The sequence below is a fragment of the Paraburkholderia sp. BCC1884 genome (genome assembly GCF_900996225.1).
Classification (GTDB): Bacteria; Pseudomonadota; Gammaproteobacteria; order Burkholderiales; family Burkholderiaceae; genus Paraburkholderia.
Genome location: NZ_CAAJGL010000101.1, coordinates 457,594 through 572,335 on the forward strand (window position 1 = coordinate 457,594; position 114,742 = coordinate 572,335).

Here is a 114,742-nt window from a genome sequence, read left to right on the forward strand (position 1 = left end):
CGGCATGATGGTCGACGCGTTCTTCTCCGCCATCTCGAGCAAGGCCACGCGCAATTCCGTCAGCAGGCCGCCGATGCGGTCGATCTCGCCGCGCAGCCACAGACGGATGTCGGTCGCGACCTGATCGTTACGCGAGCGGCCGGTGTGCAGGCGCTTGCCGGCGTCGCCGATCAGCGCGGTCAGACGCGCTTCGATATTTAGATGGACGTCTTCCAGATCGAGTAGCCACTCGAATTCGCCGCGCTCGATTTCACCCTTGATCTGCGCCATGCCGCCTTGAATCGAGGCGAGGTCTTCGGCGGCGATGATCTTCTGCGCGGCCAGCATCGAGGCGTGCGCGAGCGACCCTTCGATATCGACGAGCGCCAGACGCTTGTCGAAGAAAACCGACGACGTGTAGCGTTTGACGAGCTCCGACATCGGCTCCGAGAAGCGAGCCGACCAGGCTTCGCCTTTTTTGTGCAGTTGGGACGTCATGGTGTTGGGCAGTTAAGCGGCAGTTGAGCGAGCGGTGAACCGGCCGACGGCGCGCCGCACGTCACCTACCGTGCAAAGCAGCCGCCGAAGCGAGCAAAGACAGGGATTTTAACACTGGCCGCGCGGGCCTATTCGCGCACCAGTACCACCAGCTTCAGATCCTCGCGATGGGCGGGTTTGAAGGTGATCTGGTCGTAGACGACGCGGCCGTCGCGCGGATGATTGAATTCGCGCCGGCCACCTTCGCGGCCGCCGACGTCCTGCGACGCCCAGAAACGCGCGAACGCGTCGCTGGCCTCGCTGAGCGAGTCGATCAAAGCGCGCGTGGGCGCATCGGTCAGATGACGGATCGAATCCGCGCGGAATTCGGCGGCCAGCCGCCGCGCCCGGATTTCCCAGTCGGCGATCAGCTCGCGCGCGGCCGGTTCGGTGAACGTGTAGCGCAGCAGGTTCCGGTCACGCGTGCCGTCCAGCCAGCCGACGAACAGATCGGCGGCGCGCTCGTTCCACGCCAGCGCATTCCACTGACGGTCGAGCACATAGGCCGGTGCGTTCACGAGCTGGACGGTTTCGAGCAGGGTAGCGGGCGCGTCGGCGGCGGCCGGATCGGGCTCGGCCGGGTCGCGCTGGGCGGCCAGTTCGAACAGATAGGCCCGCTCGGCACGCGATAGTTGCAGGGCGACCGCGATCCGCGCGAGCGCGTCGGCGGAGGCCGACACGGGCCGGCCCTGCTCGATCCACGTGTACCAGGTCGGGCTGACGCCGCACAGTTGCGCCACTTCCTCGCGCCGCAAACCCGGCGTGCGGCGGCGCGGACCGGGCGGCAGACCGACCGCTTGCGGCGACAGCCGCTCGCGATGCGCGCGGATGAAGTCGCCGAGCGCGCGGGCCGGGGTGGCGTCGAGTGGCGGCGGATGGTCGGCGGTAGACGGCGAGGTCATGCTTTCTAATGGATTACGCGTGGAGGGGGTGGTTTGGATACCAGAATAATTGCTTAACTTGTACTGGTACACGGCGGGCTCTATTGTAGCGGCTGGCGTGGTGCTTCGGCGCCTCGACCCATGTACTCACAAGTACCCAGATAACCGGAGTTCCCCATGAAGCATCACGATCAGGTCGCCGACGCCTTCGGCTCGACTGCCGCCGCCTATTTGACGAGCCCGACTCACGCCACCGGCGCCGATCTGCGCACGCTGGCCGACGCGATCGCCGCAACGCCGGGCGCGACGGTGCTCGACATGGGCTGCGGCGCCGGGCACGCGAGTTTCGCGGTGGCCCCGCACGCCAGGGAAGTGGTCGCCTATGACATCGCTGCGCAGATGCTGACGACCGTCGAAGGCGCGGCGAAGGAGCGCGGCCTCGCGAATATCCGCACGCAGCAGGGCGCGGCCGAAACGCTGCCGTTCGACGATCACACCTTCGACTGGGTGATCAGCCGCATGAGCGCGCACCACTGGCACGACGTGCCGGACGCGCTGGCCGAAGTGCGCCGCGTGCTGAAGCCGGGCGGCAAGGTGTTGTTCATCGATATCGCGGGCATCGATCATCCGTTGCTGGACACGCATATCCAGGCCATCGAAGTCTTGCGCGACGGCTCGCATATTCGCGACTACCGCGCCGACGAATGGATCGCGCTGTTCGCCGCGGCGGGTTTCACGGCGTCGATTCGCGAGCGCTGGCGCATCGATATCGAGTTCAGTTCGTGGGTGGCGCGCATGCGCACACCGGAGCCGCGCGTGGTGGCGATTCGTTCCCTGTGGGCGAGCGCGCCGGACGAAGTGCGTCACTATTTCGACGTGCAGGAAGATGGCTCGTTCAAGCTCGACGCGTTGATGATCGAGGCGCAGTAAACAGAAAAAGCCGGCAGTGACACCCTGTGTCACTGCCGGCTTTCCATGCTTCGCCGCCCGATGGCTTAGCCGGTATTACGCAGACCCGCCGCAATCCCGTTGATGCTCAGATGAATCCCGCGTCGCACGCGTGCATTGGTATCGCCCGCGCGGTGACGCTTGAGCAACTCCACCTGCAGGTGATTCAGCGGATCGAGATACGGGAAGCGGTTCTTGATCGAGCGCGCGAGCAGCGGGTTCTCCGCGAGTCGCTCGCTCTTGCCGGTAATCTCCGACAACACCTTCGAGGTGCGTTCCCATTCGGCGACGATGCGCTCGAACACATGCTTGCGCAGCTTCTTGTCCGACACGAGCGCCGCGTAACGCGAGGCGACCGCGAGGTCGGTCTTCGCCAGCACCATGTCCATGTTCGAGAGCAGGTTCGCGAAGAACGGCCACGTCTTGTACATCTTCTTCAGCAGTGCAAGACGGCGTGCGCGTTCGGCGTCGCTCGGCGCGCTGTCCAGATGCGCGGCCACCGCGCCGCCGAAACCGTACCAGCCGGTCAGCAGCAAACGGCATTGACCCCACGAGAAGCCCCACGGAATCGCGCGCAGATCTTCGATCTTGCGTTGCTTCGGGTCCTGCAGCTTGCGCGATGCCGGACGGCTGCCGATGTTCAACTCCGCGATCTCCGCGATCGGCGTGGACTCGAAGAAGTACTCCTTGAAGCCCGGGGTTTCGTACACCAGCGCGCGATACGAAGCCATGGCCGCGTCGGAGAGTTGCTGCATGGTTTCTTCGAACACGGGCAGTTGTTCGGGCGCATTGCCGTGCGGCAGCAGCGAGGCCTCGAGCGTGGCGGCCACCACCGTCTCCAGATTGCGTCGACCGATGTCCGGGTTGCCGAACTTGCTCGCGATCACTTCGCCTTGCTCGGTCAAACGGATCTGACCGTCGACGGTGCCCGGCGGCTGCGACAGAATCGCCTGATAGGTCGGGCCGCCGCCACGGCCCACGGTGCCTCCGCGTCCATGGAACAGGCGCAGGGTCACGCCGCGCTCGTTGAACAGCGACACCAGCGCGAGTTCGGCGCGATAGAGCTCCCAGTTCGACGTGAGGAAACCGCCGTCCTTGTTGCTGTCCGAATAGCCGAGCATCACTTCCTGCTCGTTGCCTTGATGCTCGATCAGCGCGTCGACGCCCGGCAACGCGATCAGATCGCGCATGATGTGCGGCGCGTTGCGCAAGTCGGGGATCGTCTCGAACAGCGGAATCACCATCAGGCCCGCGCGCGCCGGATCGTTGGCGTCGCCCAGGCGGCCGTGCAGCAGGCCGGTCTCCTTTTGCAGCAACATCACTTCGACCAGATCGCTAACCGTTTCCGTGTGCGAAATGATGTAGTTGCGCACCGCGCGCGAGCCGAATTTTTCCCGCGTGACACGCGCTTCCTCGAGCACGCCGAGTTCGCTCTTCACGAGATCGGAGTAGTCGGCATACGGCAGACGCAGCGGACGCGGCTGCGCCAGTTCCGCGAGCAGTACCTCGAGCTTGTCCGCTTCGGACAGCGCCGCGTAGTCTTCTTCGACGCCCGCGCGTTTGAGCAGCTCGGCGATCACCGCTTCGTGGATGTCGGAGCTTTGGCGCAGGTCGATGCTCGCCAGATGGAAGCCGAACACTTCGGCGGCGCGGGCGAGCGGCGACAGGCGCGGCGCCGCGAGCGGCGCGCCATGATGTTCGGCGAGCGAATCGATCAGCACGTGCAGATCACGCACGAACTCGGCGGAATCCGCATACGGCGTGGCGCGCACCGGCGCGGCGCCCCGACCCGCGCTGCGCACCGGCACACTGCCTTCGCCGAGACGCACGCGTGCGCTTGCGGCGAGGCGCGTGTACATGCCGATCAATGCGCGACGATACGGCTCGTCGGTGCGATGCGGCGACTGGTCGGGCGACGCGTCGGCGAGTGCCTTGAGCGCATCGCTCGCGCCGGCCAGCAGGTTCGACACCGACAACTCGGCGCCGAGCTTGTGCACTTGTTCCATGTAGTGCTCGAAGATCACCGCGGCCTGGCGGGTGATCGCGTGTTCGAGCGTTTCGGCCGTGACGTTCGGATTGCCGTCGCGGTCGCCTCCGATCCAGCTGCCCATCTGGAAGAACGGCGGCAGGCGTGCCTCGATACCGTGCTCGCGCAGCGCGTCTTCGATATCGGCGTACAGCGCCGGGATTTCTTCGAGGAAGGTGGCGCGGTAGTACGACAGCGCGTTCTCGATTTCATCGGCCACGGTGAGGCGCGAATCGCGCAGCATGCGTGTTTGCCACAGCGAGGTGACGCGCGCGCGCAGCATCGCTTCATTGTGGGTGCGTTCGCGGTCGGTCAACTGCTGGTCGCGTTCGGCGAGCAGGCGCGCCACGTCGTGCTGCGCGTCGAGAATGCTCTTGCGCTGCACTTCGGTCGGGTGCGCGGTGAGCACGGGGACGATCAGCGCGTTGTTGAAGAACTGCTGCAGGACCGGTGTTGCGGCGGCGCCCGCTTCGACGAGCCGTTCGAGCGCATGCGCGATGGTGCCCGCCTGCGAGGTCGAACCGGCCAGCGCGTGAATCCGGTGACGGCGATTGCGGTGACGGTCTTCGGCGATATTCGCGAGGTGCGAGAAGTAGCTAAATGCGCGCACCACGCTGACCGTCTGTTCCGGGCTCAACGAACGTAGTTTCTTGTCGAGCGTCTGGGCGGCGGTGCTATCGTCTTCGCGACGAAAACGCACGGCGGTCTGGCGGATCGTTTCGACCACGTCGAACACCGCGTCGCCTTCCTGTTCGCGCAGTACGTCGCCGAGCAGGCGTCCCAGATAACGGATGTCCTGAAACAGCGGATGGTCCTTGTCCTCGCGCGTGCGGCCGTTGCCTTTCGGTGCGGGCGTGGACGTCTCGCCCGAGACGGCTTGCAGCGTCGGCGCCTTGCCGGTTTGCGGCGCGGCGGCGAGCGACTTGATCTTCGTGGAGCCGGCCTTGGCCGACTTGCCTGCCGGCGCGGCGGCGCTCGTCTGCGTCGTCCGGTCGGTCCTGACCGCTTTGACGGCCTTCACTGCCTTCACGTTCTTTTCCGTTTTGACAGGCGTAGAGGCCTTGGCGGCTTTGCCGGCCTTGGCGGTGTTCGCGGCCTGGGCGGCTTTGCCCGCGCGTTTGGCCGATGTCGGCGCAACCGGGTCGGCGGAAATGGCAGAAGCGGCGGCGGGCGCCGTGGCGGCGTCGGCCGCACGAGCGTTGGGCGATGCAGTGTTGCGGCGGGCAGGGCGCGCCGATCCAGAAGACGTCACGATGGGTTTCCTCAGGGAAGCCAGGGTCTGTTGAGTGATGAACTGCTACTGCGGAACTGCACTATGAACTGCAACGTGAACTGCACGAAACGGTATGCGCCGATGGCCATACGCTGGAGAGAATGGTCGCGCCGTCTGGCGCCGCGACCCAACATACGAGGCGCACGCAATACGCCCGCGGCCCGTCGCGCCGCATTGCATCATCCCGCATGCCGCAGCACGGTGCGCGAACGACCGTGCGTGAACAGACCGGGACGGGGCAGGCGCGCGAGGCCCGTCTCCTCCATCGATACCGCGTCGGCACGGCGTCTGGCTGTGTCTTGAGACACAGGGGCGCGTGCTAACATTGATTGTTATTACATCCCGTCATTCGATCAGCAAGCTAATGAACACCGAGACGTTTTCTGCGCCACCCCACACGCTTGTGATTGCGTCGCGAGAAAGCCGCCTGGCTATGTGGCAGGCGGAGCATGTGCGATGTGCGCTGCACAAATTATATCCATCTTGTGACGTAAAAATCCTCGGAATGACGACACGTGGCGATCAAATTCTCGATCGCACCCTGTCGAAGGTCGGCGGCAAGGGCCTCTTCGTCAAGGAACTGGAAGCCGCGCTGGCCGACGGCCGCGCCGATCTGGCCGTGCACTCGCTCAAAGACGTGCCCATGAGCTTGCCCGACGGCTTTGCGCTGTCCACCATCATGGAACGCGAAGACCCGCGCGACGCTCTGGTCTCGAACGACTACGACTCGCTTGCCGCATTGCCGGCGGCCGCCGTGGTCGGCACCTCCAGCCTGCGCCGCGAGGCCATGTTGCGCATGCGCTACCCGCATCTCGAAGTGCGGCCGTTGCGCGGCAACCTGGACACGCGTCTGTCGAAACTCGATCGCGGCGATTACGCGGCGATCATTCTGGCCGCAGCAGGCCTGAAGCGTCTGGGTCTGGGCGATCGCATCCGTGCATTGCTCGATCCCGAAGACAGCTTGCCGGCAGCCGGTCAGGGCGCACTCGGTATCGAGATTCGCGCGGACCGTGCCGAACTCGCCGCATGGCTCGCGCCGCTGCATCACGAACATACCGCTGCGGCGGTCGAGGCGGAACGCATGGTGTCGCGCGTACTCGGCGGCAGTTGCGAGGTGCCGCTCGCCGCCTACGCCGCGTGGCATGACGGTGCGCTGCATCTGCGCGGCATCGTCGCGACGCCCGACGGGCAGCGTGTGTTGAGTGCGCAGGCATCGGCGCCGGCGCCTACCGTCGAGCGCGCGATCGCACTCGGCCAGGAAGTGGCGAGCGCGCTCGAACAGCAAGGCGCGATGGATATCGTTCGCGCGCTCAGCACCGCCAGCGGACCCGGTGCGGCGAACGACGCGGCGACCGGCGACTGATGGCGGCCGATATCTCCGGCAACACCTCTTCATCCGTCGGCAAGGCGGCGTTCACGGTCGTGATTACGCGACCGGCCGGTCAGTCGAACGAACTGATTGCGCGGCTCGCCGAGGCCGGCGTCGCCACGCTCGACTTCCCGTTGATCGACATCGCGCCCGTCACAGACGCCGCACCGTTGCGCGCCGCGCTGGCTTCGCTGGAACGTTATGCGCTGGTCGTGTTCGTGTCGCCGAATGCGGTCGACCAGGCCTTCGCCCACAGCGACGCGATCTGGCCGCACGCGTTGCCGATCGGCGTGGTCGGGCCGGGCAGCGTGCAGACGCTGGCGCGCCACGGTGTCGCCGCGCCGGCGTACAAGGTCATCAGCCCGTCGTCCGGCACCGATGAAGAATCGGCGCGCTTCGACTCCGAAGGTCTGTTCGCCGCGATCGACACGGCGCTCGGCGCCACCAGTCTCGAAGGCAAGCGCGTGCTGATCGTGCGCGGCGACGGCGGCCGCGAATGGCTCGCGGAGCGTCTGCGCGAAGCCGGCGCCGAAGTCGAGACAGTCGCCGCCTATCGGCGCCTCGTGCCCGAACCCACGATCGGCGGCTGGGCGCGCGTGCACGAACTGCTCGCCGGCGCGCCGCACGCGTGGCTGCTGACCAGCTCGGAAGGCGTGCGCAATCTCAACGAACTCGCCCACGACCATCTCACCGCCGACGAAATCGTGCAGCTCAAACGCGCGCCTCTCGTCACGCCGCATCCGCGTATCGCGCAGACCGCGCGGGCGTTGGGTTTTGATAGCATGACGGTGTCCGGCGCGGGCGACGAGTGCATTGCCCGGGCTCTGCTTGCCGCCGTCCCGACCGTAGTTCAACCGGTACCGTCCAATCCGGCTCATTCACCGGCTAAATCACGCATGACTGAAACGAACGCATCCACGAACGCTTCATCCCAGCCGGCCGCGACCACTGCGTTGCCGCCGAATCAACCCTTCACGCCCTATGAAGCGCAAAAGCGCCACAGCGCGAGCGGACCGCTGCTGTGGGCTGTCGTCGTGATCCTGGCTTGCGCGGCGGGTGGCGGCGGCTTCGTGCTCAACCGCAAACTGGAACGCGCCGAGCAGCAGCTCGCGCAGCGTCAGCAGGCCAACGACACGCAGACCAACGAACTGCGCATCAAGACCGAGCAGGCGCTGGCCACGGTGCATCAATCGGATGCGCAGGTCGCGCAACTCGAAGGCAAGCTTGCCGATTCGCAAACCGCACAGCAGGCCTTGCAGCAGCAATACACCGATCTCGCGCGTAATCGCGACGACTGGACGCTCGCCGAAGTCGGGCAGATGCTGTCGGCGGCGAGCCAGCAGTTGCAGCTCACCGGCAACACGCAGCTCGCACTGTTTGCGCTGCAAAGCGCGGACACGCGCCTCGCCGCATCGGACAGCCCGCAAGCCGTCACGGTGCGCAAGGCCATCGCGCAGGACATCGACAAACTGAAGGCCGCGCCGTCCACCGATCTGACGGGTCTGGCCATCAAGCTCGATAACGCCATCGATCAGGTCGACAGCCTGCCGCTGTCGGGCGAAGCGCCGATCGCGCACGCCACGCCGAAGGCCGCCACGTGGGCCGACACGGCGCAGGTGGCGGCGGCCACCGGCGAGCCGCGCTGGAAAGTTTGGTGGCGCGAAGTGACCAGCGGCATCGGCCAGCAGTTGACGAGCCTCGTGCAGGTGCGCCGCATCGACAATGCCGACGCGATGCTGGTCACGCCGGATGAAGGCTATTTCGTGCGCGAAAATCTGAAGCTGCGTTTGCTGTCGGCGCGTCTTGCGCTGCTCTCGCGCAATCAGACCACGCTGAAGTCCGATCTGCTGGCGGCGCAGAACGCGCTCACGCGGTACTTCGACAACTCGTCGAAGCAGACGCTGAACGTGATCGATCTGGTCAAGCAGGTGGATGGGGGTTCGGCGGCGGTTGAACTGCCGAATCTGAGCACCAGCCTGCAAGCCGTCAATCAATACCGGAGCCGAGGCTAACATGGCGATCCGGGGACTTCTATGGCTTGCGTTGCTGTTCGCCGTCGCGGTGGTGCTGGCGGTGGTGGGGCGCTTCGATATGGGGCAGGTGCTGCTGATCTATCCGCCGTACCGCGTCGACATTTCGCTGAATCTGTTCGTGGTCGGGCTGGTGGTGTTGTTCGTCCTGCTGTACGCCTTGCTGCGTATCGTCCGCAATATCTGGCGCATGCCGCAACGCGTGGCCGCTTACCGCGCACGCTCGCGGGTCGCGAAAGCGCATGCCGCGCTGCGCGATGCAATCGGCAATCTGTACGCCGGACGTTTTTCGCGCGCTGAAAAAGCCGCGAAAGATGCGCTCGCGAATGGCGACAACAAGGGCGCGGCCGGTTTGATCGCGGCCACTGCCGCGCATCGCATGCATGAGTACGGCCGGCGCGACGAATGGCTCGCGCAGATCAGCGAAGCCGACTGGCAGGACGCGCGTCTGATGGCCACCGCTGACATGCGCGCCGACGGCCGCGACGCGGACGGCGCGTTGACCGCGCTGACCGAGATGCAATCGCAGGGCGCGCGCCGCATTCACGCGCAGCAGATCATGTTGCGCGCGCAACAGCAATTGAAGAACTGGGGCGAAGTGCTCAAGCTCGTCAAGACGCTCGAAAAGCGCGAAGCGATTCACCCGGCCGTGGCGGTGCGTCTGCGTCAGCTTGCGGCGGAGAATCTGCTGCGCGATCGTCGCCATAACGCGGATGCGCTGCTGGAACTATGGACTTCGCTGTCGGCGACCGAGCGTCATTCGCCGCGTCTGGCCGATCTCGCCGCCGAGCTGCTGGTGTCGCTGAACCGGCCGGTGGAAGCGCGCAAGATCGTCGAGGAAGCGCTCGCGCAGAACTGGGACGCGCGTCTGCTGCGCCGCTATCCGGACACGACGGCGGGCGACGCTTTGCCGCTGATCCAGAAGGCCGAAGCCTGGCAGAAGGATCGTCCGGAAGACGCGGACCTGATGTTTGCGCTCGGCCGCCTGTGCCTGCATCAGCAGTTGTGGGGCAAGGCGCAATCGTTCCTCGAACGCGCGCTGAAACTGGCCGACAACGAGACGCTGAAGATTCGCTCGCATCGCGCGTTGGCGCGTTTGCACGAGCAGCTTGGCGATGCGGACAAAGCGAGCCAGCACTATCGCGAAAGCTCGCTGGCGATGAACGTGGTTTGAGTTCCCTGGCCACAAAAAAAGCCCTCGGCGTTCTGCAACGCCGAGGGCTTTTTTGTTAGCGCTCTAACCCTGAATGACGTCCCGCGTTTGACGGCACGACCCGCCTGACGTCATGCATGCGGTAATCCGCGTTATTTATTGACCATCTTCGCGGGCACGCTGATCGCGAGCAAGCCGCCCAACACCAGGAACGCCGCGAGCATGTACATGCCGGAATCGTTCGCGGCGGTCGCCTGCTTGAGCCAACCCACCGCGTACGGACTCAGAAAGCCCGCCAGATTGCCGATCGAATTGATCATGGCGATGCCGGCCGCCGCACCAGTGCCGGCGAGAATCGCTGTCGGCAGACTCCAGAACAGCGGCAGGGTGGTCAGAATTCCCATCGTCGCGAGCGTGAGCCCGGCCATCGCCAGCACGGTGTTGTGTGCCCACACGACCGAGAGCACGAGACCGACCGCGCCACCGAACGCCGGCAGCGCAATGTGCCAGCGCCGCTCGCGGGTGCGGTCGGCGCTGCGCGACACGAGCACCATCGCCACCACGGCAGCCGCAAATGGAATCGCGGACAGCAGGCCGATCATGAACGAGTCGGTCACGCCGGTTGCCTTGATGATGGTAGGCAGCCAGAAGCTCACGCCGTAGAGCCCCATCACGAACGAGAAATACGTGAGACTGAGCATCAGCACGCGCCCGCTCGTGAGAACCTGACGGATCGGCATGTCGTGCTTGGTGGCTTCTTCGGCGGACACGTGGCGTTCGAGGAGTTGCTGCTCTTCCTTCGTCAGCCATTTGGCCTTCGAGATGCGATCGTCGAGCATCACGAACACCATCACGCCGACGATCACCGACGGAATCCCTTCGAGCAGAAACAGCCACTGCCAGCCGTGCCAGCCGTTCATGCCGTTGAAGTTCTTGAGGATGTAGCCCGAGACCGGACCGCCGATCACACCCGAGAGCGCGATCGCCGTCATGAACCAGGTGGTCATGCGGCCGCGCCGGTGCGACGGATACCAGTACGTGAGGTACAGGATGATGCCGGGAAAGAAGCCCGCTTCGGCAAGACCGAGCAGGAAGCGCATCACGTAGAACATGCTCGGCGTGGTGACGAACATGGTCAGCATGGAAATTATGCCCCACGACACCATGATCCGCGCGATCCAGACGCGTGCGCCCACTTTGTGCAGGATCACGTTGCTCGGAATTTCGAAGATGAAATAGCCGACGAAGAAAATTCCCGCGCCGAAGCCGTAGACGGCGTCACTCAGACCGAGATCGCTCGTCATTTGCAGCTTGGCGAAACCGACGTTCACGCGATCGAGATACGCGACCACGTAACAGAGCATGAGCAGCGGCGCGAGCCGCCACGTGACCTTGCGATAGGTCGCTTCTTCGAACGTGGAAGGTGGCGCACCCGCGCCGGGGTGGTGGAGCGGATTTGCGGGACTAGCCATGGTGTCTCCTCTTTTCTTGTGGAATTGAAGTACCGCCGTCAATCGATTCTAGCCGCGTCAAGTGGTTTGCACGACGAATCGATACCGGGGGAAAACACTGACTTCGCACGGGCTTTGGCTGCCGGCCGCTCCACGCCGAGGCTACACGCAGCGCCCGCCGTCCACCTCCAGACACACGCCGGTGATGAAATCGGCCTCGTCCGAAGCCAGATAGAGCGCGGCATTGGCAATGTCCTGCGGGGTCGAGAAGCGGCCGAGCGGAATGCCGGCCAGAAAGCGCTGGCGATTGGCCGGCGTGTCTTCGACGCCCATGAACTCGGAGAGCAACGCCGTTTCGCCGATCACCGGATTGACGCAGTTCACCCGGATGCGGTCGGGACCCAGTTCGACGGCGAGCGACTTGCTGGCGATGATCACCGCGCCCTTGCTGCCGTTGTACCAGACCAGCCCCGGACGCGGCCGCACACCGGCGGTGGAGGCGATATTGATGAAACTGCCGCCGCCTTGCTCGCGGAAATACGGCACGAATTCCTGCACGCTCCAGTAGATGCTTTTGACGTTCACCGCGTAGACGCGGTCGAACTCGGCTTCGGTGACTTCCATCACCGGTTTGTTGCGGTGCGTGGTGCCGGCGTTGTTGACCACGATCTGCACGCTGCCGAAGTCTTCGAGCGCGGCTTCGCGCAGGGCTTGCCAGTCGTCGCGCAGGGCGACGTTGCCCGCCACCGCGATGGCCTTGCCGCCGGCCAGCGCGATTTCGCTCGCCACCCGTTCGGCGGCCGCGCCGTTCAGATCGTTGACCACCACGTTCGCGCCCTCGCGCGCGTACGTCTTCGCAATGCCTTCGCCGAAACCCGAGCCGCCACCCGTGACGATGGCCGTTTTACCTGTCAACCGCATGATGTCTCCGTTGCTTGTTGTGGAAGTTGTCGACCCGCTGCCCGCCTGACTAACCGTGCCGGATGGCGATGGTCTTGAGCACCGTGAAACCGTAAAGCGCCTCGAAGCCCTTTTCGCGACCATGCCCCGAATGCTTGACGCCGCCAAATGGCAATTCGACGCCGCCACCCGCGCCGTAGTTGTTGATGAACACCTGGCCCGAGCGCAGTCGCCTGGCAAGGCGCATCTGTCGCGCGCCGTCGCGTGTCCAGACGCCGGCAACCAGGCCGAATTGCGTGCCGTTGGCGAGCGCCAGCGCGTCGTCTTCGTCGCTGAAGGACATGGCGGCGAGCACCGGGCCGAACACCTCGTCGCGTGCGAGCCGGTGGCTCGCGGGCACGTCGCGCAATAGCGTGGGCGCCTGATAGAAACCGGCTTCGGGCGCTTCGGGAATGACTTCGCCGTGGGCGGCCATGGCGATACCGTCATGCTGCGCGTCGGAGAGGAAGTCCCACACGCGCCGCTGTTGCTTCGCGCTGATCAATGGTCCGCAGTCGAGGTCGGCTTGCGAAGGGCCGACTCGCAGCGCATTGAAGGCGCCGCTCAGCCGGTCGAGCAAGGGCTCGTAAATGCTGCGCTCGATCAGCACGCGGCTGCCCGCCGAACAGGTTTGCCCGGCGTTCTGCACGATGGCCGCGATCAGCACGGGCAGGGCCGCGTCGAGGTCGGCGTCGGCGAAGACGATTTGTGGCGACTTGCCGCCCAGTTCGAGCGTGACCGGCACGTGATTCTCGGCGGCCATTTGCGTGACGAGCTTGCCGGTCTCCGGCGAGCCGGTAAAGGAGATGTGATCGATGCCCGGATGACGCGCGAGCGCTGCGCCCGCTTCGTGTCCATAACCGGTGACGATGTTCAGCGCGCCGGCGGGCAGACCGGCCTCGACTGCCAGTTCGGCGACGCGCAGCACGGAGAGACATGCGTCTTCCGCTGGTTTGACGACGCACGCGTTGCCGGTAGCCAGCGCCGCGCCCACGCTGCGGCCGAAAATCTGCATCGGGTAATTCCACGGCACGATATGGCCGGTGACGCCGTGCGGCTCGCGGATCGTCAGCACCGTGTAGCCGGTTTGATAGGGCAGTGTTTCGCCGTGCAGCTTGTCGGCGGCGCCAGCGTAAAACTCGAAATAGCGGGCGAGGGCGGCGGAATCGGCGCGCGCCTGTTTGAGCGGTTTGCCGGTGTCGCGCGCTTCGAGCTGAGCCAGCTCCTCCTGACGGGCGGCGACCAGCATCGACAGGCGGTACAGCACGCGGCCGCGTTCGGCGGCGCTGGCCGCACCCCAGGCGCCTTCGAAAGCGCGGCGGGCGGCTTGGACGGCGGTGTCGATATCCGCTGCGGTGCCGCGCGCCAACTGGGTGAACGGCTGGCCGTCCGAGGGGTCGAGCACGGCGACCGTCTCGCCGCCTGAGGCGGCGCACCACTCGCCGCCGATGAAGTGCCGGGCTTCTTCCATGCAGACTCCTTGAGGTGCCGCGCGGCCAGCGCGCCGTGATGTGGCGGCCACGCGGGGTTCACAAACGAGAGACACAATCGAAAGATACAGTCGGGAGACGCCAGACGATTATCGCGCCGATCCGGCGCGGGATGCCATCGACCGATTGGCTATAATGGCGTATTCCGCACTGTCCGGCGGCCGCGCTGCGATTCGAGGCACCATCCAGGCAAGATCGGGGCGAGAGCCACGATTCACGCCGCCCGAGCGCACCTGCCGCCTGCCGTGACCCGACTTCCATCCTGATCAGAGAGCGCTCATGAGCTTTAATCACGTCCCCGCAGGCAAAGACCTTCCGCAAGATTTCAACGTCATCATCGAAATCCCGGCGCAAAGCGATCCGGTGAAGTACGAAGCCGACAAGGACCTGGGCCTGCTCGTCGTCGACCGTTTCATCGGCACCGGCATGCGCTATCCGGCCAACTACGGCTTCATTCCGCAAACCCTGTCGGGCGACGGCGACCCGGTCGACGTGCTGGTGATCACGCCGTTCCCGCTGCTGGCCGGCTCGGTGGTGCGCGCACGTGCGCTCGGCATGTTGCAAATGACCGACGAATCGGGCGTGGACGCCAAGCTCGTTGCCGTCGCACACGACAAGATCTGCCCGATGACCGCCGATCTGAAGTCGATCGACGACGTTCCGGCGTACCTGAAAGACCAGATCAAGCACTTCTTCGAGCAATACAAGGCGCTGGAGAAGGGCAAGTGGGTGAAGGTCGAAGGTTGGGCCGGCATCGAAGCCGCGCACAAGGAAATCACCGAAGGCGTCGCGAACTTCAAGAAGTAAAGCGAGGCCTGGTGCCGCAAAGCGAAAGGTCGATTCGCTACGCGGACCATCGGTAAGAAAAAAGAGGCAAGCCTAAACGGCTTGCCTCTTTTTTTGCGCCTGAATTTCGACGCAGTTTTCGACGCAGTGAGCTTTGCAACGCGCCGAAATCCGTCGACGCTCCCGCGCGGCCCGCAACCTGTCTGATTACGGATGGCTGTACATCGCGTTCCAATCGGCAGCGGACACGCCACGGCTGCCCGATTGCGACGAACCGGCCACCACGCCGCCGTATCCGCTCGATGCGCCGTTGCGCGCCGCGACCTTCGCTTCCGCGGCTTGAATCTTGTCGGGGTAGGACGTGTTGTCGCCGTCGCCGGGGCGGAATCCGGCTTGCTCCAGTTGGACCAGTTCGGCACGGACTTGCGCGCGGGTCAGCTTCGGCGCATCGGACTGCTGGGCGAACGAGAGAACCGGGGCAACTAGTGCAGCGGCAACGACAACGGCTTGGATAAGGGACTTCATGATCACAACCTCCAGACTTTTCTTTCTGCTACGAACAGCCCTGTTCGTAATTCAGTGATGTCAGTCTAGGTAAGTGAACGTTTAAGATTAAGCCCCGTGGGTGGATAGGATTGTTGCTGAATTAGGTAAAAACCCTAACAGGCGCTACCGGCCTGCGTTTCGCGCGACTAAGGTAGGTCAATGGTCGTGCGCATAGCCGCAGCGCATCGTGAGGATGAACCGAAGGCATTTTTATTGCTAGGTGTAAACCCTTATCATCCGCTCTCGACAGTGGGATCGAGAATGTTTTTAGGAGACACCGCCCGGATGCTTAATCGCAAGACCAATCGGTCGCCTCTGGCGCCGCGCTTGACCGGCTGGCTTTTCGCCATCGGGGCGGCGATCTATCGCAAGCGGCCGGTATGGATGGTGTCGTTCGCGACGAGCGAGGCCAGCCTATCCGAAGGCTTGCGCGCGGCTTGCGCGTCGACGGCGATGCTCGCGCTCGGCAATCTGCTGCATCAACCCGGCTTCGCCTGGGCTGCGATCGGCGCCTTCTGGACCTGCCTCGCCGACGCCGCCGGCTCCAATCGAGCCCGCTGCGCGTCGATGATGGGCTTCGCCTTGCTGTCCACGCTGTGCGGCGGCGTCACCGCCTTCGCGTCGGGCGCGGGCGCCGGATATGCCGCCCTCGCGGTGTTGATCTTCACGACGCTCGGCGCGTTCGGCCGGATCTGGGGCGCGGCCACGTCGCAGGTGACGATTCTCGCCGCGACCGCTTGCGTCGTGATGGTCGACCGGCCCATGCACGATCTTCGGCAAGGCGTCGCGTTTCTCGGCGTCTATCTGGTCGGTTGTCTGTTTGCCGTCGTGTTGAGCCTGACTGTCTGGCGCATTCATCCGTTCGGCGCGAGCCGGTCGTCGTTGCGCGCGGTGTATCTGCGGCTTGCCGATATTGCGCACGACAGCGCGCGTCTGCTCGAGCGCCATGCGCCGCCGCGCCAATGGGCCGCGCATGCCGTGCAGTTTCGTGCCGACGCGCGCGCCGCGCTGGAGCGTGCGCGCAAGATTCTGGCAAGCGTGCCGGCATTCAGAACGGGCGGCCGCGAGACTTACGACGTGCTGCTCGGCTTGCTGACCGATGGCGAGGCGCTGTTCGCCTATCTGATCGCGGTCTCCGGTTCCTGCGAGAAAGTCCCCGGCGAAGCGTGGCGCGTGCGGCGCGCAACGCGCCTGCTGGGCGCGATCGGCGACGTCTTACGCAGCATCGGCATGGCGGCGGGCGATATCCGCGACGAACCGCTGGCCGGTTTGCAGGCGCGCTTGCGCCGTCTGGCGAAGCGACTCGAAACGGCGCTGGTCGAGCCCGTGATGCTGCGCTCCGATCTCGAACTGGTCGACTTTTCGCCGTCGCGCGAACAGGCCGAAGGGTGGAGCCATGCCGCCGTGGCCTGGTTGGCGCGCGCGTCGTCGACGCTCAAGGCGAACCTGTCCACGCAGTCGGTCGGCTTGCGCCACGCGGCGCGCGTCGGCGTGACCACCACCGCGGGTTTTCTGATCATCCGCGCGCTCGGGCTGCCGTTCGGCTACTGGGCAACCATGGCGACGCTGCTGATTCTGCAGCCGTCGATCGCCGCGACCTGGCCGCGCAGTATCGAGCGCGTGGCGGGCAGCATCGTGGGCGGCGTGCTGGCGGCGGCCATCGGTTACGCGATCCATTCGCCGCTCGGCATTTCCCTCGCGGTGTTTCCGCTGGTCATGGCGACGATGGCGCTGCGTCCGGTCAGCTACAGTTTGTTCGTGCTGTTCCTGACGCCGACTTTCGTGCTGGTGGCCGACTTCGCCACGCCGGGCGCCAACGAATTCGCTTACGCAATCACGCGCCTCGGCAACAACGTGCTCGGCTGCATGCTGGCGCTGCTGGCGACTTTTTACCTCTGGCCGACGCGCGAAAAGCATGACTATCGCGCTTACCTCGGCGCAGCGGTGCGCGCTAACCTCGCGTATCTGCGGGCCGCGCTGGAATTGCCTCGCCGTAGTGAAGCCGAGATGGAGCGTCTGCGCCGTGCCGCCGGTCTTGGCAGCAACAATGCGGAGGAGGCGGTCAACCGGCTTCGGCTGGAAAAGCTCGAACACTCGATGGTCGACACCGTCACGCTGACCGTGCTGAGTCTGTTGCGCAAAATGGCGGGCACCGCGGCGCAATTGCGATTGAGCACGAACCGGCGCGAGACACACGACCAGCTCGACGCATGGATTGCCGTGGTGAGCGAGGACATCGACGCGGCGTTGGGCCGAACGTTACGGCCGGCGCGTCACGCGCTGCCTTCGCGCGATGGCTTGAGTTCGCTGGAGGCCGATGCGGTCGGCGAACTGGCGATGATGCATCGGCTGCTCACGCAGCGGATGCGGGAAGCGCGGGGGTAGTGGCTTCGCGTGGCGCCGGTGTCGGTGTTGCCGGCGCGGTGTCGGGTTTCGGATTCGTTTCCGGCTCCGGCTCCGGCGGCAGCACCGACCCGAGCGTGCGCAGGCCCGCTGCAAGCGCGCGTTTTTCCACCGGCGTCAGACGCTTGACCCAATACTCGGCGCGCGACGCGCTCGAACGATCCGCTAACTCGAACGATCCCAACACCTGCACCGGTTTGCGCGAACGGGTATACCGCGCGCCCTCGCCGCTCACGTGCTTGTCGAAACGTGCCTGCACGTCGGTAGCGATGCCGGTGTAGACGCTGCCGTCCGAACATTCGAGCAGATAGAGAAACCACGCCATGGATGCGCTTCAGCCTTTGAACGGATTGTGTTCGCGCAGCTCGTCCACGTAGGCGTGGATGCTGTTCTTTTCGTTGTCGAGGAAGTGGCCGACCGCATCCGCGAAAGCCGGATGTGCGAGCCAGTGCGCCGAGCGCGTGACGGTGGGCAAGAAACCGCGCGCCATCTTGTGCTCGCCTTGCGCGCCGCCTTCGAACACGCCGAGCTTTTCCTCGATGCAGAATTCGAGCGGCTGGTAGTACGCGGTTTCGAAGTGCAGGCACGGCACGTGTTCCAGTGCGCCCCAGTAGCGTCCGTACAGCGTACCGCCGGTTTTCGCGTCGCGCTGGTACACCACGAGCGAACTGGCGATCGGCTTGCCCTCGTATTCGGCAATCACGAGCAGGAGATTTTCCGGCATCGACGCGCCGATCATGCGAAAGAAATCGAGGTTCAGATACGGACTCGAAAAATGCTCGCGATAGGTCTGCCGATAGCACTTGCTGAAGAACCGCCAGTCGGCGTCCTGGATGTCTTCGCCGCGAATCCGGCGCATCGTGACGCCCGCTTCCTGCACCTTGCGACGCTCGGCGCGAATGTTCTTGCGCTTCTTCTGTTCGAGCGTGGAGAGGAAATCCTCGAAGTCGCGATAGCCGTCGTTGAGCCAGTGAAACTGCACGCCTTCGCGCTGCATCATGCCCATGTCGGTGAGCGCGTTCCCTTCCGCTTCGGTGGGAAACAGCACATGCAACGACGACACGTCGGCCTGCTCGGCAAACGCCATCAGCGTGGCCGCAAGATGGCGTAGCGCGTGCGTATCCGCCGAGAGCAGGCGATTGCCTTGCACCGGCGTGAACGGCACCGCGCATAACAGCTTGGGGTAGTAGGGCAGGCCGTTGCGCTTGTAGGCGTCGGCCCAGGCCCAATCGAACACGTATTCGCCGTACGAGTGTCCCTTGAGATACACCGGTGCGGCGGCCGCGAGCTTGTCCGTGCGTGGGTCGGTCAGCGTGACGAATTGCGGCGCCCAGCCGGTATCGGCGACCGCGCAACGGGTCGCATGCAGGGCGCTCAAAAACTCGTGCCGCAGAAACGGCGTGGGCTGCGACTGCTGCGCGAGGAGGGCGTTCCATTCAGCGGCGTCTACCTCGGAGGGCGACGCCAGAATGCCCGTGCGATAATCAAAGCGTTCCTGGTTCAATCTGTGTGACTGTTCCCAATGAGCGGCGCAGGGCTATCAGCACCGCGTCGTTCGTTAATCCGATTTGTCCGTTGCCGTCGTGCTCACCAGCCACGGTACTCGCAAGCTGTCTGGCTTGCCTGCCGATCCTGCCATGAAGACCCGAATCGCTCTTGCTCAAATCAATGTCACCGTCGGCGACTTCGCCGGCAATGCCGCGAAGATCGTCGAGGCCGCGCGCGCCGCGCACAACGATGGTGCGAAGCTGCTAATCGCGCCTGAACTCGCGCTATCCGGCTATCCGCCCGAAGATCTGCTGCTGCGTCCCGCGTTTTACACCGCGAGCGCTGCCGCGCTGACTGACCTCGCCACGCAACTGAAGCCTTTCGCAGGCTTGCACGTGATCGTCGGCCATCCGTTGCGCGAGTCGACTCACAGCGTAGCGCACGGCCATGGTAATGCAAACGCGCCAATCGAGCGCGGCGTGCCTCCGGTGGACACCTTCAACGCGGCCTCGTTGATCGTCGACGGCGTGGTGGTCGGCACGTATCGCAAGCAGGATCTGCCCAACACCGAAGTGTTCGACGAGAAGCGCTACTTCGCGTCGGACCCGCAGCCGTTCGTGTTCGAACTGGACGGCGTGAAATACGGCGTGGTGATTTGCGAGGACGCATGGCATGCGTCGGCGGCGCAAATGGCGAAGGCGGCGGGCGCGCAAGTGCTGCTGATTCCGAACGGCTCGCCGTATCACCTGAACAAGGAAGCGGTGCGCTTCGACATTTTGCGTGCACGCATTCGCGAGACCGGTCTGCCGATGGTCTACGTGAACATGGTCGGCGCACAGGACGAACTCGTGTTCGACGGCGGCTCGTTCGTGCTCGACGCGCAGGGCGAACTCGTCGCGAAGATGCCGCAGTTCGAGGAAGCCACCGCGATCGTCGAGTTCGACGGCGGCAAGCCGGTGCTTGCGTCGATCGCGCCGGAACTCTCGCTCGAAGCGCAGGTGTATGCCGCGCTCGTGATGGGCGTGCGCGACTACATCAACAAGAACGGTTTTCCAGGCGCCTTGATCGGCTTGTCGGGCGGCGTGGATTCGGCGCTGGTGCTGGCCGTCGCCTGCGACGCGCTCGGCGCCGAGCGCGTGCGCGCGGTGATGATGCCCTCGCGCTACACCGCCGACATCTCCACCACCGACGCCGCCGAGATGGCCCGCCGCGTCGGCGTGCGCTACGACGAAATTGCGATCGCGCCGATGTTCGACGCGTTCCGCGGCGCGCTCGCCGACGAGTTCGCCGGCCGCGCCGAAGACGCCACCGAAGAGAATATCCAGGCCCGCATTCGCGGCACCTTGCTGATGGCGCTGTCGAACAAGTTCGGCTCGATCGTGCTGACCACCGGCAACAAGAGCGAAATGGCGGTGGGCTATTGCACGCTTTACGGCGACATGGCCGGCGGCTTCGCGGTCATCAAGGACATCGCCAAGACGCTCGTGTACAAGCTGTGCCACTACCGCAATCAGGCCACTACGTTCGAGAAGCAGGACGTCATCCCCATGCGGATTCTGACGCGCGCGCCTTCCGCCGAGCTGCGCGAGAACCAGACCGACCAGGACAGCTTGCCCGAGTACGAAGTGCTCGACGCCATCATGCGCATGTACATGGAAGAGGACCGCTCGCTTGCCGAAATCATCGCGGCGGGCTACGCGGTGGACGACGTGAAACGCGTCACGCGCCTCATCAAGATCAACGAATACAAGCGACGTCAGGCACCGATCGGCATTCGCGTCACGCATCGCGCGTTCGGCCGCGACTGGCGTTATCCGATCACGTCGCGCTACACCGAACCGGTGGAGTGAGCCGCAGCAAAGCTCTGCGGACTCAATTGCAGCACGCGCCGGATTGCCGCAATGCATCCGGCGCGGCGTAGAATAAAAATCATCCAATTTCCTTTCACTCTTCCAGTCACGAGACGAGGTTCGCCATGAAACGCATCACTGCAGTCATCAAACCGTTCAAACTCGACGAAGTGCGCGAGGCGCTCGCTGAAGTCGGCCTCACGGGTCTGACCGTTACCGAAGTCAAAGGCTTTGGTCGTCAGAAAGGTCATACCGAGCTCTATCGTGGTGCAGAGTACGTGGTCGACTTTCTGCCGAAAGTGAAGATCGAAGTGGTGGTGGCCGATAACCAGTGCGATCAGGTGATCGACGCAATCATCGGCGCGGCGCGCACGGGCAAGATCGGCGACGGCAAGATCTTCGTCGCGGACGTGGAGCGTGTGATCCGCATCCGGACCGGCGAAGAAAACGAAGCAGCCGTTTGAAGCACCTTGATTCGTCGATATAGAAGCAGGGCCGCCGGTCTAATCAGTCCCACGAAAAAGCCTTGAATGCACCGCGCCGGTGCGCTTGAGGCAATCAGAAAACCGTGCGCCCAAAATAAAAAACGGTGCGATACCCTTTCGGACATCGCACCGATACGCGCCTCTCGCAGCAGCGTGAAAAAGATTCTCTTGAAGTCTTTTGACTACGCCCCGAAGAAAGCTTCCTCGGGGCGTCGTTCGATTAGAACGAGTGTTGAATACCTGCGTACACGCCCGACTGTTGGTGACCTTGCAGCGGGTTGTCCGTTGCGGTCGCCGTGCCGGCGTTGTCAGCATTCAGGCCGAAGTTAGCCGTCTTGCTGTTGCGTGCCGTCGCCAACTGGATGTCCAGCAGCGTGCGCTTGGACAGGTTGTACGAACCGCCGATCGTGTAGATCGTTGCGTTGCCCGCGCCGTTGTTGCCATTGACGTGGTACACCGCTGCGATCAGTGCTGCTGCCGGCGTTGCTTGCCACGTCACGCCACCCCATTCGTGGTCGAGGGTGGTCGGCGTGCCCGGCAAAGCGCCGGTTGCACCTGCCGAACGGATAGCCTGGTAAGCGCCTTGAATCTTGAACTGGCCAAGGAACACGTTCACGAGAGCCGAGTATTCGCGCGATGCTGCGAACACGCCCGTGGCGATGTTGTTCGTGTTAGCCGGATCGGTGATAGGCACGTTTGCACCGTACAGCATGCCGTTACCCGGGTTGCGGATTTCGTCGTAAATACCGCGAACCTGGAACAGCGAGTTCGTGTACGTGACTTGTGCGCCAGCTTCACGGCCTTGCGGGGTCGTGCCGTTGCCGTTCCAGTTCGTTGCGTTCGACAGGGCATATTGACCGTAGAAGTCAAAGCCTGCGATCTTCGGCGACTGGTACGCGAAGTTGTTGCTCGATTGCGGCCAGTTGCGGCCACGCACCAGCGATGCCGACGACCAGTTCGATTGACCGAACGGATCGAAGTCCCACACGCCGTTCGAGATGTACAGCATGCGGCCCATCGTGAACGTACCGTATGCGTCGTTCGACAGGCCAACAGTTGCCCAACGATTGAAGAGACCGCCACCGCCAGGGCCTGCACCCGTCATGGTGTTGAAGGAGCCTTCCAACTGGAACAGGACCTTGGTGCCGCCACCGATGTCCTCAACGCCCTTCATACCCCACAGGCTGGTACCCCAGTCGCCGCTTTCCGCGCGGAAACGGTTCGTGCTGCCCGTTGCCTGACCGTTTGCGTTTTTGCCCTCGGGAACGCCCGACATATACTCAAGGCCAGCGTCAAGGCGGCCGTACAGCGTCACGCTGCTTTGGGCGTGCGCAACAACACCGGCTGTCATCAGCGCAGCGGCGAGCAAAGCTTTCTTCATCTTCTCCTCCATACCCTGTCAAAAAGTGAAACCCAGTACTGCGAATGGTGCTCGGATGCCAGCAGCCCCGAACAGAAATCGGTACCAGGGAGATTAGCGGGTGGATTGGGTCTCCTGCCGTGACGGGTAGCCTTGGGGCTATCTGGTCGTCATGCCGATCCCTCGCCGACCGGTTCTCCTCTGTGCTTTGAAGTGAAACTACTTTTAATCAACTTTGTTTTGCTACTTTGGTTACTAATTTATCAAAAATACACTTCGCTGGGAGAAGAAATTAGTACCCGCCTCGGACGGTGTCTCCAAATTGCAATACGAATGTGCGCAACGACCCGTTGCAACATCCCAAAAAAGCGCGAAAAGCCTTATGCGACAAGGGAATCACGGATCAGATGCAGCCACGTTAAGGATTGCCACTATTGACGCTTCAAACGCGGCAGAGTAGGGCGGAAAGGCGGGGTAAGGGGCCGCGCGGATGGCGGTTTCGCGGCCGAAAAGGCCGAAATAGGCAGGTGAGCGAAACAAAAAAGGGCGCTCGTAAGCGCCCTGTAATACTACTTTAACTACAGCCCAAATGCTGGGCTATTACTAATAGTCTGTCGGTCTTGCCGAGGGCTATTACTAGTAGCCTCGACACATCGCGTTTATTTCAGGCTGCCGGACAGGAATTGCTTGAGACGTTCGCTGCGCGTGTTCCTGAATACTTCGTCAGGATGACCTTCTTCTTCCACGCGGCCCTGGTGCAGGAACATCACGTGATTCGACACGTTGCGCGCAAACGCCATTTCGTGGGTGACCACGATCATCGTGCGGCCTTCTTCGGCGAGCGTCTGCATGACCTTGAGGACTTCGCCGACCAGTTCGGGGTCGAGTGCCGAAGTCGGCTCGTCGAACAGCATCACGTCCGGGTGCATCGCCAATGCGCGCGCGATGGCCACGCGCTGCTGCTGGCCGCCCGACAGATGCGACGGATACTGCTTCTCCAGACGCGGCGCGAGCCCGACCTTCTCGAGGTATTCGCGCGCCCGCTCTTCGGCCTCCTTGCGCTTCAGACCCAGCACGTTGATCGGCGCCTCGATGATGTTCTCGAGCACGTTCATGTGCGACCACAGGTTGAAGTGCTGGAACACCATCGACAGCTTGGTGCGCACGCGTTGCAACTGTTTCGGGTCGGACACGCGCAGCGCACCGTGCTTGCCGATCTGCGTGCGCACTTCTTCGCCGTCGACGAAGATGCGCCCCGAGTTCGGCTGCTCGAGAAAGTTGATGCAACGAAGCATCGTGCTCTTACCCGAACCGGACGAACCGATCACGCTGATCACGTCGCCGGCATTGGCCTTCAGCGAGACGCCCTTGAGGACTTCGTTATCGCCATACTGTTTGTGAAGCTCGTCGACGAAGAGCTTTTGCTTCTTGGTGTTCATCGGAATCCTTAAGCGTGCTTGCTCGCTGAGGGCGCGGGGCGCCGGTTACTTGCCTTGCGGGCGCAGGTAAGCGAGCCAGCGGTGCTCGGCGCGGCGGAACAGCCACACGAGCGCAAACGAAATGCACAGATAGAGCAGGGCGGCGATGCCGAACGCGTTGAACGACTGATAGGTCGCGGAGTTCACGTCGCGCGCGATCTTGAGGATGTCCGGCACGGTCGCGGTGAATGCGACGGTCGTGGCGTGCAGCATCAGGATCACTTCGTTGCTGTAATAGGGCAGCGCGCGCCGCAGCGCCGACGGCAGAATCACGCGGCGGTACAGCGTGAACGACGACATGCCGTACGCGCGCGCCGCTTCGATTTCGCCATACGGCGTTGCCTTGATGGCGCCGGCGAAAATCTCGGTGGTGTACGCGCAGGTGTTCAGCGTGAAGGCAAGCAGCGTGCAGTGCATGCCGTCGCGGAAGAACGCGTTGGTCAGAACGTGATTGCGAATCACCTCGAGGCTGTACAGCCCCGTGTAGCAAAGCAGCAGTTGCACGTAAAGCGGCGTGCCGCGAAACACGTACGTATACAGCCAGACCAGACGCGAGAGCCACTTCTTCTTCGACACGCGCGCTACGGCCAATGGAATCGACAGGCAGAAGCCGAGCCCGATCGACACCACCAGCAGCCACAACGTGATGACGACGCCGGTGAGGCGGTAGCCGTCCGTATACAGATAGTTGCGCCAGTATTCCTGAATGATCTCGATCATAGATCCGCCTTTCGCACGCCAGTCGAGTAACGCTTTTCGAGGTACATCAGCACGAAGTTGGACACTGTGGTGATGACGAGATAGATCGCCCCGGCGAGCAGGGTGAAAAAGAAGAAGCGCAGCGTGCCCTTGCCGGCGTCCTGCGAAGCCTTGACGACGTCGGCCAGACCGATGATCGACACGAGCGCCGTGGCCTTGACCATCACCTGCCAGTTATTGCCGATGCCGGGCAGCGCGAAGCGCATCATCTGCGGGAACATGATGCGCGTGAACACCTGCCAGCCGGTCATGCCGTAGGCCGCGCCCGCTTCGAGCTGGCCGCGCGGCACCGCGAGAAACGCGCCACGGAAGGTTTCGGTGAAGTACGCGCCGTAGATGAAGCCGAGCACCGCGACGCCGGCCACGAACGGATCGATGTCGATCTGATCCCAACCGAGCAGGTCGGTGAGGTTGTTCAGCCAGATCTGGATGCTATAGAACAGCAGCAGCATCAGCACCAGATCGGGCACGCCGCGCACGAGCGTCGTGTAGACCGTGCCGACTCCGTGGGAGAAGCGGTTCTTTGACAGTTTCGCCGCTGCGCCGAGCAGGCCCAGCACGAAAGCGAACGCCAGTGACAACACCGCCAGTTTGACGGTTTGCCAGGTGCCGTTGAGAAGCAGCGGGCCGTAGCCTTGAAGGAACATAGGGGGTCCTCGACGATGTGCGCGTGACACACCGCGAAAGACGCGGCCAGCTCTGCACCGCGTTTTACCGCGAGCCCAAGGCTCGCTGTGACCGGCGGCGCACAGCGCACCGCTGTGCAAATCATGACTGCATGGCCGTTACCGGTCTTGCAGCGCGCTTTTCGAGTCTCGTGGTGAAGCGGGTTTGAATCTACTGCGGACTGTATTACGAAGCCCCGGGAAAGCCCATGCGGGCGTGCCCCGAGTTTCGTGGTGCTGCCTGGTGCCGGGCTCGTGGTTCGGCTCGGTGCCCGGCCGGGTGTTCCGCTCAATGTCCAGGATAAATGTCGAAGTCGAAGTACTGCTTCTCGATCTTCCTGAACGTGCCGTCCTGATGAACCTGTGCCAGCGCCTGATTGAACATCGCCTTCAGATCGGCGTCTTCCTTGCGCAGGCCGATTGCCGTGCCTTCGCCGATCGTCTTCGGGTCCTTCACTTCCGGACCGGCCCAGGCGAAGCCCTTGCCGCGCGGCGTCTTCAGGAAACCGGCGTCGGCTTGCACTTCATCCTGCAAGGCGGCGTCGAGGCGTCCCGCGGCGAGGTCGGCGTACACCTGATCCTGATTCTGATAAGTCACCACCGTCACGCCGTTGGGCTCCCACCAGGCTTTGGCATAGGCTTCCTGAGTCGAGCCCTGCTCGACGCCGACGTTCTTGCCTTTCAACGACGCTGCCGTCGGCAGGAGCGGCGAACCGGTCCTCGCGATCATGCGCGCCGGGGCGTCGAACAGCTTGTCGGAGAAATCGATCTGCTCGCGGCGCTTGTCCGTGATGGTCAGGGACGACACGATCGCGTCGAATTTCTTGCCCTTGAGCGCCGGAATGATGCCGTCGAGGTCCTGCTGGACCCAGACGCACTTGACGTTCATCCTGGCGCAGAGCGCGTGGGTCAGGTCGGCATCGAAGCCGACCACCTGCCCGTTGGGCGCGACCGATTCGAACGGCGGATAGCTCGCGTCGACGCCGATGCGCACGGTCTTCCACTCTTTCGCCATCGCGCCGGTGGCCACGACCGCAAGGGCCACGCACAGTGCGAGCTTCTTCATGTTTCTCCTGGATCAAACTGATCGTCGTGGTCTGCCGATCTCGACGACCACCGGCTCGTGGCCGGCCGTCGCTATTCTAGGCGGTCAAAATTGTTGCACCGCGTGGGCGCGCCCTGCCGTCAACCCGCCTCGGCAAGGCCGCCGGAGCGCCATCTGCGCCCACGTGTCTTGAAAAGCGCGGTATTTTACCCGAACAGGGACGAGGCGCCAGTCCAGGGCGCGGGCGATCGGCAACTCGCGGGTGTGGGCGTTGTTCCAGCGCGACGCCCGGCCAATGCCAGAGCGGCATGAGCGCGATACCGGTTCGATGCCGGGCGCCGTCATGGCTTTCGACGTAGCCCATCCTGCCCGGCGGCCAGATTAAGCGGATTTATGAAACGATCCGGTGCGCCGGTGCGGATTGTTTAGTGCGGCCTGTGGCCATACATTCACTGCATCGCAATTTGCTTACCGGAGTACCGCCATGATCGAGATTCGCCGCTCTGCAGAACGGGGCCACGCCAACCACGGCTGGCTCGACTCGTATCACAGCTTTTCCTTCGCCGACTACCGCGATCCGCAGCACGTGCATTTCGGCCCGTTGCGCGTGATCAACGAAGACCGCATCGCCGGTGGCCAGGGTTTCGGCACGCACGGCCACCGCGACATGGAGATTGTTACCTACGTGCTCGACGGCGCGCTCGCGCACCGCGACAACATGGGTAACGGCTCGACCATCCGTCCCGGCGACGTGCAGCGCATGAGCGCCGGCACGGGCGTGATGCACAGCGAATTCAACGCCTCGCAGGACGACAGCGCGCATCTGCTGCAGATCTGGGTGATTCCGCAACGCACGGGCGACCAGCCCGGCTACGAGGAAAAACGTTTCGACGACGCCGACAAGCGCGGCCGCCTGCGGGTGGTCGCGTCACCCGACGGCCGCGACGGATCGGTGACGATTCATGCGGACGCATCGATCTACGCGGGGCTGCTCGACGGCGCGGAGCAGGCCACCTTTGCGTTGCCGCAAGGACGGCTCGCCTATGTGCACGTGGCGCGCGGCGCGGTGACCGTCAACGGCGAAATGCTGCATGCTGGCGACGCCGCCAAGCTCAGCGAAACCGATACGGTCACGCTCGAAAAGGGCGACAACGCCGAAGTGCTGCTGTTCGATCTGGGACAGTTGAACAGCTAGCCAGGCGCGCGATCGCCGACCTTGGCCGCATTGGTTGAAGCCGCAACGACCCAGCCTCGCACCACGTCAATCGCGAAGGGCAAACAAAAACGCCACGGAAAATTCCGTGGCGTTTTTGCATTCGCAGCACCGCTTACTGATTAGCGGCAGGCGCCGAAGCCGCGCCTTTATGATGCTGCCAGCGATCCTGCATCTTCTCGTGACGCTGTTCCATCCTGGCAAAGCGCTGCTTCAGCGCCGTGCTGACGGTGGTCTTCTGCTGATCGTTCAAGCCGTTGTAGAACTTGAGCCAGGCATCGGTGGTTTGCTGGCGCAATTGCGTGTCTTTCTGCTCGACCTGCTGATGCGCCGCGGCCATCGCGTTCAGGTCCAGAATAGGCTGTTGCTGCGCCGCCTTGAACTGGTCCTTGATCTGCTGGTGATTGGCGTGCATGGCTTCATGGTTCTGCTTCATGGTGTCGAGCGCCGCCTGCCACTGCTTTTCCTGGTCCGGGTTGAGCTTCAGCTGATCGTGCAGTTGCGTGAGCTGCTGCATGAAGTGGCCGTGCCAGCCGCCGGGGCCGCCATGGCTGGCGGGCTGAGCGGCATAAGCGGCGCCTGCGCCGATGGCGAGGGCGGTGGCGGCAACGGCGAGAACGCGCGACATCTTTTTGGTGGACATGTAAGGCTCCTTGTAATGGAATAGCCGACGATGCAACCGGTAACGAGGACGGCCTGCATTCGGTAAGACACAGCGTAGAGAACTGCGCCTCGCGCTGTGTTACGTGGCCGGATGCGGCTATTACGGGTCATTACGTGCGCCTTTCACCGTAACACCCGGTAACCCTTGTGCCCGGTTCGGAAACTAAAACCCTTTCAGCTGCGCGTTAAACTTCATCCCATGGCTACTCAAATACTTGTTGTCGACGACGACGTCGAATTGCGCGATCTGCTGCGCGACTATCTGGCCCGTCAGGGCATCGAAGTCTCGGTGCTGCACGACGCGGGCTCGCTCGAGCGCCGGCTGGAGCGCGAGCGTCCGGATCTGATCGTGCTCGATCTGATGATGCCGGGCGTGGACGGGCTCACGGCGCTGCGCAAGCTGCGCGCGTCGGGCGACGACATTCCCGTGATCATGCTCACCGCGCGTGCCGACGACGTCGACCGTATCGTCGGTCTGGAACTCGGCGCGGACGATTACCTCGGCAAGCCGTTCAATCCGCGCGAGTTGCTGGCGCGCGTGCAGGCGGTGCTGCGCCGCCGCCGTACGCTGCCGTCCGCCGCGGCGCCGGAACAGCGCGAGCCGTTCAACTTCGGCCGCTTCACGCTGGATTTCCAGTCACGCACGCTGCATCTGGAAGACAAGCCGCTCACGCTGTCGGGCAGCGAATTCGCGCTGCTGAAGATTTTCGTCAACCACCCGATGCGCACGCTCACACGCGAGCGCCTGCTCGAACTGCTGCACGGTCCCGAATACGACGGCACCGACCGTGGCATCGACGTGCAGGTGTGGCGTCTGCGCCGTATCCTCGAAACCGATCCGTCCACGCCGCGCTTCATTCAAACGGTGCGCGGCCGCGGTTACGTGTTCGTGCCCGATGGCGAACAGCATGCGCCGGCCCATTGATTCCCTGTTTGGTCGGCTGGCGCTGCTAGTCGTCGCGGTTCTGCTGTTATCGCATTTCGCGTGGTACGCGCTCATGCGTCTCGAGCGCACCCAGCTGCAAACGCGCTACGCCGTCGAAGAAGCCACCTTCCTCGTCGACGCAGTGCGTCAGCACGTGGCTCACACGCCGGACCAGCCGTTGCCGTCGCGCGTCAAGCTGGTCGATCCGGCGAGCCCTGAAGTGCCGCCGGAAAACGCCGATTTGCCGCCGCCGCTCGAACGTTTCATCGAAGACGTGCGCGATCGCATGCCGTCCGGCACGCAGGTGCGCGCGGGCTTGCCCGGTCATCCGCCGGCGCTATGGGTGCGCGGCACGTCCGATCGCAGCTGGATCGTCGTGCCGGTGCAGCCGCTGCGAACGCCGCGTTCGCTCGATCGCACGGTGCTGTGGCTCGCCATTATTTTCTCGTTCGCGGTGATGGCGGCGCTGTTTGCCGCATGGGCTCTGCAGCAGCCCTTGCGCTCGCTCGCCCAGGCGGTGACGCGTTTCGGCCGAGGTCTACCGGTGCCGCCGGTGCCCGAGCGCGGTCCGCGCGAATTGCGCCAGCTCACGCACGGTTTCAATCAGATGGTGCAGGAAGTGGCACGCACGGAAAACGATCGCGCGGTGATGCTGGCGGGCGTCGCACACGATCTGAAAACGCCGCTTGCACGCTTGCGCCTGCGCGCCGAGATGATGGAAGAAGTCAAGATGCGCGACGGCGTGGTGCGCGACGTCGATTCCATGACGCACATCGTCGAACAGTTTCTGGTGTTCGCGCACGATGGCGCCGATCGCAGCGAAGCCGTCGAAGTGGACGCGCAATGCGAGCGGGTCGTGCGCAGCTATCGCGCGGTGAACGCGGGAGGGCCCACGGTGCTGACCGAGTTGCACGCAGGTTCGGCGTTCCTGTTGCCGGCCGCCACGCTAGACCGGGTTCTGTCGAATCTGCTCGACAACGCCCACGCCTACGGCGCGCCGCCGGTGGTCGTCGCCACGGCGCGCACTTCACAAGGTTTCACGCTTTCCGTCAGCGACAACGGCAGCGGTATCGCCGCGCAAGACCTCATCAACGCCAGTCGTCCGTTCGTGCGGCTCGACCCGGCACGCGGCGGCAACGGGCATAGCGGTCTTGGGCTCGCGATCGTCGAGCGGCTGGTGCGGCGTGCGGGCGGCGAGTGGGAAATCGGCAACCACGACGGTCGTGGCTTGCGCGTGTTGATGAGCTTCCCGTTCGAGTCGGTGCCGCGTGTCGCGGCAGTGTCGGAAAGCGTCTGGTAGGGTTCGAAAGAGGCGGGCAGCGCGCTCGGGGAGCGTCTGCGCCGCCTTTGCGTTCCGCTGCGAGGTGCGGAACGCAGTGCTTCAGTCAGTCCGAGAACAGCGTGTTCAGCGCATTCGCCGCATCGCCGTCCACCGTATTCCACGTCACCGTTTCGGCTTCGAAAATATAGTGCGTGGTGTACTTGCCGAGACGGGCCAGGATTTCCTCCTGAATCAACTCCGGCGCCACTTCCAGTTTCAGATACCACGCCGTAGACGACAGGCGCGTCTGGAACGCGCCATATTCGGCCAGCAGATGGTCGAACGCGTCAGCATCCTGATCGCGACAGACAATCACCAGATTTCCCTTCATGCGAATCTCCCGTTAAAGCAGTAGCGGCAACCTCGATATCTATCAGGGTCGATCATACCTGCTTCATTGCGGGAAGCCCGTGGGTGCTTTTGCGTTGAGTCAGCTAGCGTGCTGCGCGGCGCGCCTGTCTTGCGCGCGCGCCGGCAAGCGTGTCACCAGACGTTTGCGACCGTGCGCGCGGGCGGCGCGGTGTCGTCGGGCGGCAGGGCTTCGATGCGATCGCGGCCGCCCGTTTTTGCGGCGTACAGGGCGGTGTCGGCCCGGCTCATGATCCGCTCGGGCAGATCGTCGGGCGACAGTTCGGTGATGCCGATGCTCACGCTCAACCCTACCGAGGCCGGCAGTTTGGGCGACGGCATCGCCTTCAGGCGCAGCCGCAAGCGTTCGACCACTTCGCGTCCCGCCACCAGATCCGTAGCGGGCAGGAGCAGGCCGAACTCTTCGCCGCCGAGCCGGCCGATCGCATCCGCGCCGCGCAGTTCGGCGCGGCAGGTGTCGACGAAGTGTTCGAGCGCGCGGTCGCCGGCCGCGTGGCCGAAGCGGTCGTTGATCTGCTTGAAATGGTCGAGGTCGGCGATCGCCATGCACAGCGGCTGGTTGCCCGCGTGCGCGCGCTCGATTTCATGGCGCAGCAAATCGAGAAAGTAGCGCCGCGACAACGCGCCGGTCAGCGCGTCATGGCGCGCCTCGGCCGAGAGCAGCGTATTGGCCGACTGCAACTGTTCGGCGAGATCGCGCGTGGCGCGATGGTGACGCCGCTCGCGCACATACGACACCGTGATCACCCACGCCAGCGCGACCGTGCCGGCCAGTGTCAGGAACACCAGCAAATGATCGCGCTTGTGATTGCGCAGCAACTCGGGCCACGCTGCGAGCGGATCGACCAGATGGGCGGACAGCCCGGAGTTCAGGCCGCCGCGCGACTGATAGAGCGAAGGCATCGGCTGTTCGGTCATGCCGAACAGTTGATCGGCGACCGTTGCCGGCACCCACGGCGCCTGTTCGCGCAAGCGCGTGTCGACCTGAATGCGGATGTCGGGGAAAGCCTCGCGACGGTAGGTGACCTGGCGTTCGTCCGGGCTCATCTTCGTCACATGCGAGTTGGGCAGCGCGTGGCCTTCCAGTTCGCTGTTGTGCGCCATGATGATGACGCCGTTCTCATCGGCGACGAATGTGCCGGCATGGGCGACCCAGTGGCGCAAGCGCGCGATGCCGACTTTGGCGATCACCGCGCCGACCAGCATGCCGTCGGCGTAAGCCGGCGCGGCGATGAAGATGCCCGGCTCGCCACTCGAGCGGCCCACGCCGTAGGCTTCCGAAAAGGCGCCGAGCAGCGCGTTGGTCAGATAGCCGCGCGTGCGCATGTCAACGCCCACGAAGGAACGATCGGCCGCCTGCGGATTATTGATGGAGTTGCTCGACGCCACGCAGATGCCATTGGCGTTGACGAGCCAGATCTGGTCGAGACCGGAAAAGCCTTGGGCGTCGTGCAGGAAGTTGCTTACCGCGGTCATCTGCGGATCTTTCAGCAAGGCGGTGCGCAGGGCGGGTTCCGCCGCCTCGTTGTTCACGGCATAATTCTGGGATTGCACCAGAGCATGCTGGACCACATCCATTTCGGCCATGGTTGCGGGGATGGCGCGAGACATGGCGAGGTCGCTGGCGATCACTTCGGCCATGTTGTCGACGATCGACGTGGACATCTGCCGCTGCGCCCGCAGGGCCGCGTCCAGCTCTTGCTGTACCATCCGGTCCGCGACCATGCCGGCCACGAACCAGCAGACCAGCACGATCAGCGCGAAGCAGATCGGTCCGGTTGCCTGGCGCAAGGTTGTCCTGTTCATCGACCCTCTGATCCGTCTGGCTGTGACATGCAACTAGCTCATTCGTGGCAGCGCGCTGGCGCTGTGTCGCCCTTATCGAAGCGGCTGGCTTTGCGCCGCCGCCGCGGCCCGGGGTAAGCCGCTCACGGTGCGTCGAGTCCTGATTTTAACCGTCATGGGGCCAGACGCTATCGTTATTGCGGGAATGCGAAGCGCGGCAGCCGCGCTCATCAGATTCCTAACGGCAGTCGAAGCGGTTTCTTAATGGCTGTACGGGTTTTCCGGATGGCCTCGGCGGCCTACGCCGCGTGCCGCGCCGGGCGCCGGTGTGGTCTGCGCACCACGTTCGGGCGCGCCTCGAAGCGTCGCTGAAGCGAGCCGGCGCGACGGCCGGATGGCGTTGCCTGATGGGGCCGCCGGCCGTTCATCGCTATTTGCCGCTAAAGGTTGTGCCTGAAACATAGGATGGTGTAGTGTCGTGCCGTCCAAAACGAGGAAAGCTCGCCAGCCTACGGGCGGCGCCTGCGGCGACAGGAGTCCGGCTTGACGGTTGTGGTTCTGGACGCCCCTGTCCGTGAACGCTTCCTTCGCCGGTCCACGTGTCTCCAACGCTAACGATTTACCGCGCACACGCCTTTTGCCATGCCTGATTTCCGCTTTCCGGACCGATCCTCAGACCGCCGCGCCCAAGCCGCGGCCTCCTTCGTACGTTCGAATGCTTTCATCAACGGGGAGCGCATCTGATGGATTTCAGCTTCAACCTCAAGCGCACCGCCAATGCCTCGGCATGGCGGGTACTGCCTAATCGCTGGGACTTCGTCGCCTTTCCGCTGATCATCTGCGTGATCGCCATGGCGGCGATCGGCTTTCACGAAACCCTGGCGCCGATGTCGACGCTCAAGACGCAAGCCATTTCGCTCGATCCGGCGAACCTGCCTGAGTACGCGATGCGCACCACGCTGCGCATGCTGGCGGCGATGGTCGCCTCGCTGATCTTCACGCTGGGGTACGGCACGCTGGCCGCCAAGAGCCGGCGCGCCGGGCTCGTTCTCGTGCCGATTCTCGACATCCTGCAGTCGGTGCCGGTGCTCGGCTACATTTCGTTTACGGTCACTTTCTTCCTCGCGCTCTTTCCAGGCCGCGTGCTCGGCGCCGAACTGGCGGCGATCTTCGCGATCTTCACGAGCCAGGCGTGGAACATGACGTTCAGCTTCTACCAGTCGCTGCGCACGGTGCCGCGCGATCTGGACGAAGTCTCGCGCGGCTTTCATCTGACTTCGTGGCAACGCTTCTGGAAGCTCGAAGTGCCGTTCTCGATGCCCGGCCTCATCTGGAACATGATGATGTCGATGTCGGGCGGCTGGTTCTTCGTGGTGGCCTCGGAGGCGATCACGGTCGGCAACAACACGATCACGCTGCCGGGCATCGGCGCGTACCTGGCGCAGGCCATTTCGGTGAAGGACCTGCACGCGATCGGCTGGGTGATCCTCGCCATGACCGTCGTGATCCTCGCCTACGACCAGCTTCTGTTCCGCCCGCTGGTCGCGTGGGCGGACAAGTTCCGCATGGAAAATACCAGTTCGGGCGACGCGCCGGAGTCCTGGCTGCTCGACCTGATTCGCCGTACCCGTCTGATTCACCGTCTGCTGGTGCCGCTCGGCTGGATGTTCGCGCGGGCCGCGCGGGTGCGCTTCCAGTTGCCGGCGTTCAACGCGCCGCGTTTCCAGATTCCGCAGCGCGAAAAAACCTCGAAGTTGGGCGACCGGCTGTGGGCCGCGCTGGTGCTGGTGCTCACGGTCTTCGTGGTGTACCGCGTCGGCTCGTACGTGCGTACCGGCGTGACGCTCGGCGAAGTCGGCCACGTGTTCGTGCTCGGGCTCATTACCTTGCTGCGGGTGGTGGTGCTGATCGCGATCGCCTCGGTGATCTGGGTGCCGATCGGCGTGCTGATCGGCTTGCGCCCGGCGCTGTCGGAAAAGATCCAGCCGCTCGCGCAATTCCTCGCCGCGTTCCCGGCGAACCTGCTGTTCCCGGTGTTCGTGATCGTGATCGTGCGCTTTCATCTGAATCCGGACATCTGGCTCTCGCCGCTGATCGTGCTCGGCACGCAGTGGTATATCCTCTTCAACGTGATTGCCGGCGCGAGTTCCTATCCGAACGACTATCGCGAAGCGGCCAAGAATTTCCATATCCGCGGCTGGCAATGGTGGCGTCAGGCGATGCTGCCGGGCATTTTTCCGTACTACGTGACCGGCGCGATCACGGCGTCGGGCGGCGCGTGGAACGCGAGCATCGTCGCGGAATTCGTGCAGTGGGGCGACACCAGGGTCGCCGCGCACGGCGTGGGCGCATATATCGCGCAGACCACCGCCGCCGGCGACTATCCGAAGATCATTCTGGGCATTGCCGTGATGTCCCTGTTCGTGACCCTGTTCAACCGTCTGCTGTGGCGTCCGATGTACGCCTATGCCGAAGCCAAGCTCCGGCTCGATTGAGAAATAAAGGCTAAACGCGATGCAAAATCCTAAAGCTGCTATGACCGCCGCGCCGATCCAGACGCCGCCGATGCCGCCGCGCCTCGGCGAAGAGATCCTGCGCGTCAAGGACGTGTGCCGTGGGTTCAACAAATCGCAGGGCGAACTGCTCGTCCTCGACGATGCGAACCTGTCGCTGCGCGAAGGCGAGATCGTCGGTCTGCTGGGCCGGTCGGGCTCGGGCAAGTCGACGCTGCTGCGCATCATCGCCGGTCTGATCGAACCGACCGACGGCGAAGTCACGTATATGGGCAAGCCGCTCGACGGCCCGGCGCGCGGCGTCGCAATGGTGTTCCAGACCTTCGCGCTGTTCCCGTGGCTGACCGTGCTGCAAAACGTGGAAGCGGGTCTCGAAGCGCAAGGCGTCGGCGCCAGCGAGCGGCGCACGCGTGCGCTGGCCGCGATCGATCTGATCGGTCTCGACGGTTTTGAAAACGCCTATCCGCGCGAGTTGTCGGGCGGCATGCGCCAGCGCGTCGGTTTTGCGCGGGCGCTGGTGGTCGACCCCACGCTGCTGCTGATGGACGAGCCGTTTTCCGCGCTCGACGTGCTGACCGCCGAAACGCTGCGTACCGACTTGCTCGATCTGTGGACGCAAGGCCGCATGCCGATCAAGGCGGTGCTGATCGTCACGCACAACATCGAAGAAGCGGTGTTCATGTGCGACCGGATTCTGGTGTTGTCGTCCAATCCGGGCCGGGTGATCGCCGAGATCAAGGTGCCGTTCAAGCATCCGCGTAACCGTCTGGACCCGGCGTTCCGCCGGCTCGTGGACGAGATCTACGCGAAGATGACCGCGCGCCAGACCGACGAAAAGACCAAGAAAGGGCTGGAGCTGCACAGCTGGCTGCCGCATGTCTCGACCAACCTGATGGCGGGTCTGATCGAGACGCTGGCCGCCGCGCCGTACCACGGCCGCGCCGACATGCCGGAAATCGCCCGTTCGCTGCATCTGGAGGTGGACGATCTGTTCCCGGTGGCCGAAGTGCTGCAGCACCTCGGTTTCGCCGACGTGCGCGAAGGCGACATTTTCCTGACGCCGCCGGCCCGCGTGTTTTCGGAGTTCGGCACGCAGGAACGGAAGATGATGTTCGCCGAACATCTGCTGCGCCATGTGCCGCTTGCCGCGCGAATCAAGAAAGTGCTGAACGAACGGCCGGGACACCGCGCGCCGCGCGTGCGCTTCGAGCAGGAGTTGGAGGATTTTCTGTCGGACAGCGCCGCGGAAGAGACGCTCGACGCGGTCATCAACTGGGGCCGTTACGGTGAGATTTTCTCGTACAACGACCAGACCGAAATCTTCAGCCTGGAAGACGTGGAGTCTTAAGCGCGGCGGAGAAGATTGAGAGATTCACGCGAAAACGGCAGGGGAGACCCTGCCGTTTTTTTATTGCCGATCGCTTATTGCAGATTGCCCCAGCGTTGAACCGCCGGTTCCGCCGACGCCCATTTCCAGCCCTTGTCCTGTTGACAGGCGCTTGCCGTGTACCAATCCTCATGCGCCTTCGCGCCTTCGCCTTCCTGCACCGAGAACGCGAATTCCTTGCACAGTGCAAGCGCGGAGCCGAACGCACGCGTGACGCGCACCTGGCCGTGGCCATTTTCAATCGGCAGCGTGTGCTTGATCGCCCATGGCCGCGTTTCGCCGACCGGCATGGCGCCGGCCAGCGCGGCGATCAGGTTCTGCTGATCGGTATGCATGCTGCGCATATAGCGGCCGACTGCCTCGTCGGTCGCGGCCTGCACGGCGATGCCCACGCCGATGCCGATGGCCGGATTCGACGTGACCAGACCCGTGGCCACGCCGGCGGCCGCACCACTTGCCGCACCGACCGAGCCACAGCCGCTCGTCAACAGGCTTGCGCCGACGCATAACGCGCCGGCCAGCACGAGCCGCACGCGATTGCCCGACCGCGCGGCGAGGCGAATGCGCTGCACCGCGCCCGCAGCGGTATGCGAACGCGCCGTCATTGCAGCGCGCCCCAGCGTTCGGTGGCGGGTTCAGCCGACGCCCATTTCCAGTTGGTGCCGTCGCGGCAGATCGAGGCCACGTAAAACGCGCTGCTCGCCGGCACGTTCTTGGTCGCGGTTTGATCGACGGAGAAGACGATTTCCTTGCAGTCGAGATCGCCCGCGCTGATCGAGCGGCTGACGGTGACGCGGCCGTGTTCGTCGTCTTCGATCGGGAACGAGTGAGTCACGCTCCACGGCGCCACCGCGCCGACTTCGAGCGGCCCGGCGATTTTTGCGATGCCGTCCTGCGTATTCGTATGGACCACGCGCTCGGAGTACTGCACGCCGGCGCGGGCCGCGGCGACTGCGCCAAGACCGATGCCGGTGGCGACCGCCGCATTGCTGGTGACTTGCGCCGCGATCGCGGCGCCGCCTATACCGGCGCCGGCCGTCGCGCCTTCCGAGTAAAGCGAACTACAGCCGCTTAACGCCGACGTGATCGCCACCGCGAGCGCAACGATTGCCGTTGCATTGGGGCGGCCACGTCCGGCCGTCTGTTTTGCCCATTCGGCCCACACCATACTTTTTTGCATTTCCCTGTCCCTACTCCTGCAAGTGCCTTTCGATCACGCTCGCAACGAGTTTGTGAACGTGTGGCACGCCTTCGCATTGCAGCGCTATCTGCTGCCGCATTTTGCAGGATGCCATTTGTAATTGGCAGTGGGAAAGTGCAAGTAATTGCAAAAGATGGTGCGGGTCAAACCGCTTTCTGCTTGATGCGAGCCAGTTTTGATTGGTGGTGCGAAGGGATTTTGACCGAGTCGCGCACGCGTCGCGTGCAGGTCATCGACACGGCAGCGCCGTGGCGCTGCCCGCGTTTCACCACGTTATTCGGCTTCTTCTTCCGCGCCTTCGTCGCCGTAAGCGCTCAGGCGGTTGTACAGCGTTTTAAGACTGACGCCGAGGGCTTTCGCGGCACGTCGCTTGTCGCCGCCGCAATATTTGAGCGTGCCGAGAATGATCTGCTTTTGCGCATCGGCCAACGGTGTACCAATCCACACGCTCATCGCGTCGCCCTGAGTCATGGGCTTTTTGACGCGCGAGGCGAGGTGCGGATGCGGCAACTCCACCGTCTTCTCCGCGAGGATGAACGCGCGATAGACCGCGTTCTTCAACTCGCGCACGTTGCCTGGCCACGACCAGGTGCGCAGCGTTTCGAGCGAGCGTTTGCTGAAGCTCTTGCTCGCGCTTTCCTGTTGATTGAGCAGCGCGAGGAAATGCTGTGCGAGCAATTCGCGGTCGCCTTCGCGTTCGCGCAACGGCGGTGCGCGCAACGGAAAAACCGCGAGCCGGTACATCAGGTCCTCACGCAGACCGTTTTCCTTGACCGCCACGGCCGGGTCGCGATTGGTCGCGGCGATCACGCGGACGTTGCCGCTGATCAATTCATTGCCGCCGACCCGGAAGAACGTGCCGGTCTCCAGGGCACGCAGCAGCTTGACCTGACGCACGGGCGCCATTTCGGTGATTTCATCGAGAAACAGCGTGCCGCCGTTGGCGTGTTCGAAGTAGCCGACGCGGCCCTGGACCGCGCCCGTAAAGCTGCCTTTTTCATGCCCAAACAGTTCGGCTTCGATGAGTTCGTCGGGAATCGCCCCGCAGTTTACGGCGACGAACGGAGCGTCCTTGCGGCTGCTTTTATCGTGAATCGTGCGGGCAATCAGTTCCTTGCCGGTGCCCGATTCGCCGATGATGAGCGCGGTCGCGTCGGTGCCGGCGACGCGTTCGATCTGCTCGTACAGATCCAGCATCACCGGCGACGAGCCGTACAGCAGCCCGTACGATTTCAGTCCCGCGATGCCGTCCGCGACGCGCTGCTTCGCCTGTGCCGAGCCATTGCCGCGGGCGGAGACGGTGGGCGGGTCCAGATCGATTGACGCCATAAACGGGGAGTCCTGTGCTAATGAGTTCGTTGTTGCGGCGCGCAGGCCTGGAAAGAGATACGCATAGCGGCGCATATCTCACAAAGGTCGATTTAACCACTTCGGCGACGTTTCCGGCAATCGCTCTGACGGTTGGCCAAGACATTAACGCACGGTCGGTCAGAAAGTACCTGAAACAAGGATCTCCAGGTTAAGTGTAGGCAAATTTACCGGGCATGCCGTTTGCACAATTGACCCGACACGCGTGTGCTTTTGTTTGACCTGTTTCGACAAAAACGCACGCAACGCCGAACTCAGACCAGGAGCGAACGATGACTGACACCACGCAACAACTCGCACTCGGCGGCCAGAAGATTGTCGACGATCTGCGGGTGCTGATAAAGGACTCGGAGGAAATGCTGCGGCTTGCCGCCAACGTGCCGGGCGAGGGCGTCGACGCCTTGCGTGACAAGCTGGGCACGCATGTGGAAACGCTGCAGTCGGCCCTTGGCGACGCGCAGCAGAATGCGCAGCGGCGCTATCGCGCGGCCACGGTCAACACCGAGCGCTACGTGCGCCATAACCCGTGGCGCTCGATTGGTATTGCCGCGAGCGTCGGCTTTCTACTCGGCGTGCTGACTGCGCGCTAGGACGCTACGGCGTCATGGCGCAAAGCCTTGCAGTTCGACACCTATCCGTTTCAAGACGACAAGGAGTTCACGATGGCACGACCCAAAATCGGCATCTTCGGCGCGCTGATGGCGCTCGGCGGTTTTCTCGCGGTCCGCTATGTGCAGCGCAGCCGCGCCACCCGCATTCCGGTGGCGCGCGAGCTGAGCCGCTGGGAGAATGAAGGCGGTGCGGTGGCAACGCCGGCGACGCCGTCTGGCGGCGCTGTCACGGCGGCCAGCGCGAGCCCGGGCGCGCACGGCGCCAACGGTTCGGCTTATACGAATGGCAATGGCGGCGCGTGGCCATTTCCGCGCAGTTGAGCCGGTCTGCGGGGGCCGCGGCTCGTCGTGCGCGGGAGCGCACGCATTGACGGGCGATCCCCCGTCAGGCACGCTAATTCACATCGAGATAGCCGTATAATAAGTAAATAAACAACAATACTTCGCGGGATAGGCAGTTTTTTCCGCTCATTGTTGCAATTTTGACCTAAGTCTGCAGTGCTGTGCCGATCGGCAAATCAGCGTGCGCCCGCCGCCGGGCGTAGCGCGCTGCCTGCGAGCACGGCGCCGCGGGCGCGCATTTTAAGCATGCGTTCTTGCATGTTTCCCCACCCACGCTTGCAGGCTTTCGAGACGCGATGCCACATGTACTGATTGTCGACGACGACGCGAGTACCCGCGAGGCGCTTTCCGCCATCATCGGGGAAGACGGCCTGACTACCGCCACCGCAGGCGATCTGCGCGAAGCGCGCATTCAACTGGTCCGGCAGATGCCGGACGTCGTCTTTACGGACCTGAAGCTGCCTGATGGCAGTGGGGTCGATCTGTTCGAAGATCTCGATCCGCGCTCCGGCGTGGAAGTGATCGTGATTACCGGCCACGCCACGGTCGAGTCGGCCGTCAATGCGCTGAAGATGGGCGCCACCGACTATCTGGTCAAGCCGATCAACATGCAGCGCGTCAAGGCGATCCTGTCGCGCCTGCCGCGCGCCGGCGACCTGAAGGCGGAAATCGGCACTCTGCGCGGCGAGTTGCGCCGCATGGGCCGTTTCGGTTTGATGCTCGGCAATTCGCCGGCGATGCAGGAGGTCTATGACCAGATCGGCCGTGTCGCGCCGACGGCGGCCTCGGTCATGCTGGTGGGCGAGTCGGGCACCGGCAAGGAAGTCGCCGCGCAGACGCTGCACGAACTCAGCTTGCGTCGCAAGCACGCGTTTCTCGCGGTCAACTGCGGCGCGATCTCGCCGAATTTGATCGAATCGGAAATGTTCGGCCACGAGCGCGGTTCGTTCACGGGCGCGGATCGTCAGCACAAGGGTTATTTCGAACGCGCGAATGGCGGCACGCTGTTCCTCGACGAAATTACCGAGATGCCGATCGAATTGCAGGTGAAGCTGCTGCGCGTGCTGGAAACCGGCATGTTCATGCGGGTCGGCACGACCAAGGAAATCGAAACCGATGTGCGTCTGATCGCGGCCACGAACCGCGATCCCGAGCAGGCGGTGCTCGAAGGCAAGCTGCGGCTCGACTTGTACCATCGCCTGAACGTGTTTCCGATCAGCCTGCCGCCGCTGCGCGATCGCGGCAAAGACGTTGAACTGCTCGCTCAGGCTTTCCTCGACGAACTCAACGAACGCCACAGCACGAAGAAGCATTTTCCCGCCGCCGTGAAGGAAATGCTGATGTCGTATCCGTGGCCGGGCAATGTGCGCGAGTTGAAGAACTACGTGCAACGCGCGCACATCATGTCGGGAACGGACTCGGACAGCACGGCGACGGTGCCGTTGCAGATCACGCTGTCCAAGCCCGCCGCCGGTACGGCGATCACGATTCCGTTCGGCACGTCGCTCGCCGAAGCGGACCGTCAGCTGATTCTGGCCACGCTCGAGCAATGCGGCGGGGTGAAGACGCGGGCGGCCGAGATTCTCGGCATCAGCCTGAAGACGCTCTACAACCGCCTGGTCGAGTACGGCAACGACGCGCGTGAAGACGCCGACGCCGCCGACGAATCGCGCGCCTTGGGCGGGGCGGACGCCTAAGGCGCACCACTCACGCCCCGAAGGGGGCGGCACCTGAACGGCACACGCCTTGCTGCGATCGGATAGACCGCAAACGAGGATAAATAACATGCCGGACTACGCTGCCGCTCCTACGCTTTCCCCGACCCAGCACCTGCATCGCCCCGAGCCGATCGAGCCGCCTTCGCCGCCGCCGATCGCGCCGCCGAGTCCCGGCGAGCCCGATACCATTCCGATCCCCAGTCCCGATCCGGGTCCGCAACCGATCGAACCCATCGAGCCGGTTGCGCCGCCGATCGGCGACCCGCCGCCGCAGCCTACGCAGACGCCACAAGCTAGCCTGTAACTGCCATCGGCGCCTCAGCGGCTGGTGCGCGTGCAACTCTGACACGTCTTGTGCGCTGCGCCACAGTTTGGGGCAGCCAATTTATGTACTTGTTACAAAGACGACGCATCTTTTACCGGCAATTTGCTGTCGCGACCCCTAGACTGTATTGATGCCGCGTCCGCGGCGCGCTTCCCACGGAGGCTACGACCATGAGACACCCAGCATTGCGCCGTTCGGCGCGCCACTCGAAGCGCGACTCGCGGCCAGGCGGCGCGCAGGGCGCTCAACCGGCACCGGTTGACCCGTCCGCGCAGAACCGCGTCGCGCCTGACGCCCCGCCGGACGGCGAGTACAACCAGGGCGGCGTACGGCCCGAAGGGCTGGACTATCAGCGCGATCTGGGCTCCGAGCAGGACGCCTGACAGGCTTGGCGGCCAGTAGCGAGATTGCTGGTTTCGTCAGACAAAGCAGAAAAAATTTCTTCGCGACGCTTCGGCATCGCGCGTTTTTGCTCGTTCGTCACATTTGCATACATTTTTATTTCCGATATGTCGTAAAAAGGCACGCGACTTGCATGCACCTTTTTGGCGAATATCCGTATGCAACGAAACAACTGAACTAGGTGGAGCACCAATGAGCAGACTGATCGTGGTATCGAATCGTGTCGCACCGACGCAGGAAGGCCGCCCCGCAGCTGGCGGCTTGGCGATCGGCGTACTGGACGCGCTTAAGGAAACCGGCGGGGTCTGGTTCGGCTGGAGCGGTGAGACGGTGAGCGAGCCGTCCTCGCCGGTGATCGAGAAGCAAGGCAATGTGACGTACGCGACGGTGGGCCTCACCAAGCGCGACTACGACCAGTATTACCGCGGTTTTTCCAACGCGACGCTGTGGCCGACGTTCCATTACCGCAACGACCTGTCGCGCTATGACCGTCAGGAATATGCGGGCTATCAGCGCGTCAACGCGACGCTTGCGAAGCAGCTCAAGGAGTTGCTCAAGCCCGACGACATCATCTGGGTGCACGACTATCACCTGCTGCCGTTTGCGCGTTGCCTGCGCGAACTCGGCGTGAAGAATCCGATTGGCTTCTTCCTGCATATTCCGTTTCCCGTGCCGGAAGTACTGCGCACGATTCCGCCGCACGAAGAACTGGTCAAGGCGATGTGCAGCTACGACGTGATCGGCTTCCAGACGGAAGCGGATCGCCAGTCGTTCGTCGACTTCATCGAGCGCGGCCAGCACGGCACGTCGAGCGAAGACGGCATGGTGCACGCGTATAACCGCTTCCTGAAAGTGGGCGCCTATCCGATCGGTATCTATCCGGATGCGATTGCCAAGGCTGCCGAACAGTTCACCGATCGCAAGCCGGTGCGTAGCCTGCGCGACGGAATGCGCGGGCGCAAGCTGATCATGAGCGTCGATCGTCTCGATTATTCGAAGGGGCTGGTGGAGCGCTTCCAGGCGTTCGAGCGTCTGCTGCTGAATGCGCCGGGTTGGCATGGACGTGTTTCGCTGGTGCAGATCGCGCCGCCGACGCGCGCCGACGTCGCGACCTACCAGCGTATTCGTCAAACGCTCGAAGGCGAGGCGGGCCGTATCAACGGTCGTTTCGCGCAACTCGACTGGACGCCGATCCAGTATCTGAACCGCAAGTACGAGCGCAATCTGCTGATGGCGCTGTTCCGTCAATCGCAAGTGGGCTATGTGACGCCGTTGCGCGACGGGATGAATCTGGTCGCGAAGGAGTATGTCGCCTCGCAAGACCCGGCCGATCCGGGCGTGCTGGTGCTGTCGCAATTCGCGGGCGCCGCCGAGCAGTTGCCGGGCGCGCTGGTGGTCAATCCGTTCGATCTGTCGCAGATGGCCGAAGCGCTCGAACGTGCCTTGTCGATGCCGCTCGCCGAACGTCAGGCGCGTCACGCTGACATGATGGCGCCGATGCGTGAGAACAACCTTTCGGTGTGGCGCGACACCTTCCTCGGCGATCTGCGCAATGTCGCGACCGCCTCTTCGGTGACGGCCAAAGCGGTAAAGCTCGCTGACGTGAGGGCATCGTCGTCGCATTGATAGCGACGCGGTGCCGATCACGTCGGCACGAAGTGGTATGAGTGGGAGGAGACGAGCAGGGCGCGGATCGTATCAGGCGATCCGCGCCTTCTTTTTTGCGGCACGCTAAAGCGCATCGAGCGGCGCCGGACGCTGCGGGATGCCTTCGCGCGACACACCGCCGGGCCCACTACGCCGGTTGCGGATTGGCGCGTTGCATCACGCGCATCGTGCTGACCACGGCCGCGACGGCCGAAAAGCCCGCGGCCACATAGAGGGCGACGATCGGTCCGCTTTGCGGCGCAATGCCGAAGATCAGCGCGACCAGCGCCGCGCCGAGCGTCTGGCCGGTCAGGCGCGCCGTGCCCAGCATGCCGCTCGCGCCGCCACTGCGATTGCGTGGCGCGGCGGACAGCATGGTGCGGTTGTTCGGCGACTGGAAAATGCCGAAACCCGCGCCGCACAGCGCCATGCGCCAGGCAATCTGCATCGCGTCCGGGTGCGCGCCGAGCGTGGCGAGCAGCAGCAGGCCGGCCGTCATGGCCGCGAGCCCGACGCCGCCGAGCCATCCCGAAGACACCTTGTCCGACAGCACACCGGCAATCGGCGCAGCGAGGATGATTACGGCCGGCCACGGCGTCATCAGCAAGCCGGTTTCGACCTGCGACAAGCCCAGGTTTTCCTGCAGCATGAACGGCAACGAGACGAACGCCAGCATTTGCGCGCAGAACGAGCAGACCGACGTGCCGATCGACAGCGCGAACACTGGAATTCTCAGTAAATCGATCGGCAGCAAGGGCGCCGCCTGGGTCAGCTGGCGGCGCACGAAGAAATAACCGATCACGATCGCGCCGACGAATTCCATCAAGACGAAGCCGAGGCCTTCGCCGTGGCCGAGGCCGTCGACGGCAAAGATCAGCAGGCCGAACACGAACGCGTTCATCACCGCGCTCAGGTAGTCGTAGGGCGATTCGTGGCCGGGGTTCATCGGCAAGGCCTTGAAGCCGCCGACGATCGCCGCGATGCCGATCGGCACATTGATCGCGAAGAGCCACGGCCATGAAGCGACGGCCAGCACGCCGGAGGCGACCGTCGGTCCCACCGCCGACGACACCGCGACCACCATCGCGTTGATCGCGACGCCGCGCCCGAGTTGCGCGGGCGGATAGATCATCCGCACGATCGCGGTGTTCACGCTCATGATGCCCGCCGCGCCGAAGCCCTGCACCACGCGGGCGAGCGCGAGCGTCGGCAGCGAGTCGGACAGCGCGCAACCGAACGACGCCACCGTGAACAGAATCAGGCCGCCCAGATAGATGCGCCGGTAGCCGATGCGATCGCCGAGCGAAGCCAGCGGCAGCAGCGAAATGGTGATGGCGAGTTGATACGCGTTGACGACCCAGATCGAGCCGGCCGCGCTCGCGTGGAGATTGCGCGCGATGGTCGGCAGCGCGACGTTGGCGATCGCGCTGTCGAGCACGGCCAACGTCAGCGCGAGCGCGATCACGAGCATCGCCCAATAGCGCTGCGGAATTGGCAATCCTTGTTCGGTGTGGTCGGCAAGCGAGGGGTCGGCGACATCGGCGGACGCGGGGCCGTTCTTGCGCGGAGGTTGTGCGTGCATCGATTGTTCGAGTTGTCGTGGCAGGGCTCGCCGCTCACGCGACGAACCCTGCATGCTGCTGGTAGAGATGAACCGACTGCAGGCGCGTTTTGCGTCGCCGGGCTACTTCAGTTCGTAAAGCCCGGTATGCGTGGTCGAGTCGAGTTCGTTCAGATGCGTCATGAAGCGCGCCACCGCGTTGGTGGTCTCCGCATTGATCGGCAGATGCGCCACCTTCAGCGCATGCAGACGGAAAATGTAGCGGTGCGCCTTGTCGCCGCGCGGCGGCGCGGCGCCACCGAAGCCGACCGTGCCGTAGTCGTTGCGCACTTGCAGCGCGCCCTGCGGCAGGAGCGCGCCGTCGGCTTTGCCGGCGTTGCGCGGCAAGGAGCGCGCGTCCGCCGAAATGTTCACCACGACCCAGTGCCAGAAGCCGCTGCCGGTCGGCGCGTCGGGATCGTGAACGGTGAGGGCGAAGCTTTGAGTGTCGGGCGGCGGCGCTTCCCACTGCAGCGCGGGAGAAATATTTTCGCCGTCCACGCCGAAAGCCTTGTCGTGATATTCGTGAGCTTTCGGCATGAAGCCGTTGCTGGGAAAGTCGTCCGACCAGAGACGGAAATCAGCCATGATGTGCCTCCCTTCTTGAATGGTTCTGGGATGCCCGGATGATGCGATGCAGTGACAACGCAGTGGCAAATTCAACGCGCACACGCGTGCACAAGATGCTCCGGGTTAGCCAATCGAGTGTATCACCGGCGGCTTTCGGCCTTCGGCTTCGTGCCAGATGGACAGGTGCCGGGTCGATGTCAGCCGCGCTCCTCGAAGCTCGACGCATCGCTCTTCAGCCACCCGACGAGCCGCTGCAACACACCCGCGATATCGCGATTGGCGCCGCGCAAGGCGCATTCCCACACCACGGCGACGCGCCAGCCGTTCGCCAGCAGCGCCGCGCGCACCTTGTCGTCGTTACTGCGATTGCGGCCGATCTTGTCGCGCCAGAACTCCGGCCGAGTTTGCGGCCATTTGAAAAGAGGGCAGTCGTGACCGTGCCAGAAGCAGCCGTGCACCAGCACGACGGCGTGGTAGCGGGGCAGCACGATGTCCGGACGGCCTGGCAGATCGCGCGCGTCCAGACGGAAGCGAAAGCCCTCTCGATGGAGCAGGCTGCGGATCAGGATTTCCGGCTTGGTGTTGCGGCCGCGGATGCCGGACATCATCCGGCTGCGCGTCGCGCTGTCGACGATATCGACCATCTCTAGCGTCGTCCGTCGGTCGTCTTGCCGGACAGTTCAGGCGTAAAGCGAGAGCGCTTGCTTCGAGCCACGAGGCGCCTCCTTGGCGAGCAGGTCTTGCACATGCGGGAGCATGATGCGCGCCACCTCGCGCATGACCGGCATCACCACGCTGTTGCCGAACTGCCGGTAGGCCTGGGTGTCGCTGACCGGGATGCGGAAGGTGTCGGGGAAACCCATCAGCCGCGCGCACTCGCGCGGCGTGAGGCGTCGCGGACGCAGCGCTTCGCCTTGATAGACGAGGATTTCGCTTCCGTCCTTGTGATAGCGCGCCGACAGCGTACGGGTGACGCTATGCGGATACGCCATGCCGAAACCAAAGCCGTTACCCGCCGCGCGATGCTTTTCCGCGTAGTTCTGCAGGTAGGTCCAGAGGTTCGATGTGAGCGTGTACTTCGGCTGGACGTGACGGGCAGTGTGGTCGAAGAAGCGATCGTGGTCCCATGCCAGCACCGGCTCGCTGCCGTCGGTGCGATGCAGGATCGAGCCGAGGCGCGGGCCGCTTTCGGGTAACTGCAGATCGTCCCAGGAAAATCCGGTCTTGCCGCGAAAGCCGACGATGATGATCCGCTCCCGATGCTGCGGCGTGAAATGCTGGCCGTCGACGACCCGGTAATGCACTTCGTAGCCGAGTTCGTCGCGCAAGGTTTGCAGGATCACGTCGAAGGTGCGGCCTTTATCGTGCGACAGCAGGTTCTTCACGTTCTCCAACAGGAACGCGGCCGGTCGTTTCGCGGCGATGATCCGCGCGACGTCGAAAAAGAGCGTGCCCTGGGTCGTGCACTCGAAGCCGTGCGGGCGGCCCATTGCGTTCTTCTTGCTGACGCCGGCAATCGAAAACGGCTGGCAGGGAAAGCCGCCGAGCAACACGTCATGGCTCGGCACGTCTTCGGCGGGGAAGGAGACGATGTCGCCGATCAGCGCGTGTTCGCCGCCGCCGGGATAGTTTTCGCGGTAGGTCTTGGTGGAAAAGTCGTTCCACTCGCTGGTAAAGACGCACTCTCCGCCATGCGCCTCGAAACCCATGCGGATTCCGCCGATGCCGGCGAACAGGTCGACAAAACGGAACTGGGCGTCGTGTCCGGCGCCTTTCGTGCGCGCCGTGTGCTGCAGCAGGTCGCGCAGCGCGGGCTCGAGCATCGCCGGGCAAGGCGTCTCGCCCTTTTCCCAACGGCGCACCGTCTTGATGTCCTTGCCGACATGCGCGGCGATTTCGCGTTGGGTGAAGCGGGTGCGCGCCTGCTGGAGCAGTTCAAACGGTGCGGCGAGGGTCACAGGCGTCCTTGCTGGGAATTTTTGCGGACATTATGACCTAAGGTCGTCCCCATTTCCCTATTTTCGTGTCGTACAGGTAGGAAATTTCCGCAAGTCCAAGCTGGCGGCGGCGAAATGCGGCTGTCATATCGAGACGTGTCCGCTTGTCGATGTGACGCGAATTCCCCACGTTGCGACGTGTAGGGCGCGCGGCGTCTGCCCGCGACTTTTTTGCGCGCGCAAAAACGACCTCGCCGGCTTGTGTAGGCCGGCGAGTCAGGTAGTCGGTACGGTGCCGGGCGGCTGCCAGTTAAAGCGGGAGGGCTGCGCTGGTCGGATAGGGCGGGGGAAACAGTGCGGCGGTCGCCGGGGCCATGGCATCCCATGCTGGCGGCGGGTCGGCATCGAACTGATCGAGCTGAAGCAGGAGGCTGTCGACCGTGCAAAGCTGGGCGTGGGACAGGTTGGCGGTGTCGAGCAGATGGTACAGACGCTTGCGCCAGTAGGCCGCCGGCAGGATCGGGCCACCCAGATCGCCGTGTAAAGACGGCCGCATCACGCGCGCAATGTGCGCAATGTCGCGGTCGGCCAGGGCCGATTGGGATGATCCGGAAAGCGAAACGAGTGTGCGGTCCATAGCTCCTCCTTCGCAGCTTTACGGCAGGCTGGGGCGAGACTTTAGGCCTTTCGTGAAATATTTTTTCAGTGACGGCTGAGAAGAAAATCGCCTTTGGCAGTGCTCGGGCACACCCGTTGCTCGATAAGGATACTGGCGTAATGTCGCGCCGGCATTCCAAATAGTGGAGCCGAACATGAACAAGGACCAGGTAAAGGGTGTGGGCGAGCAAATCAAGGGCAAGGTTAACGAAGCCGTTGGTAAGGCCACCGACAACCCCGGCAAGGAACTGAAGGGCGATCTGCAGCAGGGCGCGGGCAAGGTGCAGAAGGCCTACGGCGACGCCAAGGAAGACGCCAAGGACAATGCAAAGCGCAATCACTAAGGTGATTTGCGTCGATGTTTGACGGAAAGGCGCTTCGGCGCCTTTTCTTTTTTTGGGCGCGTGTGTTTGAGAGTAGGCCTGGTTGGCCGATTTTGCCTGGGAGTAACCCGCGTTCGACGCTCCAGGCGTTCCGCGCGCGTGGTGTCGCCTTTAGACTTGGCGCACGCCCTGAAGGACGTCTCCTTGGGCGATCCAATCCGGAGATAGCGCCAATGACACCCGAAAAGCTGCTTTCGATGTTCGAGCGGCAGTACCTGGAAGGCAAAGCGCCCGTCGATGTCGAACAGACTTGCGCGAGCTACGCGACGTGGCTTGCGGCGGCATGGGAATTACTCGACGGTGAGCAGAAAACCCTACTTTTGACGGTGGGCGCCGCATTGTGGCGCGAGGGATATAACGTGCGGGCCGGCACGGCGACCAAGGATTTGTGGTGAGGTGAAGCGCCAGTGCAATGCTCGCGCACGCGTTGCGCCGAGTCGGTTTATATTTGGCGGCCCGTTTATCGCAAAATACTCGCACAACTCACCTCACGCACCAAGGCGACACGACCCTATGACCGATCTCTCCGCTTTCCCGATCACGAAGAAATGGCCTGCCGAGCATGCGGACCGGATCCAGCTTTATTCGCTGCCCACGCCGAACGGCGTGAAAGTGTCGATCATGCTCGAGGAGACCGGGCTGCCGTACGAACCGCACCTCGTGCGTTTCGACACGAACGATCAGATGTCGCCGGAGTTTCTGTCGCTCAATCCGAACAACAAGATTCCCGCGATCATCGATCCGAATGGTCCTGACGGTAAGCCGATGCCGCTGTTTGAATCCGGCGCGATTCTGATTTATCTGGCGGACAAGAGCGGCAAGTTCATTCCGCAGGACGCGACTGGTCGCTATGAGGCGATTCAGTGGGTCATGTTCCAGATGGGCGGTGTTGGGCCGATGTTCGGTCAGCTCGGGTTCTTCAACAAGTTTGCCGGCAAGGACTACGAGGACAAGCGTCCGCGCGATCGTTATGTGGCTGAAACCAAGCGCTTGCTTGGCGTGTTGAATCAGCGGCTCGACGGGCGCGAGTGGATTTTGGGCGATGTTTATTCGATCGCGGATATCGCCACGTTTCCGTGGGTGCGGAATCTGGTTGGGTTCTATGAGGCAGGGGATCTGGTCGGGATTCAGGACTTTCCGAATGTGACGCGCGCGTTGGCGGCGTTTGTGGAGCGGCCGGCGGTGGCGAAGGGCCTGGATATTCCGAAGCGGCCCGCGTGAAATGCAAAAAGCCTCGCAGTGGAAAGCATGCGAGGCTTTTATGAGCAAACCGGAATGACGCTGGGCAGCGTGGGTTGGTCCCCCTGACAGGAATCGAACCTGTATCTAGCGCTTAGGAGGCACTTGTTCTATCCATTGAACTACAGGGAGAGGACCGAACCGGAATGATCGCTGCAATCCTCGAGCGGAACAAGGTCCACGAGGATCGGGCGAGTCCAAATTCGCCGGCGAGCGCAGAGTATAGCAAACACGTCTGTACGCGATAAGCACCGGGAGGCAGTCCGCATAACGCGCGTCCTGCAAAGCAAACGGCCCAGCAGACAACGCCTGCTGGGCCGTAAGAGCTAGCGAAGATCCGCGCTAAAACGGCGCGCGTCCGCTCAGCTCAATCGAGCCGTCTCAAAACTCAACGACCGCAAACTCCGCCTTACCCACATCGCACAATGGGCAGCGCCAGTCTTCCGGAATCGCGGCGAAGCGCGTGCCCGGCGCCAGGCCTTCTTCTGGCAGACCGTCTTCCTCGTTGTAGATCCAGCCGCAAATCAGGCAGACCCAGCTCTTATATTCAGTCAGTTCAATTACTTCGCTCACGACGTACTCTTCTCTAGTTCAATGCAAAATCCGCTCAGTCTGCCCCTTTTTTGGGCAGGGCGGCGACCCGCAATATTACCGGAATTTGTCAAATTGACCGCGACTTACCGATGCGGCGGCGCCGCAACGCGGCTGAGACCTTTCCGAACCCACTCGACGGACCTTCTTACACAGCGTGTATGCTCTGATCCGCAGCTAATAATTTGGACAGGCTCGCTGGGCGTCTGGCATGGATTGCGACGATCTGCCTCAGGCGACTCGCGCGAACTGCCGTCAGCATGGCCCGCGCAAGACTCTCGTCTCGCAAAAAGGAGAAAACATGTTCAGGAACAAATGGTTGGCCGGTGCCGCGTTGGCCGGACTGCTGGCCGTATCGGGTGTGGCGCAGGCCGCGAGCGTATCGTTCGTGCAGCCGGCGGACGGCGCGACCGTCAGCAATCCCGTACACGTGGTGTTTGGCGTCGAAGGGATGAAAATCGCGCCAGCCGGCACGATGACGGAAGGCACGGGCCATCACCATCTGCTGATCGACGGGCAGCCGTTGACCAAGGGCGAGGTGATTCCTGCCAACGACAAATCGCTGCACTTCGGCAAGGGCCAGACCGAAACCGATCTGACGCTGCCGCCGGGCGACCATACGCTGACGTTGCAATTCGGCGACGGCGCACACCGGTCGTACGGACCGGAAATGAGCAAGACGATCACGGTGCATGTGAAGTAACCGCTTTTGCACGTCCGGCCGGTGTGCGCACGCGCCATCCGGCCGCCTTCGCTTTACAGCCGGCCTGATCGCGTTTCGCAAGCCGGTCAGTCAGCCTATCTCTTCCGGCTGACAGGCACCGGCCCGCGCGCCCGGTACAATGAGCAGTTCCGACTCATCGCTGTCTTCTCCAATTCTCCATGTCGCTTTACACCATTACCGGGGCCCAACTGGCCTTCGGTCACGTCGCGTTGCTCGATCACGCGGATTTCTCCCTCGAAGCGGGCGAGCGCGTCGGTCTGATCGGCCGTAACGGCGCAGGCAAGTCGTCGCTGCTGAAGATCGTTGCCGATCTGACCAAGCCTGACGACGGCCTCGTCACGCGTCAGCAGAACCTGACCACGGTCTACGTGCCGCAGGAGCCGGAGTTCGATACGGACGACACCGTGTTCGACGCGGTCGCGGCCGGCCTCACGCACGCCCGCGCGCTACTCGACGAATTCGACGTGGTCGCCAACCAGCTCGCCGACGAGCCGGAAGGCGCGGAGCACGACGCGCTGATGGCGCGCATGAACACGCTGCAATCGGCGCTGGACACCGCGGACGCCTGGAACTGGAGCACCCGCGTGGCCACCACGCTGCAGCAAATCGGTTTGAACGGCGAAGTACGCGTCGGCTCGCTGTCCGGCGGTATGCAAAAGCGCGTTGCGCTGGCGCGCGCGCTGGTCGTGCAGCCCGACGTGCTGCTGCTCGATGAGCCGACCAACCACCTCGACTTCGAAGGTATCCGCTGGCTCGAAGACCTGCTGGTCTCGCTGCGCGCGGGTCTGCTCTTCATCACCCACGACCGCGCGTTTCTGGATCGCGTCGCCACGCGTATCGTCGAACTGGATCGCGGGCGTCTGCTGTCGTATCCGGGCAATTTCAGCGCCTATCAGACCAGGAAGGCGCAGCAACTAGAAATCGAGCAAGTCGAATCAGCCAAGTTCGACAAGCTGCTCGCGCAAGAAGAGGTCTGGATCCGCAAAGGCGTCGAAGCACGCCGCACGCGCAGCGTCGGCCGCATCGCGCGGCTGGTGGAAATGCGCAATCAACGCGCGGAACGCCGCAACGTGCAGGGCAACGTCCGGCTCGACGTCGGGCAGGGTGAAAAGTCCGGCAAGATCGTCGCCGAATTGACGGATGTGACCAAGCGCTACGGTTCGCGCACGGTGGTCGACAACTTCACGGCTACGGTCATGCGTGGCGACAAGATCGGTTTCGTCGGTCCGAACGGCGCGGGCAAAACCACGCTGCTGAAGATGATCCTCGGCGAACTGGCGCCGGACGAAGGCACGGTGCGCGTCGGTACCAACATGCAGGTAGCGTATTTCGATCAGATGCGTGCGCAACTCGATCTGGACAAGAGCCTCGCGGACACGATCAGCCCAGGCAGCGAATGGGTCGAAGTGAACGGCCAGAAGAAGCACGTGATGAGTTACCTCGGCGACTTCCTGTTCGCGCCGGAGCGCGCGCGTTCGCCGGTCAAATCGCTGTCGGGTGGCGAGCGCAACCGTCTGCTGCTCGCGCGTCTGTTCGCGCGGCCGGCTAACGTGCTGGTGCTCGACGAGCCCACCAACGACCTCGACATTCCCACGCTCGAGCTGCTCGAAGAACTGCTCACGGAATACGACGGCACGGTGCTGCTGGTCAGCCACGATCGCGCGTTTCTCGATAACGTCGCGACGTCGGTAATCGCGTCGGAAGGGGCGGGTAAGTGGCGCGAATACGTCGGTGGCTTTACGGACTGGCAGATTCAGCGCGACCGTTCGCAGCAGATGGCGCTCGACGCGCAGAAAGCGGCCAACAAAGATACGGCCAAAGATGCAGCGCCGGCCAAAGACAATGCCGCCGCCCGCAATGCCAACTCGCCGCGTGCCGCGAAATTGTCGTTCAAGGAGCAACGCGAACTGGAGGCGTTGCCCGAGAAGATCGCCGCACTCGAAACCGAGCAGAAAGCAATCAGCGCGAAGCTCGAAGAGGGCTCGGTGTTCGCCAAAGATCCGCAGGAAGGCACCCGCCTGACGGAACGCTACGCCACCATCGACGAAGAGTTGCTGGTCGCGCTGGAACGTTGGGACGAACTGGAAAAGCGTCGCAAGTAACGAACGCGGCAGGACCGGGATGGCGCGCGAGACGCCCATCCCTCGCCACATTTCGAGACGAAGTGCGGTGCCAATGTCCACGTTGACCCTTATCCAGATGGCTAATCCCGCGTGCTGTGAATTGCCGCGAGTATCGAAATCAGTAAAATACCTCGCGAACAGGCTTCCGCGGCGTTCGCACCGGCTTCGACCACCGTCGAGCGTGCCACGGGAAGCCAGCCGACAAACAGCTTGCCCGCATTGCGGGCACCCCACCTAACCTAGTTGTTTCGTTGCGCTTTTTTTGAAAACTCAACGCATTGTCCACGGACCTGTCCACAGGACCTGTGGACAACGATGAACCGACGCACCCGAGTCAACCATGTCTACGAAAAAGCCAAGCGCCGCGTATAGCGAAGCGTCGATCAAGGTGTTGAAGGGCCTCGAGCCGGTCAAGCAACGGCCCGGGATGTACACCCGCACCGAAAATCCGCTGCACATCATTCAGGAAGTCATCGACAACGCATCGGACGAGGCCCTCGGTGGCCATGGCCGGCAAATCACGGTCACGCTGCACGCGGACCATTCGGTCTCGGTCGAAGACGACGGCCGCGGTATTCCGTTCGGTCTGCATCCCGAAGAAGGCGTGCCGGTCGTGGAAATCGTTTTCACACGCCTGCATGCGGGCGGTAAGTTCGATAAAGCCGCGGGCGGTGCCTACACGTTCTCGGGCGGCCTGCACGGCGTCGGGGTGTCGGTCACCAACGCGCTGTCCACGCGCCTCGACGTCACCGTGTGGCGCGAGGGCAAAGTCGCGGAACTGAGTTTCGCCAATGGCGACGTCGCGAAAGATCTCGAAGTGCGGGCCGCCGCGAAAGGCGACAAGAAGTCCGGCACCCGCGTCACCGCGTGGGCCAATCCGAAATATTTCGACTCGCCGAACCTGCCGCTCGGCGAACTGCAGCGTCTGCTGCGCTCGAAAGCGGTGTTGCTGCCGGGCGTCGAAGTCACGCTCGTCAACGAGAAAACCGGCGAGCAGCAAACCTGGAAATACGAAGACGGTCTGCGCGGTTATCTGCTCGAAGGCATGAACGGCAGCGATCTGCTGATTCCGCTCTTCGAGGGCGAGCGTTACGTCGAAAACTCGCGCGCGAGCGAAGAGACTTTCGCGGAAGGCGAGGGCGCGGCGTGGGTGGTCGCGTGGAGCGAGGAAGGCACGCTCATGCGCGAATCGTACGTCAACCTGATTCCGACGCCGGCCGGCGGCACGCACGAATCGGGCTTGCGCGACGGTTTGTTTCAGGCGGTGAAGAGCTTCGTCGAATTGCACAATCTGCAGCCGAAGGGCGTGAAGCTTCTCGCTGAAGACGTGTTCGCGCGCGTGTCGTTCGTGTTGTCGGCGAAGGTGCTCGATCCGCAATTCCAAGGGCAGATCAAGGAACGTCTGAATAGCCGCGACGCCGTGAAGCTGGTGTCGTCGTTTTCGCGTCCGGCGCTCGAGTTGTGGCTGAATCAGCACGTCGAACTCGGCAAGAAACTCGCGGACCTCGTCATCAAGCAGGCGCAGGCGCGCACGCGCGCCGGGCAGAAGGTCGAGAAGCGCAAGAGCTCGGGCGTCGCCGTATTGCCGGGCAAGCTGACCGATTGCGAGTCGACGGAAATCGGCCGCAACGAACTGTTTCTGGTCGAGGGCGATTCGGCAGGCGGTTCGGCGAAGATGGGCCGCGACAAAGAATATCAAGCGATCCTGCCGCTGCGCGGCAAGGTGCTCAACACGTGGGAAACCGAGCGCGACCGGCTGTTCGCCAACAACGAAGTGCACGACATCTCGGTGGCGATCGGCGTCGATCCGCATAGTCCCGATGACAAGGTCGATCTGTCGAATCTGCGCTACGGCAAGATCTGCATTCTCTCGGACGCCGACGTCGACGGCTCGCACATTCAGGTGTTGCTGCTCACGCTGTTCTTCAAGCATTTCCCGCAGCTGATCGAGCGCGGCCATGTGTGCGTGGCGCGTCCCCCGCTGTTCCGGGTCGACGCCCCGGCACGCGGCAAGAAGCCGGCGCAAAAGCTCTACGCGCTCGACGCGGGCGAGCTCGAAGCGATCCTCGACAAGCTGCGCAAAGACGGCGTGCGCGACACGCAATGGTCGATCAGCCGCTTTAAAGGCTTGGGCGAAATGAGCGCGGAACAACTGTGGGACACCACGATGAACCCCGACACGCGCCGCCTCACGCCGGTCGCGCTGGGCGAACTCGACTACGACGCCACGGTCGCGCGCATGACGATGCTGATGGGCAAGGGCGAAGCGGCGTCGCGCCGCAGCTGGCTGGAAGAAAAGGGCAATGAAGTGGAAGCGGATATCTGAGCGCGCCGCGCCTCGGAAACGCACCGCCACTTCAAGCCAACACGGATACGGAATCTAGATGGACGACGATAACACTCTCGACCTTTTCACCGCGCCGCCGCCTCCCGAAGGCGACTTTCTGACGCTCGGCAACTACGCGGAACGCGCGTACCTCGACTACGCGGTGAGCGTGGTCAAGGGCCGCGCGCTGCCGGATGTGTGCGACGGCCAGAAGCCGGTGCAGCGCCGCATTCTGTTCGCGATGAACGACATGGGCCTGTCCGACAACGCGAAGCCGGTCAAGTCGGCACGTGTAGTCGGCGACGTGCTGGGTAAATACCACCCGCACGGCGACCAGTCGGCGTACGACGCGCTAGTGCGTCTCGCGCAAGACTTTTCGATGCGCTATCCGCTGATCGACGGCCAGGGCAATTTCGGTTCGCGCGACGGCGACGGCGCAGCGGCAATGCGATACACCGAAGCACGCCTCACGCCGATCGCGAAACTGCTGCTCGATGAAATCAACCAGGGCACGGTCGATTTCATGAAGAACTACGACGGCGAATTCGACGAGCCGCGCCTGCTGCCCGCGCGTCTGCCGTTCGTGTTGCTCAACGGCGCCTCGGGCATCGCGGTCGGTCTGGCCACGGAAATTCCGTCGCACAATCTGCGCGAAGTCGCGGGCGCCGCCGTGGCGATGATCCGTAATCCGAAGATCACGCACGCAGAGTTGATCCAGCACATTCCGGGACCCGACTTCCCGGGCGGCGGCCAGATCATTTCGAGCGAAGCGGAAATCTCCGCGGCATATGAAACCGGTCGCGGCAGTCTGAAAGTGCGCGCGCGCTGGAAGATCGAAGAAATGGCACGCGGGCAGTGGCAACTGGTCATCACCGAACTGCCGCCGAATACGGCCGCGCAGAAGGTGCTCGAAGAAATCGAAGAGCAGACCAATCCCAAGATCAAGCTCGGCAAGAAGACGCTCACGCCGGAGCAGATGCAGACCAAGCAGACCATGCTGGGGCTGCTCGACGCCGTGCGCGACGAGTCGGGCAAAGATGCGCCGGTGCGCCTCGTGTTCGAGCCGAAGTCGAGCCGCATCGATCAGACCGATTTCGTCAACACGCTGCTCGCGCATACGAGCCTGGAATCGAACGCATCGCTGAATCTGGTGATGGTCGGTGGCGACGGTCGTCCGCGTCAGAAGGGCCTGGGCGAAATCCTGCACGAGTGGGTCGCGTTCCGTTTCGCGACGGTCACGCGCCGCACGCGTCATCGTCTGAGCAAGGTCGACGACCGGATTCACATCCTCGACGGCCGGATGATCGTCTTTCTGAATATCGACGAGGTCATCCGCATCATCCGCGAATCGGACGAACCGAAGGTCGCGTTGATGGCTGCGTTCGGCTTGTCCGATCGTCAGGCCGAAGACATTCTCGAAATCCGTTTGCGGCAGTTGGCGCGGCTCGAGAAGATCAAGATCGAGAAGGAACTCGCCGAACTGCGCGACGAGAAGGCCAAGCTCGAAGAACTGCTCGGCAGCGAATCGTCGATGAAGCGTTTGCTCATCAAGGAAATCGAAGGCGATGCAAAGCAGTACGGCGACGAGCGTCGTACGCTGATCCAGCAGGAAAAGCGCGCCACGTTCGAAGCGCGTGTGGTCGACGAACCGGTTACGGTAGTGGTGTCGCAGAAGGGTTGGGTGCGCGCATTGAAGGGCCATGGGCTCGACGTCGCGGGCTTCACGTTCAAGGCGGGCGACGGCCTCTACGCCGCGTTCCAATGCCGCACGCCGGACACGCTGGTGGCGTGGGGCAGCAACGGCCGCGTCTATTCGGTGGCCGTGGCGATGTTGCCGGGCGGTCGCGGTGACGGAGTGCCGGTCACGTCGCTGATCGAACTCGAGTCGGGCAGTCACCTGATGCACTACTACGCGGCGTCCGCGGATCAGGCTTTGCTGCTCGCGTCGAGCAACGGCTTCGGCTTTATCGCCAAGGTCGGCGATATGGTGAGCCGCGTGAAGGCGGGCAAGTCGTTCATGACGATCGACGCCGGCGCCGCACCGCTCGCGCCGATGCCGATGTTGCCGGATGCCACGCACATCGCGTGTCTGTCGTCGGATGGGCGCCTGCTGGTGTTCGGGCTCGACGAGATGAAGACGCTTTCGGGCGGCGGCCGCGGCGTCACGCTGATGGGCCTCGACGACAAGGAAACGTTGCTGCAGGCGCTTGCCATCAACAAAGCGGGGGTGATGTTGATCGGTACGCGCCGTGGTGGCCGCATCGACGAAGAAAAGGTGAGCGGCGCCGCGCTGACGCCTCATATCGGCAAGCGGGCGCGCAAGGGGCGCACGCCTGAATGCAAGATGAAGCTCGACGGCATGCGTCCAGTGGTGGCGGCTTAACAAAGCTTGACGGTGGACCACGGCGAGCGTCTGCTAGCATGCGGGGCGCTTGTCGTGCGCAGGATTAATTCGGGGGCGGCACTGCTTTTTGCGGGCGTGCTGCAATAACAACCAGAAACAACAAATAGAAAAAACGACGGGAAAGCCTCAGGCGCCCGGAACTGCGTGCACCGCGCGCGGTCGAATGCGCTCAATAGCCGCCGCAAATATCATTCGTCATAAGCGGTGTGGCGTCGTCGGGAGAGGAAAACAACATGAATAAGGCAATCGAACTCGCGCTCTTTCTGCATCTGCTCGCGGTTGCAGTGTGGGTAGGTGGGATGGTGTTCGCGCATTTCTGTCTGCGCCCGGCAATTGCCGATCTGTCGCCGCAATTACGTCTGCCATTGTGGGAATCGGTGTTTGGCCGCTTCTTCAACTGGGTGGCCGCAGCCGTGCTGGTGATCCTGCTTACCGGCGGTTTTCTGCTGATGCAATTCGGCGGCGGTCACGCCACGTGGCCCTTGCATGCGATGGCGGGTCTCGGGATCGTCATGATGCTGATCTTCGGCCATATCCGTTTTGCCGTGTTTCCCCGCATTCGCCGCGCCGTGCAGGCGCAAAAGTGGCCCGATGGCGCGCAGGCGGTCGGTACGATCCGGCGTCTGGTACTGATCAATATCGTGCTGGGCGTGGTGACGATCGGCGTCGCGGTGCTGTCGCGCGGGTTTTAAGCCTCGCGGGTTTCGGGGCCTTTTCTAAGCCCCATAAGCCAGCCACAACCCGCACACTACCGCTACCGTTCCATACACCGCGTAGACCGGCACCTTGAGCTTCGCGAAGCACATGCCGGAAAAAAGCGCGGTGATCAGATAGGCCGGTTTGAACGGCACGTGTCCGGCAATCCGTAGCACGGCCACCGCGAGAAACGCGGTGGTCACCGCACGCAAGATCCGCATGCCGTGCTCGAAGCGCGGGTTCGCCTTCAACTGATGTAGATGGCGCTGCGCCAGCACGACGAGACATCCCGATGGCACGAACAACGCGAGCGTGGCTATCAGCGCACCCGGCCAGCCATCCACCAGATAGCCGAAGAACGGCACCACATTCAGCAGCGGCCCAGGCGAAAGCGGCGAGAGCGAGAATGCCAACGTGAAGTCGTTGTCCGAAATGCCGATGGCCGGCGTGACGAACAGCGTCTTGAGCACCGGCAGCGCCGAGAAGCCGCCGCCGAACAGTGTCATGCCGGCTCCGGCAAGGCGCGGCCACAGCAGCGCCAGTTCATAGCGATGCGGCAAGGGCAGTGCGAACAGCACGAGCAACACACCTAGGCCGGCCACCAGTTGCCAGTCGCCGCGCGCGAACGACACCTCCACGCGGGTATTGCGCACCGGACTCACCAGCCAGCCCGCGGCGAATGCGCCGCCGAGCAGAACCACATAGGCGGCAGGGCTGCGCGCATAGAACAGCGCCACACAGCCGATCGCCGCCGCAGCCCATTCGAGCTTGCCGCGTATCAGCGCGCGCGTCTGCTTGTACCAGGTGATCGCAATCAAGGTCGCCAGCACGACGCTGAAGTGACTGAGCAGAGTCTCCGAGGCGGCGGCGCGCACGATCGGCGTGCGGTAGAAGATCGCGAACAACGTCATCAGCACGAAGAACGGCAGCACGCTCGCCGCACCCGCTACCCACGCACCGGCGCGGCCGCGCAGCGCGTGTCCCAGTTGCACGGCGACGTTGCAGCCCACCGGTCCGGGCACCATCCAGGCGAGGGCGATCAGATCGGAGAAGGCGACGCGCGACAGCCGTCCTTCGCGCTCGACGTAGTGATTTTCAAGCTGCGCCATCAGGGCGAGGCCGCCCCATGACAAGGCCGACAGGCCGAACACGACTCGGAACAGCGTCCACAGCGGTTCCCGGTTGCCTCGTCTTGCAGCATCCTGGCTCGTGATTGTCTGCATGGCGTATGGACGCCCGGTATGCGGGCGCCCGCTCTTAGGGATCGTCGTTGTATAGGTGTATGTCGAAGCGGCCGCGGCCGGCATCACGCTGTGACGTTGTAGTGCGTGAATGTAGCCGGTTTTGTGGCAGAGCGGTAATGGACGGAACGCGGTCAATGCGCGGCCAACCCGCCGCGGGCCGCCGCGTCTAGCTGTTGGTGCTGGCGCTCGATACGCCGCTGACACTGTCGGTCGCGTGGGCGGCGCGACGGTTGCCCATGCCGCACACGCCGAAGCGTTCGAGCAGCGCCGGAATCGCCTCGACCGGCACCGGACGCGAAAACAAAAAGCCTTGCGCTTCGATATGGCCAAGCGCCGCGAGCCACGCAATCTGCTCTTCCGTCTCGGTGCCTTCGACCACCACCGTCAGCCCAAGCGAGCGCGCGAGGTTGACGATCGCAGTGACCATCACGCACACGCTGCGGTCGCCCGGAATGGCCTGGATGAACGAGCGATCCACCTTCAGCGTGTCCACCGAGAAGCGGTTCAGATACGACAGCGACGAATAGCCCGTACCGAAATCGTCGAGCGCGATGCGTATGCCGAGGCGCTTCAGCGCAAAGATTTTTTCGGAGACGAGTTCGGGATATTCCATCATCGCCGTCTCGGTGATTTCGAGTTCGAGGCGGCGCGCAGAGATGCCGCTTTCCTCGATCGCATGCGAGATGGTTTCGTACAGATCGCCGCGCCAGAACTGCACCGCCGAGATGTTCACCGCGAGCGACAGCGTGTCGTAACCCTGCTGTTGCCACTGCGCGAGTTGACGGCAGGCGGTTTCGATCACGAAGTCGCCGATCGGCACGATCAGTCCGGTCGACTCCGCCACCGGGATGAATTCGTTGGCCGGAATCAAACCGTGCTGCGGATGGTTCCAGCGCACCAACGCCTCGAAGCCGGTGATGCAGCGGCGCGTCAGATCGATCTTCGGCTGATAGGCGAGGAACAGCTGGCCTTCGGCGAGCGCCACGCGCAACTGCTGTTCCCACTTCATCAAATGATCCGCGCGATGCGACAGTTGCGGGGAATAGAACTGGTAGCAGTTCTTGCCCGCGTCTTTCGCGCTGTACATGGCGAGGTCGGCCTTTTTCAGCAGGTCGATTTCGTTTTCGTTGGCGACCGAGTAGAGCGCGATGCCGATGCTCGCATGCAGCACGAACGAGCTGCCGCGCACTTCGAACGGTTTGGCGAACGCTTCCGCGGCGGCTTCGGCGAGCGCCACGGCGCGTTTCTCGACGTCGTCGCCCTTGATTACCACCACGAACTCGTCGCCGCCGATGCGGCTCAGCGCGCCGTTGTCGCCGACCGCATTGGCGAGGCGCGAGGCGGTCATTTGCAGCACGATGTCGCCGGCATTATGGCCGAGCGTGTCGTTGACGGTCTTGAAGTTGTCGAGATCGATGAAGAGAATCGCGAGCCGCCCCAGGTTGGCCTGCTGCGCGACATCGTGGCGCAGCGTTTGCAGCGTTGCATAGCGATTGCGCAGGCCGGTGAGCAGATCGTATTCGACCAGATGGGTCATCTCGCGCTCGCGGCCGAGCAGTTTGCCGATCAGGCCGGTCGCCACGGCGAAGAAGCTCAGCATCGCCAATGAGATGAAGCCCGCCATCAACAGATAGACGTTGCGGGTGTGGTTGTAGTCGGCGAATTCTTCGGCTTGGGAAAGACCCACCAGCACGCCGAGCGGATAACCGTCGATATGGCGATACGAGACGATGCGCGTGACGTTGTCGATCGAATCGACGTAAGTGCCCGACACGTGTTCGGAGGTCGGATACGAGCCGCTTGCCGAGAACGCGCGGTTGGCGCTGTCGGAACTGCCGGTGCGCCGGGCGAGCACGGTGCCGTTGTCCGAGATCACGGCGATCACGCCTTCGCGACCGATCGCCGCGTTGTTGTAGAAGTCGCTGGTGAAATAGCTCGGATCTTCGGAAACCACCACGACGCCCGCGAACGAGCCGTCCGGGTGATTCAGGCGACGCGTCATCTGCAGGGTCCAGTGGCCGGACACGCGACCGAGCACCGGCTTGCTGATGTACAACTGGTCGTCGTTCTCGTGCTCGTGGACCTTGAAGTGTTCACGGTCGGAGAGATCGATATGTTTCGGATTGAGTTCGGCCGTGTTGGCGATCAGCGTGCCGTGTTCGTCGATCAACGACACCTGCACCAGCGTTTCACTTTGCACGACGCCTTTTTCCACCGTGCTCGCCAGATCGAAACGGTTAGGGCTCTTCTCGAACTCGTATTTGACGAAGCGGGTGATCTGATCGACCTGGTGAATCGCCTTGACCGTGTGCTGTTCCAGTGCAGCCGAGAGAATCGCGGCGGAGGCCATCGCTTCGCGGTTGGTCGCTTCTTTCTCGACCGACAGGCGCGCGAAGATCACGGTCCACAGCAGGATCAATACCAGTACGCCGAGTGCAGGAATAATCAGCAGCGCGCGACGGCGCGACACTGCGGGATCGCGGCGAGGCCGGGTTTCGCGCTGCTCGGGAAAGCGTGACTTGCTCATCGGCCGGCCCGTGTCTGGCTGCCGGCCGGATGGACGCGCGCGAGTATCGACTGCGCTGATTTCATGGGTGGCTGCATGGTGACCAAGGTGCCGGAGCTACTGCGCAAAGGAAGGGGCGTTGCGTCGTGCCTGACCGTCCGTGGGTCATCGGGTACGTGTCGATATTACTGAATGCCACTGGATTAAGGAAGCGTCCGGGCATCGGGTATACGCGGGCGCTGCAAACCCCGGTCTTGCGCTGCATGCGTAATGGGTGGGGTCTGCCGTGGCGCGGCGGCCTGGGGGTTGTCATCGAGTGTTTCATCGGGATTGACGATTCGGCGGCCAGCATTCAGGTGTGCCAGGGTCCGTCAGGTGGGTGACGAGCGTCTCGTTATGCGGCGGGCATTGGCGTGCAACCAGTATGGCGCACGGCGCGCCGCTCACGGCAGCCGGAAGCTGCCGTCGACGATGGTCACCGAGGGGCCACCAATCCACGTCTTGTTGCTTGCGTCGTCGTAGTGCACGGACACCTGACCGGCACGGCCCAGCGCAGTGCCCTGGCGTACCGTGTAGTGCGAGCCCGGACGCAGTTGCTGGGCGCTCAGCAAGCCGGCGAGCGCGGCGTTTGCGCTGCCGGTCACCGGGTCTTCACCGAAGCCGAAGCCGCCGCCGGCCATCAAACAGCGCACCTCGAAGGTTGCCGGGCCGTCGGCCTCGTGCGGACCGTAGACGGCGAGGCCGTGCGTGCCTACCGAATGCGCGATCTCGGCGAGCGCGGCGGCATCGGGTTCGAGTGCGAGACAGGCGCGCGCTGAATTGACGCGTACCACGAGCCACGGTGCGCCGTTGTCGACGGCGCAAGGGGCCGCGCTGAAGTCGATCGCATCACTACGTAAAGCCGTGGACAACGCCGCGTATCGATCTTCGGCGAGCGGGGTGACGCGCGCGGGCGGTGCGGCGAAAGCCCATCGTGGCTGGCTCGCGCCGGTCGTTTCAGGCAATGCCTTCAGTTCGACCAATCCCACGCCGCATTGCTGCACGAGCTTGCCGGCCTGCCTGGGCTGATAGCCGCTTTCGAGCAACGCATGCGCGGTGCCCAACGTGGGATGGCCCGCGAACGGCAACTCGCCTTCGGTCGTGAAGATCCGCACGTGATAGTCGGCCGCTGGATCGGTCGGCTTCACCAGAAAGGTTGTTTCCGACAGGTTGGTCCAGTGCGCGATAGCCTGCATCTGATGCGCATCGAGTGAGTCGGCGTCGAACACGACGGCCAGCGGATTGCCTTTGAACGGCACCGACGTAAACACGTCGACTTGTTTGAAGCGAACGATAGGTGCAGGCATCTGGCGCGGTCCGGGCGAATCAAACGTTTGATGGGTTCGCGGATTCTATCCGCTGACGCGGTAACGATCCACCTTGCCGCCAATGCAAAACGCGCCGCGGGTGACTAACACCTCGCGACGCGTTCTGTTCGATGTGCTGCGGCGACGCAGCTTATCGGATCGACGACTCTTATTCGACTTCCGCGATCATCTCGATCTCGACGCAGGCGCCGAGCGGAATCTGCGCGACGCCGAATGCCGAGCGCGCATGTTTGCCGCGCTCGCCGAACACATCGGCCACCAGTTCGGACGCGCCGTTGGTGACCAGATGCTGTTCGGTGAATTCGGGCGTCGAGTTGACGAGGCTCATCAGCTTGACGATGCGCGTGACGCGGTTCAGATCGCCCACGTGCGCATGCAGCGTGGCGAACAGGTCGATGGCGATCGAGCGCGCCGCGACCTTGCCTTCCTCGGTGGTGAGCGTGGCGCCGAGCTTGCCGGTCCACACCTTGCCGTCTTTCCTGGCGATGTGACCGGACAGGTACACGGTGTTGCCGCTTTGCGCGCTCATCACATACGCGGCTGCCGGCGCGCCTGCTGTCGGCAGTTCGATGCCCAGTTCCTTGAGCTTGTCGTACACATTCGTTTGAGCCATGTTAAATCCTGGTCAGTAGAGGAATGGGGTGGTCGACGAGGTTCGCGCCGGCTTCGCGCGAACCCGCGTTCAGACCTTCGCGCGGATCAGAGCGGCGAGACGCGACACGCCTTCGTCGATCTTCGCAGGCGGCACCGTGACGAACGACAGGCGCAGCGTGTTGTGCTGGGCTTCATCGGCGAAGAACGGACCACCCGGCACGAACGCGACATTCTGCGCGACGGCCTCTTCGAGCAGCTTCATGCTGTCGATTTGCGCGGGCAGATTCACCCAGATGAACATGCCGCCTTCCGGACGGTTCCAGCTCACGCCTTCGGGCATATAACGCTCGAGCGAAGCCAGCATGGCTGTGCATTGATCGCGATACAGCTCGCGGATGGTCGGCACGTGCGTGTCGAGGAAACCGTCCTTGATGACTTCGTAGACGATGCGTTGCGTGAAGCTCGGCGTGTGCAGATCGGTGGCTTGCTTGGCCTGCACGAGCTTGAAGATCAACTCTTCGGGCGCGATGATGTAGCCGACCCGCAGGCCCGGCGCCAGCACTTTCGAGAACGAGCCGAGATGGACGATGTGATCCGGCGCCATCGACAGCATGGTGGGCAGCGGTTCGCCCGCGTAGTCGAGCGCGCCGTACGGGTCGTCTTCGATCACCGGGAACGGCGCGGTCTTGGCGAACTCGGCGAGCACGCGACGGCGTTCGAGCGGCAAGCGGCGGCCGGTCGGGTTCTGGAAGTTCGGTTGCGCGTACAACAGGCGTGCGCCGGCCGTCAGTTCGGGTGTCAGGCCTTCGGGAACCAGACCTTGTTCGTCGGTCGGTACCTGCACGTAACGCGGCTCGTACATCGAGAACGATTGCAGCGCGCCGAGGTAGGTCGGCGTTTCGACCAGCACGGGGCTGTCCGGGCACACCAGTACTTTGCCGAGCAGGTCGAGAGCCTGTTGCGAACCCGTGGTGATCAGCACCTGGCTCGGACGGATCTGGGCGCCGTTCACCGAGTAGCGCTTCGCGACCCATTCGCGCAGCGGCGCAAAACCTTCGGTCGCGCTGTATTGCAGTGCTGCGGCGGGCTCGTCGCGCAGAATGCGGTCGGCGGCCGCGCGCATGCGTTCAGCCGGGAAGGTGGCCGGCGAGGGCAGGCCGCCCGCGAACGAAATGACTTCGGGCCGTTCCGTGACCTTAAGAATCTCGCGAATCGCCGAGCTCGTGAGCTTGCGTGCGCGTTCGGACAATTGCCACATGGGGGCTTTCAGGTCGCTTTGGTCCATGGTCTCCTCTGCTGGTACTGGAACCGGTCAAAACTTCGATTATCGCCCGAGTCGACGACCCGCGCGCGCTGCTTTATTTAAGGGTCCGTAGACCCTCGGGTGTTTCGAACTCCGCGACGAGCGTCGCGGCGCCCTGCGCGGACTGCAATTCGATCAGATGCGCCGCGCCCAGCCACTGCAATTGCGCCGCTACGATGTCGGCTTGCGGGTGAGTCGCTTTCAATGCTTTCAGCGAAATGCCGCTTTCCGGCAGGACCGTCGACGGATGGTGTGGCGAGTCCCATTGAATCAGCGAGGGCAGGACACCGTCGCCGACGCCTTGCCATGCGGGCCATGCGCCGTCGTCGGGCACCGACAGGCCCCAGGTGAAATCGCCCCGCGTCATCGGCACGATCGGCGCGATTCGCTGTGGGTATTGGGCTTGCCACGTAGGCAAATGCTTCGGTCGTTCGACCCGCGCGACCCAGTGCGACAGATACGGGCCGCTTTCGAGCCTTGCTTGCGTGGCCGGGTCGTCCAGTGCGAACAGGCGGGCGCGCGCGGTGCCGCCCTCGGCGGGTGCGTCGATTGAAGGCGTTGCGTGCGGATCGATCGCGATCACTTCCAGATAGACGCCGCCCCACAGATTCAACAACCGGTTGTGCGTGCGCATCAGCGGATGGGCCCCGCCGCCGGCCGGTGCGACGCCAAGCGTGTCGGCGACGTACTGCGTACCCTCGTCGAGGGTGCGGGCGGAAATCACGAGGTGATCGAGACGGAGCGAATGAGCTGTCATGACGGATCGGCAAAAAAACGGTTTTCTGCGGTGGCCCGCAGCGGGCCGGGTAGGGCGGTCGCGCTGCCGGGGCCGTAAGCATAACCGTTTGCCGGATCGACGGGCCATGCGGAGGGTTTGTGTCTCAAAATGTAACGGCCTCGACCGGCACAGTAACGGTACAATCGATTCGATACTGTTCGGTACAGTTGGAGCCCTGTTATGTCCTCACCGCTTGCCCAGATTCCCGCCCCGCACGACACCGCCTCCATGACGCTGGTCGAACAACTCGTCCAATGGGCGCGTCGTCGTATCGAGGAACGGGTGTTCCGTCCCGGCATGCGCATGCCGTCGATCCGCAAACTGGCGCTCGACAAAGGCGTGTCGCGCTTCACGGTGGTCGAGGCGTATGAACGGCTGGTGGCGCAAGGCTTTCTGGAGTCGCGCCGCGGTTCGGGTTTTTACGTGCGCGAGCGGCTCGCCGGCGCGGCCGTCGCCGAGTTGCATCCGCCACGCGAAGCGCCGCCCGCACCGGCCACCATCGACGTGGTCTGGCTGCTGCGCAACATGCTGCACACGGGCGCGCGGCCCGAGCGCAGTCCGGGCCTCGGGTATCTGCCCGCGCGCTGGCTCGATGGCGACCTGATCTCCAACGCGCTGCGCACGCTGGGCCGGCAAAGCGGCGCGCAAATGCTCGGCATCGGCACGCCGCAAGGGTTTTTGCCGCTGCGTCAGCAATTGCAGACGCGGCTCGAGGAGCTGGAAATCGGCGCGTCGCCGGAACAGATCGTGATGGTGTCCGGCATTACTCAGGCCATCGACCTGATTTCGCGCATTTACGTCAAGCCGGGCGATGCAGTGATCGTCGGCGATCCGGCGTGGTTTCAGATGTTCGGCCGGTTCGCCTCGCAAGGCGCGCGGCTGGTGGGCATGCCCTACACGCCGGACGGCCCGGACCTCGACGCGCTCGAGTCGCTGCTGCAGACGTGGCGCCCCAAGATGCTGGTGATCAACTCGGTGCTGCAGAACCCGACCGGCACGTCGCTCACGGCGGCCCAGGCGTTTCGCATCCTGCGGCTGGCCGAGGAGTACGACTTCATCGTCGTCGAAGACGACATCTACGGCGATCTCTGCCCGCCGAGCTATCCCGGCACGCGGCTCGCGAGCCTCGACCAGTTGAAGCGCGTGATCTACCTGGGCAGTTTTTCGAAGACGCTCGCGCCGAATCTGCGGGTAGGTTTTATCGCCTGCGCGCCGGAGGTGGCCACTGCGGTCGCCGATCAGAAAATGCTGGTCGGCATGACGAGCCCCGAACTGAACGAACGCGTGCTCTACAAGATTCTGACCGAGGGCCATTACCGGCGGCATGTGGAACGGCTGCGCGTGCGGCTCGACGGGGTGCGCGAAAAGTCCGTACGGATGCTGGAGAAGACCGGCCTGAAGCTGTTCCTGACGCCCGCCGCCGGCATGTTCCTTTGGGCCGACACCGGCGTCGACGCCTCGGCGTTGGCCGCCGCCGGCCACGAGGCCGGTTTTCTGCTGACTCCCGGCAGCCTGTTTTCGCCGCAGCAGTCGCCCACCACCTGGATGCGTTTCAACATCGCCAACTGCGGCGATCCGGAACTGGCGACGTTTCTATGCCGCTATCTCGACGGCGTAGCGCGCCGGGCCTCTTGAAACCGCGCTGGCTTGCCCCCATTTAACCGGACAATCCAGCAGCCCTGAACCCCCATTCGCAACAGAGAGGAAGTCCGACCATGGCACAAGAAACCATGAGCTTTCAGGCAGAAGTAAAACAACTTCTGCACCTGATGATTCATTCGCTGTACAGCAACAAGGAAATTTTCCTGCGCGAGCTGATTTCGAACGCGTCCGACGCGTCCGACAAGCTGCGCTTCGAAGCCATCGAAAACAGCGCCTTGTACGAGAACGATCCGAATCTGCGGATTCGCGTGTCGTACGACAAGGCCGCGCGCACCGTCACCATTGAAGACAATGGTATCGGCATGAGCCGCGAGGAAGCGATCGCCAACCTCGGCACGATCGCGCGCTCGGGCACCAAGGAATTCTTCGGCAAGCTCTCCGGCGACCAGCAGAAAGACGCGGCGCTGATCGGCCAGTTCGGCGTGGGCTTCTATTCGGGCTTCATCGTCGCCGACAAGATCACCGTCGAAACGCGCCGCGCCGGCTTGCCGGCGTCGGAAGGCGTGCGCTGGGAAAGCGCGGGCGAGGGCGAATTCGAGGTCGAACAGATCGAGCGCGCCGCGCGCGGCACGACCATCACGCTGCATCTGCGTGCGGAAGAAGACGAACTGCTGTCGTCGCATCGTCTGAAGTCGATCATTCAGAAGTACTCCGACCACGTCGCGCTGCCGATCCTGATGCAAAAGGAAGAGTGGGACGCGGAAAAAAGCGAGATGGTCACGAAGGACGAAGACGAGACGGTCAACCAGGCGAGCGCGCTGTGGACCCGTTCGAAGAACGAGATCACCGACGAACAGTACAAGCAGTTCTATCAGCACCTCGCGCACGACCACCAGGACCCGCTCACGTGGACGCATAACCGTGTGGAAGGTCGCAGCGAGTACACGCAACTGCTGTACGTGCCGACCCACGCGCCGTTCGACATGTTCAACCGCGACCATCGCGGCGGCCTGAAGCTGTATGTGAAGCGCGTGTTCATCATGGACGACGCCGAGCAGCTGTTGCCCGCGTATCTGCGTTTCGTGAAGGGCGTGGTCGATTCGGCCGATCTGCCGCTGAACGTGTCGCGCGAAATCCTGCAGGAAAGCCGCGATGTGAAGGCGATCCGCGAAGGCGTGACCAAGCGTTCGCTGTCGATGCTCGAAGAACTGGCCAACTCGGATAACGAGACGGACAAGGAAAAGTACGCCGGCTTCTGGAAGGAATTCGGCCAGGTGCTGAAGGAAGGCATCGGCGAGGACTTCGCCAATCGCGAGCGCATCGCGAAGCTGGTGCGCTTTGCGTCGACGCATACGGAGTCGCCGGAGCAGACCGTGTCGCTCGCCGATTACGTCGCGCGTATGAAGCCCGAGCAAACGAAGATCTATTACGTGACCGCCGATACCTGGCAGGCCGCGACCCACAGCCCGCATCTGGAAGTGTTCCGCAAGAAGGGCGTGGAAGTGCTGCTGCTGACCGATCGCGTGGATGAGTGGATGCTCTCGTTCCTGAACGAATTCGACGGCAAGCCGCTGCTGAGCGTGGCGCGCGGCGACCTCGATCTGGGCGCGTTGAACGACGAAGAAAAGCAGGCGCAGGAAAAGGTCGGTGAGGAGTTCAAGCCGCTCGTCGAGAAGATGAAAGAAGCGCTGAAGGACAAGGCCAAGGACGTGCGCCTGACGTTCCGCCTGACCGATTCGCCGTCTTGCCTCGTTGCCGACGACGGTGAAATGAGCGGCTACCTGCAGCGCATGTTGAAGGCCGCGGGTCAGCAAGCGCCGTCGTTCCACCCGATCCTCGAAGTGAATCCGGAACACGCGCTGGTGAAGGGCCTGCATGCCGACACCGCGAACTTCGACGACTGGTGCCACTTGCTGTTCGATCAGGCCTTGCTCGCTGAAGGCGGCGCGCTGGAAGATCCGGCGAGTTTCGTCAAGCGTACTAACGCGCTGCTGCTGGCGCGCTAATTGAACGTGCGTTGTAGTGACGTGATAGCTGTTTGATGTCTGAAAATGCGCTGCCTCGGCAGCGCATTTTTTTTGCCCGCTGCGGATTAAAGTTCGCGCCGGCCGTTCTGAATCAATCGGAATTGGCGCTCAATTCGCGGGCGCGCTTCCCTGTAAATGGCGCACTTGCGATAGCACACAGCCGGCCAGTTCCTTGGCCTCGTGGCACGCGGCACGACTGCCGAGCACCTTGGCCGCAAGGCTGCCGATGGCCTGACTGGTCTGTTTCGTCGTGTGATGCTGCGCGAGCGCCGAACCCGCCAATTCCTTTTCCTGATGCGCCGCGCCCGCACGCCGTAAAACTACTGCGGCCAGGTGGGCGATGCGGTCGGACGTTTCCTTCGAATTTGATGTATTCAAAACGTGACTCCGTGGTGAGTATTGTCGAATTAATCGACTGTTGGAGGAAGGCTCCTTGGTCGATGGAAAATAATTATGGGTAACTAACTAAAACTAATCAACGACCATAAATTGAGATTGGTTTATGAGACGTCAAAACGGGATTTTCTCTTATGCTTGCGCGCATCAAATGCGTAGGCTTAAGGGAATAGGTGTGCTCTTTAAGCCGTTCGTGTATTCAATCTTATTTTTGTGATTACGTTTTTCTGTTCTGCGATGACTCTTTCTAATCCGTTGGCCGATTCCGTTCGTCTTTTGTGGTCGCTGTTACGTGAGCAAGGTTTCGACACTGCCGCGCGCCGCGCGCTCGAACTTGCCGAGTCAGGCGTCACGCTGCAATTGCACGCGGATCTGTGTGCGAGTGCAGGGCGTTTTGAAGAGGCGTATCACAGCGCATCTCGCGGTGCATCTCAGGCATGGGAAGGCGCGCATGCAAACGTAGATGCCCACGCCCACGCCAACGCCCACGCCGTCCGCTACGCTCGCCTCGCCCTGTTCGCCGATGCACTCGGCCATGCCGACGCCGCGCAGCGTCACAGCGAACGGGCGCTGGCTGCGCAACCGCCAGCGGCAGCGCTGGCGTGGATCGCCTGGCTGATCGACGACTGCGGCGCATTATCAGCGGCCGCGCATATGCTGCGCGCCTACTCACATCACGCACCGCAGGACGCACGTGCCCCATGGTGGCTGGCGATTGCGCTGACGGCGTCGACGCAGCCGTGCGCCCGGACCGAGCGTCGCACGGCGTTGCTCCGCGCGTATGAACTCGATCCCACGCTCGATCCCGCCTTGCCGTTACAACTCGTGCTGGCGCTACGCGAGATTCGCGACTGGCCGACTGTCGAGCGCATCTGCCGGCAAATGCTGGCGCGTCGTCCCGCCGATGCGGAAATGGCCTGGCAACTGAGTCACGCGCAATGGCAATGCAACGACGCGGCGGCGGCCGTCGCCACCATGCGCGCCGTGGATGCCGTCGCGCCCGGCAATGTCAACGTGCGGGCCGCCATCGGCATGTATCTGGGCGAACAGGCGCGTTATGCGGAAAGCGAAGCGGTCTTGCACGAAGCGCTCGCGCTCGATCCAACCGCGATTCAGCCGGCGCTCGATCTGGCCGACCTCGAATTGCGACGCGGCGCATGGACCGACGCGTGGCCGCGCTTCGAAACGCGTCTCGCGCGCGACGATCGCGAAACCAGCAATGTCATCCCGGTGATGACGCGTCTGTGTCCGCGCTGGCAGGGCGAGGCGCTTGCCGGCAAGACGCTCGTGGTCCACAGCGAACAGGGCAGCGGCGACGACATCCAGATGGTTCGCTACGTGCCGCAACTCGCCGCGCGCGTGAGCGACGAAGGCGGCCGGCTCGTGCTCGCCGTGCGTCGCGCCTTGCAGCCGCTGTTCGCGCGGTTTTACGCGCAGTGCGTGTCGATCGAAGCGGGTCCGCTCGGCACACCGCACTACAGTCTGCCGATGATGAGCCTGCCGCTCGTGCTCGGTCTTCGGCCTGAGCAGGTGCGCGGCGCCGCCTATCTGCAGGCCGAGCCGAACAGACTGGCCGTTTGGCGCGAGCGCGTGCAGGCGTGCGCGCCAGGTGCCAAACGGCACGTGGGGCTCGTCTGGTCAGGCAGTCCGAGTCATCGACGGGACGCCAGGCGCTCGATCCCGCTGTCGGCGCTGACGCCGCTACTGGCATTGCCCGATGCGGTATTTCATCCGCTCACGCCCGGCCGGCAGGCGGACGTCGCCGCCTTGTGCGCACAAGGCCACGCCGTGTGCGACCTGACGCAAGCCTATGAAGCCGGCTTCGACGACGTGGCGGCTCATCTCAGCGCGCTCGACGCGCTGGTGACGATCGACAGCGCGCCGCTGCATCTGGGCGGCGCGCTAGGCCAACCGGTTTTCGCGATGCTCGATCACGTGTCGCACTGGTCGTGGGGCAATGAAGAGTCGCAAGCCTGGTACGACTCGGTCGAGATGTTCCGGCAACCCGAGCCGGGCGCATGGGCGCCCGTGGTCGAGCGGGTGGTGGCGCGGTTGCAAGGGCTCGGCGCGCCTTCGCAGTCAGGCTGGTCGCCAGAGCCCGGCGCGCGCTGACTCGGCTAGCGCTTAGTTCTTACCCATCAGCGTCTCCATCGTTTCGCCGCGTACGACGATCTCGGTGCGACGGTTCAGGGCGCGTCCTTCGGGCGTATCGTTACTCGCCACCGGGTCGTTATACGCATGCCCCTTCGTGCGGATCCGATCCATCTCGATACCACGCGCCACCAGCGCGTAGCCGACCGCCGTCGCCCGCGATTCGGACAACTGCTGGTTGTACTCGAGCGTGCCGACATTGTCGGTGTAGCCCTCGACGAGAATCGGCTTCCGGCTGCGCTTGAGCAGAATCGCCGAACGATTGAGCACCGTTATCGCATCGGCGCGAATCTCGGATTGATTGAAGTCGAACAGCGCCGATTCCGGCAGCCTGACTGCGACGCCGTTAGCCACCGGCGTCACCTCGATACCGACTGCATGGTTCAGCGAGGTTTCCGTGTCGCGATTCAACGGGGCCGTGCAGCCGGCCACCAGCAGAATCGTTGTCGTGCACATCGTTGCAGTGAGCCAATTTTTCATCGTTCTTTCCCCTACGTCCTGATTCGATCACAAGGCGTGTCCATCGATCGTGGACGAGCCGCCCGCCTGGCAAAACCCGGAGGTTTTATCGTGCATCGCGGGCGGGGGAGAATCGGAACACTCTGAAATTGCCGCTCTGCTTGAGACGCGTCGGCATTCGAGTGACCTGTGCTGGCGTGTCCTGACAGAAGGGGATGCCGCACTGAGTCATCGTCCGATAGTTGCGCCGCTATAATCCGACACCATGCTTATCCGTTTCGATGCTGCCGACGCCCACTGGCGCGTCGCCCCCTTGCCCGGCTTCAGCGCCGCGCAGAAAGACTGGCTGACCCGCGGCGGTTCACTGACCGCTCATCTGCGCGCGCTCGGCGCGGTCGCGGTGCGCGTCACGCGCGAGCGCGTCGCGCTGCCGTGGGCCGATGAAGCCGCCGCGCTCGGCCTCGCTGACCGGGCGCCGGTGTGGGTCCGCGAAGTGGTGTTGTCGGTCGACGGTGTGCCGTTCGTCGCCGCGCACAGCATCGCGCCGCTCGCGGCGAGCGTCGGCGTCTGGCAGGCCATGCGGCGCTTGCGTACGCGACCGCTGGCGGAGCTGCTATATAGCGACAGCAGCGTGGCGCGTTCGTCGCTGGTGAGCCGGCGCGTGAGTGCGCGGCATCCTTTGTACCGTTTGTCGGCGCCGCGGATCGCGACGCCGCTGCCGCATGCGCTGGTCGCACGCCGCTCGGTGTTCGAACGCCACGGCGAGCCGCTGATGGTGACCGAATGCATGCTGCCGGCGCTGTGGATGCATTTAGCGGCGGTGTCCGCAGCAGGCCAGCCGGAGGCAGGCGATGCGCAGCATGCCGCCCATCCGCGCTTACGCGAGCATGGCCGTCCGCTCGACCACACGGCGTCGCGCGCGCATCCCGCGACGCGCGCGTCCGGCGAACGGAGCGACTGATGCTGCGTGGTTTCCCGCCCGTCGTCGCTGCGGACACGCACACGCTGATTCTCGGCAGCTTTCCCGGCGAGGCGTCGCTCATCGCGACGCAGTATTACGCGCATCCGCGTAACCAGTTCTGGCGTCTGCTCGGTGCCGTGCTCGACGAACCGGAACTCGCCGGACTGACCTACGAAGCGCGTCTGCGCCGGGTGCTGGCGCACGGCATCGGCGTCTGGGACGTGCTGGCCGCCTGCGAGCGCGAAGGCAGCCTCGACGCGGCGATCCGCAACGCCAGCCCGAACGATTTCGCTTCATTGCGCGCACATGCGCCGAAGCTCGCCAAAGTCTGCTTCAACGGCAAGACGGCAGGCCGCTTTGCGCCGGTGATCGGCGCCGCCGGCTACACCACCCTCGTATTGCCTTCGTCGAGTCCGGCGAATGCTATGCTCTCGTTCGACCAAAAATTGTGCCTCTGGCGCGACATCCTTACATGACGAAACTGATCAAACGCGCTTCGGCCGAGGCCCGTGCCTTCCGCAACAAAGACGTTGACGCCGCCGGCGGCAAACACAGGGACAAGCATAAGGGCAAGCACAAGGACAAGGCGTCGCGCAAAGCGAAACACGCTTCCCGTGACGACGACCTGCACGACGCGCCGCAAATCGAAGCGCCGCGCAAGCCGCGATTCGCCCCGGTGACGTTCTCGGAAGAAGGCGGCGTGCGCTTCCTGCATTTCGGCACGGAGTGGGTGCAAGGCGCGATGCGTCTGCGCAAGCCGGATCACATCGAACTCGAATACGCGCAGCAGATGATGGCCTGGCTGCTCTTCATCGAAACGCCCAGGCGCATCGTCCAGCTCGGCCTGGGCGCGGCGGCGCTGACCAAGTTCGCGCACCGCTTTCTGAAGCGCGCGAAGGTCGAGGCGGTGGAAGTGAACCCGGCGGTCGTCATCGCGGCCCGCACGATGTTCGAACTGCCGCACGACGACGCCCGTTTGACCGTGCACGAAACCGACGCCTGGGACTTCGTCAACGACGGCGCCAACCACGGCACGATCGGCGCGCTGCAAATCGACGTGTATGACGCCACCGCGCGCGGCCCGGTGCTCGACAGCGTGGGCTTCTATCGTGCGGCGCGTGCCTGTCTGACCGACGCGGGTGTCGTGACGGTGAATCTGTTTGGCGATCATCCGAGCTTCGTGCGCAACATGAAGCGCCTGAACGAAGCCTTCGACGGCCGCGTCGTCGCGCTGCCGGAAGTGCACGACGGCAATCGCATCGCCATCGCGTTTTCAGGCCCGGCGCTCGACGTGCCGTTCACGGCGTTGCAAACCCGCGCCAAGCTGATCGAAGCGGAACTCGGCTTGCCGGCGCGCAAGTGGATCAAGGGTCTGCAGGAATCGACCGGCCAAAGCGGCGCGTCGTTCTCAATCTGATTCCGATGCAAGCCGGGTCGGCCCGATCGTAAGCGGTCCGACCCATATCGGTGCACGGGACGTGTGAGCCGCGCGCGGGACCAACCCGACGCGCACGCGCCCCGGTCGCACTTCTATCGTTGTGCCCACGCGACGCTTCTTGCCGTCGTCTTCCCTCAGCCTCCAAAGCGAACCTGAACTGGCCGTGAAAGCGCGCCACGCCTCGGGTCCACCCTGCTTGACCGCGCCTTCGCGGCTCCTATACTCTTTCGAAGCTTTCGGGGCGCCCGTGGCCATCCGCGACGGGTTCACCACCCGTCAAACACGGGCCAACAACATTTCAATAATAGGGAAGAGGAGACGTCATGGCTCACGACGCCGACGCGAACAAGGCCAGCAAGCACTGGCTCTGGTTGCTGCTGTTGCCCTGGATCGCGATGATCTGGGTGCCGTCATACAACAAGATCGAACCGCAGCTATTCGATTTTCCGTTCTTCTACTGGTATCAGCTCCTCTGGGTGCTGATCAGCGCGGTCATCACGGCGCTCGTGTACTTCAAGACCAAGAGCCGCTCCAAGGGCCGTCCGCAAGGGGGCGCACGATAATGAACGCCACCGCAACTTTCGTCTTCGTCCTGTTTTTCATCGGCGTCACGATTCTCGGCTTTGTCGCGGCCCATTGGCGGCGCGGCGATCTCGCCCATCTGGAAGAGTGGGGCCTGGGCGGCCGGCGCTTCGGTACCATCGTCACGTGGTTCCTGCTGGGTGGCGACCTGTACACCGCATACACCTTCATCGCCGTGCCGGCGCTGGTGTTCGGTGCGGGCGCAACCGGTTTCTTCGCGCTGCCGTACACGATCCTGATCTATCCGTTCGCGTTCATGGTGTTCCCGAAACTGTGGAGCATCGCCAAGCGTCAGGGCTACGTGACATCGGCGGACTTCGTGTCGGCACGCTATGGCAGCCGGATGCTCGCGCTGGCGATCGCCGTAACCGGTATCGTCGCCACCATGCCGTATATCGCGCTGCAACTGGTCGGTATCGAAGTGGTGATCGGCGCGCTCGGTTTCGACACCAAGGGCTTCGTGGGCGACCTGCCGCTGATCATCGCGTTCGCGATTCTCGCGGCCTACACGTACACGTCGGGCCTGCGTGCGCCGGCCATGATCGCGGTGGTGAAGGACATCCTGATCTACATCGTGATCTTCGCCGCGATCATCGTGATTCCGCCGCAACTGGGTGGTTTCGGGCACATCTTCAGCGTCGTGCCGCCGGCCAAGCTGTTGCTGAAGGCACCGGACGTCTCCAGCCTGAACGGCTACAGCGCGTACGCGACACTGGCGGTGGGCTCGGCGCTCGCGCTGTTCCTGTATCCGCACTCGATCACGGCGGTGTTGTCGTCGAAGTCGGGTAACACGATCCGCCGCAACATGGCGATGCTGCCGGCCTACTCGCTGGTGCTCGGCCTGCTCGCGCTGCTCGGCTTCATGGCGCTGGCCTCGGGCGTGAAGGACATGCCGGAATTCGCGCCGTACTTCAAGGCGTTCGGCCCGAACTTCGCGGTGCCGGCGCTGTTCCTGCACTTCTTCCCGTCGTGGTTCGTCGGCGTGGCGTTCGCGGCGATCGGCATCGGCGCGCTGGTGCCGGCGGCGATCATGTCGATCGCGGCTGCCAACCTGTACACGCGCAACATCCACAAGGAGTTCGTCAACCGCAACATGACCAATGAGCAGGAGACCAATGTTGCCAAGCTGGTCTCGCTGATCGTCAAGGTCGGCGCGGTGGCGTTCATTCTCGGGCTGCCGCTCACGTACGCGATCCAGCTGCAACTGCTGGGCGGCATCTGGATCATCCAGACCTTGCCGGCCATCGTGCTGGGTCTGTACACGCGCGTGCTCGACTACCGCGGCCTGCTGGCCGGCTGGGCAGTCGGTATCGCCACCGGCACGTGGATGGCGATTTCGTTGAAGCTGGCCGGCTCGATCTTCACGATCCATCTGTTCGGCATGGCGATTCCGGGCTACGCGGCGGTGTGGTCGCTGATCGTGAATCTGGTGGTGTCGGTGGCGGTGAGCCTGCTGGTGCGCGCAGCCGGCATGCAACGCGCCGAAGACCGCACGCGTCCGGAAGACTACCTGGACGTGGTCGAAAGCTAAGGCGAACGCTTTACTGCCTTCGATTCGAAGCGCCAGACCGCACAACGCCCGCAGACGAAAGTTTGCGGGCGTTTGTCTTTACGGAGCAGTCAGGGCAGGATAGCGGAACCGTCCTTCGACGCCCTCGACGCGCTGCCATGGCAACAGCCGATTCCCGCACTGTGATTCCACGCCGTTCGGCGCTCAGCCGGATGGTGCGCGCGATTACGTCGCCTTATTACCGATACCGGCACGCGAAGATGCTGCACAGTTTGCGCGTGGGCTTCGCGATGCTGTTCTCGATTCTCGCGACCACGGGTATCGACATTCCGCATGGCATCTGGTCGTCGGTGACGCTGCTGGTGGTGATCGGCGGTTTGCAGCATCACGGCAACATCCGCAAGAAGGCGGCCGAGCGGGCGGCGGGCACGCTGCTCGGCGCGACCATCGGTCTTGCGCTGATCCTGCTGCAGAATCTGACCGGCTCGCTGCCGCTTACCTATGTGCTGATGTCGATCGTCGCGGGTATCTGCGCATGGTTCGCGATCGGCTCGTCGGGCTATATCGGTCTCCTGACGGCGATCACCATGTGTATCGTCGCGGGTCACGGCGACAATCTGATCGACGTCGGCTTGTGGCGCACGCTGAACGTGCTGATCGGCATTGTGATCGCGCTGGCGTTTTCATTCGCCTTGCCGCTGCACGCGACGTATTCGTGGCGCTACGGCATTGCGGCCAACCTGCGCGCCTGCGCGCGGATTTATGCCCGCCTGCTCGACGGCGAGGCGATCAACGAGGAAGAGCAGATCAAGCACTTTCTGGCGATCAACAAGCGGCTGGTGCAATTGCGATCGTTGATGCCTTCGGTGGCGAAAGAGATCGATGTGCCGCAGTCGAAGCTCGAAGAGATCCAGCGCTTGCATCGCTCGATACTCAGTTCGCTTGAACTGCTCGCCATCGGACCGCTGATGCAGGCGGGCGCGGCGGCACGCGTGGCCTATGCGGAACAGTGCGGCGTGGAAGTGCGGGCCGTGCGCGCGGTCCTGCTGGCTATGGCGCGTGGCTTGCGATTTGGCCGCGCGACGCAGTTCGGTATTCCGGACGGTACGACCTTCGCGCAGGCGCTTTGCGAAGTGTCGCCCAACCTGTCGCCGGACTTGCAGGGGCCGTATTGGCTCGGTCAGCGCCTGGCCGAACAGGTGGAGCGGCTGCGCGCGTTATTGCTGGAAACCGAGCCGAACTGGAATATCGAGCGCGCCTCGCGGAACCTGTTGAACGTCTAGCGATTCGCGCAGGGCGCGGCTTCGACGCGCTCAGGCTTCCGGCAGCGTCACCATCCACAGCAGACCGAAGCGGTCTGTCACCATCCCGAAACCCTTGCTCCAGAAGGTGGGCTGAAATGGCAGCATTACCTGTCCACCGTCGGCGAGCGCAGCGAAGTATTTTTCCGCGGCGGCCGGATCGTCGGCGGTCAGCGACAGGCTGAAACCGTCCATCCTGGCCGAGGGATCGCAATGGCCGTCGGACGCCATCCAGATGGATGAACCCATCTTGACGGCCGCGTGCATGATCTTCTCCTCGAGACCCGGACGGGGCTGATTCTGCGGGTCCGGTGGCGCTTCCTTGTAGCGCATCTTGAAGGTCACTTCGGCGCCGAGGTGGGCGCAGTAATACTCGAGCGCTTCTTCGCAACGGCCGTTGAAAAAGAGGTAAGGCTGAACGTACATGATCGTCTCCTGCAAGAGGGGCGGCCGCACCGTCAATCCTCGCGTGCGTCGGGGAGAAGAGCGGGCGTGCAGACGATTGTAGTCGTGCGATGCGGGCGCATCGTGACTTAATGTCTAGGGTGAGGGTTGCGGATTCGCACGCTCTGATTGCCGACCGTAAATGCCGAACGTAAACGGCGAGCGGCCCTGAACCATGTGATTCAGGGCCGCTTGCGCAGCGCCGCACTCAGGCGGCTGCTGCGAGGCGAAACGCGCCTGACCGGCTTAGCGCAGCGCTTCGATCAGCTTTTCCAGCTTCACGGCGTCCGCGGCAAACGCGCGGATACCTTCGGCAAGCTTCTCCGTCGCCATCGCTTCATCGTTGACGAGGAAGCGGAATGACGATTCGTCGACCGGCACGCGTTCGATGTCCGCGTCTTTCGAAAGATCCGCCGACAGCTTACGCTCGACTTTCTCGGTGCTCTCCTGCAGCTTTTGCAGCAGATCCGGGCTGATGGTCAGCAGATCGCAGCCCGCCAGTTCCAGAACCTGACCGGGCGTGCGGAAGCTCGCGCCCATCACCTCAGTCTTGTAGCCGAACTTCTTGTAGTACGCGTAAATGCGGCGCACCGATTTGACGCCCGGATCGTTGGCGCCGCCGTCTTTCGCTTCGTCCCACGCGCTGCCGGCGTTCTTCTTGTACCAGTCGTAAATGCGGCCGACGAACGGCGAAATCAGCTGCGCGCCCGCTTCGGCACAGGCGGCGGCTTGCGCCAGCGAGAACAGCAGCGTCATGTTGCAGTGGATGCCTTCCTTCTGCAGCACTTCGGCCGCGCGGATGCCTTCCCACGTGGAAGCCAGCTTGATCAGCACGCGTTCGCGGCCGATGCCATGTTCCTTGTACAACGCGATCAGTTCGCGGCCCTTGGCGATCGACGCTTCGGTGTCGAACGACAGGCGCGCGTCCACTTCGGTCGAGACGCGGCCCGGGATGATCTTGAGGATCTCGGTGCCGAATGCGATCAGCAACTGGTCGATGATCTCGCCGACCGGCTTCGACGCGTGCGCCTTCACGGTCTTTTCGAGCAACGGCTTGTAGTCGTCCTTCTGCACCGCCTTCAGGATCAGCGACGGATTGGTGGTCGCGTCCTGCGGCTTGTACTGGGCAAGCTGCTGGAAGTCGCCGGTATCGGCCACGACGGTGGTGTATTGCTTGAGTTGGTCGAGTGCGGTTGTCATGTTCGAGCCTTCAGGGCGCGCGTGCGCCGTGGTTCAGGAGAATGAGATCGCCGCCGCGCTGGTGGGACGCACCAGTGCAGGCGGCCGCGGGTCACGCTGCTGCGTTGTCCGCCATCATGCCGGGGAATTTTGACGGAAAACGCTGCGGGATGCTTCTATTCTATGGCGGATCGCCTGATGCAGTATTGACACTTGCCCGCGGCGATCCGTTCAAACGAATTTGGGGCGGCGCCTTCAGGCGCGCCGCGCGTTCAACACGACTTGCGTCACCACGCCCGCCACCAGTCCCCAGAATGCGGAGCCGATGGACAGCAGGGTCAGGCCGGACGCGGTCACCATGAACGTGACGAGCGCCGCCTCGCGTTGTTTCACGTCCTGCATGGCGTTGGCCAGACCGCTCATGATCGAGCCGAACAGCGCCAGCGCCGCGACCGACACCACCAGCGCCTTCGGCAGCGCCGCGAACAGCGCGGCGATGGTCGCGCCGAAAATCCCCGCGATCAGATAGAAAATGCCGCACCAGACCGCTGCTGTGTAACGCTTGTCGCGGTTTTCGTGCGCTTCCGGGCCGGTGCAGATCGCCGCTGTAATTGCCGCAAGATTGATGCCGTGGGAGCCGAACGGCGCGAGCAGCAGCGAGGCGATGCCGGTCGTCGAAATCAGCGGGGCCGAGGGCGTGGTGTAACCGTCCGCGCGCAATACCGCGATGCCGGGTACGTTTTGCGACGCCATCGCGACGACGAACAGGGGAATCCCGATGCTGATGCCGGCAGCCACCGAGAACACCGGCAGGGTGAACACCGGATGCGCCAGCGCGATATGAAAGTGGCTGAAGTCGAGCAGCCCGAGCGTGCCCGCCGCCGCTGTGCCGACGATCAGCGTCGTCACGATCGCATAGCGCGGGGCCAGACGTTTGACGATCAGATAGGTGAAAAACATCGTCAGCACGAGCGCGGTCTGAAATTGCGCGGCGCGGAAAATCTCGATGCCGATCTCGAACAGAATCCCCGCCAGCAAGGCCGAGGCGATGCCGGCCGGGATCTTCTTCATGAGTGTGTCGAACCAGCCCGTCAGGCCGACCACGGTCAGCAGCAGCGCGCAGACGATAAACGCGCCGATCGCCTCGGCATACGCCACATGCGGCAGCGACGACACCAGCAGTGCCGCGCCCGGCGTCGACCAGGCGATCACGATCGGCGCGCGAAAGCGCAGCGACAGGCCGATCGTGCACAACGCCATGCCGATCGACAGTGCCCAGATCCACGAAGAAATCTGCGCGTCGCTCAGATGGGCGGCCTGGCCGGCCTGGAACATCAGGACGAGCGAGCTGGTGTAGCCGGTCATCATCGCGACGAAACCCGCGACGATGGCGGACAGCGAGGTGTCGGCAAAGGGATTGAGACGCCCGCGCGGCGCGCCGGCAGGGGACAAATCGGAGGATGAAGACGGGTTCATGCAGAAGCTTTCTTATAGTTGGAGATCAAGCGAAACAGACTATTTGCTCAACGTACGCATGGCGGTCTCCAGCCCGGCGAGCGTGAGCGGATACATGCGCTGGCCGAGCACTTCGCGGATCGCGCTGACCGACTGCCGGTAAGCCCACAGGCCTTCCGGCTCGGGATTGAGCCAGGCGTGATGCGGAAAATGATCGGCCAGACGCCGCAGCCAGACAGCGCCGGCTTCGGCGTTGTTGTATTCCACCGAGCCGCCCGGCTGCAGCACTTCGTACGGACTCATGGTGGCGTCGCCGACGAAGATCAGTTTGTAGTCGGACGTGAATTTGTGCAGCACGTCCCACGTCGGCATGCGCTCGGCGTGGCGGCGGCGGTTGTGCTTCCACAGGAAGTCGTACACGCAATTGTGGAAGTAGTAGAACTCGAGGTGCTTGAATTCGGCCTTGGCGGCGGAAAAAAGCTCTTCAGTGCGCTTGATGTGGTCGTCCATCGAGCCGCCCACGTCGAGCAGCATCAGCACTTTCACCTTGTTGTGCCGCTCCGGCACCATCTTCAGGTCGAGCCAGCCGGCGTTGGCGGCGGTGCTGCGGATCGTGTCGGGCAGATCGAGCTCTTCGGCGGCGCCTTCGCGGGCGAAACGGCGCAGGCGGCGCAGGGCGACCTTGATATTGCGCGTGCCGATTTCGACCTGGTCGTCGTAATCGCGGTAAGCGCGGGCTTCCCAGACCTTGACGGCCGTGCGGTTGCCCGCGGCGGCGTCGCCGATGCGCACGCCTTCCGGGTTATAGCCGCCGTTGCCGAAGGGCGAGGTGCCGCCCGTGCCGATCCACCGGTTGCCGCCTTCGTGGCGCTCTTTCTGCTCGTCGAACAGTTCTTTCAGGCGCTCCATCAGCTTGTCGAGGCCGCCCATCGCTTCGATCTGCGCTTTTTCTTCCGGCGACAGATCGCGTTGCAGCTTCTTCTTCAGCCAGTCGAGCGGAATGTCGAAGGCCAGCTCCGAGGCTTGCGCCACGCCTTTGAAATACGCGCCGAACGCCTGGTCGAACTTGTCGAAATACTGTTCGTCCTTGACCAGCGTGATGCGGGCGAGATAGTAGAAGTCGTCGAGCGACGGGGCGATCACGTTGGCCTTGAGCGCCTCGAGCAGCGTCAGATATTCCTTCACCGACACCGGCAGCCTGGCGTCGCGCAGCGAGTAGAAGAAATCGATCAGCATGCGGGTTCCTCTGCGGCGGGTGGTTCGTGTGGCGTGCCGGGCAATGGCAGGTCAATGCGGGCTGAGCGGGCTAAGCGGGCTAAGCGGCTAAGCGGCTAAGCGGGCGCCGCTGGCTACGGCGTGGCTCGGTGGTTCGGTGACCGGTCAGCGGTCGCCGGCCCCCGCCGCCGCCGCTCAGCGGTTATTGCGGTTCATGAAAATCAGGCGCTCGAACAGGCTCACGTCCTGCTCGTTCTTCAGCAGAGCGCCATGCAGCGGCGGAATGATCTGCTTCTGGTCGGTCGAGCGCAGCGCTTCGGGCGGAATGTCTTCGGCGAGCAGCAGCTTGAGCCAGTCGAGCAGTTCCGACGTCGACGGTTTCTTCTTCAGCCCGGCGACGTTGCGCAGCTCGAAAAAGCTCTGCATGGCGGCCGCCAGCAGTTCCTTCTTGATACCGGGGTAATGGACCTCGACGATCTGCTGCATCGTGACCGGATCGGGAAACTTGATGTAGTGGAAGAAGCAGCGGCGCAGGAACGCGTCGGGCAATTCCTTCTCGTTGTTCGAGGTGATGATCACCAGCGGCCGTTGCTTCGCGCGGATCAGCTCATGCGTCTCGTAGACGTAGAACTCCATGCGGTCGAGTTCGCGCAGCAGGTCGTTCGGGAATTCGATGTCGGCCTTGTCGATCTCGTCGATCAGCAGCACGACTTGCTCGTCCGCCTCGAAGGCCTGCCACAGCACGCCCTTGACGATGTAATTGCGGATGTCCTTGACGCGCTCGTCGCCGAGCTGCGAATCGCGCAGACGCGACACCGCGTCGTACTCGTAGAGACCTTGCTGGGCCTTGGTGGTGGACTTGATGTGCCACTGCAGCAGCGGCATGCCGAGCGCGGCGGCGACCTCTTCGGCGAGCATGGTCTTGCCCGTGCCGGGTTCGCCCTTGATGAGCAGCGGGCGCTTCAGCGTCATCGCGGCGTTGACCGCGAGCTTGAGGTCGTCGGTGGCGACGTATTGCGATGAGCCTTCGAAACGCATAACGAGACGCTCTTTTCTGGGAAAAAACCCAGTATAAGTCAGAAGGCCTGTTGCCCTGAAACCGGCTCGCGTATGGTGTCAGCCGTGGCTTTGTGGCCCCCAGCTGGACCGCGGGGCCGCCCGATGGACGTGCGGCTCGGCGTCGCGGTACAATTAGCCCGATTTTTTTGGCCTGCGTGGCTACCCTATAAGAAGAACGGCGCGGGCCGTTGCCTTTTCGGGCGCCCGTCTCCCCTCAAGCCAGGTTACATGCTATGAATAAATTCGTTGGCAAACACGTCTTGATCGCAGCGTTGTCGGTGCTGGCGGGCTATACGGCCAGTGCGCAGGCAGCGGATGTCGTCGGCAACGCAAAGGCGGGCCAAGGCAAGGTCGCAATGTGTATCGGCTGCCACGGCATCCCCGAATACCGCACGGCCTACCCCGAGGTCTACCGCGTCCCGATGCTCGGCGGCCAGAATCAGGCATACCTGGAAAACGCTCTGCATGGCTACAAGAAGGGCGATCGCCATTTCGAAACCATGCATGCGGTCACCGCGTCGCTGTCGGACCAGGACATCGCCGACATCGCGGCTTATTACGCAGCGCAAAATTCCTCTTCGAAAAGCAATCCCGACAAGTGATCGGCCGCGGTTAACCGTCCAGTCACCCGGCAAATAAATTCGCGGGATAGGAGAATTCATGAATAAGCCCCAACAGGCACTCCACACAGTGTTCAAGGCTGCATGCGCGTCGGCGGCAGTGATCGGTCTGGCTGCAGCGAACCTCGCGCACGCGGCCGACGCTGGCAACGGCAAGGTCCTCGCCGACAGCCACAATTGCGCGGCATGTCACGGTGTCAATCTGAACAAGCCGGTGAGCCCGGAATATCCGAAACTCGCGGGCCAGCATTCCGATTACGTCTACTGGGCGCTGCGTCAGTACCAGATGGGCAACGGCAACCCGCACCTCGGTCGCAACAACGCGATCATGCAGGCGCAGGTGCAAAGCCTCTCGCCGAGCGATATGAAAGACCTCGCGGCTTACATCGAATCGCTGGACGGCGATCTCGTGCAGAAGAAGTGAGCGCGGCCGGCCGCTTTTAAAGCGGCCTTCGCCCATGACAACACCCCGCTTCGGCGGGGTGTTGTGCTTTTGGGGCTAGGTTTTGTCGCTGTGTCGTCCGGCGGGACGTCGGCCTGGCTTGCGGGCTCAGCAGCGGCTTCAGTCGCGCGTGGCGCGCCGCTCGATACGCTGCAGATAGGCGTCCGTGTCCGGCGGCGTGCCGGTGCGCTGCGCTTCCCAGATGGTTTCGCCGAGGCAATCCATGATCGCGTGCTGCGCGTCGTGGGTCGAGCCGAGGCGCGCGGCGAGCCGCTCGTGCGCGGCGCGGATGCCGGGCGGCTGGTCGATCGACAGCTGTTCGGTGATCGCCAGATGCATCGACAGATGCAGGAAGGGGTTGGTCTGGCCGCGCTCCGGCGAATAGTCCTGCGCCTGGGCGGCGCCGCCATCGGCCAGGTCGGCGTGGTATTCGGGGTGTTCGACGATCCAGTCGGCCGCGATCGCCTCGAGCGGCGTCAGAATCTCGCCTTGACGCTGCTTGCGCCAGGTGTCGGTGAAAAAGAGGCGGACTTCATCGCGGCTGGGATTGAACATCGTGGGGATCGGGGTGTTGTGGGGGCTTGGGCTCCGAAGTTTGGTCCGGACGCGCTGGTCAGCATTTTACGCCGGGGCGGCAGAGCATGCTGACGAGGCAGTGCGCCACGCCGGAGCCGCACAGCCGGGGCACCGCGCTGCGCTGAATGGCGCTGCACCTGCTCCGCACCGAAACGGCACCACACCGTACGACCCCACGACGCGCTCAAAGATCCGGTGGCGGCGTCTTCGGCCGGAATTCGCACAGCGGCTCGATCACGCAATGCCAGCACTCGGGCCGACGCGCCTTGCACACGTAGCGTCCATGCAGGATCAGCCAATGGTGCGCATCCTGCTTGAACTCGGCGGGCGTGAATTTCTCCAGCGCCGCTTCGACCGCGCGCACGTCCTTGCCGGGCGCGAGTCCAGTTCGATTGGCAACCCGAAAGATATGCGTGTCCACGGCGATAGTCGGATGACCGAACGCGGTATTCAAAATCACATTCGCCGTTTTACGGCCGACGCCCGGTAGACTTTCCAGCGCTTCGCGATCCTCGGGCACTTCGCCGCCGTACTGGTCGAGCAGAATGCGGCAGGTCGCCATGACGTTCTTCGCCTTGGTCCGATACAGGCCGATCGTCTTGATGTAGCCGGTCACGCCTTCTTCACCCAGATCGAAAACCTTCTGCGGCGTGTTGGCAACCGGGAACATCTTGCGCATGGCCTTGTTGACCGAGACGTCGGTCGCCTGTGCCGACAACAGCACGGCAATCAGCAGTTCGAACGGTGTGGTGTACTCGAGTTCGGTGGTCGGATGCGGGTTGAGACTCTGAAGCGTCTCGTAGATGGCGCGGCGTTTGTTCGCGTTCATGCGGGTGGCAGATACGGTTAGCGCTTGTTGACGGGCGTGTCGGCGTCGTCGTCGGCGAGTCCGAGACGGCGACGACGCGCTTCTGCCGCATCGATCTGAGCCTGCACATCGGCGCTCACGCGCTCGGTGTTCTGCGGGCCTTGACCCTTGGCGGAGAGCTCGGCTTTCTTCTGGCGGGCGCGTTCGAGCGCCGCCTGGATGATCGCGCGTTTCTTCGCGTCGGCGTCGTCGGGAGCGGGCGTAGGGGCGGGGGCCTCAGACGTGGACGCAACATCGGAGTGCTCAATCTGCGCATCGGTTCGAGCCACCGCCTGAACCGCGCTCGCCGCGCCACCGGCTCGCCGCGCCGCAGCACGTGCTTCGGCAGCTTCGCGCTCCCGGGCGAGGCGTGCTTCGCGCAGGTCATGGCGCTCGCGCGCCGCGTCGGCCTGGGCCTGGCTCCATGCGTGCCAACCGGTTGCCTCACCGGTGACGGTCGGCATGGCAATGCAATCGACCGGGCAAGGCGGCACACACAGATCGCAACCGGTGCAAAGCTCGGCGATCACCGTATGCATCTGTTTCGGGGCGCCAACTATTGCATCCACGGGGCAAGCCTGCATGCACAACGTGCAGCCGATGCAAACCTGTTCGTCGATAACCGCCAGCGCGCGCGGCCTTTCGACGCCGTTGGCGGAATTAAGCGGAATCAGCGGTTTGCCGAGCAGGGCGGCAAGGCGAGCAATGCCCTCGGCGCCGCCGGGCGGGCACTGGTTGTAATTGGCTTCGCCGCTTGCGACGGCCTCGGCATAGGGACGGCATGCGGGAAATCCGCACTTCGTGCATTGCGTCTGGGGGAGCAGATCTTCGATGCGACCTGCGAGTGTTTCGATGTCTGTCACGGTCACGACGTTGGGGCTTAGGCTTGCGGCCGCACAGCTTGAACTAAATAGCACATTATCGCCGATTTCCCCGATTGCCATCCGCAATCCATGTGCCATAATCGAAGCGCTTTTTCGAAAGACCGCAGAAGGGTATTCCCCCAACCAGCCCGTTCAGTGCTGTCGGTGCAAGGCCCGAGGAGAGGCCGGCGGCGCGATCCGGATAACGCGGCTCACGAAGACGATGCCACCATGAATCAGCCGAAAATCAAAAGAGATCCTGAAGGCACGCGGCGCCGCATTCTGCTTGCGGCGGCCGAAGAGTTTGCTAATGGTGGGCTATTCGGCGCGCGCGTCGATCAGATCGCCCGCCGCGCGGAAACGAATGAGCGAATGCTCTACTACTACTTCGGTAGCAAGGAGCAGCTTTTCACGGCGGTACTCGAGCACGCATTCAGCGCGCTCAACGAAGCGGAACGTACACTCGAACTGAACGGGGTTGCCCCCGTCGAGGCCGTCACACGTCTCGCGCATTTTGTTTGGGATTACTACCGCGATCATCCCGAGTTGCTGCGGCTCATCAACAACGAGAATCTGCACGAGGCGCGCTATATGCAGAAGTCCACGCGCATTCGTGAAATGATCTCGCCGATCGTCGCTACGCTTGGCGGCATTCTGGAGCGCGGTCAGCGCGCGGGCCTGTTCCGTACCAACATCGACCCTTTGCGCTTTTACGTGACGCTCTCGGGCATGGGCTACTACATCGTGTCGAACCGCTTCACACTCGAAGCGACACTCGGCCGTGATTTCAGCAGCGCCGGCGAACGCAGTGAAGTGATCCAGATGAACACCGAGTTGCTGCTCGCGTTCCTGCTGCGAAAGTAAGGGGCCTTTAGCCGCGCACCTCGCAAAACGCGTTTCTGAAACGACAACGGCCTCCGCACTGGAGGCCGTTATCTTTTGTGGCGTCGCGCGCTCAGGCTTCGACTTTCTCTTTCGCTACCTTCGGCGCCTTGTTGTGCTCGAGGATGAACTCGCGCAACTGCGGATAGATGATGGTGCGCCAGCGGCGTCCCGAGAAAATGCCGTAGTGGCCGCATTTTTCCGCGGTGAAATGACGCTTGTCTTTGGCCGGAATGCCGGTGCACAGGTCATGTGCGGCATAAGTCTGGCCGTCGCCGGAGATATCGTCCAACTCGCCTTCGATCGTGAAGAGCGCGGTCTTCGTGATGTCCTGCGGCTTCACCCGTTCGCCGGCGACGTCCCACGTGCCTTCGGCGAGGCAGAATTCCTGGAACACCACGCGGATCGTGTCGAGATAGTAATCGGCGTCCATATCGAGCACGGCGTTGTACTCGTCGTAGAAGCGGCGATGCGCTTCCGCATCGTCTTCGTCGCCGGCCAGCAGGCTCTGGTAGTAGTCCCAGTGCGACGCCGCGTGACGCTCCGGATTCATCGCGACAAAACCGGTGTGCTGCAGGAAGCCCGGGTAAACCTTACGACCCACGCCCGGATAGTTCGCCGGCACGTTGAAGATCACGTTGTTCTCGAACCATTCGTACGAGTGCTGCGTGGCGAGCGAGTTGACCGAGGTCGGGCTCTTACGCGCGTCGATCGGGCCGCCCATCATCGTCATGGTGCGCGGTGTTTCTTCGCCGCGGCTCGCCATCAGCGAAATGGCGGCGAGTACCGGCACGGTCGGCTGGCACACGGAAATCACGTGCAGATTCTTCGCGCCGATGTGGCGGATGAATTCCTGAATGTAGGCAACGTAGTCGTCAAGACGGAACTCGCCGGCTTCGAGCGGCACCATGCGGGCGTCGATCCAGTCGGTGAGATACACCTTGTGGTCTTGCAGCAACGTGCGCACGGTGTCGCGCAGCAACGTGGCGTGGTGGCCCGACAACGGTGCGCACACGAGCACGACCGGCTCGTCTTTCAATTGGATGACAGCGTCGCTGTCGTCGGCGAAACGCTTGAAGCGCATCAGGCGGCAAAACGGCTTCTCGATGATCGTTTGTTCGATGATCGGAATGTTGTGGCCGTCTTTGACAATCTGATGGAGGTTGAACTCGGGCTTTTCGTAATCTTTGCCGAGCCGGTAAAGCAGTTCATAACCGGCCGAAAGGCGCGTGGCGCCTGGTACGTAGGCGAGGGGACTGGCGGGATTCGCGAAGGATTTCGACGCCGCCTGGGCCCAGGCTGTAAGGGGGCTCAACAGCGCCCGCTGGAATTCGTGCAGTTGGTAGAGCATGGGTGCTCCGTTTTAAGCGGTTCGCATGAGGCTTCGCAAACACGCGTGTGGCGTTGCGGCAGGCCAATTTGGTTGTGGGCACATTGATTTTCGGCCGACATTCCGATCGATCATATCGAACAAAGCGTACTTGTGCAATGCAGCAATTTGCGTGCGCCTCGCACGCAAACTGTCATTAAATCATGCTACTGGCGATGTTGCTGCGCCGCTATCGGGGCTTGCCACAGCCTTCAGTTCTGCTTCCTCGTTGCCGATATGAGGCGGCTGACCGGTGGCCTGCGCCATCTCCTGTTCGTGCTTCATGAGGTTCAGTCCGGTGTGCACCAGCGCCACGTGCGAGAACGCCTGCGGGAAATTGCCGACGAGACGTTTGGCCGCCGGATCGTATTCCTCGGCGAGCAGACCGACGTCGTTGCACAGCGCGAGCAATCGCTCGTACATCGCCGTGGCTTCGTCGAAGCGGCCCTGCATGGCGAGGTTGTCGACCATCCAGAACGAGCACGCAAGGAAAGTGCCTTCGCCGGGCGGCAGGCCGTCGTCGAATTCGGTGGTGCGATAGCGCATCACGAAGCCGTCGTGCATCAGGTCGCGTTCGATCGCCGCCACCGTGCCGATGACGCGCGGGTCGTCCGGCGGCAGGAAGCCGACCATCGGCAGCAGCAGGATGCTGGCGTCGAGCTGGTCGCTGCCGTACGACTGCGCGAACGCGTTAAGCGTCGGATTCCACGCTTTCTCGCAGACTTCCGCGTGGATCGTGTCGCGGGTCGCGCGCCATTGGTCGAGCGGCCCTTCGAGCTTGAACATTTTAGCCGAGCGGATCGCGCGGTCGTAGGCGACCCAGGCCATCACCTTGGAAAACGTGAAATGCTGGCGGCCGCCGCGCGTTTCCCAGATGCCTTCGTCGGGCTCGTTCCAGATCGTGTCGAGGTGAGTCAGCAGCGCGCGTTGCACGTTCCAGGCGGTGTCGTCCGCTTGCAGGCCGCCGACGCGCGCGAGATGCAGTGCGTTCATCACTTCGCCGTACACGTCGAGCTGACGCTGGCCGACCGCGTTGTTGCCGATCCGCACCGGCTTCGCGCCCTGGTAGCCCGGCAACCAGTCGATCTCGAACTCGGGCAGACGGCGCTCGCCGGCGAGCCCGTACATGATCTGCAATTGCTCCGGCGCGCCGGCCATCACGCGACCGAGCCAGCTGCGCCAGGCGCGCGCTTCGTCGAAGTAGCCGCCGCGCATCATCGCGAGCAGCGTGATGGTGGCGTCGCGCAACCAGCAATAGCGGTAATCCCAGTTGCGCGTCCCGCCGATTTGTTCCGGCAGCGAAGTGGTAGGCGCCGCGACGATGCCGCCGGTCGGCTCATACGCCAGCGCCTTCAGCGTAATCAGCGAGCGCTGGATCGCACCCGCCCAGCGCCCTTCGACGGTGCTGCGCGCGGACCATTCGAGCCAATGATTTTCGGTGCGTGCGAGCGACGTATGCGGATCGCGCGCGGGCGGAATCCGCAGATGCGAAGGCGCGTAAGCCAACGAAAACGGTACGCGCTCGCCCTCGCTCACGGTGAATTCAGCGACGGTTTTCATGTCTTCGCCGCGCAACTCGACCGGCGTGCGCAGCACGGCGTTGTCGGGGCCGGCAATCGCCTTGATGCCGCTGTCGTGCTTCAGCCGATCCACCCACGGAATCGAGAAGCCGTAATCGAAACGCAGCACCAGTTCCATCTTCATGCGCACGGTGCCGCGTTTGCCGACGACGATCCGCACCATCTCCGACCAGCCGTTGCCCGGCGGCATGAAATCGATCAGTGTGACGGCGCCTTCCGGCATGTCGAAATCGGTCTCCAGCACGAGGGTTTCGCCGCGATACCGGCGCGTGATGGTGGGGGCGGTGTCGGACACTGGCGAGATCAGCCAGCGGCCATGTTCCGGCGTGCCGAGCAGGGCGGCGAAGCAGGCGCCGGAGTCGAAACGCGGCCAGCAGAGCCAGTCGACGGAACCTTCTCGGGAGACGAGCGCGGCCGTGTGGCCGTCGCCGATGAGCGCATAGTCTTCGATGAGTGCGGGCATGGGGGAGCGTGTCAGTGTGAAGCGCGGCGCGGGCCGCGGCGTTGGAGGTTGTGTCTATTACCGGACCCGTGCGCTGCGCTTTGGTTCATCGCGCCATACGGTAAAACCGGGTTGGTAATCTGCCGAACCACTGCCTACAATCGGATTTCATGCCGATGCCCGGATGATCCATCGGCCTCGCCCCTGGTGGTTGCAGACGCCGTCTCCGAGGACACAAGCCATGCTGAACCCGTCGAAGTCCGATTGCATCAAGATTCTCTCGGCCGCCAGCGAACTGACCGACGATTCGATGTTGCCGCTCGATCATGGCCGGCTCGGCCTGAGCCGCAACACCATGTTGGCCGCAGCGGCCTTTCTGATCGAAAGGGCGTGTTTCCGGGCTCACCAGCAAGGTGACGGCCATTATGCCGTCGGTGCGTTGTCGCTGCAGGGGCGGTTGCGTCTCGATCAGCTTTCGAACGGCTGACACGATCAGCTGACACGGTCGACTGACAAGACGGGTTGAAACGGGCGGCGCCAGCCGCTCGCCGCCAGCCTTCAGTTCGCCTTCGCGGTGGCCAGGCGGGACGCGGCCACCGCGCATCGTCACGCGCGTTACTCAGAAGTGCGACGACCCCACACCAAAGATGCCGATGATGCCGATGATGATCAGATAGAGCGCGACGATGTAGTTCAACAGACGCGGCATGACCAGGATCAGAATGCCGGCGATCAACGAAACGAGCGGGCCCAGGCTGAGTGTGACGTTCATGAAGACTCCGTAGTGTGTGACGCGTAAGACGCGATTAAAAAAACGCCCCGCGACGCGGGACGAGGACCACTCATGCAGCGATGTGCCGGCTTGAGCCGAGGCCGTCGCCGGATTCGCTGCATGATCCGGCACAACGCTTTTATACTTGCTTCGATAAGAACAACGCTCGACCGATCGCGCGGCAGACCAGAGACACCATTAGAACCGATTCGACTAAATAACCGATGTCCAGGAGGTCTCCATGCTTCGTCTTCACCGGGCCGCCGTGCGTGCCGCCACCGATTCCCGCCCGACTTCTGCTGCCGGCTCGACCTCACTGCGCGCGGGGCGGCCCGCTCCGATGCGCTCCGCCCGTTCGATCATAAAAGGTTTCGCGCTCATGGTCTCGATTGTTGCTTCGCACGCGTTTGCGCAAGATTCCGGCCCGGCTCCCGCCGACGGTGTCTACGACATGCTGGTCGGTACCTACACCGGTGGCAGGAGCGAAGGTCTGTACGTGTACCGCTTCGATACGAAGACGGGTGAAGCCACGCGCGTCTCGGTCGCGCAGACCGTCAACCCATCTTACCTGGTCGTGAGCCGCGACCGCCGGTTCGTGTACGCGGTCAACGAATTACCGGGCGATAACGGACCGGCCTCGCAGCGCGGCGGCATCAGCGCATTTCGCTTCGACGCCGCGAGCGGTCAACTGACTTTCCTCAACAAGGTCTCCTCGGACGGCAACGATCCGTGCTATCTGAGCCTGTCGCCGGACGGCAAATATCTGCTCACTGCCAACTACTCGGTGGCCGCCGATCCGGGCGGCAGCTTCGCGGTGTTCCCCTTGCAGGGCGATGGCCAGGTGGGCGCGTCGGTGTTGACCGTGCATCATGAAGGCGGCGGTCCGGTGAAGGGGCGGCAGGACAACTCGCATGTGCATTCCACGGTGTTCTCGCCGGATGGCCACTATCTGTTCGCGCAGGATCTCGGCGCCGACAAGCTGTACTCGTATCGCTACACACCCGATGGTAGTCGCGGCCTGCTCGGGCCGACCGACTGGCGCTACACCCAGGAGAAGGCGGGCACGGGTCCGCGTCATCTGGTGTTCGGCGCGGACGGCAAGCATGCGTATCTGACGAGCGAACTGGCCGGCACGGTCACGACCTTCAATTACGACGACGGCCGGCTCACGCAGGTACAAGTACTCTCGCTGACGGAGCCTGGCTTCAAGGGCGCAGTAGGTGGGTCGGCGATCCATCTGTCGCCGGATGGACGCTTCCTGTACGCGTCCAATCGCGGCGACGCGAACGACATCGTGATCTTCTCGGTCGATCCGACCAACGGGCATCTGAAGAAGATCGGGCATCAGTCGAGCCTCGGCAAATCGCCGCGCGAATTCGCGATCGATCCGACGGGCAACTGGCTGATCGTCGGCAATCAGAACAGCGATACCGTGTACGTGTTCAAGCGCGATCAGCAGAGCGGCTTGCTCGAAGCGAATCCGAAGCGCTATGAGATCGGTTCGCCGGTGGACTTCAAGCTAGTGTCGCCGTCGTGAGATTGCACGACCGATGAAAAAACGGGCCGCTCGAATGAGCGGCCCGTTTTGTTTTTTCGGCTAGCTAGCCAGCCAGCCGGGCGGTCGGTGGTCGATCGCGACTATTCCGCCGGACCAGGCGCGAGCACTTCGCGGCTGCCGTTGATGCCCATCGCCGACACCAGGCCCGCCGTTTCCATCTGTTCGACCAGGCGCGCCGCGCGGTTATAACCGATGCGCAATTGCCGTTGCACCGACGAGATCGACGCGCGACGCGTACGCACCACGAAGGCAACGGCTTCGTCGTAGAGCGGATCGGCTTCCGCCTCCGGCGATTCGCCGAACAGGTCTTGCGCTGCACCGCCGTCGGTAACGGGGCCGTCGAGAATGCCTTCCTCGTACTGCGGTTCACCGAACTGCTTCAGGTACTCGACGATCCGATGCACTTCTTCGTCGGCGACGAACGCGCCGTGCACCCGTTGCGGATAACCCGTGCCCGGCGGCAGGAACAGCATGTCGCCCTGGCCGAGCAGCGACTCCGCGCCCATCTGATCGAGAATCGTGCGCGAGTCGATTTTCGACGACACCTGGAAGGCGACGCGCGTCGGAATGTTCGCCTTGATGAGGCCGGTGATCACATCGACCGAAGGACGCTGCGTCGCCAGAATCAGATGGATGCCGGCGGCGCGTGCTTTCTGCGCGAGCCGCGCGATCAGCTCTTCGATCTTCTTGCCCGCGACCATCATCAGGTCGGCGAGCTCGTCGATCACCACCACGATGAGGGGCAGCGGGGCGAGCGGTTCGGGTGCTTCCGGCGTCAGCGAGAACGGATTGCCGAGCTTCTTGCCCTTGGCTTCGGTGTCGCGGATTTTCTGGTTGAAGCCGGGCAGGTTGCGTACGCCGACCGCCGACATCAGGCGATAGCGTTTTTCCATTTCGCCGACGCACCAGTTGAGCGCGTTGGCCGCGAGCTTCATGTCGGTCACGACCGGCGCGAGCAGATGCGGAATGCCTTCGTAGACGGAGAGCTCCAGCATCTTCGGGTCGATCATGATGAGGCGCACTTCTTCGGGCGTCGCCTTGAAGAGCAGCGAGCAGATCATGGCGTTGATCGCCACCGATTTGCCCGAACCCGTCGTACCTGCGACCAGCATGTGCGGCGCCTTCGCGAGATCGGCGACCACCGGGTGGCCGGTGATGTCCTTACCCATGGCGAGCGTCAACTGCGAATGCGAGTTCTGATAGACGCTCGCTTCGAGAATTTCGGAGAGGCGGATCGTCTGACGCTTGGCGTTCGGCAGTTCGAGACCCATGCAGGTCTTGCCGGGAATCGTCTCGACTACGCGGATCGAAGTGAGGCCGAGGCCGCGCGACAGATCCTTCATCAAGCCGACGATCTGACTGCCGCGCACGCCGAGCGCCGGCTCGACTTCGAAGCGCGTGATGACCGGACCGGCCGATGCGCCGACCACCGTGACCGGCACCTTGAATTCCTGCAGGCGCTGTTCGATCAGCAAGCCGGTTTCGATGAGCTTTTCCTCGGAGACCGGTTCGATGTCGGTGTCGGCGGGAGCGAGCAGATCGAGCGTAGGCAGTTCGACCATCGATGCCGCCGGAGCGCGGAACTCGAAGCCGTTGGCGGGGCTGTGACCACGCATCGGCGGACGCGGGGCGGCCGTTTCCGCTGCGGGCGGTTCCGTGGCAGCAGCGGGTGCGACTGCGGTGACCGTAGAGGGCGCGATTGAGGCGGCAGGCGGCTCGCTCGTGACTGGCTCTACCGGCACAGCGGCTGCGGTGGACGCGGTGATCGTGACGGGTTCAGCAGCCTGAGCCGCGATAACAGGAAAGCGGACTACATTGGACGCTTGCGGCGCGACGTTTTGCGGCTCGGGCGATGCGGCGGGGTTCGCGGGCTCGCCGACTACTGGAGAGGTCGAGGCATCGGGCGCGGGCGGTGTGGCTGGCGCGTGTGAAGTGTTCGGTAGGGCAGGGGAGTTTGCCGGTTCGGTTTTGGCTTCGGCTTCGGCTTCGGCTTCGGTTTCGGTTTCGGTGTCGAGCGCGAGCTCGTCGATCCCGTCCTCCCAAGGCACAAGCGGTTTGCCGATGACGACTTCGGCAAACGGCTGCGTTGCGATTACCACCCGCTGCGGTTCGATGAGCGGGGCGGTCGCTTCGACGTGGGCGGCGGCGGGCGCCATGAAGGGCTCGATAACCTCCGGCACGACCTCTCGCACGACGTCCTCGGCGAGGCTCGCGGGTTGCGCGGACGTGTCGCTTTGGATCGGCTCGATCGGCTGGCTGTCTTCACCCGACGCGGATTGCTCTCGCGGTTCGCTTGTTTGCAACTGGGCTGCGAATATCTGGAACGGCGTCGGTGTGGCGACTGGCGGAATGTGCTCAGGTGCTGGCGCTGGTGCTGGTGCTGGTGCAGGCGCAGTTGCTGGTGCAGTTGCAAACACGGGCGTCGATGCAGGCGTAGGCGCGGCCGTGAGCGGCGGGTGAATAATCGCCGGTTCGATAGGCCACTGGATCACCGGTTCGGCTTCAGGTTCGATGGGCGCTTTGGTTGTGATTTCCCCCCCACGCGGCGCTTCGGCAGTGATTTCCTCCGCATGCGTCGCTTCTTCGGCACCGATTGCCATGTGTGGCGGTTCAAACGCCTTTTCCGGAATTGCGCGCTCAGCGGCCGCATGCTCTCCCCCTGCAATCGCGGCGTCTGCAACGCGCGGCTCGCTCACGACGAACGCAGTCTCAACCGAACTCGTCGGCGACGTTGTCTCCATGGCGTCGGCATGCTGCGCTTTCACATCAGCTTGCTCGGCTACTTCAGAAGACGGCGCGTCATCCGCCGCCGTCCCAAGCTTGATGCCTTCCGCGCCGCTGCTGCGCGCGAGGCTCACGCCCGCCATATCGGTCCAGCGCGCAGTGTTTTCCGCGATGCTGCGCAGCGTCTCCTGGACGCTGGCGGGCGGGGTAACTGCTTGGGTGGTCGCCATCGGCCTCGTGTAGCTCGGTGCCGATCGGCGCACGGGCTGCGTCGCCGCGGAGTCGCTTACCTGCGGAGTCGGCGAGGGAGACGGGCGGGGCGCCGTGGCGCGTTGCGCCGATGTGGCCGCGCTAGCCGGATGGGGGCTCATCGACGGCCGGCTGTTGCTGCCGGCACCCTGCGCCATCGGCCGTTGCTCGCCAGCCGAACGTCGACCAACCTGCAATGCGCTGTTATCGCGCGTCGCGTCGCCACTTGCGCGCGCCACCGAACCCGCCACTGCTCCGCCCGCCGCACCCATCGAAGCCGCCGCAACGCCCGCACGCGGCGCCGACTCGCGCAGCCAGCCAGCCGGCGCGACCGGCTCAGCGGGCAGCCAGCCAGGCTTGTCCGAGTTCATCGAAGGGTTCGTCTGCACTGGCGCATGCCGTGGCGGCATTGCCTGCCCCGTGCGCAGCACCGGCTCTGCTTGCGCAGTCTGGTTGCGCGGCGCCGCGCTACCCGTGCGCCAGCTGGCCGAAGTACCACGCGTCGCCGCATCCTTTCCGGTCGCGCCGGCGCCCGCGCCGGAACCTGTCCCGCGCGGACTCGCCGGCGGACGCCAGACGGTCGGGCGCGCATACCGGCCATTGCTTTTCGGCGCCATCGTATTGGTCGCCGCCGAACTATGCGACGGCAAACCGTCGTCGACGCTGCGATGACGGCGTGCCTCATCGTCGCGTTTGGCGAGCCCGCGCGACAGACCGAGTCCGAACGCGCCATCGGCCCAGGCGGCAAAGTCGCGCCAGCGGAAATCGATTAGCCACGGCAGGCTGATGAGGAACAGCGCAAGCGCCGCGAGCGGCGTGCCGATATGTCCGAGCAGATGATCGAAGCCCGCCGCCAGCGCATGGCCGAAACCGTTCACGCCGACCACGCCGATCAGCGACGCCTCGAGTGTGCAACTCGCCACCAGCACGCAGACGAAGCCGAGCCATAGACGGATCGTGCCGGGGCCGCGCAAGCCTGCGCCGCCCGGCAGCGCCGACTTCACGAGACGCCACAAAAGAGGAATGAACCAGACGGCTGACCCGCCGAACCAGCCGAAAACTACCGTGTGCATACTAGACATCAAGAATGACGGACGCGCAAAAACGCAATCCGTCGAGTTTAACCGGCGAAGCCCGATGCTTCGACAGCCGACGCAAGTATGCTTGCGTCAAATAAAAAATCGGACCGGCGCGGTCGCTGCACCTGTCCGGGTTCCGCTCACTTGACGCTGCGATCGAAGGTCAGCGTATCGCCGTTGTCCAACACCAGTTGCATCTGCTGCGGCGCGCGCATCTGCACGCCGGTGCGCTCGATGTGCGACAGCGCGTCCAGATACGAGCCTTCGATCTGTCCACCCGGCGTCGCGCACGCCATGCGCGTGCCGCCGAGCGTGCCGAAGCTGAGCTTGCCGTCTTTCAGCGAATACGAACCCATGTAGCGGTTGCAGCCGGAAAACCCGCTCGCGTGACGCTGGCCCGTGCTGGTGGAGAGCGTGAGCGTGAGCGGCGCGCCCTGATCGGCGGACGGAATCGCCCGCGCGGTGCCATCGGCCTGTTTCCAGCCGCTCAGCACCCAACTGGTGTCGTCGAGCAACTGGGTGGCGGCGGGATTGAACGGATCGGGCGCCGGGGCTTGCGCGTCGGTGTGTTTCGGCATTGCGCAGGCGCTCAACAGCGCGGCGATGCTCAGCGCGGCGAAGGCCGAGCGCGCATAAGGGGTGAAGCGCGCAAGACGTCGCGCGCAGGCGCTTTGCAGCATGGCGTCATTCCTCTTCAAACTGGCGAAGGCGTAAGGGTAACGCACTACGCTCGCCACACGCGAGCGCAACGGTGCGAGGGGCCCGCATGTTAACATCGTGTTCTACCCAATCCCACTCTCATCCGACTTTTATCTGGAGCCCCCATGCAGATCGGCCAACGGATCGGCACGCCCCTTTCTGACTCCGCCACGCGCGTCATGCTGCTCGGCGCCGGCGAACTCGGCAAGGAAGTGATCATCGCGCTGCAACGGCTGGGCGTCGAAGTGATCGCCGTCGACCGTTATCCGAATGCGCCGGGCCATCAGGTCGCGCATCGTTCCCACGTGATCGACATGACCGACCACGCCGCGTTGCGCGCGCTGGTCGAGCTGGAACGCCCGCATCTGATCGTCCCCGAGATCGAAGCGATCGCGACCGACGCGCTCGCCGCCATCGAAACCGACGGTCTCGCCGAAGTCATCCCGACCGCTCGCGCCACCCAGCTCACGATGAACCGCGAAGGCATCCGCCGGTTGGCCGCCGAGGAACTCGGCCTGCCGACCTCGCCCTACGCCTTCGCCGATTCGCTCGACGAACTGCGCGCGGGCATCGCCAAAGTCGGCTACCCGTGCGTGGTGAAGCCGGTGATGTCGTCCTCTGGCAAGGGGCAGTCGGTGCTGCGCAGCGACGCCGACGTCGAACCCGCCTGGCAATACGCGCTGGCGGGCGGCCGCGTGAATCACGGGCGCGTGATCGTGGAGGGTTTCATCGACTTCGAATACGAGATCACGCAACTCACCGTGCGTGCCATCGACCCGGCGAGCGGCGAAGTCAGCACCTATTTCTGCGACCCGATCGGCCACGTGCAAGTGGTGGGCGACTACGTCGAATCGTGGCAGCCGCAGCCGATGAGCCCGCTTGCGCTCGAACGCTCGCGCGACGTGGCGCACAAGGTCACGGCGGCGCTCGGCGGCCGGGGGTTGTTCGGCGTCGAACTGTTCGTGCGCGGCGACGAAGTGTGGTTCTCGGAAGTCAGCCCGCGTCCGCATGACACCGGTCTCGTCACGCTGTGCTCGCAGCGCTTTTCGGAGTTCGAGTTGCACGCGCGCGCGATCCTCGGTCTGCCGGTGGATACGTCGTTGAGTGCGCCGGGTGCATCGGCGGTGATTTATGGTGGTCTGGACGAAGCGGGTATCGCGTTCGAAGGCGTCGCGGCGGCACTGGCGGTGCCGAATGCCGATCTGCGCCTGTTCGGCAAGCCGGAGAGCTTCGTCAAGCGCCGCATGGGCGTGGCACTGGCCACTGGCGACACTATCGAAGAAGCACGCGCGCGGGCGAAGCAAGCTGCGGCGGCAGTCCGTCCTATCTCGGGTAAATGATGTAACGCAACGGAATGGACGCGAAGGCGAACCGATGCGCGGTGTGCGTGTCTACTCTGCAATAGCGTCCGCCGCGCGCGTCGTTTTGCCTGCGGCACCTGCATTCTGGAAGTAAGAGGTACGTATGGCGCAAGAATCCAGCAGTAATACGCGGCGTGGGTGGATTGGCCGGTTGGGCGCACTGGGCGTGCTGCTCGCGTTGTGCGCCGGGATGACAGGGTGCGGCCTTGCCGCCGCGCCGTGCCGGATCGCTTCGGCGGGGCTGAAGATCGTGCCGGTGGTCGGGCACGTCGCCGCTGCGCCGACCGACGCATGCGCCGACGTGATCGATCCGTAAGCGGCAGTGTCGTTCATTGCGGTCCGCGGAGCGCTGTGCTGTCCATGTTCGATGAGCGACAACCAACGAGGCGTCTCATGAGGAAATGGCTTGTTGCAGTCACTGCCGCGGCGGGTCTCGCGGCGCTGCTCGGCAATGCATGGGCCGCGCCCTTGCAACTCGCCGGGATTCAAACCAAAAATCGTCAGACGCACAAATACACCTGCGCGACCGGCAAGATTCTCCAGGTCACCTACTGGAACACCGCCAACGGCCAGAGCTTCGCGCTCGTGCCGGTGAAGGGCCAGCAACTGCTGTTCGTCAATACCCTGTCCGGCTCGGGCGCGAAATACCAGGCCGGCAGCTATACGTGGTGGACCAAGGGGCCGCGCGCCGACCTGTACGACGCGATGGACGGCGAAAACGCGCCGCCCATGCTGTCCGACTGCGTCACCATCAATCGTTAGGCGCGATGCGGCGTGCGCCTCCCATCTCGCCGCCGCTCCTCGTCTCGCAGTCTCGCCATGCGGCATTGCCCGCCTGCGCGCATCATTCCCGTTCGAGTAGTAAGCTGTCCGGCGTGGCATTCGCCATGCCGTCCCGCCGTGCCGGGCCTTGCCTGCATGGCCGTCGTCGTCTTCGATCGTCCGATTCCGGACCCTGACAGTCGGGCTATGGCCCGCGTCCGTAACATCAAGCGAGACCCTCAATGAAAGCATCGGACCTGTTCGTCAAATCGCTGGAAGCCGAAGGTGTCGAGTACGTGTTCGGCATTCCCGGCGAAGAAAATCTCGATCTGCTCGAATCGCTGCGCCGCTCCAGAATCCGTTTGATTCTCACGCGCCACGAGCAGGCAGCCGGTTTCATGGCCGCCACTTATGGGCGGCTCACCGGCCGCGTCGGCGTGTGCCTTGCCACGCTCGGCCCGGGCGCGACCAACTTCGTCACCGCCGCCGCGTATGCGCAGTTGGGCGGCATGCCGATGCTGATGGTCACCGGGCAAAAGCCGATCAAGTCGAGCAAGCAGGGCCATTTCCAGATCGTCGACGTGGTGCGGATGATGGAGCCGCTCACCAAGTACACGCGCCAGATCGTCTCGATCGCCAACATTCCGGCGACAGTGCGCGAGGCGGTTCGCCAGGCCGAAGAAGAGCGGCCGGGCGCCACGCATCTCGAATTGCCGGAAGACGTTGCGCACGAAGAAGGCGACGGCAAGCCGATTCCGAAGAGCTTCAGCCGCCGCCCCGTGGCCGAAGAAAAAGCGGTGGCGCGCGCGGTCGAAGCGATCACCCAGGCGAAGCATCCGCTGCTGATGATCGGCGCAGGCGGCAACCGCAAGACCACCACCAAGATGCTGCGCGAGTTCGTCGACCAGATCGGCATTCCGTTCTTCACGACGCAGATGGGCAAGGGCGTGATCGACGAATCGCATCCGCTGTGGCTCGGCAACGCGACCTTGTCGGACGGCGACTTCGTGCATCGCGCGATCGACCTTGCGGACTGCATCATCAATGTCGGCCACGATGTGATCGAGAAGCCGCCGTTCTTCATGCGGAGTGGCGAAGCCGGCGAGAAAACGGTGATTCACGTCAATTTCCTCGGCGCGGAAGTCGATACGGTGTACTTCCCGCAGATCGAAGTGGTCGGCGATATTGCCAACGCGGTGTGGCAGCTTAAGGAAAGTCTCAAGGAAGGTCAGGAGCATTGGGACTTCACGCGTTTCAAGGAAATCAAGCAGCACTTCGAGGCGCACCTGGCCAAAGGTCAGCACGACGATCGCTTCCCGATGTATCCGGTGCGGGTCGTCCATGACGTGTACGAGACCACGCCGGTCGACGGCATCGTGTGTCTGGACAACGGCATGTACAAGATCTGGTTTGCCCGTTACTACCGCGCGCACGAGCCGAATTCGCTGCTGCTCGACAACGCGCTGGCCTCGATGGGCGCGGGTCTGCCGTCCGCGATCGCCACCAGGATCGTGCACCCGGACCGCAAGGTCATGGCCGTGTGCGGCGACGGCGGTTTCATGATGAACTCGCAGGAACTGGAAACGGCGGTGCGTCTGAAGCTCGATCTGGTGATCCTGATCCTGCGCGACGACGCCTTCGGCATGATCCGCTGGAAGCAGGAGAACATGAACTTCCCCGACTACGGCATGACGCTGTCCAATCCGGATTTCGTCGCCTACGCCGAGAGTTACGGCGCGAAGGGCCATCGTATCGAGTCGGCGGCGGAATTCGCGCCGTTGTTGCGCGAATGTTTTGCTACGCCGGGCGTGCACGTCATCGATTTGCCGATCGACTATTCGGACAACGAGCGCGTGCTGAATCGCGAGATCAAGCGGCTTTCGGCGCAACTCTGAGCGCGAGGCGAGTGGCAGGCTCGAGCGGGCACGAGGCATGACGCTTGCGGCTCGGCTTGATCCTGCCGACCCTGCTTTAACCCTGTCAGGCAGCGGACCAAGGAGACCCCATCATGTTGAACAAGACCTACCCGTACTACCTTGCCAACGAAGCCGTCGCGGCCAATACCGATCTCGAAGTCACCGATAAATTCAGCGGCGAAGTCGCCACCCGCGTCGCGATGGCCGATGCCGCCGCGATCGACAAGGCGATCGGCTACGCGGTCGACGCCATGCCCGCGATGCGCGTGTTTCCGCCGTTCAAGCGTCAGGCGGTGCTCGAACACTGCGTGAAGCGCTTTCGCGAGCGCTTCGACGAACTGTCGCTGGCGCTGTGCATCGAGGCCGGCAAGCCGATCAACGACTCGAAGGGCGAAGTCACGCGTCTGATCGACACCTTCAAGGTGGCTGCCGAGGAAAGCGTGCGGATCGACGGCGAAATCATCAATCTGGAGATTTCGCCGCGCGCCAAGGGGTATCACGGCTATGTGAAGCGCGTGCCGATCGGGCCGTGCTCGTTTATTTCGCCGTTCAATTTCCCGCTCAATCTGACCGCGCACAAGGTCGCGCCGGCGATCGCGGCGGGCGTGCCGTTCGTGCTGAAACCGGCGAGCCGCACGCCGGTCGGCGCGTTGATCATGGGCGAGATTCTGGCGGAAACCGATCTGCCGAAGGGCGCTTTTTCGATCCTCCCGGCGCATCGCGACGGCGCCGATCTGTTCACCACCGACGAACGTTTCAAGCTGCTGTCGTTCACCGGGTCGCCCGCGGTGGGCTGGGATCTGAAGAAGAAAGCCGGCAAGAAGAAGGTGATTCTGGAGCTGGGCGGCAACGCGGCCGCGATCGTGGATGGCGATCAGGGCGGCAAGCTCGATTACGTGGTCGACCGGCTGGCGTTCGGCGCCTTCTATCAGTCGGGACAGAGTTGCATCGGCGTGCAGCGGATTCTGGTCCACGCGAGCATTTACGACGCGTTGCGCGAGAAGCTCATCGCTAAAACGAAGTCGCTGGTGATGGGCGATCCGAAGAACGAAAAGACCTTCGTCGGGCCGATGATCTCCGAGTCGGAGTCCAAACGCCTCGCCGGCTGGATGGAGAGCGCGGTGCAGGCGGGCGCGAAGATCGTCGCCGGCGGCAAGGTCGAGGGCGCGATGTTCGAGGCGACACTGCTCGAAGGCGTGAAGCCCGACACCGATCTGTATCGCAAGGAAGCCTTCGGTCCGGTCGCGATCCTGGAGCGTTTCGACAACTTCGAGACTGCGCTCGCCACCGTCAACGACAGCGACTTCGGCCTGCAGGCAGGCGTGTTCACCGATTCGCTCGCTCACGCGCATCAGGCGTGGGATCAGCTCGACGTGGGCGGCGTGGTGATCAACGACGTGCCGTCGTTCCGGGTCGACAACATGCCGTATGGCGGCGTGAAAGACTCGGGGCTGGGACGCGAAGGCGTGCGCTACGCGATCGAGGACATGACCGAGATGCGCTTGATGGTGATGCGTGAGACGTGGTGAGCGGGTTGTCACGCAAGTGTCGTCTAGGCCGAACTACGCTGCCAGCGAAGCGCGGCGGCGCTTCGCGTCGCGCTCGGCGGGACGTCCGCCGGACGCCCGGCACCGGCCTTTCGCCGACGCAAGCAGAAAGCCGGCAGGTGCGCCATGAGTGTTTTTGCTGAAGTGCTACAATACCGGCCTTTCCGGCGGGTGTTTCCGCCGGCCGGAGCCGGCCGCATTTTTTCCTGCAATACCAACGGGTCCCGTGCGGAACGCCGTGGCTCCGCCTTCATCACAATGCCCTCTGCGGTTTCGACCGCTGCCGCGCGCACGCGCCAAGCGCATTTTTAGCGAAAGCCACCATGTCCGACACAGCCGTCACGCCCAGCACTGAGACTTTTGATCAATTCGGTCTCGCGCCCGATATCCTGAAAGCCGTCAAAGAATCGGGCTACACCACGCCGACGCCGATCCAGGTACAGGCGATTCCCGTTGTGCTGGCGGGCCGCGACATGATGGGCGCCGCGCAAACCGGCACCGGCAAGACCGCGAGCTTCTCGCTGCCGATCATTCAGCGTCTGCTGCCGCAGGCCAGCACGAGCGCATCGCCCGCCCGCCATCCGGTGCGCGCGCTGATTCTCACGCCGACCCGCGAACTGGCCGACCAGGTGGCCGCCAACGTGCAGTCGTACGCTAAACACACGGCGCTGCGTAGCGCCGTGGTGTTCGGCGGCGTGGACATGAACCCGCAATCCGAGGCGTTGCGCCGCGGCGTCGAAATTCTGATCGCCACGCCGGGCCGTCTGCTCGATCACGTCCAACAGAAAACCGCCAACCTCGGCCAGGTGCAGATCCTCGTGCTCGACGAAGCCGACCGGATGCTCGACATGGGTTTCCTGCCGGACCTTCAGCGCATCCTGAACCTGCTGCCGAAAGAGCGCCAGACGCTGCTGTTCTCGGCCACTTTCTCGGGCGAAATCAAGAAGCTGGCCGCTACTTACCTGCGCAACCCGCAGACCATCGAAGTCGCGCGCAGCAATTCGACCGCGACCAACGTGACGCAGATCGTCTACGAAGTCGCCGAGGGCGACAAGACGGGCGCGGTCGTGAAACTGATTCGCGAGCGCAACCTCAAGCAGGTGATCGTGTTCTGCAACAGCAAGATTGGCGCAAGCCGTCTTGCGCGCAGTCTCGAGCGCGACGGCGTGATCGCGACCGCGATTCACGGCGACCGCACGCAAAACGAACGGATGCAGGCGCTCGACGCGTTCAAGCGTGGTGAAATCGAAGCGCTGGTGGCGACCGATGTGGCCGCGCGCGGTCTGGATATCGCGGAACTGCCGGCGGTGATCAACTTCGATCTGCCGTTCAATGCGGAAGATTACGTGCACCGCATCGGCCGTACCGGTCGTGCGGGCGCTTCGGGTGACGCGCTGTCGCTGTGCAGCCCGAACGAGCGCAAGCAGCTTGCCGACATCGAGAAGCTGATCAAGCGTCCGCTGGACGTGCAACATCTGACCGTGGATACGCCGGTGCGTCATCATCACGAAGAGCGTCCGCCGCGCCGTGAGCGTAGCGAAGGCCGTGAGAGCCGCGAGGGTCGTGACGAACGTGGTGGCCGCCGTCGCGCGGGCGCGTCGTCGTCGGGCTCGTTCGAGCGTCCGCATCATCATCGCGCGCAACCGGTAGATGACTTCTTCCTGAAGCCTTATGAGCCGTCGCCGGCTTCGGTTCGCAAGATCGAGGAGAGCGCGGCTTCGGGTGCGCCGCAGAAGTCGTCGTCCAAGCAGCCTTTGGCCGCGCTGCTCGGCGGATTCGGTATGCCGAGGAAGTCGTCCTCGTCGTCCTGATTGAGTTGCGCCGGCGCGTTGCTTCGCTGGCGTGATTGGAGGCGCGAATCGGCGTCTCTCTGGCGAACGGCATTCACGCCCGTTCGCTCACCCCGCTTACCCCATCTTCTTCGCCCATTGCGCTGTGGCGGCGGCATAAAAGCCGTCCAGTGTCGTATGCGGGCTGTTCCCGAGATCGAGTCCCAGATGCGTCGCCGCTGCGGTCAGCGCTTCGAGCGGCCTGTCTCGATCGAGTGCGGTCGCTCCGTTTTGTTTGCTGAGTTTTTCGCCGTGGTCGTTCGTTACTACGGGGACGTGCAGATAGACGGGCGTCGGCGCGCCAAGACATCGCTGCAAGTAAATCTGCCGGGCCGTTGAATCCATCAGGTCCGCGCCTCGCACGATGTGCGTGATGCGCTCGTCGGCATCGTCGACGACTACCGCCAGTTGATAGGCCCACTGGTCGTCCGCGCGCTTAAGCACGAAGTCGCCGACCTCCGTCGCGAGGTCTTGCGTTTGCATGCCTTGCCAGCGGTCTTCAAAGCGGATGATCGCCGCGTCGGCTTCCGGCACACGAAGGCGCCATGCCCGCGCCGGCTTGCCGTGCAGGCCATCGCGGCAAGTGCCGGGATAGGCGAGGGTGGTGTTGCGCGTATGCGCGTTCAACAGCGAGTCGGCGATTTCCTTGCGCGTGCAGCCGCAAGGGTAGATCTGACCGGTGGACTTCAAATGTTCCAGCGCCTGCTGATATTTGGCCATGCGTCGGCTCTGCCAGACTGGCGGCTCGTCCGCGTGCATGCCGAAATGGGCGAGGGTTGCGAGGATGTCCTCAGCCGCGCCGGGCACCGTGCGCGGACCGTCGATATCTTCGATCCGGACCAGCCAGACGCCTTGGTGTGCCCGCGCGTCCAGCCAGCTTGCGAGCGCGCTGACGAGCGAGCCAATATGCAACGGCCCGGTGGGCGACGGCGCAAAGCGTCCGCGATAGGTCATGGCTGAGCGATCATGTTTGCGGTCGCGGTCGCGGTCGCGGTCGCAGTTGCGCTTGCAGTCGCAGTCGCAGTCGCAGTCGCGCGGCAGCCGCAATGCGCTTGCCTCATCACGCTGCGTCTGCCGCCTTGCTGTCCGGATGGCACGCCGGACACGTTTTGCCCGCCACGTACAACGGCGATTGTTGTGCCTCGGGCGGCACGACCGCGCGGCAGCCGAAGCACTGCGCGGTGGCAGTGGGTTCCAGCTGCGGATTGAGCGCCGTGCGGTAGTCGAACACGAAGCAGTCGCCGTGGTAGTGCGCGCCGCCCACTTCCTCGAAATACTTCAGGATGCCGCCTTCGAGCTGGTACACATTCTCGATGCCCACTTCCTTCATGTGAATCGCGGCCTTTTCGCAACGAATCCCGCCGGTGCAGAACGACACGACCGTCTTGCCTTCGAGGTCGGCGCGGTTCTGTTCGATCACCTCGGGGAATTCGCTGAATTTCGTAATGCGATAGTCGAGCGCGTTGTCGAAGGTGCCTACGTCGACTTCGAACGCATTACGCGTATCGAGCATCACCACGGGGCGGCCCTGATCGTCGTGTCCGCGATCGAGCCAGTGCTTCAGCGTGGGCGCATCCACGAACGGCGCGCGGCCGAGTTCCGGCTGGATGGCCGGCTTTTTCATGGTGATGATTTCGCGCTTGAGCTTGACCAGCATGCGGGTGAACGGCTGCTTCTCCGACAGGCTTTCCTTGAATTGAAGCGTGGCGAACTTGCCTTCGAACAGCGCGTCATGACGGATATAGTCGATAAACGCGTCCGCGGCTTCGCGCGTGCCGGCAACGAACAGGTTGATGCCTTCCGGCGCGAGCAGAACGGTGCCGCGCAGGCCGAGCGCGTTGCAGCGCTCCGTGACGAACGGGCGCCAGGCGGCGGTGTCTTCGATGGTCGCGAAATGATACGCGGCGAGATTGACGATACTCATGTGTGTTCAGCGGTAAGAAGTGGCCGACGGCGCAGAAAAACGGGGCGCGTTGGGTGGCCAGCGTGGGGCTGCCCGCGTTGGGGCGATCGCATTCGGAACCCTCTGGCGCGGCCACGTCGAATAGGACGAAACCCGTATTATCCCTCAACCCGGCATTTTCACCGCCTCAGCCGAATGGTCAGGTGTTTGCGATAGCGCAAACGGGTCACGAACTCGGGACGAAAGAGTCGCCGCATGCATGCCAAAGGCTGCTTGAAGAACCGCGCGGACTTCCCAAAGGCGGGCGCGTGCGGACTCTGAAAAGGCGCCACGCGTGGGCGCCCAAAACGGTGCGCGATCCGCAGAACTCCAGCAGACGGCGCTTGCGCGTTCGCGTCCTAAGCCGAACGGCTAACGCGAGGGTTTGGCCTGAAATCTCCGGGAGGCTGGGGTTACAATGTCGCCCATGTCAGATCCCCGCTTCGTTCATCTTCGCGTCCACTCCGAATTCTCGATTGCCGATGGCATCGTGCGTCTTGACGACATCGTCAAGGCCGCCGCCAAAGACGGTCAGGGTGCGCTCGCTCTCACCGACCTCGGCAACGCGTTCGGTCTCGTCCGTTTCTACAAGGAAGCCCGCAGCAAAGGGGTCAAACCCATTGCCGGCTGCGACGTCTGGATTACCAATCCGGACGACCGCGACAAGCCTTCCCGTTTGCTGCTGCTGGTCAAAGACCGGCGCGGCTATCTGAATCTGTGCGAGTTGCTGAGCAAGGCCTCGCTCACGAACCAGTATCGTGGTCGCGCGGAAGTCGAGACGAGCTGGCTCGAATCCGGTCTCGGTGAAGGATTGCTGGCGCTGTCGGGTGCGCAGCACGGCGACGTCGGGCTCGCGCTCGCTGCCGGTAACGAAGAAGCGGCCAAACGCAACGCCTTGCACTGGGCGAAGGTGTTTCCGGGCGGCTTCTATATCGAGTTGCAGCGCTGCGGGCAGCCGGGCGGCGAGCAATACGTGCAGCAGGCGGTCGCGCTCGCGGCGTCGCTGAAATTGCCGGTGGTCGCCACCCACGCGATGCAGTTCATGACGCCGGACGACTTCACCGCGCACGAAGCGCGCGTGTGTATTTCCGAGGGCGATATTCTCGCGAATCCGCGTCGCTCGAAGCGCTTCACGCCCGAACAGTATTTCCGCACTCAGGAGGAGATGGCCGCGCTGTTTGCGGACATTCCGTCGGCGCTCGCCAACTCGGTCGAGATCGCCAAGCGCTGCAACCTCACGCTCGAACTCGGCAAGCCCAAACTGCCGCTGTTCCCGACGCCGGACGGCATGTCGCTCGACGACTACCTCGTGCAACTGTCGAAAGAGGGCCTGGAAAAGCGCCTGGAACAGTTGTATCTGGACGCGGCCGAGCGCGAGGCGCAGCGCGAAACGTATTACCAGCGCCTCGAATTCGAGTGCGGCACGATCATCAAGATGGGCTTTCCGGGCTACTTCCTGATCGTCGCGGACTTTATCAACTGGGCAAAGAACAACGGCGTGCCGGTCGGCCCCGGCCGGGGTTCTGGTGCGGGTTCGCTGGTCGCGTATGCGCTCGGCGTCACCGACCTCGATCCGCTGCGCTACAACCTGCTGTTCGAACGTTTCCTGAATCCGGAACGGGTCTCCATGCCCGACTTCGACATCGACTTCTGCCAGCACGGCCGGGATCGGGTGATCCAGTACGTGAAGGAAAAGTACGGTGCGGACGCGGTGTCGCAAATCGCCACGTTCGGCACGATGGCGGCGAAAGCGGCGGTGCGCGACATCGGCCGGGTGCTCGATCTCGGCTACATGTTCACGGACGGCATCGCCAAGCTGATTCCGTTCAAGCCGGGCAAGCACGTCACCATCGCCGACGCGATGAAAGAAGAGCCGCTCTTGCAGGAGCGCTTCGACAACGAAGACGAAGTACACCAGTTGCTCGAACTCGCGCAGCGCGTCGAAGGCCTCACGCGCAACGTCGGTATGCACGCGGGCGGCGTGCTGATCGCGCCCGGCAAGCTGACCGACTTCTGCCCGCTTTACACGCAGGGCGACGAAAGCGGCGTCGTCAGTCAGTACGACAAGGACGACGTCGAAGCCGTCGGCCTCGTCAAGTTCGACTTTTTGGGTCTGACCACGCTGACGATTCTCGACTGGGCCGAGCGCTATATCCGCCGTCTCGATCCGTCGAAGCAGGACTGGTCGCTCGCTCAAGTGCCGCTCGACGACCCCGCGTCGTTCACGATCCTGAAGAAGGCGAATACGGTCGCCGTGTTCCAGCTGGAAAGCCGCGGCATGCAAGGCATGCTGAAGGACGCACAGCCTGACCGTTTCGAGGACATCATCGCGCTGGTCGCGTTGTATCGTCCGGGCCCGATGGACCTGATCCCGAGCTTCTGCGCGCGTAAACACGGCCGCGAAGTGGTGGAGTATCCGGATCCGCGCGTCGAATCCGTCCTGAAAGAGACCTACGGCATCATGGTCTACCAGGAGCAGGTGATGCAGATGGCGCAGATCATCGGCGGCTACTCGCTGGGCGGCGCCGACTTGCTGCGTCGCGCGATGGGTAAGAAGAAGGCCGAGGAAATGGCCGAGCATCGCGAGTTGTTCCGTCAGGGCGCCGCGAAGAACGGGCTGACCGGCGAGAAGGCCGACGAAATCTTCGACTTGATGGAGAAGTTCGCGGGCTACGGCTTCAACAAGTCGCACGCGGCCGCCTATGCGCTGCTCGCGTACCACACCGCGTGGCTGAAGGCGCATCATCCGGCGGCCTTCATGGCGGCGAATATGTCGCTCGCCATGGACGACACGGACAAGGTCAAGATCCTGTTCGAAGACTGTCTGACGAACAAGATGGCCGTGCTGCCGCCGGACGTGAACCAGTCCGCGTATCGCTTCGAGCCGGTCGCCGAACCCGACGGCAAGGCCTCGAAAACGATACGCTACGGTCTCGGCGCGATCAAGGGCAGCGGCCAGAACGCGATCGAAGAAATTCTGCGCGCGCGTGAAGACGGTCCGTTCATCGACATTTTCGATTTCTGCAATCGTGTCGACCGCCGCATCGTCAATCGCCGCACGGTGGAAGCCTTGATTCGCGCCGGTGCTTTCGACACCTTGCATGCGAATCGCGCGCAGCTGATCGCCTCCGTTTCGCTGGCGATGGAAGCCGCCGAGCAGGCGAGCGCGAACGCGCTGCAGGCAGGCCTGTTCGACATGGGCGACGCGCCGTCGCAAGGTCACGAACTGGTCGACGAGCCGGAATGGCCGGAAAAGAAGAAGCTGCAGGAAGAGAAGGCCGCACTCGGCTTCTACCTGTCGGGCCATCTGTTCGACGCTTATAAAGGCGAAGTGCGCCGCTTCGTGCGGCAGAAGATCGGCGAGTTGAAAGAAGGGCGCGACAAGCTGGTCGCCGGCGTGATCGCATCGCTGCGCACGCAGATGACCCAGCGCGGCAAGATGCTGATCGCCTTGCTCGACGACGGCACGGGCCAGTGCGAAGTGACCGTCTTCAACGAGACATTCGAAGCCCACAAGCAACTCTTCAAGGAAGACGAGTTGCTGGTCGTGCAAGGCCAGGCGCGCAACGACGCGTTCACGGGCGGCATCCGCTTCACCGTCGAGACGGTCATGGACCTGGGGCGCGCGCGTTGCCGCTATGCGGAAGCCGTGAAGGTGCAGATGAACGGCAATGCCGACGCGTTGGCATTGCGTCGTGTGCTCGAAGCGCATAGCGCGGGCAAGGACGAGCCGCCCGCGGCTGTCGCACCGGCAGCAGCCTCGCGTGGTGGTAACGGCGGCGGTCGCAATGGCGGCGGCTATGGCGGAGGCGGGCAGCGTCAGCCGGTGCAGATCCCGAACGGGCTGGCCGTGCAGGTGGTCTATCGTAGCCAGAACGCCGAAGGAGAAATGCGTCTTGGCGACGCGTGGCGCGTGAAACCAACCGACGAACTGCTTGCTGCGTTACGCGGCGAGTTTGCGGGAAGCTCGATCGAGATCGTCTATTGACGAGCGGTTCTGCCTGCGCGAGCAACGCTTGCGTGGGCAGAACACCCGCTCGCAATATCTCAGCGCCGCGCCTTCTCTGTCAGCCGAGCCAGCTTCAAGAACCGGTAATAAACCGTCCCGGCATTGAACACCGCAATCATGAAGCCCGCGCGGCCGTCCAGAAAGCCGCGCCGCAGTAGGTAAGTCCGCACGAACGCCCAGGCGCCACGCCCGAGTGCCTTGCCGAAGCTGCCCCGTTTGCCTGCCGCGTGACGTTGCTGGGCGCCCGCCGTCGAATACGCGTCGAGCTTGCGCAACACGCCTTCGAAGTCCTCGTACGAGTAGTGCATCAATTTGCCGGTCAGGCGTTCAGCCGGCGTGTCGAATACGAGACGCTCGTGCACGAGGTCGTCGGAGAAACGAGCGGCGCCGCGCTTGAACAGACGTGGAATCCAGTCGGGATACCAGCCGCTATGATGAATCCAGTGGCCGCAAAAACTCGATAGCCGGTCGACCGCATAGACGTCGGCAGTGGGTGCGCTCAGCGTGGCGCGGATCGATGCGGCTAGCTCGGGCGAAACGATCTCGTCGGCGTCGATCGACAGAATCCAGCTGGTGCTGAGCGCCTCGAGCGCGCGGTTTTTTTGCGGGCCGAAGCCAGGCCAGTCGATCTGCTCGATCACGCGGGCGCCGTGTGCGCGGGCGATGTCGGCCGTGCCGTCGGTGCTGCCGCCGTCGATCACGACGATCTGATCGGCGAAGGCCACCGCCTGCAGGCATTCGGCCAGTCGCGCCGCCGCGTTCCGGGTGATGATGGCGACGCCGAGAGTGGTTTCTTGCATACCTGAATTGCGTGGAGGGCAGAGTGACGGAGCGCGAGGTGCAAGCAGGTCGAACAGGCGAAACGCGCCAGCACCGGCGAATCGCGCAAGTATACACAGCCCATCCGGCCCCACACCGAACCGTCGGCCAGCAGGCTGCGGTGCCGACGGCCGGACGGAAGCGGCCCATGCGCCCGGCAAGCTGTTCGTGGCTCATGCCAAGGCGCCAATCACAGTCCGTCGTACGGCCCGCGCAAGCGTTTACAATGCACTTTTTGATATGCCGTACGACGGCCATACCGTCAGTCGTGCGGCGGCTGTTCCGTATTCCCAGAGGATTCCT

The 114,742-nt window shown here is 63.6% G+C and carries 99 protein-coding genes and 1 tRNA gene (2 of these 100 running past the window's edge); 49 read left to right on the forward strand and 51 right to left on the reverse strand.

Annotated features, from left to right (window positions below):
• Both argH and FQ705_RS24450 read right to left on the reverse strand, forming a co-directional pair.
• Positions 1-477: the 5' portion of an argininosuccinate lyase gene (argH, locus tag FQ705_RS24445; RefSeq protein ID WP_144145133.1), read on the reverse strand. Its footprint begins 930 nt before the window's first position; only the first 477 of its 1,407 coding nucleotides appear in the window; its start codon is at positions 475-477; the stop codon falls past the left edge of the window.
• A 128-nt stretch (positions 478-605) separates the two neighbouring features.
• A complete protein-coding gene (locus tag FQ705_RS24450) occupies positions 606-1,418 on the reverse strand; it encodes a helix-turn-helix transcriptional regulator (protein ID WP_144145134.1) in 813 nt (270 codons plus the stop codon).
• Positions 1,419-1,574: 156 nt separating this feature from the next.
• Between FQ705_RS24450 and FQ705_RS24455 the strand changes: the two genes are divergently transcribed.
• Positions 1,575-2,327: a class I SAM-dependent methyltransferase gene (locus FQ705_RS24455; protein ID WP_144145136.1), complete on the forward strand. Its 753-nt coding sequence runs from the start codon at positions 1,575-1,577 to the stop codon at positions 2,325-2,327.
• Between the two features lie 65 nt (positions 2,328-2,392).
• Here the strand turns inward: FQ705_RS24455 and ppc are convergent, their stop codons facing one another.
• Positions 2,393-5,623: a phosphoenolpyruvate carboxylase gene (gene ppc / locus FQ705_RS24460; protein WP_144145138.1), complete on the reverse strand. Its 3,231-nt coding sequence runs from the start codon at positions 5,621-5,623 to the stop codon at positions 2,393-2,395.
• Positions 5,624-6,008: 385 nt separating this feature from the next.
• On the opposite strand from ppc, the gene hemC reads away from it, so the two are divergent.
• The 3 genes from hemC to FQ705_RS24475 are packed head-to-tail and all read left to right on the forward strand — an operon-like array spanning position 6,009 to position 10,217.
• The gene (gene hemC / locus FQ705_RS24465) at positions 6,009-7,007 is read left to right on the forward strand and encodes a hydroxymethylbilane synthase (RefSeq protein ID WP_144145140.1); all 999 of its coding nucleotides are present in this window, start codon (positions 6,009-6,011) and stop codon (positions 7,005-7,007) included.
• The gene (hemDX, locus tag FQ705_RS24470) at positions 7,007-9,025 is read left to right on the forward strand and encodes a fused uroporphyrinogen-III synthase HemD/membrane protein HemX (protein ID WP_144145142.1); all 2,019 of its coding nucleotides are present in this window, start codon (positions 7,007-7,009) and stop codon (positions 9,023-9,025) included. The genes hemC and hemDX overlap by 1 nt, the downstream gene beginning before the upstream one ends.
• Before the next feature lies 1 nt (position 9,026).
• Positions 9,027-10,217 (forward strand): heme biosynthesis HemY N-terminal domain-containing protein, encoded by a 1,191-nt coding sequence (locus tag FQ705_RS24475; protein WP_144145144.1) that lies wholly within the window; start codon positions 9,027-9,029, stop codon positions 10,215-10,217.
• Positions 10,218-10,348: 131 nt separating this feature from the next.
• Here FQ705_RS24475 and FQ705_RS24480 read toward each other — a convergent pair whose 3' ends face one another.
• From FQ705_RS24480 to FQ705_RS24490, 3 genes are all read right to left on the reverse strand, one after another.
• Positions 10,349-11,668: an MFS transporter gene (locus tag FQ705_RS24480; RefSeq protein WP_144145146.1), complete on the reverse strand. Its 1,320-nt coding sequence runs from the start codon at positions 11,666-11,668 to the stop codon at positions 10,349-10,351.
• A gap of 141 nt (positions 11,669-11,809) precedes the next feature.
• On the reverse strand, positions 11,810-12,568 hold the full coding sequence (locus FQ705_RS24485) for an SDR family oxidoreductase (protein ID WP_144145148.1): 759 nt from the start codon (positions 12,566-12,568) through the stop codon (positions 11,810-11,812).
• Between the two features lie 49 nt (positions 12,569-12,617).
• Entirely contained in the window at positions 12,618-14,057 is a 1,440-nt protein-coding gene (locus FQ705_RS24490; RefSeq protein ID WP_144145149.1) for an aldehyde dehydrogenase family protein, read from the reverse strand.
• A gap of 298 nt (positions 14,058-14,355) precedes the next feature.
• Between FQ705_RS24490 and ppa the strand changes: the two genes are divergently transcribed.
• Entirely contained in the window at positions 14,356-14,883 is a 528-nt protein-coding gene (ppa, locus tag FQ705_RS24495; protein ID WP_035552290.1) for an inorganic diphosphatase, read from the forward strand.
• A 186-nt stretch (positions 14,884-15,069) separates the two neighbouring features.
• On the opposite strand, the gene FQ705_RS24500 is transcribed toward ppa, so the two are convergent.
• Complete coding sequence (locus FQ705_RS24500; protein ID WP_144145151.1) at positions 15,070-15,387, reverse strand: DUF4148 domain-containing protein; 318 nt, start codon at positions 15,385-15,387, stop codon at positions 15,070-15,072.
• 306 nt (positions 15,388-15,693) lie between these two features.
• Between FQ705_RS24500 and FQ705_RS24505 the strand changes: the two genes are divergently transcribed.
• Positions 15,694-17,793: an FUSC family protein gene (locus FQ705_RS24505; protein ID WP_144145153.1), complete on the forward strand. Its 2,100-nt coding sequence runs from the start codon at positions 15,694-15,696 to the stop codon at positions 17,791-17,793.
• On the opposite strand, the gene FQ705_RS24510 is transcribed toward FQ705_RS24505, so the two are convergent.
• A complete protein-coding gene (locus tag FQ705_RS24510; protein WP_260854605.1) occupies positions 17,762-18,136 on the reverse strand; it encodes a GIY-YIG nuclease family protein in 375 nt (124 codons plus the stop codon). The genes FQ705_RS24505 and FQ705_RS24510 overlap by 32 nt on opposite strands.
• A 9-nt stretch (positions 18,137-18,145) precedes the next feature.
• Positions 18,146-19,315: a GNAT family N-acetyltransferase gene (locus FQ705_RS24515; protein WP_144145155.1), complete on the reverse strand. Its 1,170-nt coding sequence runs from the start codon at positions 19,313-19,315 to the stop codon at positions 18,146-18,148.
• A 133-nt stretch (positions 19,316-19,448) separates the two neighbouring features.
• On the opposite strand from FQ705_RS24515, the gene FQ705_RS24520 reads away from it, so the two are divergent.
• On the forward strand, positions 19,449-21,149 hold the full coding sequence (locus FQ705_RS24520) for an NAD+ synthase (protein WP_144145157.1): 1,701 nt from the start codon (positions 19,449-19,451) through the stop codon (positions 21,147-21,149).
• A 125-nt stretch (positions 21,150-21,274) separates the two neighbouring features.
• Positions 21,275-21,613, forward strand: coding sequence for a P-II family nitrogen regulator (glnK, locus tag FQ705_RS24525; protein ID WP_006048444.1), 339 nt, complete (start codon positions 21,275-21,277; stop codon positions 21,611-21,613).
• Between the two features lie 241 nt (positions 21,614-21,854).
• Here the strand turns inward: glnK and FQ705_RS24530 are convergent, their stop codons facing one another.
• The 5 genes from FQ705_RS24530 to FQ705_RS24550 all read right to left on the reverse strand — a co-directional run bounded on the left by FQ705_RS24530 (position 21,855) and on the right by FQ705_RS24550 (position 26,962).
• Positions 21,855-23,015 carry a porin gene (locus FQ705_RS24530; protein WP_144145159.1) on the reverse strand — a complete coding sequence of 387 codons (1,161 nt, stop codon included), beginning with the start codon at positions 23,013-23,015 and terminating at the stop codon, positions 21,855-21,857.
• Positions 23,016-23,653: 638 nt separating this feature from the next.
• Positions 23,654-24,433 carry an ABC transporter ATP-binding protein gene (locus FQ705_RS24535; protein ID WP_144145161.1) on the reverse strand — a complete coding sequence of 260 codons (780 nt, stop codon included), beginning with the start codon at positions 24,431-24,433 and terminating at the stop codon, positions 23,654-23,656.
• A 45-nt stretch (positions 24,434-24,478) separates the two neighbouring features.
• A complete protein-coding gene (locus FQ705_RS24540) occupies positions 24,479-25,192 on the reverse strand; it encodes an ABC transporter permease (RefSeq protein ID WP_144145163.1) in 714 nt (237 codons plus the stop codon).
• Positions 25,189-25,878, reverse strand: coding sequence for an ABC transporter permease (locus FQ705_RS24545; RefSeq protein WP_144145164.1), 690 nt, complete (start codon positions 25,876-25,878; stop codon positions 25,189-25,191). The genes FQ705_RS24540 and FQ705_RS24545 overlap by 4 nt, the downstream gene beginning before the upstream one ends.
• A gap of 307 nt (positions 25,879-26,185) precedes the next feature.
• Positions 26,186-26,962: an ABC transporter substrate-binding protein gene (locus FQ705_RS24550; protein ID WP_144145166.1), complete on the reverse strand. Its 777-nt coding sequence runs from the start codon at positions 26,960-26,962 to the stop codon at positions 26,186-26,188.
• Positions 26,963-27,425: 463 nt separating this feature from the next.
• On the opposite strand from FQ705_RS24550, the gene FQ705_RS24555 reads away from it, so the two are divergent.
• The gene (locus FQ705_RS24555) at positions 27,426-28,136 is read left to right on the forward strand and encodes a pirin family protein (RefSeq protein WP_144145168.1); all 711 of its coding nucleotides are present in this window, start codon (positions 27,426-27,428) and stop codon (positions 28,134-28,136) included.
• Between the two features lie 133 nt (positions 28,137-28,269).
• Here FQ705_RS24555 and FQ705_RS24560 read toward each other — a convergent pair whose 3' ends face one another.
• Positions 28,270-28,797: a periplasmic heavy metal sensor gene (locus FQ705_RS24560; protein ID WP_144145170.1), complete on the reverse strand. Its 528-nt coding sequence runs from the start codon at positions 28,795-28,797 to the stop codon at positions 28,270-28,272.
• Positions 28,798-29,016: 219 nt separating this feature from the next.
• Between FQ705_RS24560 and FQ705_RS24565 the strand changes: the two genes are divergently transcribed.
• Positions 29,017-29,742 (forward strand): response regulator, encoded by a 726-nt coding sequence (locus FQ705_RS24565; RefSeq protein ID WP_012432166.1) that lies wholly within the window; start codon positions 29,017-29,019, stop codon positions 29,740-29,742.
• Positions 29,726-31,042, forward strand: a complete 1,317-nt coding sequence (locus FQ705_RS24570) for an ATP-binding protein (protein WP_144145172.1) — start codon at positions 29,726-29,728, stop codon at positions 31,040-31,042. The genes FQ705_RS24565 and FQ705_RS24570 overlap by 17 nt, the downstream gene beginning before the upstream one ends.
• Positions 31,043-31,127: 85 nt before the next feature.
• Here the strand turns inward: FQ705_RS24570 and FQ705_RS24575 are convergent, their stop codons facing one another.
• Positions 31,128-31,394 (reverse strand): hypothetical protein, encoded by a 267-nt coding sequence (locus tag FQ705_RS24575; protein ID WP_144145174.1) that lies wholly within the window; start codon positions 31,392-31,394, stop codon positions 31,128-31,130.
• 152 nt (positions 31,395-31,546) lie between these two features.
• On the reverse strand, positions 31,547-33,238 hold the full coding sequence (locus FQ705_RS24580; RefSeq protein WP_144145176.1) for a sensor domain-containing diguanylate cyclase: 1,692 nt from the start codon (positions 33,236-33,238) through the stop codon (positions 31,547-31,549).
• Positions 33,239-33,960: 722 nt separating this feature from the next.
• On the opposite strand from FQ705_RS24580, the gene FQ705_RS24585 reads away from it, so the two are divergent.
• Both FQ705_RS24585 and FQ705_RS24590 read left to right on the forward strand, forming a co-directional pair.
• Positions 33,961-35,712 carry an ABC transporter permease gene (locus FQ705_RS24585; protein WP_144145178.1) on the forward strand — a complete coding sequence of 584 codons (1,752 nt, stop codon included), beginning with the start codon at positions 33,961-33,963 and terminating at the stop codon, positions 35,710-35,712.
• 19 nt (positions 35,713-35,731) lie between these two features.
• Positions 35,732-37,078: an AAA-associated domain-containing protein gene (locus FQ705_RS24590; protein WP_144145180.1), complete on the forward strand. Its 1,347-nt coding sequence runs from the start codon at positions 35,732-35,734 to the stop codon at positions 37,076-37,078.
• A 74-nt stretch (positions 37,079-37,152) separates the two neighbouring features.
• Here FQ705_RS24590 and FQ705_RS24595 read toward each other — a convergent pair whose 3' ends face one another.
• The 3 genes from FQ705_RS24595 to FQ705_RS24605 all read right to left on the reverse strand — a co-directional run bounded on the left by FQ705_RS24595 (position 37,153) and on the right by FQ705_RS24605 (position 39,647).
• Complete coding sequence (locus tag FQ705_RS24595) at positions 37,153-37,722, reverse strand: hypothetical protein (RefSeq protein ID WP_144145182.1); 570 nt, start codon at positions 37,720-37,722, stop codon at positions 37,153-37,155.
• A complete protein-coding gene (locus tag FQ705_RS24600) occupies positions 37,719-38,297 on the reverse strand; it encodes a hypothetical protein (protein WP_144145184.1) in 579 nt (192 codons plus the stop codon). The genes FQ705_RS24595 and FQ705_RS24600 overlap by 4 nt, the downstream gene beginning before the upstream one ends.
• A gap of 294 nt (positions 38,298-38,591) precedes the next feature.
• The gene (locus FQ705_RS24605) at positions 38,592-39,647 is read right to left on the reverse strand and encodes a sigma-54 interaction domain-containing protein (protein ID WP_144145186.1); all 1,056 of its coding nucleotides are present in this window, start codon (positions 39,645-39,647) and stop codon (positions 38,592-38,594) included.
• Between the two features lie 311 nt (positions 39,648-39,958).
• Here FQ705_RS24605 and FQ705_RS24610 point away from each other — a divergent pair, with 311 nt between their 5' ends.
• The 6 genes from FQ705_RS24610 (at position 39,959) to otsA (ending at position 44,710) form a co-directional block, all read left to right on the forward strand.
• Positions 39,959-40,276 (forward strand): YqjD family protein, encoded by a 318-nt coding sequence (locus FQ705_RS24610; protein ID WP_144145188.1) that lies wholly within the window; start codon positions 39,959-39,961, stop codon positions 40,274-40,276.
• Between the two features lie 72 nt (positions 40,277-40,348).
• Positions 40,349-40,618, forward strand: coding sequence for a hypothetical protein (locus tag FQ705_RS24615; protein ID WP_144145190.1), 270 nt, complete (start codon positions 40,349-40,351; stop codon positions 40,616-40,618).
• A 317-nt stretch (positions 40,619-40,935) separates the two neighbouring features.
• Positions 40,936-42,336, forward strand: a complete 1,401-nt coding sequence (locus tag FQ705_RS24620; RefSeq protein ID WP_144145192.1) for a sigma-54-dependent transcriptional regulator — start codon at positions 40,936-40,938, stop codon at positions 42,334-42,336.
• A gap of 88 nt (positions 42,337-42,424) precedes the next feature.
• Complete coding sequence (locus FQ705_RS24625; RefSeq protein WP_144145194.1) at positions 42,425-42,661, forward strand: hypothetical protein; 237 nt, start codon at positions 42,425-42,427, stop codon at positions 42,659-42,661.
• Positions 42,662-42,852: 191 nt separating this feature from the next.
• A complete protein-coding gene (locus tag FQ705_RS24630; RefSeq protein WP_144145198.1) occupies positions 42,853-43,065 on the forward strand; it encodes a hypothetical protein in 213 nt (70 codons plus the stop codon).
• A gap of 211 nt (positions 43,066-43,276) precedes the next feature.
• Entirely contained in the window at positions 43,277-44,710 is a 1,434-nt protein-coding gene (gene otsA / locus FQ705_RS24635; protein WP_144145202.1) for an alpha,alpha-trehalose-phosphate synthase (UDP-forming), read from the forward strand.
• A gap of 169 nt (positions 44,711-44,879) precedes the next feature.
• On the opposite strand, the gene FQ705_RS24640 is transcribed toward otsA, so the two are convergent.
• The 5 genes from FQ705_RS24640 to FQ705_RS24660 all read right to left on the reverse strand — a co-directional run bounded on the left by FQ705_RS24640 (position 44,880) and on the right by FQ705_RS24660 (position 49,475).
• Positions 44,880-46,313, reverse strand: a complete 1,434-nt coding sequence (locus tag FQ705_RS24640; protein WP_144145205.1) for an MFS transporter — start codon at positions 46,311-46,313, stop codon at positions 44,880-44,882.
• Between the two features lie 102 nt (positions 46,314-46,415).
• Complete coding sequence (locus FQ705_RS24645) at positions 46,416-46,919, reverse strand: YbhB/YbcL family Raf kinase inhibitor-like protein (RefSeq protein WP_144145207.1); 504 nt, start codon at positions 46,917-46,919, stop codon at positions 46,416-46,418.
• A gap of 179 nt (positions 46,920-47,098) precedes the next feature.
• Positions 47,099-47,545, reverse strand: a complete 447-nt coding sequence (locus FQ705_RS24650) for a very short patch repair endonuclease (protein ID WP_144145211.1) — start codon at positions 47,543-47,545, stop codon at positions 47,099-47,101.
• A 36-nt stretch (positions 47,546-47,581) separates the two neighbouring features.
• Entirely contained in the window at positions 47,582-48,859 is a 1,278-nt protein-coding gene (gene dcm, locus FQ705_RS24655) for a DNA (cytosine-5-)-methyltransferase (RefSeq protein ID WP_144145213.1), read from the reverse strand.
• A gap of 289 nt (positions 48,860-49,148) precedes the next feature.
• Positions 49,149-49,475, reverse strand: coding sequence for a hypothetical protein (locus FQ705_RS24660; RefSeq protein WP_144145217.1), 327 nt, complete (start codon positions 49,473-49,475; stop codon positions 49,149-49,151).
• Between the two features lie 175 nt (positions 49,476-49,650).
• Between FQ705_RS24660 and FQ705_RS24665 the strand changes: the two genes are divergently transcribed.
• The 3 genes from FQ705_RS24665 (at position 49,651) to FQ705_RS24675 (ending at position 51,099) form a co-directional block, all read left to right on the forward strand.
• Complete coding sequence (locus FQ705_RS24665) at positions 49,651-49,839, forward strand: CsbD family protein (RefSeq protein WP_144145220.1); 189 nt, start codon at positions 49,651-49,653, stop codon at positions 49,837-49,839.
• 212 nt (positions 49,840-50,051) lie between these two features.
• Positions 50,052-50,273: a hypothetical protein gene (locus tag FQ705_RS24670; protein ID WP_144145222.1), complete on the forward strand. Its 222-nt coding sequence runs from the start codon at positions 50,052-50,054 to the stop codon at positions 50,271-50,273.
• Positions 50,274-50,391: 118 nt separating this feature from the next.
• Entirely contained in the window at positions 50,392-51,099 is a 708-nt protein-coding gene (locus tag FQ705_RS24675) for a glutathione S-transferase N-terminal domain-containing protein (protein WP_144145224.1), read from the forward strand.
• Positions 51,100-51,174: 75 nt separating this feature from the next.
• On the opposite strand, the gene FQ705_RS24680 is transcribed toward FQ705_RS24675, so the two are convergent.
• A tRNA-Arg gene (locus FQ705_RS24680) sits at positions 51,175-51,249 on the reverse strand.
• 249 nt (positions 51,250-51,498) lie between these two features.
• Positions 51,499-51,690 (reverse strand): rubredoxin, encoded by a 192-nt coding sequence (locus tag FQ705_RS24685; protein WP_144145227.1) that lies wholly within the window; start codon positions 51,688-51,690, stop codon positions 51,499-51,501.
• A gap of 319 nt (positions 51,691-52,009) precedes the next feature.
• Between FQ705_RS24685 and FQ705_RS24690 the strand changes: the two genes are divergently transcribed.
• The 5 genes from FQ705_RS24690 to FQ705_RS24710 all read left to right on the forward strand — a co-directional run bounded on the left by FQ705_RS24690 (position 52,010) and on the right by FQ705_RS24710 (position 59,977).
• Positions 52,010-52,411, forward strand: coding sequence for a DUF4399 domain-containing protein (locus tag FQ705_RS24690; protein WP_144145231.1), 402 nt, complete (start codon positions 52,010-52,012; stop codon positions 52,409-52,411).
• A 179-nt stretch (positions 52,412-52,590) separates the two neighbouring features.
• Entirely contained in the window at positions 52,591-54,534 is a 1,944-nt protein-coding gene (locus FQ705_RS24695) for an ATP-binding cassette domain-containing protein (protein WP_144145232.1), read from the forward strand.
• Positions 54,535-54,895: 361 nt separating this feature from the next.
• Positions 54,896-56,881 carry a DNA topoisomerase IV subunit B gene (locus tag FQ705_RS24700; RefSeq protein WP_144145235.1) on the forward strand — a complete coding sequence of 662 codons (1,986 nt, stop codon included), beginning with the start codon at positions 54,896-54,898 and terminating at the stop codon, positions 56,879-56,881.
• A gap of 58 nt (positions 56,882-56,939) precedes the next feature.
• Positions 56,940-59,264, forward strand: a complete 2,325-nt coding sequence (gene parC, locus FQ705_RS24705) for a DNA topoisomerase IV subunit A (RefSeq protein WP_144145238.1) — start codon at positions 56,940-56,942, stop codon at positions 59,262-59,264.
• A 254-nt stretch (positions 59,265-59,518) separates the two neighbouring features.
• Positions 59,519-59,977: a CopD family protein gene (locus FQ705_RS24710; RefSeq protein ID WP_144145244.1), complete on the forward strand. Its 459-nt coding sequence runs from the start codon at positions 59,519-59,521 to the stop codon at positions 59,975-59,977.
• A 24-nt stretch (positions 59,978-60,001) separates the two neighbouring features.
• On the opposite strand, the gene FQ705_RS24715 is transcribed toward FQ705_RS24710, so the two are convergent.
• The 6 genes from FQ705_RS24715 to FQ705_RS24740 all read right to left on the reverse strand — a co-directional run bounded on the left by FQ705_RS24715 (position 60,002) and on the right by FQ705_RS24740 (position 67,752).
• The gene (locus tag FQ705_RS24715; protein ID WP_144145247.1) at positions 60,002-61,204 is read right to left on the reverse strand and encodes a chromate transporter; all 1,203 of its coding nucleotides are present in this window, start codon (positions 61,202-61,204) and stop codon (positions 60,002-60,004) included.
• Between the two features lie 187 nt (positions 61,205-61,391).
• On the reverse strand, positions 61,392-63,752 hold the full coding sequence (locus FQ705_RS24720) for an EAL domain-containing protein (protein WP_144145251.1): 2,361 nt from the start codon (positions 63,750-63,752) through the stop codon (positions 61,392-61,394).
• Between the two features lie 422 nt (positions 63,753-64,174).
• Positions 64,175-65,077, reverse strand: coding sequence for a PhzF family phenazine biosynthesis protein (locus FQ705_RS24725; RefSeq protein ID WP_144145256.1), 903 nt, complete (start codon positions 65,075-65,077; stop codon positions 64,175-64,177).
• A gap of 169 nt (positions 65,078-65,246) precedes the next feature.
• Complete coding sequence (locus FQ705_RS24730) at positions 65,247-65,711, reverse strand: RidA family protein (protein WP_144145258.1); 465 nt, start codon at positions 65,709-65,711, stop codon at positions 65,247-65,249.
• Positions 65,712-65,780: 69 nt separating this feature from the next.
• On the reverse strand, positions 65,781-66,977 hold the full coding sequence (locus FQ705_RS24735; protein WP_144145261.1) for a PLP-dependent aminotransferase family protein: 1,197 nt from the start codon (positions 66,975-66,977) through the stop codon (positions 65,781-65,783).
• Between the two features lie 73 nt (positions 66,978-67,050).
• Positions 67,051-67,752 carry a VOC family protein gene (locus tag FQ705_RS24740; protein WP_144145267.1) on the reverse strand — a complete coding sequence of 234 codons (702 nt, stop codon included), beginning with the start codon at positions 67,750-67,752 and terminating at the stop codon, positions 67,051-67,053.
• 201 nt (positions 67,753-67,953) lie between these two features.
• Between FQ705_RS24740 and FQ705_RS24745 the strand changes: the two genes are divergently transcribed.
• Complete coding sequence (locus FQ705_RS24745; RefSeq protein ID WP_144145271.1) at positions 67,954-69,408, forward strand: PLP-dependent aminotransferase family protein; 1,455 nt, start codon at positions 67,954-67,956, stop codon at positions 69,406-69,408.
• An 80-nt stretch (positions 69,409-69,488) separates the two neighbouring features.
• Positions 69,489-71,381 carry a molecular chaperone HtpG gene (gene htpG / locus FQ705_RS24750; RefSeq protein ID WP_144145274.1) on the forward strand — a complete coding sequence of 631 codons (1,893 nt, stop codon included), beginning with the start codon at positions 69,489-69,491 and terminating at the stop codon, positions 71,379-71,381.
• Between the two features lie 129 nt (positions 71,382-71,510).
• On the opposite strand, the gene FQ705_RS24755 is transcribed toward htpG, so the two are convergent.
• The gene (locus FQ705_RS24755; RefSeq protein WP_144145278.1) at positions 71,511-71,780 is read right to left on the reverse strand and encodes a hypothetical protein; all 270 of its coding nucleotides are present in this window, start codon (positions 71,778-71,780) and stop codon (positions 71,511-71,513) included.
• Positions 71,781-72,035: 255 nt separating this feature from the next.
• On the opposite strand from FQ705_RS24755, the gene FQ705_RS24760 reads away from it, so the two are divergent.
• Positions 72,036-73,910 (forward strand): hypothetical protein, encoded by a 1,875-nt coding sequence (locus FQ705_RS24760; RefSeq protein ID WP_144145284.1) that lies wholly within the window; start codon positions 72,036-72,038, stop codon positions 73,908-73,910.
• Between the two features lie 12 nt (positions 73,911-73,922).
• On the opposite strand, the gene FQ705_RS24765 is transcribed toward FQ705_RS24760, so the two are convergent.
• A complete protein-coding gene (locus FQ705_RS24765; RefSeq protein WP_144145289.1) occupies positions 73,923-74,429 on the reverse strand; it encodes an OmpA family protein in 507 nt (168 codons plus the stop codon).
• A 244-nt stretch (positions 74,430-74,673) separates the two neighbouring features.
• On the opposite strand from FQ705_RS24765, the gene FQ705_RS24770 reads away from it, so the two are divergent.
• The 6 genes from FQ705_RS24770 (at position 74,674) to FQ705_RS24795 (ending at position 80,182) form a co-directional block, all read left to right on the forward strand.
• Positions 74,674-75,369: a chorismate--pyruvate lyase family protein gene (locus tag FQ705_RS24770; protein WP_144145294.1), complete on the forward strand. Its 696-nt coding sequence runs from the start codon at positions 74,674-74,676 to the stop codon at positions 75,367-75,369.
• Complete coding sequence (locus FQ705_RS24775) at positions 75,369-75,845, forward strand: DNA-deoxyinosine glycosylase (protein WP_144145299.1); 477 nt, start codon at positions 75,369-75,371, stop codon at positions 75,843-75,845. The genes FQ705_RS24770 and FQ705_RS24775 overlap by 1 nt, the downstream gene beginning before the upstream one ends.
• On the forward strand, positions 75,842-76,786 hold the full coding sequence (locus tag FQ705_RS24780; protein WP_144145303.1) for a spermidine synthase: 945 nt from the start codon (positions 75,842-75,844) through the stop codon (positions 76,784-76,786). The genes FQ705_RS24775 and FQ705_RS24780 overlap by 4 nt, the downstream gene beginning before the upstream one ends.
• 344 nt (positions 76,787-77,130) lie before the next feature.
• Positions 77,131-77,370 (forward strand): DUF3311 domain-containing protein, encoded by a 240-nt coding sequence (locus FQ705_RS24785; protein ID WP_144145309.1) that lies wholly within the window; start codon positions 77,131-77,133, stop codon positions 77,368-77,370.
• Positions 77,370-78,920: a monocarboxylate uptake permease MctP gene (gene mctP / locus FQ705_RS24790; RefSeq protein ID WP_144145313.1), complete on the forward strand. Its 1,551-nt coding sequence runs from the start codon at positions 77,370-77,372 to the stop codon at positions 78,918-78,920. The genes FQ705_RS24785 and mctP overlap by 1 nt, the downstream gene beginning before the upstream one ends.
• Before the next feature lie 137 nt (positions 78,921-79,057).
• The gene (locus FQ705_RS24795) at positions 79,058-80,182 is read left to right on the forward strand and encodes an FUSC family protein (protein WP_186307983.1); all 1,125 of its coding nucleotides are present in this window, start codon (positions 79,058-79,060) and stop codon (positions 80,180-80,182) included.
• Between the two features lie 30 nt (positions 80,183-80,212).
• Here the strand turns inward: FQ705_RS24795 and FQ705_RS24800 are convergent, their stop codons facing one another.
• The 5 genes from FQ705_RS24800 to FQ705_RS24820 form a co-directional block, all read right to left on the reverse strand.
• Entirely contained in the window at positions 80,213-80,626 is a 414-nt protein-coding gene (locus tag FQ705_RS24800) for a VOC family protein (RefSeq protein WP_144145316.1), read from the reverse strand.
• Positions 80,627-80,890: 264 nt separating this feature from the next.
• A complete protein-coding gene (tal, locus tag FQ705_RS24805) occupies positions 80,891-81,844 on the reverse strand; it encodes a transaldolase (RefSeq protein WP_144145320.1) in 954 nt (317 codons plus the stop codon).
• A 234-nt stretch (positions 81,845-82,078) separates the two neighbouring features.
• Entirely contained in the window at positions 82,079-83,299 is a 1,221-nt protein-coding gene (locus FQ705_RS24810; RefSeq protein ID WP_144145324.1) for a benzoate/H(+) symporter BenE family transporter, read from the reverse strand.
• 39 nt (positions 83,300-83,338) lie between these two features.
• Positions 83,339-84,514, reverse strand: coding sequence for a vWA domain-containing protein (locus FQ705_RS24815; RefSeq protein WP_144145328.1), 1,176 nt, complete (start codon positions 84,512-84,514; stop codon positions 83,339-83,341).
• A gap of 174 nt (positions 84,515-84,688) precedes the next feature.
• Positions 84,689-85,531, reverse strand: coding sequence for an AAA family ATPase (locus tag FQ705_RS24820; RefSeq protein ID WP_144145333.1), 843 nt, complete (start codon positions 85,529-85,531; stop codon positions 84,689-84,691).
• A gap of 254 nt (positions 85,532-85,785) precedes the next feature.
• Between FQ705_RS24820 and FQ705_RS24825 the strand changes: the two genes are divergently transcribed.
• Together FQ705_RS24825 and FQ705_RS24830 are read left to right on the forward strand one after the other, a co-directional pair.
• On the forward strand, positions 85,786-86,154 hold the full coding sequence (locus tag FQ705_RS24825) for a c-type cytochrome (RefSeq protein ID WP_144145336.1): 369 nt from the start codon (positions 85,786-85,788) through the stop codon (positions 86,152-86,154).
• A gap of 58 nt (positions 86,155-86,212) precedes the next feature.
• The gene (locus FQ705_RS24830; RefSeq protein WP_144145342.1) at positions 86,213-86,596 is read left to right on the forward strand and encodes a c-type cytochrome; all 384 of its coding nucleotides are present in this window, start codon (positions 86,213-86,215) and stop codon (positions 86,594-86,596) included.
• 138 nt (positions 86,597-86,734) lie between these two features.
• On the opposite strand, the gene FQ705_RS24835 is transcribed toward FQ705_RS24830, so the two are convergent.
• The 3 genes from FQ705_RS24835 to rsxB all read right to left on the reverse strand — a co-directional run bounded on the left by FQ705_RS24835 (position 86,735) and on the right by rsxB (position 88,906).
• Positions 86,735-87,169, reverse strand: a complete 435-nt coding sequence (locus FQ705_RS24835) for a DUF1841 family protein (protein ID WP_144145347.1) — start codon at positions 87,167-87,169, stop codon at positions 86,735-86,737.
• Positions 87,170-87,374: 205 nt separating this feature from the next.
• Positions 87,375-88,019, reverse strand: a complete 645-nt coding sequence (gene nth / locus FQ705_RS24840; RefSeq protein ID WP_144145353.1) for an endonuclease III — start codon at positions 88,017-88,019, stop codon at positions 87,375-87,377.
• Positions 88,020-88,036: 17 nt separating this feature from the next.
• Positions 88,037-88,906 carry an electron transport complex subunit RsxB gene (gene rsxB / locus FQ705_RS24845; RefSeq protein WP_260854606.1) on the reverse strand — a complete coding sequence of 290 codons (870 nt, stop codon included), beginning with the start codon at positions 88,904-88,906 and terminating at the stop codon, positions 88,037-88,039.
• A gap of 225 nt (positions 88,907-89,131) precedes the next feature.
• On the opposite strand from rsxB, the gene FQ705_RS24850 reads away from it, so the two are divergent.
• The gene (locus tag FQ705_RS24850) at positions 89,132-89,764 is read left to right on the forward strand and encodes a TetR family transcriptional regulator (RefSeq protein ID WP_144145363.1); all 633 of its coding nucleotides are present in this window, start codon (positions 89,132-89,134) and stop codon (positions 89,762-89,764) included.
• Between the two features lie 91 nt (positions 89,765-89,855).
• Here the strand turns inward: FQ705_RS24850 and FQ705_RS24855 are convergent, their stop codons facing one another.
• Entirely contained in the window at positions 89,856-91,133 is a 1,278-nt protein-coding gene (locus FQ705_RS24855) for a polyhydroxyalkanoate depolymerase (protein ID WP_144145366.1), read from the reverse strand.
• A 180-nt stretch (positions 91,134-91,313) separates the two neighbouring features.
• Positions 91,314-93,194 (reverse strand): glycoside hydrolase family 15 protein, encoded by a 1,881-nt coding sequence (locus tag FQ705_RS24860; protein WP_144145369.1) that lies wholly within the window; start codon positions 93,192-93,194, stop codon positions 91,314-91,316.
• A gap of 220 nt (positions 93,195-93,414) precedes the next feature.
• Between FQ705_RS24860 and FQ705_RS24865 the strand changes: the two genes are divergently transcribed.
• Entirely contained in the window at positions 93,415-93,660 is a 246-nt protein-coding gene (locus FQ705_RS24865; RefSeq protein WP_144145374.1) for a hypothetical protein, read from the forward strand.
• Between the two features lie 132 nt (positions 93,661-93,792).
• Here FQ705_RS24865 and FQ705_RS24870 read toward each other — a convergent pair whose 3' ends face one another.
• A complete protein-coding gene (locus FQ705_RS24870; protein ID WP_007175701.1) occupies positions 93,793-93,945 on the reverse strand; it encodes a DUF3096 domain-containing protein in 153 nt (50 codons plus the stop codon).
• A gap of 241 nt (positions 93,946-94,186) precedes the next feature.
• Between FQ705_RS24870 and FQ705_RS24875 the strand changes: the two genes are divergently transcribed.
• Positions 94,187-95,482 carry a lactonase family protein gene (locus FQ705_RS24875; protein ID WP_144145380.1) on the forward strand — a complete coding sequence of 432 codons (1,296 nt, stop codon included), beginning with the start codon at positions 94,187-94,189 and terminating at the stop codon, positions 95,480-95,482.
• A gap of 101 nt (positions 95,483-95,583) precedes the next feature.
• On the opposite strand, the gene FQ705_RS24880 is transcribed toward FQ705_RS24875, so the two are convergent.
• Both FQ705_RS24880 and FQ705_RS24885 read right to left on the reverse strand, forming a co-directional pair.
• Complete coding sequence (locus FQ705_RS24880) at positions 95,584-99,549, reverse strand: DNA translocase FtsK (protein WP_144145384.1); 3,966 nt, start codon at positions 99,547-99,549, stop codon at positions 95,584-95,586.
• Positions 99,550-99,695: 146 nt separating this feature from the next.
• Entirely contained in the window at positions 99,696-100,235 is a 540-nt protein-coding gene (locus FQ705_RS24885; RefSeq protein ID WP_144145388.1) for an META domain-containing protein, read from the reverse strand.
• A 144-nt stretch (positions 100,236-100,379) separates the two neighbouring features.
• On the opposite strand from FQ705_RS24885, the gene purT reads away from it, so the two are divergent.
• From purT to FQ705_RS24920, 6 genes are all read left to right on the forward strand, one after another.
• Positions 100,380-101,594: a formate-dependent phosphoribosylglycinamide formyltransferase gene (gene purT, locus FQ705_RS24890; RefSeq protein ID WP_144145394.1), complete on the forward strand. Its 1,215-nt coding sequence runs from the start codon at positions 100,380-100,382 to the stop codon at positions 101,592-101,594.
• A 124-nt stretch (positions 101,595-101,718) separates the two neighbouring features.
• Complete coding sequence (locus tag FQ705_RS24895; protein WP_144145401.1) at positions 101,719-101,931, forward strand: DUF6726 family protein; 213 nt, start codon at positions 101,719-101,721, stop codon at positions 101,929-101,931.
• A gap of 77 nt (positions 101,932-102,008) precedes the next feature.
• Positions 102,009-102,377 (forward strand): MliC family protein, encoded by a 369-nt coding sequence (locus FQ705_RS24900; RefSeq protein ID WP_144145406.1) that lies wholly within the window; start codon positions 102,009-102,011, stop codon positions 102,375-102,377.
• A gap of 242 nt (positions 102,378-102,619) precedes the next feature.
• On the forward strand, positions 102,620-104,272 hold the full coding sequence (locus FQ705_RS24905; RefSeq protein ID WP_144145411.1) for an acetolactate synthase large subunit: 1,653 nt from the start codon (positions 102,620-102,622) through the stop codon (positions 104,270-104,272).
• Between the two features lie 113 nt (positions 104,273-104,385).
• Positions 104,386-105,822: an aldehyde dehydrogenase family protein gene (locus FQ705_RS24910; RefSeq protein WP_144145414.1), complete on the forward strand. Its 1,437-nt coding sequence runs from the start codon at positions 104,386-104,388 to the stop codon at positions 105,820-105,822.
• Between the two features lie 341 nt (positions 105,823-106,163).
• A complete protein-coding gene (locus FQ705_RS24920) occupies positions 106,164-107,651 on the forward strand; it encodes a DEAD/DEAH box helicase (RefSeq protein ID WP_144145418.1) in 1,488 nt (495 codons plus the stop codon).
• Positions 107,652-107,747: 96 nt separating this feature from the next.
• On the opposite strand, the gene gluQRS is transcribed toward FQ705_RS24920, so the two are convergent.
• Positions 107,748-108,623 (reverse strand): tRNA glutamyl-Q(34) synthetase GluQRS, encoded by an 876-nt coding sequence (gluQRS, locus tag FQ705_RS24925; RefSeq protein WP_144145421.1) that lies wholly within the window; start codon positions 108,621-108,623, stop codon positions 107,748-107,750.
• A gap of 106 nt (positions 108,624-108,729) precedes the next feature.
• Positions 108,730-109,593 (reverse strand): sulfurtransferase, encoded by an 864-nt coding sequence (locus FQ705_RS24930; RefSeq protein WP_144145423.1) that lies wholly within the window; start codon positions 109,591-109,593, stop codon positions 108,730-108,732.
• A gap of 436 nt (positions 109,594-110,029) precedes the next feature.
• On the opposite strand from FQ705_RS24930, the gene dnaE reads away from it, so the two are divergent.
• Positions 110,030-113,599: a DNA polymerase III subunit alpha gene (gene dnaE / locus FQ705_RS24935; protein WP_144145425.1), complete on the forward strand. Its 3,570-nt coding sequence runs from the start codon at positions 110,030-110,032 to the stop codon at positions 113,597-113,599.
• A 59-nt stretch (positions 113,600-113,658) separates the two neighbouring features.
• Here dnaE and FQ705_RS24940 read toward each other — a convergent pair whose 3' ends face one another.
• Positions 113,659-114,420, reverse strand: coding sequence for a glycosyltransferase family 2 protein (locus FQ705_RS24940; RefSeq protein WP_144145427.1), 762 nt, complete (start codon positions 114,418-114,420; stop codon positions 113,659-113,661).
• A 321-nt stretch (positions 114,421-114,741) separates the two neighbouring features.
• Here FQ705_RS24940 and msbA point away from each other — a divergent pair, with 321 nt between their 5' ends.
• On the forward strand, position 114,742 holds a 1-nt sliver of the coding sequence (gene msbA, locus FQ705_RS24945; protein WP_144145430.1) for a lipid A export permease/ATP-binding protein MsbA. Its footprint extends 1,793 nt past the window's final position; just 1 of its 1,794 coding nucleotides falls inside the window; only part of the start codon is in view: it crosses the right edge, with 1 base visible at position 114,742; its stop codon lies off the right edge, out of view.

Excerpts from the sequence above, each read along its gene's own strand:
- FQ705_RS24450 (WP_144145134.1), bottom strand. The coding sequence starts at position 1,418 with ATGACCTCGCCGTCTACCGCCGACCATCCGCCGCCACTCGACGCCACC.
- FQ705_RS24455 (WP_144145136.1), top strand. The coding sequence starts at position 1,575 with ATGAAGCATCACGATCAGGTCGCCGACGCCTTCGGCTCGACTGCCGCC.
- hemC (WP_144145140.1), top strand. The coding sequence starts at position 6,009 with ATGAACACCGAGACGTTTTCTGCGCCACCCCACACGCTTGTGATTGCG.
- hemDX (WP_144145142.1), top strand. The coding sequence starts at position 7,007 with ATGGCGGCCGATATCTCCGGCAACACCTCTTCATCCGTCGGCAAGGCG.
- FQ705_RS24475 (WP_144145144.1), top strand. The coding sequence starts at position 9,027 with ATGGCGATCCGGGGACTTCTATGGCTTGCGTTGCTGTTCGCCGTCGCG.
- FQ705_RS24480 (WP_144145146.1), bottom strand. The coding sequence starts at position 11,668 with ATGGCTAGTCCCGCAAATCCGCTCCACCACCCCGGCGCGGGTGCGCCA.
- FQ705_RS24485 (WP_144145148.1), bottom strand. The coding sequence starts at position 12,568 with ATGCGGTTGACAGGTAAAACGGCCATCGTCACGGGTGGCGGCTCGGGT.
- FQ705_RS24490 (WP_144145149.1), bottom strand. The coding sequence starts at position 14,057 with ATGGAAGAAGCCCGGCACTTCATCGGCGGCGAGTGGTGCGCCGCCTCA.
- ppa (WP_035552290.1), top strand. The coding sequence starts at position 14,356 with ATGAGCTTTAATCACGTCCCCGCAGGCAAAGACCTTCCGCAAGATTTC.
- FQ705_RS24500 (WP_144145151.1), bottom strand. The coding sequence starts at position 15,387 with ATGAAGTCCCTTATCCAAGCCGTTGTCGTTGCCGCTGCACTAGTTGCC.
- FQ705_RS24505 (WP_144145153.1), top strand. The coding sequence starts at position 15,694 with ATGCTTAATCGCAAGACCAATCGGTCGCCTCTGGCGCCGCGCTTGACC.
- FQ705_RS24510 (WP_260854605.1), bottom strand. The coding sequence starts at position 18,136 with ATGGCGTGGTTTCTCTATCTGCTCGAATGTTCGGACGGCAGCGTCTAC.
- FQ705_RS24520 (WP_144145157.1), top strand. The coding sequence starts at position 19,449 with ATGAAGACCCGAATCGCTCTTGCTCAAATCAATGTCACCGTCGGCGAC.
- glnK (WP_006048444.1), top strand. The coding sequence starts at position 21,275 with ATGAAACGCATCACTGCAGTCATCAAACCGTTCAAACTCGACGAAGTG.
- FQ705_RS24530 (WP_144145159.1), bottom strand. The coding sequence starts at position 23,015 with ATGAAGAAAGCTTTGCTCGCCGCTGCGCTGATGACAGCCGGTGTTGTT.
- FQ705_RS24535 (WP_144145161.1), bottom strand. The coding sequence starts at position 24,433 with ATGAACACCAAGAAGCAAAAGCTCTTCGTCGACGAGCTTCACAAACAG.
- FQ705_RS24540 (WP_144145163.1), bottom strand. The coding sequence starts at position 25,192 with ATGATCGAGATCATTCAGGAATACTGGCGCAACTATCTGTATACGGAC.
- FQ705_RS24545 (WP_144145164.1), bottom strand. The coding sequence starts at position 25,878 with ATGTTCCTTCAAGGCTACGGCCCGCTGCTTCTCAACGGCACCTGGCAA.
- FQ705_RS24550 (WP_144145166.1), bottom strand. The coding sequence starts at position 26,962 with ATGAAGAAGCTCGCACTGTGCGTGGCCCTTGCGGTCGTGGCCACCGGC.
- FQ705_RS24555 (WP_144145168.1), top strand. The coding sequence starts at position 27,426 with ATGATCGAGATTCGCCGCTCTGCAGAACGGGGCCACGCCAACCACGGC.
- FQ705_RS24560 (WP_144145170.1), bottom strand. The coding sequence starts at position 28,797 with ATGTCCACCAAAAAGATGTCGCGCGTTCTCGCCGTTGCCGCCACCGCC.
- FQ705_RS24565 (WP_012432166.1), top strand. The coding sequence starts at position 29,017 with ATGGCTACTCAAATACTTGTTGTCGACGACGACGTCGAATTGCGCGAT.
- FQ705_RS24570 (WP_144145172.1), top strand. The coding sequence starts at position 29,726 with ATGCGCCGGCCCATTGATTCCCTGTTTGGTCGGCTGGCGCTGCTAGTC.
- FQ705_RS24575 (WP_144145174.1), bottom strand. The coding sequence starts at position 31,394 with ATGAAGGGAAATCTGGTGATTGTCTGTCGCGATCAGGATGCTGACGCG.
- FQ705_RS24580 (WP_144145176.1), bottom strand. The coding sequence starts at position 33,238 with ATGAACAGGACAACCTTGCGCCAGGCAACCGGACCGATCTGCTTCGCG.
- FQ705_RS24585 (WP_144145178.1), top strand. The coding sequence starts at position 33,961 with ATGGATTTCAGCTTCAACCTCAAGCGCACCGCCAATGCCTCGGCATGG.
- FQ705_RS24590 (WP_144145180.1), top strand. The coding sequence starts at position 35,732 with ATGCAAAATCCTAAAGCTGCTATGACCGCCGCGCCGATCCAGACGCCG.
- FQ705_RS24595 (WP_144145182.1), bottom strand. The coding sequence starts at position 37,722 with ATGACGGCGCGTTCGCATACCGCTGCGGGCGCGGTGCAGCGCATTCGC.
- FQ705_RS24600 (WP_144145184.1), bottom strand. The coding sequence starts at position 38,297 with ATGCAAAAAAGTATGGTGTGGGCCGAATGGGCAAAACAGACGGCCGGA.
- FQ705_RS24605 (WP_144145186.1), bottom strand. The coding sequence starts at position 39,647 with ATGGCGTCAATCGATCTGGACCCGCCCACCGTCTCCGCCCGCGGCAAT.
- FQ705_RS24610 (WP_144145188.1), top strand. The coding sequence starts at position 39,959 with ATGACTGACACCACGCAACAACTCGCACTCGGCGGCCAGAAGATTGTC.
- FQ705_RS24615 (WP_144145190.1), top strand. The coding sequence starts at position 40,349 with ATGGCACGACCCAAAATCGGCATCTTCGGCGCGCTGATGGCGCTCGGC.
- FQ705_RS24620 (WP_144145192.1), top strand. The coding sequence starts at position 40,936 with ATGCCACATGTACTGATTGTCGACGACGACGCGAGTACCCGCGAGGCG.
- FQ705_RS24625 (WP_144145194.1), top strand. The coding sequence starts at position 42,425 with ATGCCGGACTACGCTGCCGCTCCTACGCTTTCCCCGACCCAGCACCTG.
- FQ705_RS24630 (WP_144145198.1), top strand. The coding sequence starts at position 42,853 with ATGAGACACCCAGCATTGCGCCGTTCGGCGCGCCACTCGAAGCGCGAC.
- otsA (WP_144145202.1), top strand. The coding sequence starts at position 43,277 with ATGAGCAGACTGATCGTGGTATCGAATCGTGTCGCACCGACGCAGGAA.
- FQ705_RS24640 (WP_144145205.1), bottom strand. The coding sequence starts at position 46,313 with ATGCACGCACAACCTCCGCGCAAGAACGGCCCCGCGTCCGCCGATGTC.
- FQ705_RS24645 (WP_144145207.1), bottom strand. The coding sequence starts at position 46,919 with ATGGCTGATTTCCGTCTCTGGTCGGACGACTTTCCCAGCAACGGCTTC.
- FQ705_RS24650 (WP_144145211.1), bottom strand. The coding sequence starts at position 47,545 with ATGGTCGATATCGTCGACAGCGCGACGCGCAGCCGGATGATGTCCGGC.
- FQ705_RS24660 (WP_144145217.1), bottom strand. The coding sequence starts at position 49,475 with ATGGACCGCACACTCGTTTCGCTTTCCGGATCATCCCAATCGGCCCTG.
- FQ705_RS24665 (WP_144145220.1), top strand. The coding sequence starts at position 49,651 with ATGAACAAGGACCAGGTAAAGGGTGTGGGCGAGCAAATCAAGGGCAAG.
- FQ705_RS24670 (WP_144145222.1), top strand. The coding sequence starts at position 50,052 with ATGACACCCGAAAAGCTGCTTTCGATGTTCGAGCGGCAGTACCTGGAA.
- FQ705_RS24675 (WP_144145224.1), top strand. The coding sequence starts at position 50,392 with ATGACCGATCTCTCCGCTTTCCCGATCACGAAGAAATGGCCTGCCGAG.
- FQ705_RS24690 (WP_144145231.1), top strand. The coding sequence starts at position 52,010 with ATGTTCAGGAACAAATGGTTGGCCGGTGCCGCGTTGGCCGGACTGCTG.
- FQ705_RS24695 (WP_144145232.1), top strand. The coding sequence starts at position 52,591 with ATGTCGCTTTACACCATTACCGGGGCCCAACTGGCCTTCGGTCACGTC.
- FQ705_RS24700 (WP_144145235.1), top strand. The coding sequence starts at position 54,896 with ATGTCTACGAAAAAGCCAAGCGCCGCGTATAGCGAAGCGTCGATCAAG.
- parC (WP_144145238.1), top strand. The coding sequence starts at position 56,940 with ATGGACGACGATAACACTCTCGACCTTTTCACCGCGCCGCCGCCTCCC.
- FQ705_RS24710 (WP_144145244.1), top strand. The coding sequence starts at position 59,519 with ATGAATAAGGCAATCGAACTCGCGCTCTTTCTGCATCTGCTCGCGGTT.
- FQ705_RS24715 (WP_144145247.1), bottom strand. The coding sequence starts at position 61,204 with ATGCAGACAATCACGAGCCAGGATGCTGCAAGACGAGGCAACCGGGAA.
- FQ705_RS24720 (WP_144145251.1), bottom strand. The coding sequence starts at position 63,752 with ATGAGCAAGTCACGCTTTCCCGAGCAGCGCGAAACCCGGCCTCGCCGC.
- FQ705_RS24725 (WP_144145256.1), bottom strand. The coding sequence starts at position 65,077 with ATGCCTGCACCTATCGTTCGCTTCAAACAAGTCGACGTGTTTACGTCG.
- FQ705_RS24730 (WP_144145258.1), bottom strand. The coding sequence starts at position 65,711 with ATGGCTCAAACGAATGTGTACGACAAGCTCAAGGAACTGGGCATCGAA.
- FQ705_RS24735 (WP_144145261.1), bottom strand. The coding sequence starts at position 66,977 with ATGGACCAAAGCGACCTGAAAGCCCCCATGTGGCAATTGTCCGAACGC.
- FQ705_RS24740 (WP_144145267.1), bottom strand. The coding sequence starts at position 67,752 with ATGACAGCTCATTCGCTCCGTCTCGATCACCTCGTGATTTCCGCCCGC.
- FQ705_RS24745 (WP_144145271.1), top strand. The coding sequence starts at position 67,954 with ATGTCCTCACCGCTTGCCCAGATTCCCGCCCCGCACGACACCGCCTCC.
- htpG (WP_144145274.1), top strand. The coding sequence starts at position 69,489 with ATGGCACAAGAAACCATGAGCTTTCAGGCAGAAGTAAAACAACTTCTG.
- FQ705_RS24760 (WP_144145284.1), top strand. The coding sequence starts at position 72,036 with ATGACTCTTTCTAATCCGTTGGCCGATTCCGTTCGTCTTTTGTGGTCG.
- FQ705_RS24765 (WP_144145289.1), bottom strand. The coding sequence starts at position 74,429 with ATGAAAAATTGGCTCACTGCAACGATGTGCACGACAACGATTCTGCTG.
- FQ705_RS24770 (WP_144145294.1), top strand. The coding sequence starts at position 74,674 with ATGCTTATCCGTTTCGATGCTGCCGACGCCCACTGGCGCGTCGCCCCC.
- FQ705_RS24775 (WP_144145299.1), top strand. The coding sequence starts at position 75,369 with ATGCTGCGTGGTTTCCCGCCCGTCGTCGCTGCGGACACGCACACGCTG.
- FQ705_RS24780 (WP_144145303.1), top strand. The coding sequence starts at position 75,842 with ATGACGAAACTGATCAAACGCGCTTCGGCCGAGGCCCGTGCCTTCCGC.
- FQ705_RS24785 (WP_144145309.1), top strand. The coding sequence starts at position 77,131 with ATGGCTCACGACGCCGACGCGAACAAGGCCAGCAAGCACTGGCTCTGG.
- mctP (WP_144145313.1), top strand. The coding sequence starts at position 77,370 with ATGAACGCCACCGCAACTTTCGTCTTCGTCCTGTTTTTCATCGGCGTC.
- FQ705_RS24795 (WP_186307983.1), top strand. The coding sequence starts at position 79,058 with ATGGCAACAGCCGATTCCCGCACTGTGATTCCACGCCGTTCGGCGCTC.
- FQ705_RS24800 (WP_144145316.1), bottom strand. The coding sequence starts at position 80,626 with ATGTACGTTCAGCCTTACCTCTTTTTCAACGGCCGTTGCGAAGAAGCG.
- tal (WP_144145320.1), bottom strand. The coding sequence starts at position 81,844 with ATGACAACCGCACTCGACCAACTCAAGCAATACACCACCGTCGTGGCC.
- FQ705_RS24810 (WP_144145324.1), bottom strand. The coding sequence starts at position 83,299 with ATGAACCCGTCTTCATCCTCCGATTTGTCCCCTGCCGGCGCGCCGCGC.
- FQ705_RS24815 (WP_144145328.1), bottom strand. The coding sequence starts at position 84,514 with ATGCTGATCGATTTCTTCTACTCGCTGCGCGACGCCAGGCTGCCGGTG.
- FQ705_RS24820 (WP_144145333.1), bottom strand. The coding sequence starts at position 85,531 with ATGCGTTTCGAAGGCTCATCGCAATACGTCGCCACCGACGACCTCAAG.
- FQ705_RS24825 (WP_144145336.1), top strand. The coding sequence starts at position 85,786 with ATGAATAAATTCGTTGGCAAACACGTCTTGATCGCAGCGTTGTCGGTG.
- FQ705_RS24830 (WP_144145342.1), top strand. The coding sequence starts at position 86,213 with ATGAATAAGCCCCAACAGGCACTCCACACAGTGTTCAAGGCTGCATGC.
- FQ705_RS24835 (WP_144145347.1), bottom strand. The coding sequence starts at position 87,169 with ATGTTCAATCCCAGCCGCGATGAAGTCCGCCTCTTTTTCACCGACACC.
- nth (WP_144145353.1), bottom strand. The coding sequence starts at position 88,019 with ATGAACGCGAACAAACGCCGCGCCATCTACGAGACGCTTCAGAGTCTC.
- FQ705_RS24850 (WP_144145363.1), top strand. The coding sequence starts at position 89,132 with ATGAATCAGCCGAAAATCAAAAGAGATCCTGAAGGCACGCGGCGCCGC.
- FQ705_RS24855 (WP_144145366.1), bottom strand. The coding sequence starts at position 91,133 with ATGCTCTACCAACTGCACGAATTCCAGCGGGCGCTGTTGAGCCCCCTT.
- FQ705_RS24860 (WP_144145369.1), bottom strand. The coding sequence starts at position 93,194 with ATGCCCGCACTCATCGAAGACTATGCGCTCATCGGCGACGGCCACACG.
- FQ705_RS24865 (WP_144145374.1), top strand. The coding sequence starts at position 93,415 with ATGCTGAACCCGTCGAAGTCCGATTGCATCAAGATTCTCTCGGCCGCC.
- FQ705_RS24870 (WP_007175701.1), bottom strand. The coding sequence starts at position 93,945 with ATGAACGTCACACTCAGCCTGGGCCCGCTCGTTTCGTTGATCGCCGGC.
- FQ705_RS24875 (WP_144145380.1), top strand. The coding sequence starts at position 94,187 with ATGCTTCGTCTTCACCGGGCCGCCGTGCGTGCCGCCACCGATTCCCGC.
- FQ705_RS24880 (WP_144145384.1), bottom strand. The coding sequence starts at position 99,549 with ATGCACACGGTAGTTTTCGGCTGGTTCGGCGGGTCAGCCGTCTGGTTC.
- FQ705_RS24885 (WP_144145388.1), bottom strand. The coding sequence starts at position 100,235 with ATGCTGCAAAGCGCCTGCGCGCGACGTCTTGCGCGCTTCACCCCTTAT.
- purT (WP_144145394.1), top strand. The coding sequence starts at position 100,380 with ATGCAGATCGGCCAACGGATCGGCACGCCCCTTTCTGACTCCGCCACG.
- FQ705_RS24895 (WP_144145401.1), top strand. The coding sequence starts at position 101,719 with ATGGCGCAAGAATCCAGCAGTAATACGCGGCGTGGGTGGATTGGCCGG.
- FQ705_RS24900 (WP_144145406.1), top strand. The coding sequence starts at position 102,009 with ATGAGGAAATGGCTTGTTGCAGTCACTGCCGCGGCGGGTCTCGCGGCG.
- FQ705_RS24905 (WP_144145411.1), top strand. The coding sequence starts at position 102,620 with ATGAAAGCATCGGACCTGTTCGTCAAATCGCTGGAAGCCGAAGGTGTC.
- FQ705_RS24910 (WP_144145414.1), top strand. The coding sequence starts at position 104,386 with ATGTTGAACAAGACCTACCCGTACTACCTTGCCAACGAAGCCGTCGCG.
- FQ705_RS24920 (WP_144145418.1), top strand. The coding sequence starts at position 106,164 with ATGTCCGACACAGCCGTCACGCCCAGCACTGAGACTTTTGATCAATTC.
- gluQRS (WP_144145421.1), bottom strand. The coding sequence starts at position 108,623 with ATGACCTATCGCGGACGCTTTGCGCCGTCGCCCACCGGGCCGTTGCAT.
- FQ705_RS24930 (WP_144145423.1), bottom strand. The coding sequence starts at position 109,593 with ATGAGTATCGTCAATCTCGCCGCGTATCATTTCGCGACCATCGAAGAC.
- dnaE (WP_144145425.1), top strand. The coding sequence starts at position 110,030 with ATGTCGCCCATGTCAGATCCCCGCTTCGTTCATCTTCGCGTCCACTCC.
- FQ705_RS24940 (WP_144145427.1), bottom strand. The coding sequence starts at position 114,420 with ATGCAAGAAACCACTCTCGGCGTCGCCATCATCACCCGGAACGCGGCG.